The sequence below is a fragment of the Halorientalis regularis genome (assembly GCF_023698535.1).
Taxonomy (GTDB): domain Archaea; phylum Halobacteriota; class Halobacteria; order Halobacteriales; family Haloarculaceae; genus Halorientalis; species Halorientalis regularis.
In genome coordinates, this window is record NZ_JALJCL010000003.1 from 56,953 (window position 1) to 165,833 (window position 108,881).

118 protein-coding genes, 1 tRNA gene and 1 pseudogene (2 of these 120 only partly in view) are annotated in these 108,881 nt (G+C 68.2%); 60 read left to right on the forward strand and 60 right to left on the reverse strand.

Features of this window, described 5'->3' with window-relative positions; translation table 11 throughout:
• Both MU521_RS04295 and MU521_RS04300 read left to right on the forward strand, forming a co-directional pair.
• Positions 1–118, forward strand: partial view of a DUF433 domain-containing protein gene (locus tag MU521_RS04295; protein ID WP_092688283.1) — the 3' portion only. It extends 185 nt beyond the left edge of the window; only the last 118 of its 303 coding nucleotides appear in the window; its start codon lies off the left edge, out of view; its stop codon occupies positions 116–118.
• Positions 111–455: a DUF5615 family PIN-like protein gene (locus tag MU521_RS04300; RefSeq protein WP_092688280.1), complete on the forward strand. Its 345-nt coding sequence runs from the start codon at positions 111–113 to the stop codon at positions 453–455. The genes MU521_RS04295 and MU521_RS04300 overlap by 8 nt, the downstream gene beginning before the upstream one ends.
• Before the next feature lie 7 nt (positions 456–462).
• On the opposite strand, the gene rnz is transcribed toward MU521_RS04300, so the two are convergent.
• Entirely contained in the window at positions 463–1,404 is a 942-nt protein-coding gene (gene rnz / locus MU521_RS04305) for a ribonuclease Z (protein ID WP_092688277.1), read from the reverse strand.
• A gap of 374 nt (positions 1,405–1,778) precedes the next feature.
• Here rnz and MU521_RS04310 point away from each other — a divergent pair, with 374 nt between their 5' ends.
• Positions 1,779–2,783, forward strand: a complete 1,005-nt coding sequence (locus MU521_RS04310) for an AAA family ATPase (protein WP_092688274.1) — start codon at positions 1,779–1,781, stop codon at positions 2,781–2,783.
• 141 nt (positions 2,784–2,924) lie between these two features.
• Here the strand turns inward: MU521_RS04310 and MU521_RS04315 are convergent, their stop codons facing one another.
• Together MU521_RS04315 and MU521_RS04320 are read right to left on the reverse strand one after the other, a co-directional pair.
• Positions 2,925–3,065, reverse strand: a complete 141-nt coding sequence (locus MU521_RS04315; RefSeq protein ID WP_139171052.1) for a rubrerythrin-like domain-containing protein — start codon at positions 3,063–3,065, stop codon at positions 2,925–2,927.
• A gap of 49 nt (positions 3,066–3,114) precedes the next feature.
• On the reverse strand, positions 3,115–4,122 hold the full coding sequence (locus MU521_RS04320) for a methyltransferase domain-containing protein (protein WP_092688271.1): 1,008 nt from the start codon (positions 4,120–4,122) through the stop codon (positions 3,115–3,117).
• A gap of 163 nt (positions 4,123–4,285) precedes the next feature.
• Here MU521_RS04320 and MU521_RS04325 point away from each other — a divergent pair, with 163 nt between their 5' ends.
• Positions 4,286–4,849 (forward strand): TATA-box-binding protein, encoded by a 564-nt coding sequence (locus MU521_RS04325; protein WP_092658697.1) that lies wholly within the window; start codon positions 4,286–4,288, stop codon positions 4,847–4,849.
• Between the two features lie 36 nt (positions 4,850–4,885).
• Positions 4,886–5,275 carry a DUF7473 family protein gene (locus MU521_RS04330; protein WP_092688268.1) on the forward strand — a complete coding sequence of 130 codons (390 nt, stop codon included), beginning with the start codon at positions 4,886–4,888 and terminating at the stop codon, positions 5,273–5,275.
• Here MU521_RS04330 and MU521_RS04335 read toward each other — a convergent pair.
• The 3 genes from MU521_RS04335 to hisG form a co-directional block, all read right to left on the reverse strand.
• Positions 5,272–5,676, reverse strand: coding sequence for an ArsR/SmtB family transcription factor (locus MU521_RS04335; RefSeq protein WP_092688265.1), 405 nt, complete (start codon positions 5,674–5,676; stop codon positions 5,272–5,274). The genes MU521_RS04330 and MU521_RS04335 overlap by 4 nt on opposite strands.
• A 90-nt stretch (positions 5,677–5,766) precedes the next feature.
• Positions 5,767–6,708 carry a helix-turn-helix transcriptional regulator gene (locus tag MU521_RS04340; protein ID WP_092688262.1) on the reverse strand — a complete coding sequence of 314 codons (942 nt, stop codon included), beginning with the start codon at positions 6,706–6,708 and terminating at the stop codon, positions 5,767–5,769.
• A 54-nt stretch (positions 6,709–6,762) separates the two neighbouring features.
• Positions 6,763–7,611, reverse strand: coding sequence for an ATP phosphoribosyltransferase (gene hisG, locus MU521_RS04345; protein WP_092688259.1), 849 nt, complete (start codon positions 7,609–7,611; stop codon positions 6,763–6,765).
• Between the two features lie 131 nt (positions 7,612–7,742).
• On the opposite strand from hisG, the gene MU521_RS04350 reads away from it, so the two are divergent.
• The 3 genes from MU521_RS04350 (at position 7,743) to MU521_RS04360 (ending at position 11,537) form a co-directional block, all read left to right on the forward strand.
• The gene (locus MU521_RS04350; protein ID WP_092688256.1) at positions 7,743–9,326 is read left to right on the forward strand and encodes a methyl-accepting chemotaxis protein; all 1,584 of its coding nucleotides are present in this window, start codon (positions 7,743–7,745) and stop codon (positions 9,324–9,326) included.
• Positions 9,327–9,371: 45 nt separating this feature from the next.
• Entirely contained in the window at positions 9,372–10,676 is a 1,305-nt protein-coding gene (locus MU521_RS04355; protein ID WP_092688253.1) for an amidohydrolase, read from the forward strand.
• 132 nt (positions 10,677–10,808) lie between these two features.
• The gene (locus tag MU521_RS04360; RefSeq protein ID WP_092688250.1) at positions 10,809–11,537 is read left to right on the forward strand and encodes a hypothetical protein; all 729 of its coding nucleotides are present in this window, start codon (positions 10,809–10,811) and stop codon (positions 11,535–11,537) included.
• Between the two features lie 45 nt (positions 11,538–11,582).
• Here MU521_RS04360 and MU521_RS04365 read toward each other — a convergent pair whose 3' ends face one another.
• On the reverse strand, positions 11,583–12,515 hold the full coding sequence (locus tag MU521_RS04365; protein WP_092688247.1) for a type IV pilin domain-containing protein: 933 nt from the start codon (positions 12,513–12,515) through the stop codon (positions 11,583–11,585).
• 114 nt (positions 12,516–12,629) lie between these two features.
• On the opposite strand from MU521_RS04365, the gene MU521_RS04370 reads away from it, so the two are divergent.
• The gene (locus MU521_RS04370) at positions 12,630–13,907 is read left to right on the forward strand and encodes an adenosylhomocysteinase (RefSeq protein WP_092688244.1); all 1,278 of its coding nucleotides are present in this window, start codon (positions 12,630–12,632) and stop codon (positions 13,905–13,907) included.
• Between the two features lie 42 nt (positions 13,908–13,949).
• Positions 13,950–14,741, forward strand: a complete 792-nt coding sequence (locus tag MU521_RS04375; RefSeq protein ID WP_092688241.1) for a class I SAM-dependent methyltransferase — start codon at positions 13,950–13,952, stop codon at positions 14,739–14,741.
• On the opposite strand, the gene MU521_RS04380 is transcribed toward MU521_RS04375, so the two are convergent.
• Positions 14,733–15,095 carry a DUF5658 family protein gene (locus tag MU521_RS04380; protein ID WP_092688237.1) on the reverse strand — a complete coding sequence of 121 codons (363 nt, stop codon included), beginning with the start codon at positions 15,093–15,095 and terminating at the stop codon, positions 14,733–14,735. The genes MU521_RS04375 and MU521_RS04380 overlap by 9 nt on opposite strands.
• 128 nt (positions 15,096–15,223) lie before the next feature.
• Between MU521_RS04380 and MU521_RS04385 the strand changes: the two genes are divergently transcribed.
• Together MU521_RS04385 and MU521_RS04390 are read left to right on the forward strand one after the other, a co-directional pair.
• Complete coding sequence (locus MU521_RS04385) at positions 15,224–15,391, forward strand: hypothetical protein (protein ID WP_217630102.1); 168 nt, start codon at positions 15,224–15,226, stop codon at positions 15,389–15,391.
• Between the two features lie 27 nt (positions 15,392–15,418).
• Complete coding sequence (locus MU521_RS04390; protein ID WP_092688232.1) at positions 15,419–16,318, forward strand: DUF7351 domain-containing protein; 900 nt, start codon at positions 15,419–15,421, stop codon at positions 16,316–16,318.
• Here the strand turns inward: MU521_RS04390 and MU521_RS04395 are convergent.
• Complete coding sequence (locus MU521_RS04395) at positions 16,315–16,896, reverse strand: NADPH-dependent FMN reductase (protein ID WP_092688230.1); 582 nt, start codon at positions 16,894–16,896, stop codon at positions 16,315–16,317. The genes MU521_RS04390 and MU521_RS04395 overlap by 4 nt on opposite strands.
• 77 nt (positions 16,897–16,973) lie before the next feature.
• Positions 16,974–17,870 carry an EamA family transporter gene (locus MU521_RS04400; protein WP_092688228.1) on the reverse strand — a complete coding sequence of 299 codons (897 nt, stop codon included), beginning with the start codon at positions 17,868–17,870 and terminating at the stop codon, positions 16,974–16,976.
• Positions 17,871–17,983: 113 nt separating this feature from the next.
• Between MU521_RS04400 and hjc the strand changes: the two genes are divergently transcribed.
• Positions 17,984–18,514 carry a Holliday junction resolvase Hjc gene (gene hjc / locus MU521_RS04405; protein ID WP_092688225.1) on the forward strand — a complete coding sequence of 177 codons (531 nt, stop codon included), beginning with the start codon at positions 17,984–17,986 and terminating at the stop codon, positions 18,512–18,514.
• Here hjc and MU521_RS04410 read toward each other — a convergent pair.
• Positions 18,511–19,122, reverse strand: coding sequence for an SWIM zinc finger family protein (locus tag MU521_RS04410; protein WP_245681140.1), 612 nt, complete (start codon positions 19,120–19,122; stop codon positions 18,511–18,513). The two genes, hjc and MU521_RS04410, sit on opposite strands and share 4 nt — an antisense overlap.
• 201 nt (positions 19,123–19,323) lie before the next feature.
• Here MU521_RS04410 and MU521_RS04415 point away from each other — a divergent pair, with 201 nt between their 5' ends.
• On the forward strand, positions 19,324–19,530 hold the full coding sequence (locus MU521_RS04415) for a DUF7472 family protein (RefSeq protein WP_245681139.1): 207 nt from the start codon (positions 19,324–19,326) through the stop codon (positions 19,528–19,530).
• A gap of 6 nt (positions 19,531–19,536) precedes the next feature.
• Here the strand turns inward: MU521_RS04415 and priL are convergent, their stop codons facing one another.
• From priL to MU521_RS04430, 3 genes are all read right to left on the reverse strand, one after another.
• The gene (gene priL / locus MU521_RS04420; protein WP_092688222.1) at positions 19,537–20,619 is read right to left on the reverse strand and encodes a DNA primase regulatory subunit PriL; all 1,083 of its coding nucleotides are present in this window, start codon (positions 20,617–20,619) and stop codon (positions 19,537–19,539) included.
• Positions 20,620–20,683: 64 nt separating this feature from the next.
• Positions 20,684–21,292: a cell division protein CdpA domain-containing protein gene (locus tag MU521_RS04425; RefSeq protein ID WP_092688219.1), complete on the reverse strand. Its 609-nt coding sequence runs from the start codon at positions 21,290–21,292 to the stop codon at positions 20,684–20,686.
• Positions 21,293–21,386: 94 nt separating this feature from the next.
• On the reverse strand, positions 21,387–22,130 hold the full coding sequence (locus MU521_RS04430) for a DNA polymerase sliding clamp (protein ID WP_092688214.1): 744 nt from the start codon (positions 22,128–22,130) through the stop codon (positions 21,387–21,389).
• Positions 22,131–22,478: 348 nt separating this feature from the next.
• Between MU521_RS04430 and MU521_RS04435 the strand changes: the two genes are divergently transcribed.
• A complete protein-coding gene (locus MU521_RS04435; RefSeq protein ID WP_245681138.1) occupies positions 22,479–22,943 on the forward strand; it encodes a hypothetical protein in 465 nt (154 codons plus the stop codon).
• A 53-nt stretch (positions 22,944–22,996) separates the two neighbouring features.
• Positions 22,997–23,755 (forward strand): 23S rRNA (uridine(2552)-2'-O)-methyltransferase, encoded by a 759-nt coding sequence (locus MU521_RS04440; protein WP_092688211.1) that lies wholly within the window; start codon positions 22,997–22,999, stop codon positions 23,753–23,755.
• On the opposite strand, the gene MU521_RS04445 is transcribed toward MU521_RS04440, so the two are convergent.
• From MU521_RS04445 to MU521_RS04460, 4 genes are all read right to left on the reverse strand, one after another.
• Positions 23,756–24,478, reverse strand: coding sequence for a queuosine precursor transporter (locus MU521_RS04445; RefSeq protein WP_092688207.1), 723 nt, complete (start codon positions 24,476–24,478; stop codon positions 23,756–23,758).
• Positions 24,471–24,644, reverse strand: coding sequence for a ribbon-helix-helix domain-containing protein (locus MU521_RS04450; protein WP_092688204.1), 174 nt, complete (start codon positions 24,642–24,644; stop codon positions 24,471–24,473). The genes MU521_RS04445 and MU521_RS04450 overlap by 8 nt, the downstream gene beginning before the upstream one ends.
• A 57-nt stretch (positions 24,645–24,701) precedes the next feature.
• Positions 24,702–25,040, reverse strand: coding sequence for a HalOD1 output domain-containing protein (locus tag MU521_RS04455; RefSeq protein WP_092688201.1), 339 nt, complete (start codon positions 25,038–25,040; stop codon positions 24,702–24,704).
• Between the two features lie 86 nt (positions 25,041–25,126).
• Positions 25,127–27,346 (reverse strand): twin-arginine translocase subunit TatC, encoded by a 2,220-nt coding sequence (locus tag MU521_RS04460; protein WP_092688198.1) that lies wholly within the window; start codon positions 27,344–27,346, stop codon positions 25,127–25,129.
• 109 nt (positions 27,347–27,455) lie between these two features.
• Here MU521_RS04460 and tatC point away from each other — a divergent pair, with 109 nt between their 5' ends.
• The 3 genes from tatC (at position 27,456) to MU521_RS04475 (ending at position 29,813) form a co-directional block, all read left to right on the forward strand.
• Positions 27,456–28,787: a twin-arginine translocase subunit TatC gene (gene tatC / locus MU521_RS21415; protein ID WP_175452770.1), complete on the forward strand. Its 1,332-nt coding sequence runs from the start codon at positions 27,456–27,458 to the stop codon at positions 28,785–28,787.
• 43 nt (positions 28,788–28,830) lie between these two features.
• Positions 28,831–29,469, forward strand: coding sequence for a histidine phosphatase family protein (locus tag MU521_RS04470; RefSeq protein WP_092688195.1), 639 nt, complete (start codon positions 28,831–28,833; stop codon positions 29,467–29,469).
• A gap of 95 nt (positions 29,470–29,564) precedes the next feature.
• Entirely contained in the window at positions 29,565–29,813 is a 249-nt protein-coding gene (locus tag MU521_RS04475) for a hypothetical protein (RefSeq protein ID WP_092688192.1), read from the forward strand.
• 58 nt (positions 29,814–29,871) lie between these two features.
• Here the strand turns inward: MU521_RS04475 and larE are convergent, their stop codons facing one another.
• On the reverse strand, positions 29,872–30,765 hold the full coding sequence (larE, locus tag MU521_RS04480; RefSeq protein WP_092688189.1) for an ATP-dependent sacrificial sulfur transferase LarE: 894 nt from the start codon (positions 30,763–30,765) through the stop codon (positions 29,872–29,874).
• 123 nt (positions 30,766–30,888) lie between these two features.
• On the opposite strand from larE, the gene MU521_RS04485 reads away from it, so the two are divergent.
• Both MU521_RS04485 and MU521_RS04490 read left to right on the forward strand, forming a co-directional pair.
• Entirely contained in the window at positions 30,889–32,187 is a 1,299-nt protein-coding gene (locus MU521_RS04485) for a P-loop NTPase (RefSeq protein WP_092688186.1), read from the forward strand.
• 61 nt (positions 32,188–32,248) lie between these two features.
• The gene (locus MU521_RS04490) at positions 32,249–34,261 is read left to right on the forward strand and encodes a helix-hairpin-helix domain-containing protein (RefSeq protein WP_092688183.1); all 2,013 of its coding nucleotides are present in this window, start codon (positions 32,249–32,251) and stop codon (positions 34,259–34,261) included.
• Positions 34,262–34,528: 267 nt separating this feature from the next.
• On the opposite strand, the gene MU521_RS04495 is transcribed toward MU521_RS04490, so the two are convergent.
• The gene (locus MU521_RS04495; RefSeq protein WP_092688180.1) at positions 34,529–34,954 is read right to left on the reverse strand and encodes a hypothetical protein; all 426 of its coding nucleotides are present in this window, start codon (positions 34,952–34,954) and stop codon (positions 34,529–34,531) included.
• A gap of 235 nt (positions 34,955–35,189) precedes the next feature.
• On the opposite strand from MU521_RS04495, the gene MU521_RS04500 reads away from it, so the two are divergent.
• The 4 genes from MU521_RS04500 (at position 35,190) to MU521_RS04515 (ending at position 40,321) form a co-directional block, all read left to right on the forward strand.
• On the forward strand, positions 35,190–36,617 hold the full coding sequence (locus tag MU521_RS04500; protein ID WP_092688177.1) for a sensor histidine kinase: 1,428 nt from the start codon (positions 35,190–35,192) through the stop codon (positions 36,615–36,617).
• Positions 36,618–36,661: 44 nt separating this feature from the next.
• Positions 36,662–37,798, forward strand: coding sequence for an ORC1-type DNA replication protein (locus MU521_RS04505; protein WP_092688174.1), 1,137 nt, complete (start codon positions 36,662–36,664; stop codon positions 37,796–37,798).
• Between the two features lie 164 nt (positions 37,799–37,962).
• Positions 37,963–39,582, forward strand: coding sequence for a hydroxymethylglutaryl-CoA reductase (locus MU521_RS04510; protein WP_092688171.1), 1,620 nt, complete (start codon positions 37,963–37,965; stop codon positions 39,580–39,582).
• A 73-nt stretch (positions 39,583–39,655) separates the two neighbouring features.
• Entirely contained in the window at positions 39,656–40,321 is a 666-nt protein-coding gene (locus MU521_RS04515; protein ID WP_092688168.1) for a hypothetical protein, read from the forward strand.
• Here MU521_RS04515 and MU521_RS04520 read toward each other — a convergent pair.
• The gene (locus tag MU521_RS04520; RefSeq protein ID WP_092688165.1) at positions 40,318–41,016 is read right to left on the reverse strand and encodes an SDR family NAD(P)-dependent oxidoreductase; all 699 of its coding nucleotides are present in this window, start codon (positions 41,014–41,016) and stop codon (positions 40,318–40,320) included. The two genes, MU521_RS04515 and MU521_RS04520, sit on opposite strands and share 4 nt — an antisense overlap.
• Positions 41,017–41,272: 256 nt before the next feature.
• On the opposite strand from MU521_RS04520, the gene MU521_RS21795 reads away from it, so the two are divergent.
• On the forward strand, positions 41,273–41,431 hold the full coding sequence (locus tag MU521_RS21795; RefSeq protein WP_422653630.1) for a DUF7563 family protein: 159 nt from the start codon (positions 41,273–41,275) through the stop codon (positions 41,429–41,431).
• 44 nt (positions 41,432–41,475) lie between these two features.
• Here MU521_RS21795 and glmM read toward each other — a convergent pair whose 3' ends face one another.
• Entirely contained in the window at positions 41,476–42,783 is a 1,308-nt protein-coding gene (gene glmM / locus MU521_RS04525; protein ID WP_092688162.1) for a phosphoglucosamine mutase, read from the reverse strand.
• 91 nt (positions 42,784–42,874) lie between these two features.
• Between glmM and rpiA the strand changes: the two genes are divergently transcribed.
• Positions 42,875–43,555 (forward strand): ribose-5-phosphate isomerase RpiA, encoded by a 681-nt coding sequence (gene rpiA, locus MU521_RS04530; protein WP_092688159.1) that lies wholly within the window; start codon positions 42,875–42,877, stop codon positions 43,553–43,555.
• Between the two features lie 53 nt (positions 43,556–43,608).
• Here rpiA and MU521_RS04535 read toward each other — a convergent pair whose 3' ends face one another.
• Positions 43,609–43,776 carry a DUF1931 family protein gene (locus MU521_RS04535; RefSeq protein ID WP_092688156.1) on the reverse strand — a complete coding sequence of 56 codons (168 nt, stop codon included), beginning with the start codon at positions 43,774–43,776 and terminating at the stop codon, positions 43,609–43,611.
• A 284-nt stretch (positions 43,777–44,060) separates the two neighbouring features.
• Here MU521_RS04535 and larB point away from each other — a divergent pair, with 284 nt between their 5' ends.
• The 4 genes from larB (at position 44,061) to MU521_RS04550 (ending at position 46,926) form a co-directional block, all read left to right on the forward strand.
• Entirely contained in the window at positions 44,061–44,822 is a 762-nt protein-coding gene (larB, locus tag MU521_RS04540; protein ID WP_092688152.1) for a nickel pincer cofactor biosynthesis protein LarB, read from the forward strand.
• Positions 44,823–44,942: 120 nt separating this feature from the next.
• Positions 44,943–45,092, forward strand: a complete 150-nt coding sequence (locus MU521_RS21800; protein WP_170845344.1) for a DUF7563 family protein — start codon at positions 44,943–44,945, stop codon at positions 45,090–45,092.
• Positions 45,093–45,229: 137 nt separating this feature from the next.
• The gene (locus tag MU521_RS04545) at positions 45,230–45,475 is read left to right on the forward strand and encodes a GIY-YIG nuclease family protein (RefSeq protein ID WP_092688149.1); all 246 of its coding nucleotides are present in this window, start codon (positions 45,230–45,232) and stop codon (positions 45,473–45,475) included.
• A 74-nt stretch (positions 45,476–45,549) separates the two neighbouring features.
• Positions 45,550–46,926 carry a phosphoglucomutase/phosphomannomutase family protein gene (locus MU521_RS04550; RefSeq protein ID WP_092688146.1) on the forward strand — a complete coding sequence of 459 codons (1,377 nt, stop codon included), beginning with the start codon at positions 45,550–45,552 and terminating at the stop codon, positions 46,924–46,926.
• Between the two features lie 287 nt (positions 46,927–47,213).
• Here the strand turns inward: MU521_RS04550 and MU521_RS04555 are convergent, their stop codons facing one another.
• Positions 47,214–47,579, reverse strand: coding sequence for a GNAT family N-acetyltransferase (locus tag MU521_RS04555; protein ID WP_092688143.1), 366 nt, complete (start codon positions 47,577–47,579; stop codon positions 47,214–47,216).
• 30 nt (positions 47,580–47,609) lie between these two features.
• Positions 47,610–47,816 (reverse strand): ubiquitin-like small modifier protein SAMP2, encoded by a 207-nt coding sequence (gene samp2, locus MU521_RS04560; protein ID WP_092688140.1) that lies wholly within the window; start codon positions 47,814–47,816, stop codon positions 47,610–47,612.
• A 122-nt stretch (positions 47,817–47,938) separates the two neighbouring features.
• Between samp2 and MU521_RS04565 the strand changes: the two genes are divergently transcribed.
• A complete protein-coding gene (locus MU521_RS04565) occupies positions 47,939–48,916 on the forward strand; it encodes a replication factor C small subunit (RefSeq protein ID WP_092688137.1) in 978 nt (325 codons plus the stop codon).
• Between the two features lie 80 nt (positions 48,917–48,996).
• Here MU521_RS04565 and MU521_RS04570 read toward each other — a convergent pair whose 3' ends face one another.
• On the reverse strand, positions 48,997–49,647 hold the full coding sequence (locus MU521_RS04570; RefSeq protein ID WP_092688134.1) for a bacteriorhodopsin: 651 nt from the start codon (positions 49,645–49,647) through the stop codon (positions 48,997–48,999).
• On the reverse strand, positions 49,647–50,159 hold the full coding sequence (locus MU521_RS04575) for a TspO/MBR family protein (protein ID WP_092688131.1): 513 nt from the start codon (positions 50,157–50,159) through the stop codon (positions 49,647–49,649). The genes MU521_RS04570 and MU521_RS04575 overlap by 1 nt, the downstream gene beginning before the upstream one ends.
• 148 nt (positions 50,160–50,307) lie before the next feature.
• Between MU521_RS04575 and alaS the strand changes: the two genes are divergently transcribed.
• Positions 50,308–53,136, forward strand: coding sequence for an alanine--tRNA ligase (gene alaS, locus MU521_RS04580; RefSeq protein WP_092688128.1), 2,829 nt, complete (start codon positions 50,308–50,310; stop codon positions 53,134–53,136).
• A 12-nt stretch (positions 53,137–53,148) separates the two neighbouring features.
• Here alaS and MU521_RS04585 read toward each other — a convergent pair whose 3' ends face one another.
• From MU521_RS04585 to MU521_RS04595, 3 genes are all read right to left on the reverse strand, one after another.
• On the reverse strand, positions 53,149–53,649 hold the full coding sequence (locus MU521_RS04585; protein WP_175452769.1) for a hypothetical protein: 501 nt from the start codon (positions 53,647–53,649) through the stop codon (positions 53,149–53,151).
• Positions 53,646–54,602: a hypothetical protein gene (locus MU521_RS04590; protein ID WP_139171051.1), complete on the reverse strand. Its 957-nt coding sequence runs from the start codon at positions 54,600–54,602 to the stop codon at positions 53,646–53,648. The genes MU521_RS04585 and MU521_RS04590 overlap by 4 nt, the downstream gene beginning before the upstream one ends.
• 133 nt (positions 54,603–54,735) lie before the next feature.
• Entirely contained in the window at positions 54,736–55,836 is a 1,101-nt protein-coding gene (locus MU521_RS04595; protein WP_092688122.1) for a helix-turn-helix transcriptional regulator, read from the reverse strand.
• 288 nt (positions 55,837–56,124) lie between these two features.
• On the opposite strand from MU521_RS04595, the gene MU521_RS04600 reads away from it, so the two are divergent.
• The 8 genes from MU521_RS04600 to MU521_RS04635 all read left to right on the forward strand — a co-directional run bounded on the left by MU521_RS04600 (position 56,125) and on the right by MU521_RS04635 (position 64,003).
• Positions 56,125–56,286: a DUF7331 family protein gene (locus MU521_RS04600; RefSeq protein WP_175452768.1), complete on the forward strand. Its 162-nt coding sequence runs from the start codon at positions 56,125–56,127 to the stop codon at positions 56,284–56,286.
• 1 nt (position 56,287) lies between these two features.
• Positions 56,288–58,561: a hypothetical protein gene (locus tag MU521_RS04605; protein WP_092688119.1), complete on the forward strand. Its 2,274-nt coding sequence runs from the start codon at positions 56,288–56,290 to the stop codon at positions 58,559–58,561.
• A 90-nt stretch (positions 58,562–58,651) separates the two neighbouring features.
• Positions 58,652–60,175, forward strand: coding sequence for a glycosyltransferase family 39 protein (locus tag MU521_RS04610; protein WP_092688116.1), 1,524 nt, complete (start codon positions 58,652–58,654; stop codon positions 60,173–60,175).
• A 69-nt stretch (positions 60,176–60,244) separates the two neighbouring features.
• The gene (locus tag MU521_RS04615; RefSeq protein ID WP_092688113.1) at positions 60,245–60,442 is read left to right on the forward strand and encodes a zinc-ribbon domain-containing protein; all 198 of its coding nucleotides are present in this window, start codon (positions 60,245–60,247) and stop codon (positions 60,440–60,442) included.
• A gap of 14 nt (positions 60,443–60,456) precedes the next feature.
• Positions 60,457–61,011: a DUF4013 domain-containing protein gene (locus MU521_RS04620; RefSeq protein ID WP_092688110.1), complete on the forward strand. Its 555-nt coding sequence runs from the start codon at positions 60,457–60,459 to the stop codon at positions 61,009–61,011.
• 91 nt (positions 61,012–61,102) lie between these two features.
• Positions 61,103–61,891 carry an alpha/beta fold hydrolase gene (locus MU521_RS04625; protein ID WP_092688106.1) on the forward strand — a complete coding sequence of 263 codons (789 nt, stop codon included), beginning with the start codon at positions 61,103–61,105 and terminating at the stop codon, positions 61,889–61,891.
• Positions 61,892–61,957: 66 nt separating this feature from the next.
• Entirely contained in the window at positions 61,958–62,686 is a 729-nt protein-coding gene (locus MU521_RS04630; protein ID WP_092688103.1) for a type 1 glutamine amidotransferase, read from the forward strand.
• A 153-nt stretch (positions 62,687–62,839) separates the two neighbouring features.
• A complete protein-coding gene (locus MU521_RS04635) occupies positions 62,840–64,003 on the forward strand; it encodes an acyl-CoA dehydrogenase family protein (RefSeq protein ID WP_092688100.1) in 1,164 nt (387 codons plus the stop codon).
• A gap of 65 nt (positions 64,004–64,068) precedes the next feature.
• Here the strand turns inward: MU521_RS04635 and MU521_RS04640 are convergent, their stop codons facing one another.
• The 3 genes from MU521_RS04640 to MU521_RS04650 all read right to left on the reverse strand — a co-directional run bounded on the left by MU521_RS04640 (position 64,069) and on the right by MU521_RS04650 (position 65,608).
• The gene (locus tag MU521_RS04640) at positions 64,069–64,536 is read right to left on the reverse strand and encodes a cupin domain-containing protein (protein WP_092688097.1); all 468 of its coding nucleotides are present in this window, start codon (positions 64,534–64,536) and stop codon (positions 64,069–64,071) included.
• A 71-nt stretch (positions 64,537–64,607) separates the two neighbouring features.
• Positions 64,608–64,772, reverse strand: a complete 165-nt coding sequence (locus MU521_RS04645) for a DUF6757 family protein (protein ID WP_175452767.1) — start codon at positions 64,770–64,772, stop codon at positions 64,608–64,610.
• Between the two features lie 62 nt (positions 64,773–64,834).
• Complete coding sequence (locus MU521_RS04650; protein ID WP_092688094.1) at positions 64,835–65,608, reverse strand: PHP domain-containing protein; 774 nt, start codon at positions 65,606–65,608, stop codon at positions 64,835–64,837.
• A 107-nt stretch (positions 65,609–65,715) separates the two neighbouring features.
• On the opposite strand from MU521_RS04650, the gene MU521_RS04655 reads away from it, so the two are divergent.
• The 3 genes from MU521_RS04655 to MU521_RS04665 all read left to right on the forward strand — a co-directional run bounded on the left by MU521_RS04655 (position 65,716) and on the right by MU521_RS04665 (position 68,409).
• Positions 65,716–66,003: a DUF5789 family protein gene (locus MU521_RS04655; protein WP_092688091.1), complete on the forward strand. Its 288-nt coding sequence runs from the start codon at positions 65,716–65,718 to the stop codon at positions 66,001–66,003.
• Between the two features lie 127 nt (positions 66,004–66,130).
• On the forward strand, positions 66,131–68,137 hold the full coding sequence (locus MU521_RS04660; protein WP_092688088.1) for a beta-propeller domain-containing protein: 2,007 nt from the start codon (positions 66,131–66,133) through the stop codon (positions 68,135–68,137).
• A gap of 98 nt (positions 68,138–68,235) precedes the next feature.
• On the forward strand, positions 68,236–68,409 hold the full coding sequence (locus MU521_RS04665) for a DUF5786 family protein (protein ID WP_175452766.1): 174 nt from the start codon (positions 68,236–68,238) through the stop codon (positions 68,407–68,409).
• Here MU521_RS04665 and MU521_RS04670 read toward each other — a convergent pair.
• The 3 genes from MU521_RS04670 to MU521_RS04680 all read right to left on the reverse strand — a co-directional run bounded on the left by MU521_RS04670 (position 68,387) and on the right by MU521_RS04680 (position 70,665).
• A complete protein-coding gene (locus tag MU521_RS04670) occupies positions 68,387–69,106 on the reverse strand; it encodes a DUF7530 family protein (protein WP_092688084.1) in 720 nt (239 codons plus the stop codon). The two genes, MU521_RS04665 and MU521_RS04670, sit on opposite strands and share 23 nt — an antisense overlap.
• A complete protein-coding gene (locus MU521_RS04675; protein ID WP_092688081.1) occupies positions 69,106–70,035 on the reverse strand; it encodes an NAD(P)H-binding protein in 930 nt (309 codons plus the stop codon). The genes MU521_RS04670 and MU521_RS04675 overlap by 1 nt, the downstream gene beginning before the upstream one ends.
• A gap of 105 nt (positions 70,036–70,140) precedes the next feature.
• The gene (locus MU521_RS04680; RefSeq protein WP_092688078.1) at positions 70,141–70,665 is read right to left on the reverse strand and encodes a DUF7858 family protein; all 525 of its coding nucleotides are present in this window, start codon (positions 70,663–70,665) and stop codon (positions 70,141–70,143) included.
• A gap of 195 nt (positions 70,666–70,860) precedes the next feature.
• Between MU521_RS04680 and MU521_RS04685 the strand changes: the two genes are divergently transcribed.
• Entirely contained in the window at positions 70,861–71,721 is an 861-nt protein-coding gene (locus MU521_RS04685) for a transcription initiation factor IIB (RefSeq protein ID WP_092688075.1), read from the forward strand.
• A gap of 24 nt (positions 71,722–71,745) precedes the next feature.
• Here the strand turns inward: MU521_RS04685 and MU521_RS04690 are convergent, their stop codons facing one another.
• From MU521_RS04690 to MU521_RS04725, 8 genes are all read right to left on the reverse strand, one after another.
• A complete protein-coding gene (locus MU521_RS04690) occupies positions 71,746–72,486 on the reverse strand; it encodes a DUF8081 domain-containing protein (protein ID WP_092688073.1) in 741 nt (246 codons plus the stop codon).
• A 27-nt stretch (positions 72,487–72,513) separates the two neighbouring features.
• Positions 72,514–73,197: a MinD/ParA family ATP-binding protein gene (locus MU521_RS04695; RefSeq protein ID WP_092688071.1), complete on the reverse strand. Its 684-nt coding sequence runs from the start codon at positions 73,195–73,197 to the stop codon at positions 72,514–72,516.
• Entirely contained in the window at positions 73,194–73,994 is an 801-nt protein-coding gene (locus tag MU521_RS04700) for a DUF7857 domain-containing protein (RefSeq protein ID WP_092688067.1), read from the reverse strand. Before MU521_RS04700 ends, MU521_RS04695 begins: the two co-directional genes overlap by 4 nt.
• 31 nt (positions 73,995–74,025) lie before the next feature.
• Positions 74,026–74,841 (reverse strand): DUF7856 family protein, encoded by an 816-nt coding sequence (locus MU521_RS04705; RefSeq protein ID WP_092688064.1) that lies wholly within the window; start codon positions 74,839–74,841, stop codon positions 74,026–74,028.
• Positions 74,838–75,176 (reverse strand): DUF7855 family protein, encoded by a 339-nt coding sequence (locus tag MU521_RS04710; protein ID WP_092688061.1) that lies wholly within the window; start codon positions 75,174–75,176, stop codon positions 74,838–74,840. Before MU521_RS04710 ends, MU521_RS04705 begins: the two co-directional genes overlap by 4 nt.
• Before the next feature lie 52 nt (positions 75,177–75,228).
• Entirely contained in the window at positions 75,229–75,828 is a 600-nt protein-coding gene (locus MU521_RS04715) for a DUF7504 family protein (protein ID WP_139171050.1), read from the reverse strand.
• A 65-nt stretch (positions 75,829–75,893) separates the two neighbouring features.
• Positions 75,894–76,199, reverse strand: a complete 306-nt coding sequence (locus MU521_RS04720; protein WP_092688055.1) for a DUF7854 family protein — start codon at positions 76,197–76,199, stop codon at positions 75,894–75,896.
• 1 nt (position 76,200) lies between these two features.
• Positions 76,201–81,279 (reverse strand): LAGLIDADG family homing endonuclease, encoded by a 5,079-nt coding sequence (locus MU521_RS04725; protein WP_092688052.1) that lies wholly within the window; start codon positions 81,277–81,279, stop codon positions 76,201–76,203.
• A gap of 159 nt (positions 81,280–81,438) precedes the next feature.
• Here MU521_RS04725 and MU521_RS04730 point away from each other — a divergent pair, with 159 nt between their 5' ends.
• Entirely contained in the window at positions 81,439–82,569 is a 1,131-nt protein-coding gene (locus MU521_RS04730) for a hypothetical protein (protein ID WP_092688049.1), read from the forward strand.
• On the opposite strand, the gene MU521_RS04735 is transcribed toward MU521_RS04730, so the two are convergent.
• Positions 82,570–82,899: a thioredoxin family protein gene (locus tag MU521_RS04735; protein ID WP_092688046.1), complete on the reverse strand. Its 330-nt coding sequence runs from the start codon at positions 82,897–82,899 to the stop codon at positions 82,570–82,572.
• Between the two features lie 127 nt (positions 82,900–83,026).
• Between MU521_RS04735 and MU521_RS04740 the strand changes: the two genes are divergently transcribed.
• Positions 83,027–83,260: a hypothetical protein gene (locus tag MU521_RS04740; protein WP_245681137.1), complete on the forward strand. Its 234-nt coding sequence runs from the start codon at positions 83,027–83,029 to the stop codon at positions 83,258–83,260.
• Between the two features lie 142 nt (positions 83,261–83,402).
• Here MU521_RS04740 and MU521_RS04745 read toward each other — a convergent pair.
• Positions 83,403–83,475, reverse strand: a tRNA-Pro gene (locus MU521_RS04745).
• 88 nt (positions 83,476–83,563) lie between these two features.
• Between MU521_RS04745 and MU521_RS04750 the strand changes: the two genes are divergently transcribed.
• Positions 83,564–83,968: a DUF7522 family protein gene (locus MU521_RS04750; protein WP_092688043.1), complete on the forward strand. Its 405-nt coding sequence runs from the start codon at positions 83,564–83,566 to the stop codon at positions 83,966–83,968.
• Here MU521_RS04750 and MU521_RS04755 read toward each other — a convergent pair.
• The 7 genes and pseudogenes from MU521_RS04755 to MU521_RS04785 form a co-directional block, all read right to left on the reverse strand.
• Positions 83,965–84,566: pseudogene (locus MU521_RS04755) on the reverse strand (TrkA C-terminal domain-containing protein); the annotation flags it as partial. The gene MU521_RS04750 and the pseudogene MU521_RS04755 sit on opposite strands and share 4 nt — an antisense overlap.
• Before the next feature lie 340 nt (positions 84,567–84,906).
• Positions 84,907–87,063, reverse strand: a complete 2,157-nt coding sequence (locus tag MU521_RS04760; protein ID WP_092688037.1) for an ICP22 family protein — start codon at positions 87,061–87,063, stop codon at positions 84,907–84,909.
• Between the two features lie 66 nt (positions 87,064–87,129).
• Positions 87,130–89,169 (reverse strand): DEAD/DEAH box helicase, encoded by a 2,040-nt coding sequence (locus MU521_RS04765; RefSeq protein WP_092688034.1) that lies wholly within the window; start codon positions 89,167–89,169, stop codon positions 87,130–87,132.
• A 55-nt stretch (positions 89,170–89,224) separates the two neighbouring features.
• Positions 89,225–89,602 (reverse strand): cupin domain-containing protein, encoded by a 378-nt coding sequence (locus MU521_RS04770; RefSeq protein ID WP_092688031.1) that lies wholly within the window; start codon positions 89,600–89,602, stop codon positions 89,225–89,227.
• A 46-nt stretch (positions 89,603–89,648) separates the two neighbouring features.
• Entirely contained in the window at positions 89,649–90,206 is a 558-nt protein-coding gene (locus MU521_RS04775; RefSeq protein WP_092688028.1) for a metal-dependent hydrolase, read from the reverse strand.
• Between the two features lie 37 nt (positions 90,207–90,243).
• Entirely contained in the window at positions 90,244–91,008 is a 765-nt protein-coding gene (locus tag MU521_RS04780) for a CDP-alcohol phosphatidyltransferase family protein (protein ID WP_092688025.1), read from the reverse strand.
• Positions 91,005–93,005 (reverse strand): aldo/keto reductase, encoded by a 2,001-nt coding sequence (locus tag MU521_RS04785; protein WP_092688022.1) that lies wholly within the window; start codon positions 93,003–93,005, stop codon positions 91,005–91,007. Before MU521_RS04785 ends, MU521_RS04780 begins: the two co-directional genes overlap by 4 nt.
• Before the next feature lie 81 nt (positions 93,006–93,086).
• Here MU521_RS04785 and MU521_RS04790 point away from each other — a divergent pair, with 81 nt between their 5' ends.
• The 7 genes from MU521_RS04790 (at position 93,087) to MU521_RS04820 (ending at position 98,926) form a co-directional block, all read left to right on the forward strand.
• The gene (locus MU521_RS04790) at positions 93,087–93,455 is read left to right on the forward strand and encodes a DUF7475 family protein (protein WP_092688019.1); all 369 of its coding nucleotides are present in this window, start codon (positions 93,087–93,089) and stop codon (positions 93,453–93,455) included.
• Between the two features lie 7 nt (positions 93,456–93,462).
• Entirely contained in the window at positions 93,463–94,362 is a 900-nt protein-coding gene (locus MU521_RS04795) for an alkaline phosphatase family protein (RefSeq protein ID WP_092688016.1), read from the forward strand.
• Between the two features lie 167 nt (positions 94,363–94,529).
• Positions 94,530–95,534, forward strand: coding sequence for a zinc-dependent alcohol dehydrogenase (locus MU521_RS04800; RefSeq protein ID WP_092688013.1), 1,005 nt, complete (start codon positions 94,530–94,532; stop codon positions 95,532–95,534).
• A gap of 171 nt (positions 95,535–95,705) precedes the next feature.
• Positions 95,706–96,098: a 6-pyruvoyl trahydropterin synthase family protein gene (locus MU521_RS04805; RefSeq protein WP_092688010.1), complete on the forward strand. Its 393-nt coding sequence runs from the start codon at positions 95,706–95,708 to the stop codon at positions 96,096–96,098.
• Positions 96,083–97,153 carry a glycosyltransferase family 4 protein gene (locus tag MU521_RS04810; protein WP_092688007.1) on the forward strand — a complete coding sequence of 357 codons (1,071 nt, stop codon included), beginning with the start codon at positions 96,083–96,085 and terminating at the stop codon, positions 97,151–97,153. The genes MU521_RS04805 and MU521_RS04810 overlap by 16 nt, the downstream gene beginning before the upstream one ends.
• Positions 97,150–98,070 (forward strand): hypothetical protein, encoded by a 921-nt coding sequence (locus MU521_RS04815; protein ID WP_092688004.1) that lies wholly within the window; start codon positions 97,150–97,152, stop codon positions 98,068–98,070. Before MU521_RS04810 ends, MU521_RS04815 begins: the two co-directional genes overlap by 4 nt.
• A 67-nt stretch (positions 98,071–98,137) precedes the next feature.
• Positions 98,138–98,926 (forward strand): GTP cyclohydrolase III, encoded by a 789-nt coding sequence (locus MU521_RS04820; RefSeq protein ID WP_092688001.1) that lies wholly within the window; start codon positions 98,138–98,140, stop codon positions 98,924–98,926.
• Here MU521_RS04820 and MU521_RS04825 read toward each other — a convergent pair.
• The 3 genes from MU521_RS04825 to MU521_RS04835 form a co-directional block, all read right to left on the reverse strand.
• Positions 98,923–99,657, reverse strand: coding sequence for a competence/damage-inducible protein A (locus MU521_RS04825; protein ID WP_092687998.1), 735 nt, complete (start codon positions 99,655–99,657; stop codon positions 98,923–98,925). The genes MU521_RS04820 and MU521_RS04825 overlap by 4 nt on opposite strands.
• A gap of 50 nt (positions 99,658–99,707) precedes the next feature.
• Positions 99,708–100,148, reverse strand: a complete 441-nt coding sequence (locus MU521_RS04830; RefSeq protein ID WP_092687995.1) for a hypothetical protein — start codon at positions 100,146–100,148, stop codon at positions 99,708–99,710.
• Positions 100,149–100,211: 63 nt separating this feature from the next.
• On the reverse strand, positions 100,212–100,874 hold the full coding sequence (locus MU521_RS04835; protein WP_092687992.1) for a DUF7504 family protein: 663 nt from the start codon (positions 100,872–100,874) through the stop codon (positions 100,212–100,214).
• Positions 100,875–101,053: 179 nt separating this feature from the next.
• Between MU521_RS04835 and MU521_RS04840 the strand changes: the two genes are divergently transcribed.
• From MU521_RS04840 to MU521_RS04850, 3 genes are read left to right on the forward strand one after another with little or no spacing between them, the layout of a single operon-like run.
• A complete protein-coding gene (locus MU521_RS04840; protein WP_092687989.1) occupies positions 101,054–101,707 on the forward strand; it encodes a LolA family protein in 654 nt (217 codons plus the stop codon).
• Positions 101,704–102,609 (forward strand): S49 family peptidase, encoded by a 906-nt coding sequence (locus MU521_RS04845; protein ID WP_092687986.1) that lies wholly within the window; start codon positions 101,704–101,706, stop codon positions 102,607–102,609. The genes MU521_RS04840 and MU521_RS04845 overlap by 4 nt, the downstream gene beginning before the upstream one ends.
• Complete coding sequence (locus tag MU521_RS04850; RefSeq protein WP_175452765.1) at positions 102,596–103,702, forward strand: motility-associated ABC transporter substrate-binding family protein; 1,107 nt, start codon at positions 102,596–102,598, stop codon at positions 103,700–103,702. The genes MU521_RS04845 and MU521_RS04850 overlap by 14 nt, the downstream gene beginning before the upstream one ends.
• Positions 103,703–103,711: 9 nt before the next feature.
• Here MU521_RS04850 and MU521_RS04855 read toward each other — a convergent pair whose 3' ends face one another.
• The 4 genes from MU521_RS04855 to MU521_RS04870 form a co-directional block, all read right to left on the reverse strand.
• A complete protein-coding gene (locus MU521_RS04855) occupies positions 103,712–103,924 on the reverse strand; it encodes a hypothetical protein (RefSeq protein ID WP_092687983.1) in 213 nt (70 codons plus the stop codon).
• An 81-nt stretch (positions 103,925–104,005) separates the two neighbouring features.
• On the reverse strand, positions 104,006–104,911 hold the full coding sequence (locus MU521_RS04860) for an HNH endonuclease (protein ID WP_092687980.1): 906 nt from the start codon (positions 104,909–104,911) through the stop codon (positions 104,006–104,008).
• Between the two features lie 248 nt (positions 104,912–105,159).
• On the reverse strand, positions 105,160–105,822 hold the full coding sequence (locus MU521_RS04865; protein ID WP_092687977.1) for a 2-phosphosulfolactate phosphatase: 663 nt from the start codon (positions 105,820–105,822) through the stop codon (positions 105,160–105,162).
• Complete coding sequence (locus tag MU521_RS04870; protein ID WP_092687974.1) at positions 105,822–106,880, reverse strand: phosphotransferase family protein; 1,059 nt, start codon at positions 106,878–106,880, stop codon at positions 105,822–105,824. The genes MU521_RS04865 and MU521_RS04870 overlap by 1 nt, the downstream gene beginning before the upstream one ends.
• A 123-nt stretch (positions 106,881–107,003) precedes the next feature.
• Here MU521_RS04870 and MU521_RS04875 point away from each other — a divergent pair, with 123 nt between their 5' ends.
• Both MU521_RS04875 and MU521_RS04880 read left to right on the forward strand, forming a co-directional pair.
• The gene (locus tag MU521_RS04875; protein ID WP_092687971.1) at positions 107,004–108,263 is read left to right on the forward strand and encodes an acyl-CoA dehydrogenase family protein; all 1,260 of its coding nucleotides are present in this window, start codon (positions 107,004–107,006) and stop codon (positions 108,261–108,263) included.
• Positions 108,260–108,881: the 5' portion of an SDR family NAD(P)-dependent oxidoreductase gene (locus tag MU521_RS04880; protein ID WP_092687968.1), read on the forward strand. The gene runs 152 nt beyond the window's last position; 622 of the gene's 774 nt are visible here — the first part of the coding sequence; the start codon lies at positions 108,260–108,262; the stop codon falls past the right edge of the window. Before MU521_RS04875 ends, MU521_RS04880 begins: the two co-directional genes overlap by 4 nt.

Consider the following 108,881-nt stretch of genomic DNA (forward strand, 5'->3'; position numbering starts at 1 on the left):
CGACCATCCTGCCGAAATGCGAACCGTAGCACGGGAGCGGGACGACGCGATGGTGTCGCTCCGTGAGCGGATCGACCGACCCACCGGCGTCGACCCGGACGCGGATCGAGATGAGTGAGTGGCGGTTTCTCCTCGACGAGAACGTCGATCCGAAGACGGCGACGTATCTGGAGAAAGAAGGGATGTACGCGGAACACGTCCGCGACGCGCTCTGGCAGGGAGCGGACGACGAAACAGACGTACTCCCCTACGCGGTCGAACACGATCTGATCGTCCTGACCAGCGACGTGAAAGATTTCAGTGATCTGGTCCCGGCCGAACACGCTGGCGTGGTGATCCTCTACGACGACACGATGCCCGCGTACGATGTCGCGTCGGACGTGATCGCGATGGTCGACGCGTATCCGGGCCGCGACTCGTTTTCCGGCTACGAGGAACTCGATCCGTGGGTGTGAGCCGACGCTACGTCGCGTCCTCGCCCTCCCCGTCCGGGAAGGGCACGTCGAGTTCGTCCCCGTCGTCGGGGAGGAACGCCTCGCCGTCGAACACCTCGCGGGCTTCGTCTTCCAGTCGCCCGGACTGGCCGGCGTAGCGCGTCGAGACGTGGGTGAGCGCCAGCCGTTTCGCCCCGGCCCGGTTGGCGATCTCGGCGGCCTGTTTCGCCGTCGAGTGGCCGGTCTGGCCCGCCCGCTCGCGGCGGTCCTCGGCGAAGGTGGCGTCGTGGATCAACAGATCCGCGTCGTCGGCGGCTTCGACGACGCCTTCGGTGGGGCAGGTGTCGCCGGTGTAGACGACCCGCCGACCCGGCCGCGGCGGGCCGACGACCTGTTCGGGCTGGACGACGGTGCCGTCGTCGAGTTCCACGGGCTCGCCGTTGTGGAGTTTGCTGTACGCGGGGCCGGGTTCGATGCCGAGTTCCGCCTCGGCCTTCTCGCGGTCGAACCGGCCCTTGCGGTCGTCCTCGACGATGGCGTAGCCGACCGACGTGGCCCGGTGGTCGGTCTCGAACGCCCGGACCTCGAACTCCGCGCCGTCCAGCGCCACGTCGCCGGGTGAGACCTCGTTGACGCGGACGGGAAAGGACGGTTCGTTGCCAGTCACGGTGACCAGATCCCGGATCCGACGGCGGGTGCCCGCCGGCGTGTGGATCGCGACGGGTTCCTCGCGGTCATTGAAGTCCCAGGTCTGGATCAGGCCGGGGAGGCCGAGGACGTGGTCACCGTGGAGGTGGGAGACGAAGACGTGTGAGACAGCGAAGCCGGTGGAAAAACGCATCATCTGACGCTGGGTCCCCTCGGCGGCGTCGAAGAGGAACCGTTCACCTTCCCGGCGGACCATCACCGCGCTCGGGTTGCGCATCGTCGTCGGAACGGCCCCGCTGGTCCCGAGAAAGGTCACGTGCATATCATCGGGGTCGGCCAGAGCAGGTAAACCCGCTTCGAAACGTCTCCGCCCGCGAGCGGTCGTCCGACACAGGTCGGTCGCGAAACAGTGGAAACGCCGTCTTACTCGCGGCGCCACGGCGGCCCAGAACGCACAGCTCCCACAACAGGCTCCGCCGGACGATCCAGACGTCACCTTCGACGACCAGGAGACCGACAGCGGAACACCCGAACCCGGGGACGGCACCCCCGGAGACGTGGCAGACACGTCCGAGCCCGAAGACGGTGACACGCCCGAAGACGAGAACGGCGAGGGGACCTGCCCACTCGCCGCTCGCTCTGTTCGACAGGTGCCGACCGATCGATTCTTACCGGCCGTCCCCGTAGCCGATGCCAATGGACACCCCCCTGTGGACCGAGGAACACGCGCCGGAGATCGACGATCTCCCACAGTCCGGGGTCCGCGAGTCGCTGTGGCGAGCGGTCGACGAACCCCTCAATCTCGTCGTCCACGGCCCGCGCGGGAGCGGCAAGACCGCCGCCGTGCGCGCGCTGGCTCGCGAGACCCACGCCGACCCCGATAACGACTTCGTGGAGATCAACGTCGACGACTTCTTCGGGATGACCAAGAAGGAACTGAGCGAGGACCCGCGCTTCAGTTCGTTCATCACGTCCGAGCGCCGCCGCGAGTCCTCGAAGGCCGACCTCATCAACCACGTCCTCAAGGAGTCGGCCAGCTACTCACCGGTCTCGGGTGAGTACAAGACGATCCTGCTCGACAACGCCGAGTCGATCCGCGAGGACTTCCAGCAGGCCCTGCGCCGCGTGATGGAGAAGTACTACGAGACCACCCAGTTCGTCATCGCGACCCGCCAGCCGTCGGCGCTGATCCCGCCGATCCGCTCGCGGTGTTTCCCCGTCCCCGTGCGCGCACCGACCCACGACGAGACCGTCGATGTCCTCCGGTCGGTCGTCGAGGACGAGGGTGTCGAGCACGACGAAGACGGCCTGGAGTACGTCGCCGGCTACGCCGACGGCGACCTCCGGACGGCGCTACTCTCGGCCCAGACCACCGCCGAGACCGAGGGCGAAATCACCATGGAAACGGCCTACGAAGCGCTCGGCGAGGTCGGCACCGACGACCGCGTCGAGGAGATGCTCGACGACGCCGAGGCCGGCGAGTTCACCGACGCCCGGACGACGCTCGACGACCTGCTGGTCGACGAGGGCTACAGCGGCGAGGAGGTCATGAAAGACCTGCTACGCGTCGCTCGGTCGCGATACGAGGCCGACCGGCTGGCACGACTCCACCAGCTGGCCGGCGAAATCGACATGGACCTGAAAGAAGGGACCAACGAGCGACTCCACGTCTCCCATCTCCTCTCGAAACTGGCCGAGTGAACCGGACTGACCGGCCGCTATCCGGCGACGACTCCGGGAAACACGCCGCCGTCAACGGCTACTCTGCCGCGACTGTCACCGACGACTGCGGCTGGATTGCCGCGACTGTCACCGACGACTGCGGCTGGATTGCCGCAGTCGTCAGCGCGCCACCGTCAGATCCTCCAGATACCCACCGCAGTCAGGACAGAGCCGGTCGTCGACCTCCTCGGTAATACGCTGATCGCAGTCCAGACACTCGTAGTACGGGTCCGTGTCCGGCGTCGGTTCGGTCAGTGGCATCCCTTCGGTTCGAGCAACGACAGCCGCCCTTGTTAATCCCTTGCACAGTTCAACCGTCGGCGCGAGCCAGCACGAGGACGTGCCGGGTCAGCGAGCGATGGACGCGGCGCTCGAACCGATCTGTCACTCGCCAGCCGGCCTCGCGTGCGGCGTCGTCCCAGGCCCGGTCGCCGACGACGACGGCCCGTGGCGCGACCCGGCAGGCCTCGGCGAGCGCACCGGCCACGAGGTCTTCGAGTGGCTGATTGGCGATCTTCGACTGGCGGCCGTATGGCGCGTCGAAGACCACGCCGTCGACCGCGTCGTCGGGGAGCGGGAGCGCCGTCGCATCCCCGCGGAGTGTGTGCCAACTCCCCGGTTCGGGCAGGCCCTCGGGCGACCGTGCGGCCGTGAGGCAGTGCCCGAGGTTCTCTGCCGCGCCGCGGACCATCTTCGACTGGGCGTCCACGCCGAGCACGTCGGCCCCGACCAGCCCCGCCTCGATCAGCCCGCCGCCAGTGCCACACATCGGGTCCAGGATCGTCGTCTCCGGCCCCGCACCCGCGATGTTCGCCAGGGCACGGGCCAGGAGCGGATCCATGCTCCCGGGCTGGAAGAACGGGCGGTCGGTGGGCTGGCGGTCGCCGAAGTCCCTGACGCTCTCGAACGCGAGCCACCCCAGGGCGCACGCGTCGGTGGAAAATACCGCCCGGAGTTCGTGGTCCGGGTCGTCGAGGTCGACGGCGAACCCACGGTCCACGAGGACGGCTCCGAGTTCCCGCTCGGCCGCCTGCGTGTCGACGGCGGAGAGACCGCGCACGTCGCGAGCACGGACCGCGACCGTCCCCGAGCGCTCGATAACGGCGGCCTCCAGCAACGCCCGGGCACTCGCCACATCGGGATCGGTCCGGCCAACGTACTCGCTGGCGCGGTGAGTGTACGCGAGGCCGCGTGTGCGCGCGCCAATACCACGCGCTGTCGCCAGCCCCGGGGCTAGCCGCTGCACGTCCGTCGCGACGGCCGCGGCCTCCCGCCGGGCGAAGGCGTCGTCCTCGCCGGCCAGTTCCAGCAGGTACACGCCCGCAGGTGGCGTCCTGTGGCCTATACGCCTTCCGGTCGGACGCCCCGGCCCCAGTCCGCCGACCGGCCGCGGCGAAGCCACCGAGACTGGTAAGCACAGCGACCTATCATCGACAGGTACCAAACTTTATAAACCTTAAATACGTGTTTTAAGTCGAGACATGGTTGACCCCAAGGAAACAATCAATATTGAGAACGTCGTCGCCTCGACCGGCATCGGGCAGGAGCTGGACCTCCAGAGCGTGGCAATGGACCTGGAGGGGGCGGATTACGACCCCGAGCAGTTCCCTGGCCTCGTCTACCGGACCCAGGAGCCCAAGTCGGCGGCACTCATCTTCCGGTCGGGAAAGATCGTCTGTACGGGCGCGAAGAGCACGGACGACGTGCACGAGAGCCTGCGGATCGTCTTCGACAAGCTGCGTGACCTGAACATCCAGGTCGACGAGGACCCCGAAATCGTCGTCCAGAACATCGTCACCTCGGCGGATCTGGGCCGGAATCTCAACCTCAACGCCATCGCCATCGGCCTCGGACTTGAGAACATCGAGTACGAGCCCGAACAGTTCCCCGGGCTGGTCTACCGGCTGGACGACCCCGACGTAGTCGCGCTCCTCTTTGGCTCGGGCAAGCTCGTGATCACGGGCGGCAAACAGCCCGAGGACGCCGAGGAAGCCGTCGACCGGATCGTCTCCCGGCTCGAAGAACTCGGCCTCCTCGACGGATAGCACAGGCTACATACCCGCGCCACGCCAAGCGCGAGTATGCTTCCACTCCAGACCGGCGTGACGGGTGGTGGGCCGCTGGCGATCGTCGTCACCTTCCTGCTCGTCGCCGCCTTCTACGCCGTCACCCTTCACCTGGCGGCGACCTTCTTCATCGGTGACGTACCGAGCCAGCGCGCCGCCTACGTCGCCCCCGCACCCGCTTCCGCCTCCCTGTTGCTCCAGCAGTGGGGCCTGCGCGGGTTCGGTCCCCTCTCACCGAGTCTCGCCGCCGGCATCGCAATCCTCGGGATTCTGGTCGCCGACCTCATCGCTATCAGCTACGTCTACCGGCTGCAGTGGTCGTCGGCGCTCCCGCTCGCCCTGTTGCACTTCGGGTTCGCCGCAGTCCTCGGTGTGGCACTGAACAATATCTTCGGCCTGCTCTAGGCCTCCTCGAAGGCCACGTCGTCGAGCAAGCGACCGAACGTGTCGTTCTCGACGGTACAGACGGCACGCCTGTCCTCGGCGTCGTACGTGATCACGCCCGCAGCGTCGAGCTTCGGCAGGTGGGTGTGGTGGAGCTGGAGACGAACCGTCGCCAGCGGGGGTCGGTCGTCACCGGCCGCAGTTACGTCACGCCGGGCTAGGACCGCCCGTGCGAGGGCGTCGAGCGAGAGCCATCCCCCATTCCGGAGGACCGCGAACGCCGCACGACGATGGGGATGTGCCAGTACGTCGAACAGACGCGAGAGGTCGTCGGATTCGTTGGAGGGTCGTCCTGTCCGACGCCGCCCATCCTGCATGGTCCGGGTAGCCGTCCGCTCGGTCCCCTGAGTATCCTGGCCCATACGCCCCAGAGGGGCGGCCCGCCCCATCAGCATATCCCGTGCACAGTGTGCAGGGGGTGCACGCGCCGCGACAGCGTCACCGCGTCGCGGTTACCACTGCTCGAACGGCGTCGCCTCGGTGCGGTACTCCTCGACGGTGCGTTCGGCCCATCGGCGAGCGCGTTCGTCCTCGGTCGCCACCAGCGCGGCGGGTTGCCCGTCGTCGACCAGGCCGAGTTCGACGGTGTCGGCGTACCGGCCGAGATAGTAGGGGAACTGCCCCTCGTAGACCCACAGCGAGGCCGTCTCGGCCGCCTGCAGGTCCGCGACCTGTTCGCGGTAGTCCGCCTCGCTCCGGAGGTTCTCCGCGACGGCGGGGGTCACCACCAGTTCGAGGTCCGCCCCGGCCTCGGTGACCTGCTGGTGGAGTGCCTCCAGTGCCTGCGCGCAGGTCAGCGGGAACAGCATCCGGAGGTACTCCGCGCCCTCGATGTGTGTGACCTGCTCGTGGATCATCTTCAGCGGGTCGGCCGGGTCCGGCGTCGTCACCGAGACGTCCATGTGCCGGAGGTTCAGGTCGACCGCTCCGGTGTCGACGTGTTCGTAGACCGGCGCGAGTTCCGACGCGGTGTCGACGGTCCGCACCAGGTGGCCGAAGTCCTCGACGACCCACTCGCCGGCCTGCGTTGCGTCGTACTCACGATTTCGTTCCCGAACCCACCCCTGCTCGACCAGCGCGTCGAGGTTACGCTGGACCGTCGTCCGGGCCGCGTCGAACCGCCGCTGGAAGTCGTCACGAGTCAGCGGCCCCGATTCGACCAGCGCGTCCAGGATTCGGACCCGCGTCTCCGAACGCGCGAGGAACTCGACAGCCGCGATGGCCTCGCTCCGCTCGTCCGCCGTCGTCGGAGTCGGCCGCTCACTGCCGACCTGCGGTGTCGCACCGCCAGCGGTCCCGCCGTCCGTCCGTTCGGTCTCGGTCGCGCCGTCGCCCCCCGAAGTCCGCTCCTCGGCCCGCTCGTCTACTTCCGCACCCTCGGTCGCCTCGTCCATATCGCCTTTCGTTTCAGGCTATCTCCACATAAAACCAGCCACACGTCCCAGCTGTCACTCGACCAGCCGCTCGATCTCGGTCACCAGCACGTCCGTCGCCCCTTCTGCCTTGAGGTCGGTGATCGTCTCGAACACCGACCGCTCGTCGACGACCGCGTGGACCGCCACCATCTCCTCGCCCGCGATGTCCATCACCGTCGGGCCGCCCATGCCCGGAATCACGTCCTTCACCGCCTCGACCCGCTCCTCGGGGACGTTCATCATCAGGTAGCGTTTGTCCTCGGCGGTCTTGACCGACGAGAGGGCGGTCCGCACCTGCTCGACCTTCGGGTCGTCCACCACGTCCTCGCGGGCGAACAGGCGGACGGAACTCTCCAGCACGTCGTCGATCACTTCGAGCCGGTTCATCCGGAGGGTCGTGCCGGTACTCGTGATGTCGACGATGGCGTCGGCGATGTCGACGTGTGGCGTGAGTTCGGTCGCACCCGAGACCTCCGCGATGTCGGCGTCGACGCCCTGCTCGTCGAGGTACGCACGGGTGACGTTGGGGAACTCGGTGGCGACGGTCCCGCCGTCCAGATCGCCCACGGACTCGACCGGGCCGTCCTCGGGTGCCGCCAGTACGAGCCGGCAGGCCCCGAACTCCAGGTCGAGCAGGTCGACCAGATCGGCCGTCTCGGATTCTCTGACCTGGTCGAGGCCGGTGATTCCCACGTCGGCGGCCCCGTCGCTGACGTACTCGGGGATATCGGCGGCCCGGGCGTAGAGGATCGTGACCTCGGGGTCGACGGTGTCGGCGTAGAGTTTCCGGTCGGCCCCGTCGACGACGTGGAGGCCGGCCCGTTCGAGCAGATCGACCGACGGATCGTGTAAACGCCCCTTGTTGGGCACGGCGATGCGCATACCGACTCTTCCGGACCCGCGGGCAATTGCTTTTCGCACGCCGTCCCGACCGCTCGACCCACCCGAACAGCGTTATCAGCCTCGATACTGCCGGAGCAATCGACTTATACGGCCCCGAGTCACGGGAGAACATGGCAAACGCACTGGACAGACTCTTTCTCTCGCTCCCCGATCCGATTCGGGAGCGGCTCTGGGGAAAATTCGCGTTCGCTCTCGGGACGGTCGCGGTCCTCTCGGTTCTTCTTACGGGCGGTCTCATCGTGGTGTTCGACCTGCCGTGGCTGCCACTGCTGTTGCAGTGGGCGATCCTGATCGGGCTGGCGACCGGCACGAGCATCTACGTCGGCGCGGACTTCATCGGCCAGATGCAACGCGTCGAGCGCAAGGCCAAGGCCATCGGCCAGGGGGAGTTCGACACGCGGGTGACGACGCCACGGGAGGACGAAGTCGGGGAAGTTTTCGACGCGCTGGCGACGATGCGTGACAAACTCCAAGAACGCATCGAGGAGGCCGAACAGGCCGAGGCGACCGCCCAGCGCGAGCGGGAGAAAGCGGAGGCGTTGAGCGCAGAAGCCGAGGAGCTGAACGACCACCTCGAACGGAAAGCCGGGGAGTTCGGCGAGACGATGGCGGCCTGTGCAGACGGCGACCTGACCCGTCGGCTCGACGCCGACGGCGAGAGCGAGGCGCTGGCCCGGATCGCCACGGAGTTCAACGAGATGATGGACGAAATCGAGTCGACGATCCTCGATCTGCGGGCCTTCACCGACGACGTGGCGGCCGCGAGCGACGAGGCCACCGCAGGGACCGACGCGGCCCGCGAGGTCGGGTCGGAAGTCCGGGAACACATCACGGACATCGCCGACGGTGCGAGCGAGCAGGACCGGAAACTCCAGTCGGCCTCCGACGAGATGAGCCAGCTCTCGGCCACCGTCGAGGAGATCGCGGCCACCGCCGACGAGGTGGCCGACGTGTCCGACCGCGCCGCGGAGGCGGGCGACCAGGCCAGAGAAGCCGCCGAGGCGGCCGTCGACGAGATGGACCGCATCACCACCCAGACCACCGAGGCCGTCGACGACGTGGAGGAACTCGACGAGGAGATGGCCGAGATCGACGAGGTCGTCGGCATCATCGAGGACATCGCCGAGCAGACCTCCGTACTGGCGCTGAACGCCTCCATCGAGGCCGCCCGGGCCGGTGAGGCCGGGTCCGGGTTCGCCGTCGTCGCCAACGAGGTCAAAGACCTCGCGGAGGAGACCCAGGCGGCGACCACGGAGATCGCAGAGCGTGTCGAGCGGATTCAGGACCGGACGGACTCGGCCGTCCAGGGCATGCACGAGACCAGCGACCGCGTCGAGGACGGCATGGAGACCATCGCGGCGGGACTCGATTCGCTGGAGCGCGTGGCCGAACTCGTCGCCGACGCCAACCAGGGGATCCAGGAGATCGACGCGACCACCGACGAGCAGGCCGCCCGCACCCAGGAGATCGTCGCGACCGTCGAGGAGGTCGCAGACATCAGCCACCGGACCCGCGAGGAAACCGACGCCGCGACCGAGGCCGTCGACCGCCAGCAGGAGACCCTCGAAGCGGCGACCGACACGGTGGAGGGCGTCGCCGACCGGACCGACGAGTTGCGCGACCTGGCCGACTACTTCGAGGTCGACGCCGACGCCGAGCGCGCGACGCTCGCGGCGGACGGCCGCGGCGATTGAGTGGGAGTCCCCGTCTTTATGCCGTCCGGCCGCGGACGCCCGAGCATGACGACGCTGAAAGTTGCGGACGGTCGCGTCCTCCGCCCCGACCACACGGTCGAGCGGGCAGACGTCCTCGTCGACCAACCCAGCGGCGATATTCTGGCGGTCGAACCCGACGGCGAGGGCAGTGCCAGCGCCGACGACCGTCTCGACGCCGAGGGCGGGCTCGTAATCCCGGGACTGATCAACGCCCACACACACGTCGCGATGACGCTGTTTCGGGGCTACGCCGACGACAAACCGCTGGACGCCTGGCTCCAGGAGGACATCTGGCCGGTCGAAGCCGAACTCACCGCCGAGGACGTGCGAGCGGGCGCACGGCTGGGCAGCCTGGAGATGATCCGCTCGGGCACCACCGCCTTCGCGGACATGTACTTCTTCATGCCCGAGGTCGTCGCCGCCGTCGAGAAATCGGGCCTGCGCGCGCTGCTGGGCTACGGGTCGATCACCGTCGGCAACGACGACGCGGCCGCCCATCAGGAGATGCAGGACGGTCTCGACTTCGCAGAGGGGTACGACGGCGCGGCCGACGGCCGCGTCTCGACGGCGTTCATGCCCCACAGCCTCACGACGGTCGGCGAGGCGTACCTCCGGGAGTACGTCCCAGAGGCCCGCGACGCCGGGATTCCGATCCACTTCCACGCCAACGAGACCGACGGCGAAGTCGACCCGCTGGTCGCGGACCACGACGAGCGACCCCTCGAATACGCCGACGACATCGGGATGCTGGCCGACACGTCCTTCCTGGCCCACGGCGTCCATACCGACCGGACCGAACACGAGTTGCTGGCCGAGCGGGAGACGGCGGTGATCCACTGCCCGGCCTCGAACATGAAACTCGCCAGTGGAATGGCCCCGGTCCAGGCCATGCGGGACCGCGGCGTGACCGTCGGCCTCGGCACCGACGGCGCGGCCTCGAACAACGACCTCTCGCTGTTCGACGAGATGCGCGACGCCGCCATGCTCGGCAAACTGGCGGCAGACGACGCCAGCGCCGTCGACGCCGACGCGGTCGTCGAGATGGCCACGCAGGGCGGCGCGGACGCGCTCGGCATGGCCTCGGGCCGGATCGAGGCGGGCGCGAACGCGGATCTGGCGGTGCTGGACCTGGACCAGCCCCATCTCACGCCGGCCCACGACCTCGTGAGCCACCTCACCTACGCCGCGAGCGGGTCGGACGTGCGCCACACCGTCTGTGACGGCCAGGTCCTCATGCGGGACCGCGAGGTGCAGACGCTGGACGAGGACGAGGTGCTCGCGGACGCTCGCGAGCGTGCAGCGGCCCTGATCGACCGCGCGGAATCGTGACGCGACGTGTGAATTAAACGGCCAGGACAGTTTTTGAACGTTCTCCCGACAGCTGGCGTCGTTTTGGATCGCAGTGAATTCACTGAACGAGAATCCGGGTTTATGCGGGTCTCTCGCCTGGATACAGGTGAGATGCAATCGAGAAGCACACTGTTCGCACTCGTGTCCGTGGTCCTGCTCGCCGGTGTGGCGCTGGGGCCAGCCGTGGCCGCCGGCTCACCGACCGCCGTGTCGAGCGGGGCCGCGCTCGCACAGGACGACACCACCACTAACGAGACAGCCACGAACGACACGGAGACCAACGAGACCGACGACGGCAACGAGACCGAACTCAACGATACCGACGACGGTAACGAGACCGATCTCGACGAAACCGACGGCAACGAAACCGAGACCAACGAGACCGACGACGGCAACGAGACCCGCGTGCCGTTCGGACAGCTCGTGTCCGCGTTCGTCGAGAACACGCGCGCCCAGATGAACAGCACGAACAGCACGAACGGGTCCAGCACTCCGTTCGGACTGCTGGTCGCGGCGTTCGTCACGGAGAACAACCCCGGGAACGCGCCCGACCACGCGGGACCGCCCGCGCACGCCGGCCCCGGTGGCAACGAGACGAACGCGAGCGAGCGCGGCCCGCCCGAGAACCGCGGTCCGCCCGAGGATCGTGGCCCGAACGAGGACCGGCGACAGGGCCCGCCCGAGGACCGCGGCCCCGGCGGTGACGACGAGGCAGACACCGAGAACAGTGACGGCAACGGCGGCGGCCCGCCCGCGAACGCCGGCGGTAACGGCGGCGGTGGCGGCAACGGCGGCGGTGGCGGCGGTCCGCCCGCGAACGCCGGGGGCCCCGGTCGATAGGGCGACTCTTTTTTGACGCCCCGATTCGTCGCGGGTCCTGACGACTCAGTCGGACTCGGAGACCGCAACGTTCCGGTACTGCGAATCGTGTGACCCGCAACTGATCCCCTCGTTGCCGTCACAGTCGTTGACGACGAGCAGTGAGTCGGCGTCGCCGAGGTTGTTCGTGTCCCCGTACACCTCGCCGATGGGGACTTCGTAGCGGGTCCAGCCGTCGCCGGTCTCGTAGTAGGACCCGCCGTAGTCGCTGACGTTGACGCCCCAGTTCTGGACGCCGGAGAGCCGGACGACCCGACCGCTGTCCTGCCCGGTATCCGCGTTCTCGAACCCGATGCCGTGGATCTCCCCCTCCGTCGTACTCCTGAACTCGAAGGTCAACACCGTGTCCTCGGTGACCGTGTAGTTCTTCCCGACCAGTTGCCACTTGTTGCCGGTCACCTCGATCCGTCGCCCGTCGTCCGAGATCGTCGTCGTCGCCGACGGATCGTTGACGTTCCCCTGGAAGTCACTGAGCGAGTCGGCGTCGGCGGTGATCAGTTCGCCGGCGATGCCGTCCGCGATCCAGAACTGCCGGCTGTGCAGGACCGCGCCGCTCGCCTCGTGGACGACCGACACGGTCAGTTCGCCCCGGATCACGTCGTGGGGAAGGCGGTACCGATCACCCGCGGTGATCCTGTCGTCGCCGCCGCCGGCGACCGGAGCGAGCGACGACAACCTGACGCGCCGGGTATCGTCGCCGTGGCGCAGGACCGCGACCGTCTCGGCGGCCGACAGGCCGTCCCCGGCGGTGTGGACGAGCGTGACGTTCCCCGCGGAGGCCGACGACGAGAGCGACGCCGTCGTGGGGTCGCGGCTCGCCTCCTCGGCGAGCGAGAAGCCGAGGACGGCGACGATACCGATCAGAACGACGCCGACCGCGACGAGCAGGAGGCTGCCGATCACCTCCGACTGTGCCCGATCCCGGCCGACATCTCGCATATCCGAGTGTTAGGCTCGCGCTGAGTAATGGTTTTCGTCGGTGACAGTCCGTGAGCCGCGCCCTCGCCGCCCCGGTTCGGCAGCGTTTTGAGGGTGCTAGCTAACTATCAGGCAATGACTGCGCCGATCAGCGAGCGGCTCGACGACCCCGAGACCGCACGTGAGGAGGGGCGACGGAAGATGGACTGGGCGCGCGAACACATGCCGATTCTCGCCTCGCTCCGCGAGGAGTTCACCGAGAGTCAGCCCTTCGCGGGCGAAGTGATCGGGATGGCGATGCACGTCGAGGCCAAGACGGCCGTCCTCGCGGAACTGCTGGCCGAGGGCGGTGCCGAGGTCGCCATCACCGGCTGTAACCCCCTCTCCACCCACGACGACGTGTCCGCGGCGCTGGACGCCCACGAGACCGTCACCTCCTACGCCGAGCGCGGCGTCGACGACGACGCCTACTACGCCGCCATGGAGGCCGTCATCGAACACGAGCCGACGATCACCGTGGACGACGGGATGGACCTCATCGCTGCCATCCACGAGGACTACCCGGAACTCATCGACACCATCGTCGGCGGGTGTGAGGAGACCACGACCGGCGTCCACCGCCTGCGCGCGATGGACGACGACGGCGCGCTCGAATACCCGGTCTTCGCCGTCAACGACACGCCGATGAAGCGACTGTTCGACAACGTCCACGGCACCGGCGAGTCCGTGCTGGCCTCCATCGCCATGACGACGAACCTCTCCTACGCCGGCAAGACCGTCGTCGTCGGCGGCTACGGGGACTGCGGCCGCGGCGTCGCCAAGAAGGCCGCCGGGCAGAACGCCCGCGTCATCGTCACCGAAGTCGACGCCCGCCGCGCCCTCGAAGCCCACATGGAGGGCTACGAGGTCATGCCAATGCACGAGGCCGCCAAAGAGGGCGAGGTGTTCGTCACGACGACGGGCAACCGCGACGTGATCACCGCCGAGGACTTCGAGGTCATGCAGGACGGCGTCTTGCTCGCCAACGCCGGTCACTTCGACGTGGAGATCGACCTCGTCGCACTGGAGGAGATGGCCGCGGAAGTCACCGAACCCCGCGACGGCATCGAGGCCTACGTCATGCCGGACGGTCGCGAGTTGAACGTCCTGGCGGAGGGCCGCCTCGTCAACCTCGCCACGCCCGTGGCGCTGGGCCATCCCGTCGAGGTCATGGACCAGAGCTTCGGCGTGCAGGCCGTCTGTGTGCGCGAACTCGTCGAGTCCGGGGACGCGTACGAGGCCGGCGTCCACGAGGTGCCCGACGACCTGGACCGGGAAGTCGCGGAGATCAAACTCGACGCCGAGGGCGTGGCCTTCGACGACCTGAGCGAGGCCCAGGCGGAGTACATGGGCTCGTGGCAACACGGGACCTAGACGGCCGGTCGATTTTTCGGGTCGCCACGCGAAGCGATCCGTATGGCCGAGGACGACGGTTCCCGGAACCACTGGAACCCGGACGACTACGACGACGACCACACGTACGTCACCGAGTACGGGGCGGGCGTGGTCGACCTGCTCGACCCGACCCCGGGGGAGCGCGTCCTCGATCTCGGCTGCGGGACGGGCCACCTGACCGCGGAGATCGCGGACGCGGTGGGCGAGTCCGGCGAAATCGTCGGGATCGACCGGTCGGCCGAGATGGTCCGGACGGCCCGCGAGACTCACCCCGAGATTTCCTTCCAGCGGGCCGACGCCCGGTCGTTCAGCGCGCGGGAACCGTTCGACGCCGTCTTCTCCAACGCCGCGCTCCACTGGGTCTCCGACGTGGACCAGAACCGGGTGCTGGCGGGCGTGGCCGACGCGCTCCGCCCGGGCGGTCGCTTCGTCGTCGAGATGGGCGGCGCGGGCAACGTCGACCGGATCGTCACCGCGACGCTGGCCGAACTCGACGCCCGCGGCTACGACGCGGCCCACCCGTGGTACTTTCCGAGCATCGGCGAGTACGCCCCACGACTGGAGACCCACGGCTTCGAGGTGCGGCTGGCGCAGCTGTTCGACCGGCCGACGGAGTTAGACGACGGTGCCGGGGGCCTCGCCAACTGGCTCTCGATGTTCGGCGATAGCCTCTTTTCGGACGTGCCCGACGACGAGCGCGCGGCCGTCGTCGCGGCCGTCGAGGACCGGCTTCGCTCCGATCTGTTCGACGGCGAGACGTGGACGGCGGACTACCGGCGACTGCGCTTTCGCGCCGTCCGGGACTCAGAGTGAGAGCAGGGTCAGGGCGTTGAGCGCGACGGTGACCACGGAGACGACGGCGAATCCGGTCAGGACGAGTTCCGCCGGCCGGTCCGGAAGGGAGTGCCAGGTCACCACGAGGACGACCAGCGCGGCGAACTTCAGCAGGCCGATGCCGGCGTCGCCGTACGTCGCCAGGAAGGCACGCGCGACCCGGTTGCCCTCCTCGAACCCGACCGAGAGGCCCGCGAGCGTCGTCACCACGTCGAACACCGCCGCGACGATGATGACCGTCCACAGCACGGCGTGGGATTCCGGCAGTTCACGCTCGAAGCGTTCGAGCGCGTCGCGACTGTCGTCGGGCGGCGACCCCGATTCTGACCCCATCCTACCGGCGGAGAGACGGGCCGGCCACATAACGGTCCCCGCGGTGTCAGCGCGTGAGTCGTCCGGGCCGCCGCGTCGGCAGGCAATTCTTGATGGTGTAGTCCCTACCACGGGTGACGGCACCGACCATGCCGCTGATCCCACCGCAGACCGACGAGATTCGCGCCGAGATGTCGAAAGATCACCGTCGCCTGCTCCACTGTCTCGACTGTGGCGGACAGGTCGTGGCGATCCGCCACGGCGGCTCCTGCATCCTCTGTAGCTCCGAGGCCGTCGTGGTCGAGGAGTGGGACTAATAGCCGTGGCACGCAATCCCCGAGTCGATGCCCACGCGTGACGACGGCGACGACGGGGCCGACGCCGCCGACGCCCTCTCGCTGGTGGCCCACGAACTCCGTCTGGAGATTCTCCGGGCGCTCTGGGCGGCCGAGGGTCACTCACTGTCCTTCTCGGACCTCCGGAGCGCCGTCGGCGTGCGCGACGCCGGGCAGTTCAACTACCACCTCTCACAGCTGACCGGCCGGTTCGTCGCCCACGTCGAGGACCGCTACGAACTGCTCTACCCGGGCCACCGGGTCGTCGACGCGATCCAGAGCGGCGTCTTCCACCGCGATCTCGCCGGAAGCGAGATCGACGTGTCCGGCACCTGTCCCGACTGTGCGGGGTCGCTCGCGTTCACGTACGCGGAGTTCATCGCCCGGATCGAGTGTCCGGACTGCGGGGAGACGGTCCTGGGCTATCCCTTCGACCCCGGCGGGTTCGAGGCGCGCGACGACGCCGGCGTCGTCCGGGCGTTCGACCGCCGGACACGGCGTTACTGGCTCTCGGCGACCGACGGCGTCTGCCCGGTCTGTGCCGGCCCGACCGACGCTAGACTGGTGGCCGACGCCACGACCCTCCAGGCGCTCGACCGGTACGACAAACACTTCGCGAGCGATCAGCCCGCCCTCGTCGCGACCGACTGCCAGCACTGCAGTTTCTACAGCTACGTCCCCAGCGGCGTCGTCTTGCTCTCGCACCCGGCCGTCGTCGGCGCGCTGTACGACCGCGGCGTCGACGTGCGCGAGAAACGACTCTGGACCCTACCGTTCGTCGTGGAGGCCGACCGCGTCGCACTCGCCGGGTCGGACCCACTCGAAGTCACCGTCACCGCCGGGCCCGACGACGAGCCGATCACCGCCACGGTCGGCGCGGACGCCTCGATCAGGTCCCTCGATAGCTAGTCGCCGGCGGCCGGCGCGGGCGTCGACGGACAGTCCGGGTAGGTGGCGACGTTGGCGTAGGCGACGAGTTCCTGCCCCAGTGCGTCGACACGCTCGGCGACGCCGTCGTCGGCGAACGCCCCGTCGTCGGTCACCGCCGAGTGGGAGTCCGGGACTGCGACCTGCGTGGGGAGTGTCCACGCCTCAAGCGCCCGGCAGACTGTCCGGAGGTGTTCGAGTGCAGGCAAGGGGAACCCGCCGCCCGAGACGGCCAGCAACCCGACGGTCGTGTCGGCGAACTCGTCGAACCCGCAGTAATCCAGCGCCGTCTTCAGCGGCGACGAGTACGAGCCGTGGTACATCGGCGTCGCCAGCAGGACGGCGTCGGCCTCGCGGACCCGGCGGCGCACCGCCGACGCCTCGCCGGCGTCGGGCCGGTCGGGGTCGAAGGTCGGCAGGTCCCACTGTCGGAGGTCGAGCAGGTCCGTGGTCGCGCCCGCACTGCGCGCGGCGTCGAGGGTCCGTTCGGCGGCGACTCGCGTCACGCTGTCGTCGGCCTGACTCCCACAGATCGCGACGACGTGTGTGTTCTCGGTCATGTATCGAGTGTATCCAAACACACACCCTACACCGGGATAAGCGATTGGTGAAGGCGATTTCAGTAACGAATGTGAAACTACAGCGTGATGCAGACGGCCCCGACGACGACGAGTGCCGCACCGAGGACGAGGCCCCGGGTCACACGCTCTACGTCCCGCAGGAGGACGGCGGCGAAGACGGTGGTAAAGAGGGGTGCCGTCGCGGCGAGCGAGTCGACGATGGCGACCCGGCCGGCCTCCATCGAGAGCGCCGTGAAGAAGGATAGCAGGGCGACGGCCGTGATGAGCCCGCTCCCGGTGAAGTAGGTGTAGGACTCGCGGGGCGTGTCGAGGGGGTCGGTCCCCCGCGTGACGAGCGCGTAGGCCGCGAGCGCCACGAGCGCCGCGGTCTCGTTGATCGCGACGGCCTGCAGGGGGGTCGCCGCGGTGTCCCCGAAGCCGAACCGCCGGAGGACGTTGCCCGCCGCGAACACGGCCGCCGCGCCGACCGGGAAGAGCAGGTCCCGGGGTTGCCACCCCGACACGTCCCCGCCCTTTGAGTAGGTCAGGACCACGAGTCCCGTGACGAGAACGACGATGCCGACGCCCGTGAGCGGGCCCAACGGCTCGCCGAGGAAGCCGAGCGCCAGCAGGGTCGCGAAGAGCGGCCGCGTGCTGATGCCAGCGCTGTTGATGCTCGCGCCGACCCGGTGGACCCCGGCGAACACGAGGATTCGCCCCATCGCGGTGCCGAAGAGACCGGCGACCGCGAAGACGGCGACCAGGTCGACCGTCAGCCCGGTGAAGGGGTTGGGCCAGGAGGTGAGCAACAGCGCCAGCCAGTACAGCACCGAGTCGACGACGACGACGACGATGGCGGCCTGGGTCGCCGTCCCACCGGCGTCCATGCCGCGCTTGTCGAAGATCGGCCCGAGTCCCCAGAGGACGGCCGGCAACAGCGCCAGCGCGTACACGACAAGCGGCGTCCCCGTCACCGACGATCCGCTCCTGTCACGCTCCCCGTTCGGAGTGGCCGCCCCAAGTGGCTTCCGTTCACTTCCGGCCCGGTTGCGTGTCCCTTTTGCCCCCGCCCGGCCAAGCCGAGGGCATGTCTTCCAACCGGAAAGGGGACAGGCGGGAACGGGAACTCGTCAACGCGCTCGACGAGTCCGGCTTCGCGGTGATGCGCGCCCCTGCCAGCGGGAGCGCCACCGAGCGCGAACTCCCGGACGTGCTCGCCGGCGACGGCGAGGCCTTCTACGCCATCGAGGCCAAATCCTCCAGCGGCGACCCCATCTATCTCGACGGCGAGGAGATCCAAGCCCTGTTGTATTTCGCCCAGAACTTCGGCGCGAAACCGCGCGTCGGCGTCCGCTTCGACCACGAGGACTGGTACTTCTTCCACCCCGGCGACCTCTACACGACCGACGGCGGCAACTACCGCGTGAAGAAAGCGACCGCACTCGCCGACGGCACCGACTTCGCGGAGTTCGTCGGCGATACCCAGAAGGTCACGCTCGAAGAGGCCGCCGAAGCCGCCGAGGACGAAGCGGACGAAGACGACGAGGCCGTCCGCGACATACTCGAAGCGTTCGAGCGCGGTGATATCTCGGTCGACGACGCCGTGGAGATGCTCTAATCCACGAGTTCTGCGTCCTCGACCTGCCGGAGTCGCGAGTAGGGGAACGCGTACACGCGGGGGTCGTCGTTGCGTAACCGATCGCCCAGATAGACGGCCTCGACCACCGGATCGTCGGCCGGGTAGTCCTCGTTGGTGTCGTGGGCGGCCACGGTCTTGCCGGTGGCCTCGATGACGTACTCGTCGGCGCGGTCGGGATGGACCCGCCGGACGACGAGCGTGTCGGCGGTCTCACGGTCGACGGCCACGTCGTCGTCGTCGAGCCGGCAGTCGCTACACAGCGGAACCGTGGCGGTCTCGGGGACGAACGACTCGTGGCCACAGTAAGCGCAGTCGGCGCGGCGCTGGCCGGGTGCGGGGACGCGCTCTTGCGTGATTTCGATGGCGACCCGCCGGCGGTGTTTGCAGTGTGCGTGTCGGTAGTGGTAGTCGGGGCAGGTACAGCGGTGGCCGGGCACGTCGACGGTGTAGGTGTCGCCGTCGGTGTCGACGCGGTAACAGCCGCCGCCGAGCGGCGTGACGGCCATCGGCTCGGTCCATGCGCGAACGGTGCGCTCGTCGCAGTCCCGGAGGTCGGGCGCGAGCGCGGTCTTGGAAGCTCGTGACATCGGCGATCAGGACGCTGCTAGTTTTCGACGCGTCCGTCCGAACCTTGGTGCCCGAGCTACCTAAGTGACACGCCCGTTCCGGCCAGAATTCAGAAGGGAGACGGTCTGTAGCGGTAGTTCCGGCTCGTCTACAGCGGGACGAAATCGACCGCGTCCGGCGGCATCGAAGCCCTTTTGCACGGGCCGGTGAAAGCCGCGCATATGGATATCGAGCGGGAGACGGTCGTCGAAGCGGGCGTCTCGTTCGCGGCAGTACTCGTCTTCATCGCGGCCGTCATGGGCGTCGGCACGACGTTCGGGACCAACGGCAACCTCTCGGGAACCGGCGGCCTCGCCGTCCTCGGCGCGGTCGTGCTGTTCATCGCCGTCATGACCGTCGTCGGCTACTGGCTCTCCTTCCGGGAGTAAGCCGGACTACTCGTCGTCTCCCCCCTCTCTCCAGTCCACCAGTTCCTCCTCGTCGGCGTCCTCGAGCCGGTGTTCGTAGTAGTTCAGCGGGTGTGACTCGTTGATCACGTCCTCGCAGATGTCGTCTTTGTTCACGCAGTCGCCGTAGGACTGCATCGTCGCACACGCCGGCGCGGAGTACTCTGTCGGACTGGTCTCCCCGCGGATGTGATCGACCTGGTAACGGGTGGCCTCCTCGCCGAAGCCGGGGTTGACCTGGAACAGCTCGACGATCTCGTCGGTGGTCATCCCGATGCTCGTCAGGAAGGCGGCGATAGCGAAGCGGGAGTGGTGTTCGAGGTGGTCGCCCTTCTGGACCCTGTCCAGCAGGTGGCGCATACACGGCGGGAACAGGTCCGGAACGACCGTGTCGATGTCCCGGGTCAGGTCCAGATCGGCTAGAACCTCCCTGACGCGTTCCGCCTCGTCCTCGAGTTCCGCGGCGATGGCATCGGGCACCGAGAGCGGGAGGCCGTCCTCGACACGGCGGCGAACGGCCTGGCGGACGATCAGGAGGAGTTCGTCCTCGTCGATCGGAACCTGCCCGTCGGACAGCGGTCGGTTGACCAGTCGCCACTCGTCGCCCCACTGTCCCGCCGTGTGTTCGAGGTAGGTCCCCACGTCCACCCGATACGCCTCGTCTTCGCCCGCGACCGCGTGGACGTGGCCGGCCAGATCGAATTCGGTGAGCAGGGCCTGCAGGTCGAGCCGTTCGGTGCGGGTACTCTGGAACTCCGCCGTCGCGGTCAGTTCATCGGAGAAGCGGTCGTAGGCGGTCGCCGCCTCCGCGCGAGCGTAGCGGCGCAGGAGGATGTGTTCGTCGACCAGCGACACGAGGACTCTGGCGACGGGGTAGGAGAGCAACTCGACGCGGGTGCGGCGATGTGGCTCGCCGACGGTGCCCTCGGTGACGGCCCACTCGACGCGCTCCAGGCCGCGCTCGACCACCGCCGAGTCACTGGCCACGAGTTCGGCCAAGTCGACGCCGGCGGCCTCGACCGCCTCTCGGGCGGCCGACAGAAACGGGTAGCGGGCGTGGAGCGCCTTCATCGACGCCTTGGTTGCCGCCGGGTCCGAATAAACCCGACGGTCCGGGGAGTGAGTCGCCGCCGCGTCACCGCTCGTGGCGGTGTTCAATCTCTGTCACGATGTCTTCTTCACCACCATCTGCCAGTTTCGACCGGTACTCCTGGAGTTCCGCGGGCGTGACCTCCATCCGGCGCGTCTCGCCGCCCTTCTCGATCTCGAGAGTGACGGTGCCGTGGGGGTCGTTGCGCCGTCGGAAGTTCGCGACGGCGACGAAGACATACCAGAGCGCGACGAACGCGCCGACGAAGTAGACGACTGCCGTCTCGAAGACGAGGGGGTCGGCGGCGTAGACCCAGCGGTCGGGGTAGGCGAGCGAGAACAGATAGACGCCGGCGACCGAGACGAGCGACCCGGCGACGACCCCGAGTTGCTGGCGGCGCTTCGAGGGCAGGACGGCGACGACCCCGAGCAGGACCGCCGGGCCGCCCAGCCCCGCGAGGACGCCACCGAAGTGTTTCGCGGCGATGGCGTCGGTGGCCCCGAGGAGGGCCCCGAGCGGCGTCGTCACCACGAGCAGGGCGGCGACGAGCGCGAGCGCGCCCGACAGCGACACGGCCGCACCCAGCGCAATCCGGCGTGGATCACGCTTCCCGCGGTCCCGTCGGTCGGTGTAGGCCTCCGAGAGGCTCGGCATAGGTCCGTATGGTCGCTCCTCCTACAAAACGATGCGTCAGACACGCGTGTGACGGGGCGAGAGGAGAGAGAAATCGACGTGATGCCGGGCCGGCTCAGTCGCTCTGGATACGCGGCGCGAGCATATACGTGACCGTCCCGTCGCCCTCCGCGATGTCGAAGTGCATCTTGACGGGGAACTCCTCGCCGAGTTCCATCTCGATCTCGGCGTCTTTCGGGATGGCCTTGTTCATGTCCTTCAGATAGTCGAGCGAGAACAGCGAGTGGGCGTCACCAGCCACGAGGTCGATGAGGTCGTCCCGGCCGAGTTCGAAGTGAACGTCGTCGGTGTCGCCCTCGGCGTCGACGTAGAACGCTTCCTCGTCGGTCTCGACACCGAGCGCGATGTGATCGGAGACCATGTCGGCGGCCGTCACGGCGCGGTCGATATCCTTGCCTTCGAGGACGACCCTCGCGGGCAGGTCCAGGTCGGGCAGGTCGGGTTCCTGCCGGATCGAATCGGGGTCGATCAGCGCCAGCGTCCCCTCCAGCCCGTCGATCTGCACGTGAAGCTTCCGGGTCTCCTCGTCGAGTTCCAGCTGGATCAGCTGGCCCGCGTCGGCCATGCCGGCGAACTCCTCCAGCCGCGAGAGGTTGACGCCGATGATCCCGCCGTCGGTCTCGTAGGACTCGAAGGCCGTGGCGTCGAGCCGCAGGTCGACCATCCCGACGTTGGCCGGGTCGACCGCCCGGATCTCGATGCCCTCGTCCGTGAGGTGGATCTTGCACTCGTCCACCAGGACGCTCACGGAGTCGAGCGTCGCCCGGAGCGTGTCTGCACTCACGATGGCGTTGAACATCTTGACCCGGGCTACGCCCGCATCTGTTAAAAAGTCCCGTCTTTCCGTTCCCGGGCGGCGACGCGGCAGCGGACCCAGGTGCCACCGCGACCACGGCGGCCGACAGCCCGGGAACGGGCGTCCAGACCGCCCCGAGCGGTCTAGCCGGGGCCGGCGCGCTCGCTCGCTGGTCGGACGACGACCGAGACCGCGCGTCTGTCCTCGCGAGCCCACCCCGGAAGTTTCGTGTCCGGCCACCGAAGCGAGTGGTATGAGTGAACAGACACCACACGATCTGATGGAGTCGTACGCGGAGCTGGCGGCCGAGGAGGCGAAGTTCCGTCGCGAAAAGGGGACGTACTCGACACGGTGAGCGAGCGGCTGGCGGCGGGTGTGGCCGACGCGGTCGACGAGACCGGGGTCAACGTCGAAGTGACCCACACGTCGGCCGACGGGACCCACCATACCCTCCGGCCGCGGTTCGACCGGGCCGCGCTGGTTGCCGCGCTGAACGACCACCTCCCCGACGGGTTCGTCGTCGAACACGTCAACGAGGACGGGACGCTGACGGTGCAGTGGGACGAGCGCGAGACCGTCCGCGAGCGCCGCCACCACGGCGCGATCCTGAAGGCTATCGTCGCCGAGGAGACCGAGACCGACGGCGACGGCCTCATCGAGTCGGTGCCGGGTCGCGAGCGAGTCCTGGCGCGGGCGGCCGACCTCGGCGTACCCGAGGACGCGGCCGCGGACCGACTGGCTCGCCTCGCCGATCTGGACGTGGTCGACCTCGCGGACGGGAAGGTCTACCCCGACAGCAACTTCTCGAAGTTCTGAGCGAGCGGGAACGACACGGGTAAACGGCTCGGCGGGCTACACCGGACACTCAGATGACACGCAAAGACGAGTACTACAACCGGGCCAAACAGGAGGGGTATCGCTCCCGGTCGGCCTACAAGCTCAAACAGCTCGACGCGACGGCGAACCTGCTCCACGAGGGCGCGACCGTGGTGGACCTCGGGGCCGCCCCCGGCGGCTGGCTCCAGGTCGCCCAGCAGGAAGTCGGCGAGGCCGGCACCGTCGTCGGCGTCGACCGCCAGCGGATCGACGCCCTCGACGGCGTCGAGACGGTCCGTGGCGACATGACCGAGGACGCCACGAAAGACGAGGTGCGCGAAATCGTCGGGGAAGCAGACGTGGTCTGCTCGGACATGGCCCCGAACATGACCGGCGAGTACGAGCTCGATCACGCCCGCTCGGTCCACCTCGTCCGGCAGGCGCTGGAGGTCGCGCTCGACCTGCTCGCACCCGGTGGCGACTTCGTGGCGAAGGTCTTCGACGGGCAGGACCTCGACGACCTGAAAGCCGACATCGAGCCCGAGTTCGAGTACGTCCGCGAGGTCCGGCCCGACGCCTCCCGGGAGTCCTCCTCGGAACTGTTCCTCGTCGCGAAGGGGCGACTCACCGCGCCCGTCGCGGAGGGTGACACGGTGACCGTCGAGATCGTCGACACGGGCCACGAGGGCGACGGCATCGCCAAGGTGGAGGGCTACACCCTGTTCGTCTCCGGGGCCGAGGCGGGCGAGGAAGTCGAGGTGCGGATCGACGAGATCAAGCCGAAGTACGGGTTCGCACAGCGAGTCGAGTGATCAGCGGGGCTCGCCTCCGGTCGGAACGAGCGGCGTGTCCCGGGACCGGACGACCCCGACGACGGCGTAGACGAACGGCGTGTCGACAAGCGCGATCAGGAGTTTCAACAGGTACTGGCCGACGATCAGACTGGCGATCACGGGGAACGGCGGTGCGACGCCGACGCCGAGCAGTTCGGGGACGACCAGAAAGCCGAGCGTCACGAAGATCACGGTGTCGAGCAACTGGCTGGAGGCCGTCGAGGCGATGTTACGGAGCCACAGCCGCTCCCCGTCGGTGGCCTCCCGGAGCCGGTGGAAGACGATCACGTCCCAGTTCTGGCTCACGACGTAGGCCGCCAGACTCGCGATCACGATGTTGGTGCTCGCGCCCAGGACCTGCCGGAACTGGGTCGGGTCGATGCTGTTCGGGGCGGCCGGCGCGAGGATCGTACTCCAGACCAGCGCCAGCAGGACGAAGTTCATCGCGAAGGCGACGTTGACCATCACCTGCGCGGCCCGCTTGCCGTACAGCTCGGCGTAACAGTCCGAGGCGAAGAACGTCACGGCGTAAGCTAGCGCCGCCCCCGGCAGGGAGAGCGTCGCTCCCGTGACCGGTAGGGAGACGGGGAGCGAGAACGCCAGGATCTTCGCGGCGGTCACCTGCGCGGTCACCAGCGCGGTGACGAACAGCGCGAGCAGGGCGACCTGCGGGACCGCGAGCGGCGCTGTTCGCTCACTCATCGTCGAGTCGGCCCTGCCGCTGATCGATCTCGTCCAGCAGATCGAGCGTCTTCCGGATCGACGCCCGGATCGCCTCGCTCCGGTTGACGAACTTCCCGTCCTCGCCGACGTGATCGTCCAGATCCTGCAACAGTTCCGCGGGCACCTCCACGCTTATCTTGGGCATATCGGAATAATACCGCAAGCGCGGCTTAACGGTTTTCGTCGGTCGCTGGACTGGGGATCACTCCGGCGGCAAGCCGTCGGCGATCCTGATGAGCGAGACCTTGCCGTCCTGATCGATGGTGATGGGGTAGCCGGCGTACGAGAAGGAGAGTTGCGCCTGCGCTTCGGGTGAGGGCGGGTTCTCGGACATCCTGGTCACGAGGTGATCGATCCGGTCGTAGATCGGCGGGAGTTCCGTCACGTCGATCCCCTCGACCTCGGCGATCAACCGCAGGAGTCGGTAGTCGGCGTCGCCGGCTTTGGGTTCGATCCGCCGGTGAACGATCTCGTCCGCGCGGTCGTCTCCCTCGTCGCGGTCCACTCGGTCGTCACCGTCGGCCGGGCCGTCAGGTCCCATGCGAGGTGATTGTTCACGCCGGTAAAAGCGACAATTATCGTGATAGTTCCGGAGTGGATACCCGAAGCCCCGGATCTACGTGCGGGTCACTCCACGGTGGGCTCCTGGGGTTGCGGGCGGCCCCGGCGACCGCCGAGCGTGATCAGCCACAGCAGTCCCAGGCCGGCGAGATAGGCCAGTGCGGCGGGGACCGCCATCAGCAACATGGTGAACACGCCCCGTGGCGAAATAAATGCCGCCAGCGCGAAGATCGCGACGACGACCTCCCGCCAGTACTTGCGCTGGGTCTGGTAGGAGGCGATCCCGCCGACGTGGAACAGCGCCATCGAGACGGGGACCTCCAGCAGGAGGCCGATCCCGACGGTCGTGTAGACGACCAGCCAGCCGAAGTTGTTGATCCGGTAGGCGATCACCATGTTGGCCTGGATGGCGTCGGCGGCCAGCCAGGAGATGACGGCCGGCGCGACGAACAGGAAGCCGACGATGCTCCCGACGATCAGCCCGAGGATCAGCGACCCGCCCCAGACGAGCATCACGCGGGCGTCGCCGCGGACCCAGCCCCGCGCTTTCAGCGACGGCCAGGCGTAGTACAGCAAGAGCGGCAGCGTCGTCACGATGGCCAGCAGCGTCGAGAACTTGATCTGGAAGATGAGCGCCTCGACGGGGTGGAGCGTGACGATGTCGATGCTCCCGCCGACGCCCTCGGGCACCTTGCTGAAAAAGAGATTCTTGATCTCGCGAATCCCGCCCCGGTAGAGCCAGATGAACGAGCCGGCCAGCACGACCATGAACAGCCCGACCAGCCGGAACGCCTTCGAGGTCAGCGACTCCAGGATGAAGGCGATGTCGTAGTAGTAGCCGCCGATGTCTTCCTCGGTGGTCTCGTCTTCGGTGAAGGCGTCGACCATACCCGCGGCGGTCTGGGTCGCCGTGCCGCCTTCCTCGTCCTCGTCGGCCGCGTCGGTCTCGCCCTCGGCCGCCTGCTTGCGGGCTTCGAGCTGGTCTTGCACCTCGTCGTATCGGTCGAGGATCGCCTGTGCCTTCTCGTGGTCGTCCTCGTCCATGGCGGCCCGGGCCTTGGCGACGGCGTCGTCCTCCGAGAGGTCGGCGAAGGCCTCGGGCGGGGCCGCTCGCACGCCGCCCGCGTCGAGGGGGTCGAGGCTGATCTCGGATGGTGCGCCGGCGCTGGCGGGAGCCGGGCCGGATCTGGCCCGGTCGGCCGCACCCAGGGCCCGCGAGACGAAGACGAGCAGGGCGACCCCGACCGCGAACAGGGCGACGACGAGACCGAGGAGCGCCGCCGCGATATCGTCCGGCAGGCCGAGGAGTCGGGAGGCCGGGGCCACCCGGAACGACGTGTCGAACGGTAGGGACGCGATGGCACGATTGGCCGCGGCGACGCCACCGCGGGTGAAGAAGCCGTAGACGGCGACGCCGGCGAGGAAAGCCACGCCCGCCAGGACGTTCCAGTTGGCGCGGGCGACGCCGGGCACGTCGATCTCACTCCCGCTCCGTTTGGCGACGACGACGATCTTCGTCAACTGGAGTGAGAAGGCATAGAGGATCAACAGGGGGATCGCCCACATGATCTGGGTGAACGGTTCTGGCGGGGAGAACAGCGCGCCGAAGACGAAGATCGCGACGACGGCGTGTCGCCACTTGTCCCGAAAGGTCTCGTAGGGGACGATTCCCGAGTACGCCAGCGCGCTCATCGCCAGGGGCAACTGGGCTGCCAGCCCGAACGAGATGGTGAGCAGGAAGACGAACTCGGCCCACTTGACGATGGAGTACGTGGGCTGGAACCCGACGTTGTAGGCGTTGGCCGCCAGGAAGTCGAACATGATGGGGAAAAAGATGTAATACCCGTACGAAACCCCGACGGCGAGCAGGAGAACCGACATGAGGACGATCAGGGCGATCTTCCAGCGGGCGACGCGCTCGCCGGGCCAGAGGCCGCGCTGGCGGAGGCCGTCCCGCGAGTACCACAGGAAAACGGGCAGGCCGAGCAGGATACCGACGACGAGGCCGATCTTCACCTGCAGGAGAATCACGTCGAAGGGCGTGCGAGCGATGATCTTGGTGGACTCGAACGCCTCTGGATGTTTCGCGGCCAGTCGGGAGAACAGGTCCTCTTTGAGGATCGCCCACCCGAACTCCCGGAGGGCGTAGATCGTCCCCATGAGGCCGAGGACGGCGACGATGAACACCTTCTGGAGGTGCGATTGGGCGGCCGACAACATCGCGCCGATCGTCTGTCGACCGCTATTGACGGCTCGGCGGGTGTCGTCGTCGATCGCCCCGGACATTGTCGTGCGGTGATTGCCGATACCCCGTTATCAACCTTTTCGATGCGCGTGGCCGCGCCGGGGCCGGGAAAAGAAAGTTTACAACAGCCCACCAGCTACTGGCCCTCACATGAGCGACGGCGAACCGGGGCTCTACTCGGAGATGGACATCGAGGGCCCCGACCGCCCGGAGCCGGATCCGAACCCGCCCGGCGGCGACCCGCCAGGCACAGGGACGGGCGCCGGCACACCCGGTGCGCCCGACGACGAGGAGATGCCCCTGACGGAACACATCGAGGAGATGGTCCGCCGGCTGGGCGTCGTCGTCCTGGCCATGGCCGTCGTCGCGGGCGTCGCCTTCCCGTTCGCCGACCGCCTGATCACGTTCCTCTGGTTCTCGTTCCTGCCGGGCGTGGCTTCGCAGTGTCCGCCGCCGGCCGGCGCGACCGCCTCGTCCTGTCCCCGCGTCTATCACCCGCTCTCGCTGATGATCGCCCGGCTGAAGGTCTCGACGCTGGCCGGCTTCATCGTCGCGCTCCCGGTGTTCGTCTACCAGACGTACCTGTTCATGCGCCCCGGGCTCTACCCCCGCGAACGGAAATACTACCTCGCGGCGGTCCCGACGAGTCTGATCCTCGCGGGCGTCGGCGTCGCGTTCGCGTTCTTCCTCGTCTTGCCGGCCATCTTCACGTACTTCCTCTACTACTCCGAGAGCGCCGCTATCATCGCCTTTGGACTGTCCGAGACGTTCAACCTGATGGTGATGATGCTCGGCCTGTTCGCCTTCATCTTCCAGATTCCGCTGTTCGTGATGCTCGCGATCATGATGGGCATCACCACCCGCCGGTGGCTCGAAGCCCGCCGGCTCTACTTCTGGGGTGGGTTCCTCACCATCGCTTTTTTCTTCAGCCCCGATCCGACCGGGATGGCACCTATCCTGGTCGCGTCGACGATGGTCGTCCTGTTCGAGGGGACCCTGGGGCTGCTCCGGTGGACCGGGACGGACGCACGGACCGCCGCGGTCGACCAGGTGGCCGCCCTCCGCCCGCTCCTGTACACCATCGTCGCCGCCGTCGCCTACATCGTCAGTCCGGCCCCGATGCCGACGGGCTACTTCGGCCAGCTCCCGCCGGCCGTGACCGACGGCCTCGCCTATCTGGGACTGACCTCGGCCACACCGATCATCGTCGGGCTCGCCATCATCGGCGTCTTCGAGGGGATCAACCGCCTCGTCCGGCGCGTCACACGCGATTACCGGGTCCGGCGAGTGCTGGCCCGCACCCGGGTCCCGGTCTGGCTCGGCGCGGTCGTCGTCGGCTACCTCGCCAGCCCCGATCCCGGCCTGCTCCGGCGGGTCGACGTGACATACCTCTCGACGACCGAGACGGCCATCGCCGTCGGCGCGGTGGTCGTGCTCTACGAGGGGGGTCTGGTGCTGTGGCGCTGGCAGCGCGGTCGGTAGGAAACGGACACACTCTTTTCGACCCCCGCCGAATCCCTGGTCGATGACGACGGTCGTGGCAGTCCGACACGGCGAGACCGAGTGGAACCGCGAGGGGCGCATCCAGGGGTGGGCCGCCTCGCCGCTGAACGACCGTGGCCGCCGCCAGGCCCGCGCCGTGGGCCGCCACCTCGACGACACCTACGACCTCGACCGCATCGTCGCCTCCGACCTCCGGCGCACCCGCGAGACGAGCGCCCACCTCCGTTCTGCGGGCGAATTTCCCGAACCCGAGTTCACGAAGGGGTGGCGGGAACGCTCCTTCGGCGCGTTCCAGGGCCTGAGCTACGAACAGGTGTTCAGCGAGTTCCCCGAACACCGGGCCTCCTTCGGCATGGTGGGGCTCGAGAACACGCCCGAGCGCGGCGAGAGTTTGCTGGAGGCCCGCGAACGCGTCATCGCGGCGTGGGACGACCTCCTTGAGGGGGCCGGCCCGGACGAGGAAGTGCTGGTCGTGACCCACGGCGGGCCGATCTACGTCCTGCTGGCCCATCTCCGGGGGCTGGATCTGTCGGCGGCGCTGACGAACTTCTCGCAGGGTAACTGCGCGGTCAACGAACTCGAACACGATCAGGAGACCGGGGAAACCGAGATTCTGCGGGAGAACGAGACCGGATATCGGGACATCGGGGCGGTGGAGTGAGTGACGGCGTCCGTTCCGAGATACAGATCGGCTATCGAACGGCCAATTTCCGAGCGAAAGAAGTATTGACACGCTGATTGATTTGGGGACTACCGATGTCCAGTCACGACGAGGAGGCGAACACGTCCAGCGGTATCAGTTCGGAGTCGTTCGCGAGGCTGTTGCTCGCACTCCTGCTCGGGTCGTTCGTCATCGGGACCGCGGTCGTGGCACCGGTCGAGTTCACGATTGCAGCCATCGTCGTCTCGCTTCTCGTCGTGATCGTCTTCCAGTTGTGGAACCTGTCCCGTTCCGTAGCGGAACTGAATCGAACGATAGAGTCCATCGAAGAGCGATCCGAGTAGTTCGCGCGCCCGTGACTGCGCGACCAGCTCGTCGTTTGGGATCCGGTTTCGCGGACAGTCACTCCCCGGTCGGGTAATCGGTGTCGAACACGTCCTCGACGAGCGGTTCGTCGTCCTCGTCGTCGGGACTCACACTGCCGGTCTGGTAGCCGTGGAGGTCGAGCGTCACGTGGTCGAACCCGAGGTCGCCGATGTGGTCGCGGGCGGCCCGCACGAAGTCAGGATCCAGCGCCACGTCGAGTTCGTCCTCGGCGACCTCGATGCGGGCGAGGTCGTCGTGGTCGCGCACGCGGAATTGCTCGAAGCCCCAGGTCCGGAGGAGGCGTTCGGCCTTCTCGATGCGCGAGAGGCGGTCCTCGGTGACTTCCAGGCCCGTGGGAATACGCGAGGAGAGACAGGCCATCGAGGGCTTGTCGGCGACCGAGAGGTCGTACTGGCGGGCGATCTCCCGGACTTCGGGCTTGGTGATGCCGTGTTCCAGCAACGGGGAGTAGGCGTCGAGTTCCTCGACGGCCCGGAGGCCCGGACGATGCCCCTCGCCGGTGTCGGAGGCGTTCGTGCCGTCACAGACGACGCCGATGTCGAGTTCGCGGGCGCGGTCGTACATCGCCGAGAGGCGCATCGACCGGCAGTGATAACAGCGGTCCTCGCCGTTGGCGACGAACTCGTCGCTTTCGAGTTCCGAGAACTCGACGATCTCGTGGCGGATGCCGATCTCGTCGGTCACCCGGTGGGCGTCGTCCAGTTCCTCGGCGGGGAGGGTCTCGCTTTTGGCTGTGCAGGCGACGGCGTCCTCGCCCAGGGCGTCGTGGGCCAGGGCGGCGACGACGCTGGAATCGACGCCACCGGAGAAGGCGATCAACACGCCGTCCATCTCGGCCAGGTCGTCGCGGACGGCCGCGATCCTGTCCGAGACCGCGTCCGCGTCGACACTGGTGTCCTCGGCTGCCATGGCCCCGCTTCGCCGTCGTGGCGCAAAAGCCCGTTGTCTCGCGTCCGATACCGACGGGATGACTTAAATTGCCGGCAACTAACGGCACCGATTATATCAGTTGAGAGGGGCGTGAAACGAACGATGGGGGACGGTGTCTACGCGATCGCCGGCGGCAAGGGAGGCGTCGGCAAGACGACGACGGCGATCAACCTCGGCGTCGTACTGGGACAGGCCGGCTACGAGGTGGTCGTCGTCGACGCGGATCTGGCGATGCCCGACGTGGGCCGGCAGCTACACGTCGACCACGAGCGAGGGCTCCACAGCGTGCTGGCCGAAGACACGGCGGTTCGGGAGGCCGTCGTCGACGGACCGGGCGGTCTCGCGGTGGTTCCGGGCGACCGGGATCTGGCGTCGTTCGCCGACGCGGACCCGGCACGACTCCGGAAGGTGTTCAATCTGCTCGGCATCGCCTACGACGTGGTGCTGGTCGATACGGCTCCGGGCCTGCAGAACGAGGGAGTCATGACGTATCAGGCGGTCGACGGCGTCGTGCTGGTGACGACGCCCGAACCGAACGCCGTCGAGGACATGGAAAAGACGGGGCAACTCGCCGCCGACGTGGGTGCGGACCTGCTCGGTGCCGTCGTGACCCACGGCGAGGGGCGACGAGCGAGAGAGGCCGCAAGCGAACTGGACAGCGGCCTGCTGGGGGTCGTCCCGCACCACACGACCGGGGGCCCGATCACGGCCGTCGCACCCGACGACGCGGCCGCCGACGCCTACCGACGGATCGGCGCGGCTCTCCCCGCGGTCGACGCCGAGGCCGTCGTCCCCGACCACGTGTCGGACGTGGCGCGGAGCGAATCCGGTGCCAACGGGACTGCCAGCGCCGATTCCGACACTGGCGACGCCGACGGGGAGCCGACGGCGGCCGACGCGAGCGAGAACGGGGATACCGACGGTGCCGTCGCAGCCCCGGCCGACACGGCGGAGACCGGAGGTCCCGACGCCGAGAACGACGATACCGACGACTCCGCCGGGACCGCCGGGGCAGCGGACGACAGCGACGGGACCGAGCCGGTCGTGGACGGGGACCGAGCCGAGTCGGCCGACGCCGAACCGGACGAGCGGGTCGAAGGCACGGACGGAACCGACGCCGTTGCCTCGGCGCCCGGCGACGACACCGAGCGGGCGGGTTCGGACACGGCGGAATCCCGACTGACGGCGGAGATTCCGCGGGCGACGGCGGTGGCCGGTGACGGCCCGGACGAGGCGGACGGGAGTTCGACCGACGAGACCGAAGACGACGTCCTGGACCACGTCGACGACGCGGTCGAGTCGGCCACGGAAGCGGCCGGCGATGACGACGGGGGAGCGGCCGCGGACCTGGACGACGAATCCGACGGCTTCGATCTCGGCTCGAACGGGTCCGGGTCCTGAGCGCGCCGCTGTCGTGCTGACCCGGGAACGCTTTTGCCCTCGGGTTCGGTAGGACGGGTCGATGGACCTGGAAGCGATTCCCGGGGTCGGCGCGAAGACGGCCGAGCGACTGGCCGAACTCGACGATCCCGAGCGTGCGCTCCGAGAGGGGGACGTGGCCGCCATCGCCCGCGCACCCGGCATCAGCGAGGGCCGAGCGGCACGGATCGCTCGCGGCGCGATCAGGCGCGACCACGACGATCCCGGCGGCTTCCTCGGGACCGACCGCGCCAGCGAACTCTACCGCGAGGCGCTCTCTTTGCTCCAGGCGCGGACAGTCACCGACTACGCCGCCCGGCGACTGGAGACGATCTACCCCAGCGCCACCGAGTCCCGGATCGAGGAGGTCCGGGCGTTCGCGACGGCGGCGATGGACCGCGACCCCGACCCCGCGGTCCGGGACGCACTCGCGGGTGTGGAACCGCTGGACGCGCCCGGTGACGTGCGGATCCGCGACCGCTGTCTGGCGACTGGTGACGCCGAGACCTACGCCCGGGCACAGGAGGCGATCCCGGAGGTCAGCGTCGAACTCGTCGACGACGCCCGGAAGCTGTCGGAACTCGCGCGGGGCTACGCCACCGTGATCGCGCTCGACGAGGACTTCACGGGCGTCGAGGTCGACGGCGACGTACGCGTCGAGCCGTCGGCGCTGGAGAACCCGGCCGAGGTCGTCCCCGAGCGCGTCCTGACCTTCTTCGCGCGCAACCGCGACAGCCTGCGAGCGGCCGCCACGGTCGCTCAGCAGGCCGATATCGAGGTCGACTGCGATCTGGACGCGCTGGCGGACGCCCTCGACCAGCTCGACGACGACGGGCAGGTCCGGGGCGACGAGGAACTCGACCGGCTGACGACGGCCGTCGACGACCTCGACGCCGCGGTCTCGACCGCCGAGTCCGTCGCCAACGACCGGCTTCGGGAGGCCATCGAGGAGCGGGACGTGACCATCGAGGGCGCGGACCTGCTCACGCTGGTCGAACGCGGCGCGGGCGTGGACTCGCTCCTGGGCCGGGAACTGGCCGACGAATACGCCGACGCCGTGGCGGCCGCCCGCGACCACCTCGTGGACGCACTCCAGTTGCGCGACACCGAGCGCATCGCTCGCCAGACGTTCCCGGACGAACCCACGTTCCCGGTCGAGCGCGACGAGTCCGTGGTCTCCCGGCTCCGCGAGGAGTTGACTGCGGCCCGGGACCGGCGGGCGACCCGGCGCAAGCGGGAGCTGGCGGGCGAACTGTCCGACGCGCGCCCGGCCGCCGAGGAACTGGTCGACGCCGCGCTGGATCTGGACGTGGAGCTAGCTATCGCGCGGTTCGCCCGCGATTTCGACTGCACGATGCCGACGCTCTCGGCCGACCCCGGCTTCGAGATCGAGGGCGGGCGCTCGCCGTTGCTGGACGTGCCCTTCGAGGCCGTCGAGCCGGTGGATTACGGTGTGGACGGCGTGACGCTGTTGTCCGGCGTCAACAGCGGTGGGAAGACCTCGACGCTGGATCTCGTTGCACTGATGGTCCTCCTCGCGCACATGGGGTTGCCAGTGCCGGCGGCGGAGGCACGTGTCGAGCGACTCGCCGAACTGCACTACCACGCAAAGACCCAGGGCACCCTCGACGCAGGGGCCTTCGAGTCCACGCTGCGAGAGTTCGGCGGTCTGGTGACCGGCGTGGGCGACGAGGACGACGAGACGGCCGCATCGGCGCGGAAACTCGTGCTGGTGGACGAACTCGAGTCGATCACGGAGCCGGGTGCGAGCGCCAAGATCATGGCGGGTATCCTCGAAGCGCTGGACGAGCGGGGCGCGACGGCGGTGTTCGTCTCCCATCTGGCCCGGGAGATTCGGGCGGCCGCAGACTTCGACGTGCAGGTCGACGGGATTCAGGCCGTCGGGCTCGAAGACGGGGAGCTTCGGGTGAACCGGTCGCCGGTCAAGGGCGAGCTTGCTCGCTCGACGCCGGAGTTGATCGTGGAGAAATTAGCCGAGGACGGGGACGAGCAGTCGAAGGCGTTCTATCGGAGATTGTTGGCGAAGTTCGAATAGGGAGGCTCGAACGGAGTGAGAGCCTCCGAAAATACGAACGGCGACCGCAGGGAGCCGTGAGCAGGGAGGACGAGCGGAGCGAGACCCCGGAAACTGCGAGCGGGGAGGCACGACCTGCGAGCAGCGGGGTCGGGCAGGATTCCCGGGAGCGGAGCGAACGGGAGTCCACGAAAACCGGAGGGTTTCGGTATGCCACGAGAGCGTCGCGCTCGTGAGCACTCGGAAGACGAGAGGGGCGAGTCTTCCGGTGCGAGACCCCGGAACCGATCAGAGGAGATGGATACACGCGCCGAGTTCGAAGTCCAAGACGACGGTGAAGATGGCGCCGACGACGACGGGGAAGACGGCGCCGGCGGTGGCCTGGAGCGCACCGACCATGGCGCGGCGGCCCTGGCGCTGTCGATCGGCGCGAGGGGAGCCGAGTTTGTCGAACGCGACCGTCGCGGTGATCGCGCCTTTTACGACGTGGAACACGGCGAGGGCGGCGATGGCGAACGTGACGAGGTCGCCGATGCCGAGTTGGCACGCGACCGAGCCCACTTGATCGGCCGCGCTCGCGCTCGCCGGCCCGACGAACAGCGGGACGGCGACGCCCAGTGCAGTCGCTCGGCCGGTCGTGATCGCCCGGACGCGAGCGAGCGCACGCAGTGCAATGCCGATTCCGACGGTCGAAACGACGAGTACCCAGTGCATTGGTCCCCCACGTCCCCCCGGACGTGCTACGTACCGCGATCGTTCCAGTGTCGTGCTGTTAACTCTTTACCAATGGTGGTCCACTCAGTGCCGACTCGGCAGCACTGTTTTTTGACCGAGCAGTAGTCGCCGGGCAGGGACGGGCGGCGTGTCGGCGCACCGGCGCGGACAGGTTTCAGTACCGTGTCCGAGCAGGGCAAAAGCATGATGTGCGGGATCGACATAGGTGGCAAGAATGACTGGGGAGGTAGATTACCGGTCGCTCTTCGAGCACGCCGCCGACGCGCTCGTCGTCTTCGATCCCGATACGGGGGCGGTTCTCGACGCCAACGAACGGTACTGCGAACTGGTGGGCTACGACGAGACGGAACTGGACGAGGTGACGCTGTCTGACGTGACGGCCGACGGCTGGGAGTGGCCGACGGGTCCCGACGAACTCGTCGCTCGGGCACGCGAGGAAGGGCCGACGACGATCGAGTGGTACAGCCAGCACAGCGACGGCACGCCCTTTTGGACGGAAGTCGCCCTCTCGGTCATCGAGTCGAACGGGAACGAAACCATCTGTGCCAGGGTCAGAGATATCTCGGACCGCAAGGACTCGGAGCGAGAGGTCACGCTCTACGAGACCATCGTCGAGAACGTGAGCGACGGCGTGTACGTCTTCGACACTGATGGGATCATCGAGTACGTCAATCCGCGGATCGCCGAAGTGACCGGCATCGACCGGGAACGCTGGATCGGGAACACGGTGCGCGTCTTCGCCGAGGAAGGGATAGCTGGCGAGGAACCGGTCGCGGAGTTCGAGCGGGCCTTCGAGGCGTTCGTCGAGGGCGGCGACGAGCGAACACAGATCGACATCGAGTCGCCGACGGGCATCCTCGACGTGATCGACATCAGACTCTCTGCGGTCCGATTCGACGGCGAGTTGCGGAAGGTAGTCGCGACGGTGCGGGACGTCTCCGACCGGGTCGAACGGGAGCGCCAGCTGGCCGAGCGGACCGAACAGCTCGAAGTCCTCAACCGTGTCGTGCGCCACGACATCCGCAACGACATGACCGTGGTGCTGGCGTGGCTGGAAGCCCTGGAAGCCCACGTCGGCGAGGACGGCGCGGATGCACTCGACCGGATCGAACGGGCCAGCGAACACGTCGTGGAACTCACCGAGATCGCCCGCGATCACGTCGACGTCGTGGTCGGCGACGGAGAGATCGAACCGGAGCCGACCGACCTCACCGACGCGCTGGAGACGGAACTGGAAAAGCACCGCGAGTCCTACCCGAACGCGACCTTCGAGATCGAGGGCGAGGTACCCGACACCCGGGTCGCGGCCGACGGGATGCTCCCGTCGGTGTTCCGGAACCTGCTGAACAACGCGGTCCAGCACAACGACGGGCCGTCACCGACGGTGTCGGTCGCGGCCGAACGCGACGACGACGTGGTCCGCGTCCGGGTGACCGACGACGGACCGGGCGTCCCCGACGCACAGAAAGAGACGATTTTCGGCAAGGGCGAGAAGGGGCTGGACAGTCCGGGGTCGGGGATTGGCCTCTATCTAGTCTACAGCCTCGTCGAGGGCTACGGCGGCGACGTGTGGGTCGAGGACCGGGCCGACGGCGAGTCCGGAGCCGTGTTCGTCGTCGAGTTGCCGGTCGCCGAGGTCTGAGCGCTGGCGAACAATTAAGTCCTGTGGGGAGCGTGGTGAAAGTGATGACCGACGACCCCGAGGAGGGGATGCTCTCGTGGGACGAGTCGGTGTTCCGGAACGAACACGTCTTCGAGATCGACTACCTGCCCGAGACGTTCCACCACCGGACCTCCCAGATGGAGAGCCTGAAGTACGCGCTCCGGCCGGCAGTCCGGGGCTCGCGGCCGCTGAACGTCATCGCCCGCGGCCCGCCCGGCACGGGCAAGACGACGGCCATCCAGAAGCTGTTCACGGAGTTACGCGCCGAGACCGCCGACGTACGGGCGGTCCGGGTCAACTGCCAGGTCAACGGGACCCGCTATTCGGTCTTTTCCAGACTGTTCGAGGGTATCTTCGACTACGAGCCACCTTCCTCGGGCATCTCCTTCAAGCGGCTGTTCGAGCAGGTGACCGACCGGCTGGTCGACGACGAGGAGGTCCTCGTCGTCGCGCTGGACGACGTGAACTACCTCTTTTACGAGAACGAGGCCTCCGACACGCTCTATTCCCTGCTTCGCGCCCACGAGGAACACGCCGGCGCGAAGATCGGCGTCATCTGTATCTCCTCGGACCTCGATCTCGACGTGATCGAGGAACTCGACGGCCGCGTCCAGTCGGTGTTTCGCCCCGAGGAGGTGTACTTTCCCAAGTACGACGAGGGCGAGATCGTCGACATCCTGCAAGAGCGCGTCGACCGGGGCTTTCACGACGGCGTGATCTCGCCGACGGTGCTGGATCGGGTGGCCGAACTCACCGCCGAGTCCAACGGCGACCTGCGGGTCGGGATCGACCTGCTCCGGCGGGCCGGCCTCAACGCCGAGATGCGCGCCGCCAAGGAGGTCAGCGTCGACGACGTGGAGGAAGCCTACGACAAGTCGAAATTCGTCCACCTCTCGCGGGCGCTCCGTGGGCTCTCGGACAGCGAGGCGGCCCTCGTCGCGGTGATCGCCGAACACTCCGGCGAGCAGGCCGGCGAAGTCTACGAGACCTTCCACGAGCAGACCGACCTGGGCTACACCCGCTATTCCGAGATCATCAACAAACTCGACCGACTCGGAATCATCGACGCCACCTACACCGATGTCGACGGCCGCGGCCGCTCGCGTGAGTTGACGCTGAACTACGACGCCGACGCCGTGCTGGACCGACTAGAGACCTGACAGCCGTCCACGCGACCGCTCGATTCCCGCTGAACCGCGACCACACTGCACAGTGATGGGCAACCGGAACTGTTCGGGTATTTTAATCCTAGATGCTATATCTTCGGGTATTCTTGCTGTAGATGGAAAATTTTAATCCTATTTTTTGGGAAGAAATAGATGCAATGGTCGTCCCGAAGCCAGACAGCGGCATACTGAACAGGCTCTACGCGAACCTCGTCGGCGGGAACGGCGTCGTCTCGCTCGACGTGCCCGAGAAGGTGTTGAAGCGCCTGTACACGTACGGGAGTCTGACGAACACCGACGACGGGGTGCGCTTCGAGGTGAAAAACAGGCTGCAGGACGCGGAGTTCGGGGGCCTCGAACGGCTGGAGATCAACGGCGACGAGGTCATGCCCAGCGACGTGACCCTCGAAACCTCGGAGGGCGAGACCTACGCGCTCACCGAGGTCGACGAGGACGAGCCGCTGGGGTTCCCGGTCGGGCGGACGGTGTACGTCACCGTCGCCGGACTCGACCTCCCGACCGGCGACCACGACATCGAGATCGACTTCGTGGCTCACCCCTTCGGGTCGCTGTCGCTGTCGGTCACCGACACTATCCGGGACGAGGAGACGGTGCCAAGCGTCCCGCGGGACGAGGTCGACAACTACAGCACCGAGGCCATCGAAGAACGCCACGAGTACCTCGCCGAACGGACCGATACGGAACTGGACCACATCAGCAGTTACTCCGTCGATCCCCAGGAACTCGAGGGCAACATCGAGAACTTCGTCGGCGTCGCCCAGATGCCGATGGGGCTCGCGGGACCACTGAAAGTGAACGGCGAGCACGCCGACGGCGAGTACCCCATCCCGCTTGCCACGACCGAGGGGACGCTCGTGGCCTCTTACAGCCGCGGGATGAAGGCGCTCAACCTGGCCGGCGGCGTGAAGGCTACCGTCGTCGACGACCGGATGAACCGCGCACCGGTCTTCGTCTTCGAGGACGCCCGCACCGCCCGGGACTTCCGCGACTGGGTGTTCGACCACTACGACACGGTCAAGGCGAAAGCCGAGGGGACCTCGAGTGTCGCGGAACTCGTCGAGATCGAGGACTACCTCACGAACAACCTCGCCTTCCTCCGCTTCGACTTCAGGACCGGCGACGCCGCCGGCCAGAACATGGTCGGGAAGGCCACCTTCGCGGCCTGCAACTGGATCCTCAGTGAGTTCCCCGGCTACGTCGAGAACTTCTATCTGGAGGGGAACTTCGCCACCGACAAGAAACACTCCCAGGTCAACGACATGATGACCCGCGGCAAGCGGGTGACCGCCGAGGCCACCATCCCGGAGGAGGTGTTCACGCACCACCTTGGGGCCGACCCGGAGAGTCTCGTCCACCACGGCGAGGTCGCCAACCTCGGGTCGATGCTGGCGGGAGCGAACACGAACGGCGCACACCCGGCAAACGGGCTGGCGGCGCTGTTCGTCGCCACCGGGCAGGACGAGGCCAACGTCGCCGAATCCTCCGCCGCGCTGGTCAACGGCACCCTGCTCGAGGACAATTCGGTCCACGTCTCGGTGACGATTCCCTCGCTCATCGTCGCGACCTACGGGGGCGGGACGGGCCTGCCGACCCAGAACGAGGCCCTGCAGCTGCTGGACTGTGACGGCGCGGGCAACGTCAACAAGTTCGCCGAGATCGCCGCCGGCGTCGTCCTCGCGGGGGAGTTGTCGCTGGCCTCGGCCATCTCGGCTTCGGACTGGGTGACCAGCCACGAAGAACTCGGCCGCAACCGGTGAGCGGGACCGGCCGGGGCTCGACCCGCCGACACGACCCGAGAGGTTATTCCGGTCGTGGACGCCGGATCGTCTAATGGAACTGTCGCGACGACGGGCCCTCCGGACCGGCGCGCTGGCGCTGGCCGCGGGACTCGCGGGCTGTGGCGCACGCGACGACGGAACGGGCGGGACGGCCACGACCGGCGGCACCGCGACCGAGGGGGCTGGCGCCGGCGACACCGACGGGTGTCCCGCGGAACCGGTTCCGGCGGGCTGTGTCGTGGAAGCCAGCGCCGGGAGCGCCGACCCGATCCCGACGGCCGTGGACGGGTCGGCCGACGCGGAGACGATCCTCTCGGTGCGCTGGAACGCCCGCACACAGTCGTCGATGTCGCCGCAGGACTCGGAGTTCGTCTCGTACACTCCCACTCGCGGCAACGTCTACGTCGTCTTTCGGCTGGAACTGACGCCGGCCGTCGACCGAGAAGTCAGGGTCGCCCCGTTCGGGCTGTTCGGGCTGCGAGCGCACCTCTGTGACGCGCAGTGGTATCTGGAGCCACCGCTCCGAACGCTCGACGCGACCTTCGACACCGGGTTCACCCTCTCGCCGGCGGAGACCCGGTCGGGCGTCCTCAGTTTCGAGGTCCCCGCCGAACTCGACGCGGCGACGCTGGTCCGGTACAGCGACCGGGACGAGCGTCCCGACACCGCCTTCGAGGCGTCCTGCGACCGGGAGCTAGACGTCAGGGTCACGCTCTAGAACGCCTCGACGTGGGGGCGCAGGTCCAGTTCCAGCGTCCACGCCGACTCGTCCTGTTCGACCAGGTGCCAGTAGCTGTCGGCGATGGCGTCGGGGTCGAGGGAGTCCGCGTCGTTCTCGACCTCGGCGTCGGGGGGCCGGATCATCCCGTCGAGGACGACGTGGGCGACGTGGATCCCCTCGGGCCCGAGTTCGCGGGCCATGGACTCGGCCATGCCGCGACAGGCGAACTTCGCGGCGGAGAACCCGACTGCGCCCTCTCGGCCCCGGACAGAGGTGGTCGCCCCGGTGAAGATCACCGTCCCGCCGTCGCCGTCCAGCATGTCCGGGACGGCCTCCTGCGAGCAGTGGAGCGCGGCCTTCGGCCCGACGGCGAGCGCGCGGTCGAGCGATTCGGCCGAGATGTCGGTGAGCCCGTCCCACGAGGCGGCACTGGCGTGGTTGACGAGGACGTCGACGGGACCGAACGCTTCGCGGACGGCCGCGAAACCGTCGGCAATCGCCGCCGGGTCGGTGAGGTCCGTCGGGACCGCCAGTCCCGCGCCGGCGGTCTCGTCCAGTTCGGCGGCGAGGTCGTCGAGGTACGATTCCGAGCGGGCGAACAGGCCGACGCGACAGCCCTCGGCGGCGAACCGGCGGGCGATCGACTCGCCGAGCCCGGGGCCGACGCCGGCGATCACGGCAGTACGTGCCATAGCGTGGCGTACGACCGGGACCGGCAAAAGGCTGTGTCGGCGGTGACGTCCGGGCACGTTCCTGACGGGTATCCGGAGCGTCGCGCCCGACGGTCGGTGGCCGCGATCAGCAGTGTCGGGCGGGAACGTATCGGCAAACCGTTTCGGTACCGACCGGACTCGCCGTCTCTGGAGGTGTCCGAACGGTTCAGCAGCATGAGAGAGTGTCACAGGCACCACCCAAAGTTAAGACAACACCATCCTATGCACCGAATGTATGCCGGAATGTCAGAACTGCGGCGCTTTTGTCACTGCCGCGTATGCACGTGTCTTCACACCGAACGGCATCCAAGCACCACGGGTCTGTCCACAGTGTGAGGACAAGATTCGCGACGGCGCTGACGTCCGGAAAGCGCGGTCGACGCGGCGCGGATAACCACCCCCGGCGGGACGGTACGGCCCGCCGCCCGGAACCACCCCTCAGCTTCTCGCGGTTTCCAGCAGGTCCCGAGCGTCGGCGAAGATCGATTCGGCCCGCCCAGCCTCGCGTGCCTCGGCCGTGATCCGGACCAGCGGCTGGGTCCCGCTGGCCCGCAGGAGGAACCAGCCGTCGCCCAGGTCGACCCGCACCCCGTCCATCGTCTCGACGGCGTCGTACCGGTCGGCCACCAGTTCCCGCACCCGGTCCATGACGGCGGTCTTGTCCTCGACAGCGACGCTGTCGCGATGGATCGGGTAGGTGTCGATCTCGGCCGCCCGTTCGGCCAGCGGGCGCTCGGCGGCGAGTTCGACCAGCCGACACGCCGCCAGCGGCCCGTCGGGACACAGCGTCGCGTCGGGCCAGATCCACGCGCCGCTTGGCTCGCCGCCGAAGGCCACGCCGTCCGCCGCGACGCGCTCGGCCACGTACACGTCGCCGACCTTCGTCCGCTCGACGGCCACGTCGATCTCGGCGAGGTGGTCCGCGACCGCGAGGCTGGTGTCGACGGGCGCGGCGATCCGCTGGCCCGCCTCGGCGGCCGCCCGGGCGAACAGAGCGAGCGTCACGTCCCCCGAGAGGTAGGTGCCGTCCCCCGCGACGGCGCGCATCCGGTCGGCGTCCCCGTCGTGGGCGATCCCGAGGTCGGCGTCGGTCTCGGCGACCAGCGTCGCCAGGGACTGGCAATTCTCGGCGGTCGGTTCACTGGGCCGACCCGGGAACGACCCGTCGGGCTGGGCGTTCAGCGTCTCCACAGTACAGCCGAGTTCCTGGAGGGCGTCGACGGTGACGCCGCCGGCCCCGTTGCCCACGTCGACGATGACGGAGGGCGGGGCGTCGATGTCGACAGCCGCGACGAGTTCTCGGACGTGGCGCTCGCGGGCATCGGCGTCCTGGCGGTTCCCGAGGCTGTCCCAGTCTCGGAGGTCGGCGGCGTCCTCGCGGACGCGCTGGCTGATGGTCCCGCGGCGCTCGGCGTCGAAGGCCTGGCCGCTCGCCTGCCAGAGTTTGATGCCGTTGTCTTCGGGCGGGTTGTGCGAAGCGGTGATCGAGACGCCGGCGTCGGCGTCCGCCCACGCCACGGCGCGGGCGACGGTCGGCGTGGCCGCCAGTCCCAGGTCCAGCACGTCCGTCCCCGACTCGCGCAGGCCGGCGGCCAGGGCGTCGGTGAGCAACGCACCGCTCTCGCGGGGGTCCCGGCCGACGACGACCCGCTCGGTGTCGGCGCCGAGGGCGCGCCCGACCGAGAGCGCCAGGTCCGCGGTCACCGTCTCGCCCACCGGGCCCCTGATGCCGCTGGTTCCGAACATACGCGAGGCGACGGGTGTGACCCCTAAAAGTATCCGCCTCCTGGTCGGGCGATCCCACGGCTTTTTGTTCGCGGGTGCGGTCCCTCCGGGCATGAAACGCGGCGGGAGCGACGAGGCGAAGCGACGGGCCGGCGAGGCCGCCGCCGACGCCGTCGACGACGGACAGGTCGTGGGACTGGGGACCGGCAGCACCGCAGCCCACGCCATCCGGGCGCTCGGCCGGACGGTCGATTCCGGCCTCGACGTCGAGGGTATCGCGACCTCCTACCAGTCCCGGGAGCTCGCCCGCGAGGTCGGGATTCCACTGACGACGCTCGACGACGCGACCCCCGATGTCGCCATCGACGGGGCCGACCAGGTGGCCGACGGCGACCTGATCAAGGGCGGCGGGGCGGCCCACGCCCGGGAGAAACTGGTCGACGCCGCGGCCGACCGCTTTCTCGTGGTCGCCGACGAATCCAAGCTCGCCGACCGACTGTCGGCCCCGGTTCCAGTCGAAGTCCTCCCCGACGCCCGCGAACCGGTCGCCGCGAGCATCCGGGACCTGGGGGGAGACCCCGAACTGCGGGCCGCCGAACGGAAGGACGGCCCGGTCGTCACCGACAACGGGAACCTCGTACTGGACTGTGACTTCGAGGCAATCGACGACCCCGCGGGGCTTGCGACCGATCTCTCGGCACTGCCGGGCGTCCTCGAACACGGACTGTTCGTCGGCCTGGCCGACGCCATCTACGTCGGGAGCGACGAGGACGCGACGGTCCGGGAGCAGTAGAGCCTCGGCTACCGGCCGTGGTACCCGGTGAAAAAACGAATGAAATCCCCAGCCTACAGGTCGCGGGGCTGGACGGTCTTGCGGTCGTTCTCTTCGGCACGACGCGCGGCGTCCTCGAGCAGTTCTTCGACTTCCTCGTCGAGTGCGTCGTAGAAGTCAGATGCGACGTTCATGTCATCGAGCGCTTCCTTCACGGCGGCTTTGACGATCAGGTCTGCCATACACGCCGCCTTTCCAGAGGGTGGTTTAAATACTTTCCCGTTTGTGCGGTTTCTCGCCGGTATTCACGGGGGTCTGAGCCGGTTTCGCGGTTCTCTATTTATAAAGCCACTGGCCGGTATTTAACGGAACCCCTGTGTCGGCCCCATTCGAACCGGCGAACTGGTCGTGTACACCCGTTAGCCGGTCGCTCGCGCGCGCTTTGGTCTAAAAGAATATATGTCATTTTTCCTACCGTCTGTAGTCAAGTCGATGGGTAAGAGTGAGTCGAGTGTGGAGGGAATGTATGCGTGAGTTGCTCGAAGCGGTCGCGGCGGGCGACGTGAGTCCCGCCGAGGCAGAGGCGGAACTCGCCGGGTACGCCACCGGCGAGGCCGGACGGTTCGACGCCGCCCGGGAGACACGGGCGGGCGTGCCCGAGGCGATCCTGGCCGACGGGAAGACGCCCGCCGAAGTGGCCGACCTGGCGGCGACGGCCGTCGAGACGACTGGCCGGGCTATCGTGACGCGACTGGACGCCGAGGCGCTGGCCACGGTCAGAGAGCGCCTGGACGCCTTCGAGGCCGACGACACCTACCACGAGCGCGCCCGCGTGCTGGTAGCCCACACCGACGCGTTCGAGCGCCCACAGCTGGACGCGACCGTCGGCGTCGTCACCGCCGGTACGTCCGACGCCGAGCCCGCCGGGGAGGCGGCTGTCCTCGCCCGAGAGATGGGCGCACAGGTCGAGCGCGTCGACGATGTCGGCGTGGCCAGCATCGTCCGCCTGCTCGACCAGTTGCCCGCGCTCCGGGACCTCGACGTGTTGATCGTCGCCGCCGGCCGCGAGGGGGCGCTCCCGACGGTCGTCGCCGGCCTCGTCGACACGCCAGTCATCGGCCTCCCGGTGTCGGCGGGGTACGGCCACGCCGGCGAGGGCGAAGCCGCACTCGACGGGATGCTCCAGTCCTGTACCGCCCTGACCGCCGTCAACGTCGACGCCGGCTTCACCGCGGGCGCACAGGCCGCGCTGATCGCCCGCGCCGTCGACGCCGCTCGCGCGGAGTGAGAAGCCGAAACCGGGAGAGGGCACCGCCCCGCGAGGATACCTTACTGGTCCGGTATGGAGGATATGTACACGCGCCCCTTATGTACGGTGTCGGCAGTCGGTCGCTGCCGGCAGTGACGAATGCCAGACTGTAATCACTGCGGCGCGCACGTGTCCGACCAGTTCGCTCGGGTCTTCGCGGACGAGTACGGCGAGGTTCACGCCTGCCCGAGTTGCTCGGCGAACGCTGGCATCGCCGAGGTGGCACGCGAGCGCGCTCACAAAGCGTGACGGCCACTGTGGCCACCCGAATCGTGGTCTAGACACCACGCGAAGCCCATTTCGACGGCACTGCTCCGGCAGCGGGCCGGGCGACACTGCCCTTTCGTGTCGTAACACTCACCGCCGAGTGCGTCCTCCGTGCGGACGTGCCGGACCACTACGTCTACGTGTTGCGCTGTGCCGACGATACGCTCTATACGGGCTACACGACCGACGTACAGCGCCGGGTCGCCGAACACGACGCCGGCGAGGGAGCCAAGTACACCCGCGGACGCACGCCGGTCGAACTCGTCCACGTCGAGTCCTTCGACTCGAAATCGGCCGCCATGTCCCGCGAGTACGAGATCAAACAGTACGCCCGGGCCGAGAAGGAGCGACTGATCGAGGGGTGAGCGCCGGCGACGTGGAACCCCCACAGGATTGTCAGCAACCGTGACTTTTTCCAAGGCCACGAGCGAGAGAGCGTATGGACCAGATTTCGTTCGGCACCGACGGGTGGCGGGCCACCCTGGAAACGTTCACCGACCGGCGCGTCCGGATGGTGGGACAGGGCGTCGCCTCGGTATTGCGGGACGACGAGAGGACGAGTGACACCGTCGCGGTTGGCTACGACGCTCGTGAGCACTCGCGGGGCTTCGCGGAAGAACTCGCGCGCGTCCTCTGTGCCAACGGGTTCGACGTCTTGCTCCCCGAGCGGGACTGTCCGACCCCGGTCACAGCCTGGACCGTCCGGGACCGGGACCTGGCCGGCGCGCTCGTGGTAACGGCCTCGCACAACCCGCCCGAGTACAACGGCGTGAAGTTCATCCCTGCGGACGGCTCACCGGCCCCCGCGGACGTGACCGACCGCATCGAGGCCAACCTGGCCGAACCCGAACCGCTCCCGGAGGACGAACAGGGTACTGTCGAGGAAGTCGACTTCGTCGGCCCGTACGTCGACCACGCGCTCTCGGTCGTCGACGCCGATCTGGACGGACTGACCGTCGCCTACGACGCGATGCACGGGAGCGGCCGCGACGTGACCGACCGCCTGCTCGACGCCGCCGGTGCCGAGGTCGAGCGCCTGCGCTGTGGGACCGACCCCGAGTTCGGCGGCGAGTCACCCGAACCGAGCGCCGAGAAGCTCGGTGGCCTGATCGAGCGCGTCCAGTCCGGCCCGGCCGACCTGGGGATCGCCAACGACGGCGACGCCGACCGGATCGGCGTCGTCACGCCCGAGCGGGGCTTGCTGGATCCCTCACTGTTCTTCGCCGCGGTGTACGACTACCTGCTCGAATCCGCGTCGGGGGCGGCGGTCCGGACGGTCTCGACCAGCGCCATCGTCGACCGCGTCGCCGAGGCCCACGGCGAGACCGTCGCCGAGACGCCGGTCGGGTTCAAACACGTCGCCGAAGCGATGGCAGAGACCGACGCCCTGATGGGCGGTGAGGAGAGCGGCGGGTTCGGGGTCCGGGGGCACCTCCGGAACAAGGACGGCGTGACACTGGCCCTGCTGACGGCGGCCGCGGCCGTCGAGGGCCCACTGGACGAGCGCGTATCGGCCCTGGAGGACGAACACGGGGAAGTCCACCAGGATCGGATCAGCGTCGACTGCCCCGACGAGCGCAAGGCCGGGGTTATCGCGGACCTGGACGGGGCACTGCCCGACGAGATCGCCGGGGCCACCGTCGAGCGCGTCAACGACGTGGACGGGTTCAAGATCTTCCTCGCCGACGGGTCCTGGCTGCTGGTCCGGCCCAGTGGTACCGAGCCAAAGCTCCGGGTGTACGCGGAGGCGACGGGCGACGCGCGGGTCACGGAACTCCTGTCGGCCGGCCGAGACCTCGTCGAACCCCTCGTCTGAATCTGGTATCGAACCCGTAAATTCGGCGACTGAGACCGCCCTGCTCGCATTTTGCGCCCACGGAGCTACGCAAACGACTGATAATATTGCTCGCTATGGCGGCCAGCGCGAGCGCGGAACGACACCTCGGTCACCTCATCGACGAGCCTGTTGGATCCGGGAACTCCACTCGTCGATCCGGTTGGGAGCGGCACTGGACCGAGAGCGTCGATACGTCGAGCTGGACTCTCGGCCGGACGACACCGTCGAGCGGGGCCTCTGACGCGTCCATCCCCTGGCGGCCCGACTCATTCACGGACACCCCGGTAGCGGTCCGGCTCGTCGGCGGCGTCGATCTCGAACCCGAGCGACGCCCAGAACGGTCGCACCCGCGGATCGAACTCGGCGACGAGCCGCTCCCGACGGTCGGCCGCGGCCTCGACCAGCGCCGTGCCGATGCCCTGATCCCGGCGGGCGCGCCGGACCGCGACCGCCTCGATCACTTCACCGTCCAGCAGACAGGCCCCGAGAACGCGCCCCCCGGTCGCGGCTACGAGCAGGTCGCCCCGGTCGATGGCCTGCCGGACGGCGTCGACGTTGGTCGCCAGTATGGCCCCGTCGAAGACGGTCAGCACGGCCGGAAGGTCCTCGACCGTCGCCTCGCGGATCTCCATCGGTAGGGAGTAGTCGCTCCCACGCAAAAACTACCCGCCCTTGATCAGTCGCAGGACGCGAACGTGGTCGGCGTCGACCGCGCGGTCCTCGGGGACCGGTTGGTCGTCGACCAGCACGGACACCTCGTGGGGGCTGTAGTCGACGGCCCGCACCAGGTCCGCGTAGGTCGGATCGGCCCCGAGCGTCTCGGGTTCGATCTCGCGGGTCCCCTCGCCGACCACTTCGACCGTGACCATACCGGGGGAAGAGCCTGACTGGATTTGAGCGTGTCGCTCACCGCCGGGTCCGCCGGTTCCGGGCGGATCGAAGCTGGAGTGGTCCCGGGCAGTTTATGACGAGCCCACTCGTTGCCCGGAGTATGAGCGAGGCCGACACCGAGTCGCGGGCCGGGCGGGACGAGATCTGGATCGAGAAGTACCGCCCGCAGACGCTCGACGAGATCGTCGGACAGGAGACCATCGTCGAACGCCTCCAGAGCTACGTCGCCAGGGACGACCTGCCCCACCTCATGTTCTCGGGGGAGGCCGGAATCGGGAAGAGCACCGCGGCACTCGCCATCGCCCGCGAACTGTACGGCGAGGACTGGCAGGAACACTTCCTCGAACTCAACGCCTCCGACCAGCGCGGGATCGACGTGGTCCGTGAACGGATCAAGAACTTCGCCCGCTCCTCGTTCGGCGGCGCGAAATATCGGATTATATTCCTCGACGAGGCAGACGCTCTCACGAGCGACGCCCAGTCGGCACTCCGCCGGACGATGGAGGAGTTCTCGAACAACGTTCGCTTCATCCTCTCCTGTAACTACTCCAGTCAGATCATCGACCCGATCCAGTCCCGGTGTGCCGTCTTCCGGTTCAACCCGCTCTCGGACGAGGCCGTCGAGGAGCAGATCCGAATCATCGCCGAAGAGGAGGACATCGAGGTGGCCGACGACGGGGTCGACGCGCTGATCTACGCCGCCGACGGCGACATGCGCCGGGCGATCAACGGGCTCCAGGCCGCCGCGGTCACCGGCGACGTGGTCGACGAAGAAGCCGTCTACGCCATCACCTCGACCGCGCGTCCGGAGGAGATTCACGAGATGGTCACGCAGGCGCTCGACGGCGACTTCCTGGCGGCGCGGTCGACGCTCGACGACCTCCTCACCAATGAGGGCATCGCCGGTGGCGACGTGATCGACCAACTCCACCGCTCGGTCTGGGAGTTCGACTTGGACGACGAGGCCGCCGTCACCCTGCTGGACCGCATCGGTGAGGCCGACTACCGGATCACCGAGGGGGCCAACGAGCGCATCCAGCTGGAGGCGCTGCTCGCCTCGCTGGCGCTGGACGACTGAGTGTCGAGCGGTCGTCGATACGCTGGGCTTCGGCTCTTCGTCGCAGCGGTACGGATCGAGGCGTCGAAACGCCGGGTCCGTCAGTCGGCGTCCGCAGGTGGGAACCAGGCCAGCACGAGGAGCGGGACGCCGATCTTCAGCGCCGCGTCGAGGGCGACCCGTGCCGGCAACAGCGGCAGGGTCGGGGCGAGCGCGAAGCCCGGCGCTCCGAGCACCCAGACCACCGGGTAGAGCAGGAACAGGGCGACGACGACGTTTCGGACGCGCCCGAACGCGGGCGCGGCGGCGCTGTCCCGAGCGGCTCGCGAGAGGGGCCCGAACAGGATCCACAGGAGTGCACAGAACGCGCCGACGGCGACGGCGAGCCACGCGAGTTTCGTCGTCCCCGTGGTCAGTGTCGCGACCAGCGTCGCGGCCATGCTGTACCCGCCGAGCGCCATCCCCGTCGCCGTCGTCGTGCGGTCGGCGTCGCCGAGCAGGGCGAGGACGAACACGAGAAGCGGGATGGTGAGGACGCCGTCGGCGAAGCGGCCCCAGTGGACCACGCGGTCACCGGCGTCGAGGGCCCACCCGGTCGCCATAGCGAGGTACCAGGTCCCGATGGAGACCGGGAGGAACGGCAGGACGGCGGCGACCGTCCGGGCACGACCTTCGCGGCCGCGGGCGCGCCAGGCGACCAGTGCTGCCCCACCACCGAACCCTGCGGCGACAGTCGCGAGCGTCGGGTTCATCAGTTCAACCGCCAGAGTTCGTAGTTCAATAGTGCGGCGAAACTCACCCACAGCAGATAGGGCACCAGCAACAGCGCCGCCCGGCGGTCCACCCGGTCGAAGGCCAGCACGGTGGCGACGATGGTGAGCCAGAGGACGGCGATGACGACCAGCCCGAGCAGTGGCGAACGCAGGCCGAAGAACGCGCCGGACCACGCGACGTTGAACGCGAACTGGCCGGCGAACAGCGCCAGGGCGATCCTGACGGTCCGGTCGTCGAGGCCAGCACGCCAGACGAGCCACGCCGCGACGCCCATCAGGGCAAAGAGGGTGATCCAGACCGGGCCGAACACCCAGCCCGGCGGAGTGAACGCCGGTTTCGTCAGCGTGGGGTACCACGTCGTGACGCCGGACAGCGAGAGGAGGTTGCCGAGGCCGCCGAGCAGTTCGCTCGCGAGGACGACGAGGACGAGCGACGCGGCCGGGCGACGCTGCGGGAACCGTGCTGTCGTGTCGACTGTGATGTCGGCCATACCGAACCCAGACTGGGGAGGGAAAAAAGGACCGCGACGACTCCCGGCGATCGGGACCGGGCGCGAACCCGAAACGTCCAGACGGCGGCGAATCTCGCCGCCTGTTCGGAACTGTTTTACCGCCCGGTTGGCCACATTAGGGCAACGAATGAGTGAGCTCGAAGCGGAGTACAAACTCCAGTACTTCGAAGACGAGGGGTTTCACCGGCTGGAGTGTTCGGCCTGTGGGGACCACTTCTGGACGCTCGACGGGAGTCGGGATACCTGTGGCGAGCCCCCGTGTGCGGAGTACAGTTTCATCGACAATCCGGGGTTCGACGACGAGCTGTCGCTGTCGGAGATGCGCGAGACGTTTCTCTCCTTTTTCGAGGACCACGACCACGAGCGGGTCGATCCCTACCCCGTCGCCGCGAACCGCTGGCGTGACGACGTGCTCCTGACCCAGGCGTCGATCTACGACTTTCAGCCCCACGTCACCTCGGGGCAGTCGCCGCCGCCGGCCAACCCCCTCGTCGTCTCGCAACCGTGCATCCGGATGCAGGACATCGACAACGTGGGCAAGACCGGCCGCCACACCATGGCCTTCGAGATGGGCGGCCACCACGCGTTCAACGCCGCCGAGGACGCCGAGTACGCCTACGAGGGCGAGGTCTACTGGAAAGAGGAGTGTGTCGAGTACTGTGTCGAGTTCTTCGAGTCGCTGGGCGCGGACATGGGCGAGCTGACGTTCATCGAGGACCCGTGGGTCGGCGGAGGCAACGCCGGCCCGGCCTTCGAGGTCATCTACCGCGGGCTGGAACTCGCCACGCTCGTGTTCATGTGTTTCGAGCAGGACCCCGACGGCGAGTACGAACTCAAGGACGGGAACACGTACTCCCGGATGGATCGCCGGGTCATCGACACTGGCTACGGGATCGAGCGCTGGACGTGGATGAGCCAGGGCACGCCAACTGTGTACGAGGCGATCTACCCCGACATGATCGACTTCCTGAAGGACAACGCCGGGGTCGATCTGACGAGCGAGGAGGCGGCCATCGTCCACGACGCCGCGCGGCTCTCCGGGAGTCTCGACATCGACGACGTCGACGACGTCGAGGCCGCACGCGCCGACATCGCGGCCGAACTCGGGGTCGACGTCGACCGGTTGCGCGACCTCGTGGAGCCCCTCGAAGACATCTACGCCATCTCGGATCACGCCCGGACCCTGGCGTACATGCTGGGCGACGGCATCGTCCCGAGCAACGTCGGGACGGGCTATCTCGCGCGGATGGTCCTCCGGCGGACCAAGCGCCTCTGTGACAACGTCGGCGTGGACGCCCCGCTGGACGAACTCGTCGACATGCAGGCCGAGCGGCTGGGCTACCGCAACCGCGACACGATCCGGGACATCGTCCGCACCGAGGTCGAGAAGTACCGCGAGACGCTCGACCGGGGCGGCCGGAAGGTCCGCCAGCTGGCCGAGGAGTACGCCGCCTCGGGCGACCCCATCCCGACCGAGGAGCTGATCGAGTTGTACGACAGCCACGGCATCCAGCCCGACATGGTCGAGGAGATCGCCGCCGAGCGGGACGTAGCCGTCGCGGTCCCGGACGACTTCTACTCGCTGGTCGCCGACCGCCACGACGCCGAGGAGGCGGCCGCCGAGGCAGAGGAGTCGAGCCACGGCGAGCGACTGTCGGACCTGCCCGAGACCGACCGCCTCTACTACGAGGACCAGGAGCGCATGGAGTTCGAGGCGATGGTGCTGGACGTGTTCGAGCGCGAGGACGGCGACTACGACGTGGTGCTGGACCAGACGATGTTCTACCCCGAAGGCGGGGGCCAGCCCGCCGACCACGGGACGATCACGACCGACGACGTGACCGCCGAGGTCGAGGACGTGCAGATCGTCGACGGCGTCGTCCTCCATCGGGTCGACGAGGACCCGGGCAAAGGCGAGTTCGTCCGCGGGGGGATCGACGCCGACCGGCGACGTCGACTCATGCGCCACCACACCGCGACCCACATCGTCGGCCACGCCGCCCGGGAAGTGCTGGGCGACCACATCCGGCAGGCCGGTGCGCAGAAACACACCGACAGCGCCCGGCTGGACGTGCGCCACTACGAGCCGATCACGCGCGAACAGGTCAAACAGATCGAACGCCTCGCCAACGAGGTCGTGATGGACAACACGTCGGTCACCCAGGAGTGGCCAGACCGCCACGAGGCCGAAGCCGAGCACGGGTTCGACCTCTACCAGGGCGGGATTCCAGCCGGCGAGCAGATCCGGCTGATCCACGTCGACGAGGACGTCCAGGCCTGCGGTGGGACACACGTCGCCCGCACCGGCGACGTGGGCGCGATCAAGCTCCTGAACACAGAGCGTATCCAGGACGGTGTGGAGCGGCTCACGTTCGCCGCTGGCGACGCGGCCATCGAGGCGACCCAGGCGACCGAGGACGCCCTCTACGCGGCCGCGGACACCCTCGACGTGAGCCCGCAGGACGTGCCCGAGACCGCCGAACGGTTCTTTAGCGAGTGGAAAGAACGGGGCAAGACCATCGAACAGCTCAAAGAGGAACTCGCGGAGGTCCGGGCGGCCGGCGACGACGGCGAGGAAGTCGACGTGGGCGGAACGCCCGCGGTGATCCAGCGGCTCGACGCCGACATGGACGAACTCCGCGCGACGGCCAACGCCCTCGTCGAGGACGGAAAGATCGCCGTCATCGGGAGCGCGCCGGACGGCGTCCCCGCGAGCGACGCGAGCGAGGGCTCGGCGGACGAGGAAAGCGAGTCCGGCGGTGCGCAGTTCGTCGTCGCCGTCCCCGACGACGCCGGAATCGACGCCGGCGAGGTCGTCGGCGAACTCGCGAGCAAGGTCGGCGGTGGCGGCGGCGGCCCACCGGACTTCGCCCAGGGTGGCGGCCCCGACGGCGAGGCTCTCGACGACGCGCTGGACGACGCGCCGGACGTGCTCGAACAGGTCCTGAGGGCCTGATCGAGGGGCTGGTTAGTCTTTTCTCGTGTCGTGCTCGGTGTCGCCAGCGGCGGCCCCGTCCGCTTCCTCGGTGTTGTGTCTCGGCGGCTGAACCCGCTCGAATCGTCCGGGATCGAGCGCGAGCAGGTCGGTCGCGTCGAGGCGCGTCCCGGCCCACGCGCGGCCGGCGGCGAGGACGAGCGCGACCGAGACCGGCCAGACGGTGACGTGGGCCTCGTTGAACACCAGGGTGCCGAGGCCGACGAGGGTGGCCAGCGCGGCCGCGAGTCGCGGGGAGCGATCCAGTCGCCACAGGAGGACCGCGGGCAGTGCGGCCACCCCCGCGAGGACCGCGACGGCGAGGAGGACCGCGGCGACGAGCGCCCCGACCCGGTCGCCGCCGGCGTACCCCGCCGCGAACAGCCCGACCGCGAGGGCGGTCTGGAGGAAAATCCCGGTGATGGCGATGCGTTCGGCGGCCGGGAGTCTGTCGAGCAGGGCACCCAGCCGGCGGAGGTGTGTCGTGGGTGTCATAGGAGCCAGGTGAGGAGGCCGACGACCAACCGGGCGGCACCGAGCGCGAGGTCGACGATGGCCCACTTGATCGTGGCGAGCGGGCCGACGCCCCGAACCGTGATCTTCCCGGACGCGAACGCCTGCCTGAGCGCCGCGTCGGACTGTTCGGCCGTCAGGACGCGTCTGGCCGTCGCTTCGTCGACCGTCACGACCAGCGTGGTGTCCGGGTGTGCCCCGGCCCGAAGGTTCCGGATCCGACCGTCCTCGGTCGTCCGGAACGAGACGACGCCGGTGCCACCGCCGGTCCGGTCGATCCGGAGCGTAACGCGTTCGCCGTCGACGTGTGCCCCGAGGACGCCGAGGTCGTAACTGCCGGCGCTGGCGTTGTACGTCGCGACCGTTGTCGCGAGGCGACGATAGAAGCCCGCGCCGAGGCCGGCGGTCCCGCCGGGGTCGGCGGCGACCACGTCCGCGGCCCGGGACTGCACCGCGTCGATCCGGGCACCGGTGACGTTGGCCTCGCGGCGGACGGTAGTGTTCAGCTCCGCGGTCGCCGTCCGGACCCGCTGGACGCGTCTGTCTATCGCCCGGGCACGCGCCGCGACCGGTCCGATCCGGGCCGCGTAGGCGTCGGCGTCGAGCGCCCCTCGCTCGCGGGCGGCGCGCAACGAGTCCGTTCGGGCTTCGAGCGTCGTGAGCCGTGACTCGGCGTCGTCGAGCGCGGCGGCCGCGACGCGGGCCCTCGCCGCCGGCGTCTCGGCGGCGGCCAGTCGGTCCCGGAGGTCGGCGGCGGCGAGGTCGCCGTCGAGTTCGACACGCTGTGTGTCGATGGCACTGGCGACGGCCGTGCCCGGGCCGGTCGCGTTGCGCTCGGGCGGCGTCGCCGCCAGCGCACTCCCGGCGGTCGCGAGTGCCGCGAGGAGTACCGCGACGAGCACCAAGACCACGACGGCACGACGGAGTCGAGTCATTCGTCGATCCACCTCTCCGGTAGGCACCCGGGAGAGTTGAAAGGCACAGACGTTCCGGCCCAATCAGCGCCGTTTCGGAACCGTTCAATCGCCGGACGTGGACGGGACAGTGGGGGACGCGGAGCGCGCACGGTCATACCTCGATCTCCCCCGGGAGTGCGAGGACGTTCTCGCGGCCGAGTCGGTAGACCTCGATACGCTCGGCCTCGTGCATCTCGTTGACCACGTCGCTGGCTTTCGTCCGTGACCAGTCGACGGCCGCGATGAGGTCCTGTTGTTTCATGCGACCGCCCTCGGCTTCCAGCAGTCGCAGGACCCGTTCCTCGTCGGTGAGCAGTTCCTCGCGCGGGTCGTCGGGGCTTTTCTCGGCAGTTTCGCCAACGGTCTCCCCCGCGTCGTCCCGGTCGGCGTCGGGAGGAGTTGTCGCCGTCCCGTCTCCGGGTAGGCCGTCGTCGGTCGTCGACGACTCGCCCCACCACCGTCCGTGGCCGTACCAGCCGACGGCGAGGACGAGCGCCAGGGCCGCGCCGCCGAGAGCCGGCAGTATGGAGTCGATACCGCCGACGCCGGTCGCGTCCAGCGCGACCGTCGGGTCTTCGGTCCGGAACTGCAGCGGCCCCGTCCAGCGGACGGCGTGAGCCTGACTGGCGTCGGGGTCGGGCGTGACCGACGCTCGCTCGAAGTCGTCGGGCCACTCCATCCAGAGCGACTCGTTCGCACCGAGCCGGAGGCCGCCGATGGCGTCACCGAGGACGTACCGGTCCGACGCGGGCGTCGCGGCGAAGTTCGTCCAGGTGAAGCGGTAGGTCACGACGCCGAACCGGCCGGACGGCACCGACCGGTGGGCCCGGACCGAGCCGTTCTCGACCGCCATCGATCGACCCGTCTCCTGCTCGGCCCGGTCGACGGCGCGTCGCATCCGCCCCACGAAGACACCGGGTGGGTTCGAGACGTTCGTCCGTGCCTGCGCGAAAGCGCGACGCGCGGCCCCGTCGGTCAGTTCGTAGCGAAACTCGACCCGCCAGTGGGCATCCCCGTCCCGGTCGAAGTCGACTCGGGTCACGACGGCATCGTAACCCGACACCGGTGCCAGCGCGCCGACGAAAGACGGGTTCGACCCCGTGTCCCCGGCCGCGCCCGCGGATGCACCGAGCGCGACCGCGACCAGAACCGTGACAGCCGCTCCGAGGGCGACCAGGCGGACGACTCGATCCCCGATGGCGCTGTCTGTCATTCCTCACCCCGCACGACGCGTGTTCGATTCGGTCGTGTTCGTGAACCGACTTGATAGTGGGGGATCGTTCGAAATGACGCCACGGACCACCGGGAGGACCGGCGGGAACTCACCGGCGAATATTCTACTATTTAAAACCTTTTACCGTTTACGTCCTCACATCAAGGTCGAAATACCGAATCGCAATACACCAGTGGTGCTGATTGACGCGGAGCGTGGTTGAGAGTCGCTGATTGGCGCTGAGGGTGAGGGGTTTATACGGACATCCCGGCCCGAGAAGGGAGTGTGATGGCTCGAAACCACATCACGGACGGTTCGCATCGAGCGACGACCGGCCCGTCGACCGAGACGGTCGAACTCGCGACGGGTGGCGCGGTCGTCTACGACCGGGAGAACAAGGACGCCTGGATACAGGCCGAGACCACGACCGACCTCACGGAGGTGCGGTGAGATGTGCGTTCGCAGTCGACTCCGGCTGGGGCTCGTCGTCGTGGGTGCAGTGTTGCTCACGTTGAGCTTGGTGCCCACGGCCGCCGCCAGCGGGGCAGGTGGCGGCGCACACGCGTCGCCCACTGCGGACACGGACGAGTCCTCTGCGGTGACGGTCACGAAGTCGCTGTCGGCGGCCAACGGGAAGACGACGCTCTCCGGGACGGTCCAGTACCGCGGCGTCGACGGCAATCTCCGGCCGGCCCGACAGGTGACGGTCAAGATCCGACACGACGTGGTTGGCCCCGTGAATCCGGTGATCGCCCGGACGACGACCGACGATCAGGGTCGCTACTCGGTGCAGATCGACGTGGCGGAGTACGAGGCCGACGTGGATTTCGACAAGAAGCTCTTCCTGCACGTGCAGGCAGTCGCGAAGAACCCGGCGGTCAACGTCGTCAACTTCGGGCAGAACCTGGATACGGCCAACGGCAACACCTGGACGCTCAACCAGGAGGCGATGGTCAAGCGCGGACAGAACTCGGCGACGGTCGACCTGACCGCGACGAAGGAAAAGCCCCGCCGCGCCTTCCAAGTCGCCAACTGGACCCTGGAGGCGTACCGGTTCACCGAGCGCGAGGCCGGCTGGACGCGCAACCGCGTGAAAGCGCGGTACCCGGCGGCCAATCCCAACAACAGCCAGTTCAAGTCCCCCTTCGAGAAGTTCGTCATCGGGAGCAACGGCTGGGACGCGGACAAGCGCCACACGGTCCACCACGAGTACGGGCACGCGGTGATGAGCGGCCTGTTCAAGTACAAGGGCTGGCAGATTCCCAAGCCCGCTAACTGGGGCCCACACTGCGTGTGGAGCGACACCGGACGGATCACCGCCTGGTACGAGGGCTTCGCCGAGTTCTTCGAGGCCGCAGTCAACGACAGCCCCCGCACGGACGGGATGTGGCTCGAACAGCATCACTACTACAACGAGACCAACGAGCACGGCCCGCAGTGTCCCGAGTCGCACGCCAACGACGGCTACGACGGCGCGAAGGTCGAGGGTGCGGTCGCGAACATCCTCTGGGACGTGTACGACCCGGCGAACGAACCCCACGACGAAATCGACGGTGACCTCGGGACGATCTTCGACGCCGTCAACGAGACGGACAACCAGCAGCGGGTGGCACGACCGTTCAACAGCGACCGCACGACGGACATCCACGACTTCTTCATCCAGTACGTGGACAACACCGGTCGCCACGAGGAACTGCGGAAGATCTACTTCGAGTACGGCATCGTCAAGCCCGACCGCTTCGACTCCGCGACGTCCGCGTCGGGACCGCTCAGCGACTGCTCGATCCACTACTACCCCTGCTCGAAGCAACCGAAACACGACTGGACGACGCTCGATCCGGACACGAGCGTCGACGTGATGCTCCACGGGAGCGACATCGACAAGTACATTTTCCAGCTGTCGAAGGGGGACACGATCGACGTGACCACGACGGCGCACGGCGGTGGGACCACCGCGGCGTTCGAGGTCTTCGAGGGCGAACCGCCGTGGGGCAGCGGACAGCCGTCACCGGCGGTCGCCTCGTCGACCGAGAGTGGGAACGTCCACTCCACCACGTTCACGGCCGACCGGAGCGGCAAGTACACCGTGATCGTCCAGCCGCCGGAGGGCAGTTTCGAGCAGGTCACCAGCTACACGCTCTCCGTGACCCACGCATCCGACTCGACGGACAGCGGGGGAACGGGCGACGGCGGTCCCATCTTGGGCCCGGGCGACGACGGTCCGCGCCTGGACCCGGGCGGCAACCTGACCACCGATCCCTGTCCCACGAAACCGGGCGGCTGTGACTTCGACATCAACGTCTCCGGGTTCGGAGCGGACGGCGACGAATCCACTGGCGACGACTCCGACGGGACGGCTGGAACCGATAGCTCGACCGACTCCGGGTCCGGCGACACCGGTGCCAGTGACTCCGGATCGGGCGACAGCGCCACGGAGGGCACTGCTTCCGGCAGTCAGTCGGACTCGTCGACCCGAAGCGACGGGACGACGGCCGACGACGCCGCGGCCGTTCCGGCAACCGACGGCGACTCTGACGGTTCCGGTGCCGTCACGGACACGACCCAGTCGGCCGGTGACGGCAACGCTGCCGACGATCCCGGGGCGACCCGACAGGCGACCGATTCGGACGGCGCGGACGACGGGATCACGGGCAGTACTCTCGGCGTCGTACTCGCCCTGCTCCTGGCGTTGCTCGCGGTGCTGATCGCGGTCCTGCGGCGCTGATCGCCGTCGAACCGCCGACGGCTTTTTTCCAGTTCTCCGCCATCCGCAACAGCTAACTATTCGTTCCCCAACAGGACCAGCAGGGAACAGATGGGGGCATTCACGGACCGGGTCCGATCGGTACCGGCGGCGCTGTACGGCATCGTCGCGCTCGCGGCCGGACTCAGACTGTACGACCTCGGGAACGAGAGCTACTGGCTCGACGAGATCGCGTCGCTGAACCTCGTGGCCGGGCGCACGCTGCCCGAAGTGCTGATCCAGGTGCCGACCGTCGACCGCCACCCGCCGCTGTACTACGCGATCCTGAAGGGCTGGACGGACCTGTTCGGGACGGCCGAGACGATGACCCGGCTCCCGGCGGCGCTGTTCGGCGTCGCGGCCGTCGTCGTTATCTACGCACTCGGCGCGCGCCTCTACGACCGGCGGGTCGGGCTACTGAGCGCGGCCGTCCTCGCGGTGGCGCGGTTCCACATCGACTTTTCGCAATCCACGCGGATGTACAGCCTGTTCGCGCTGCTGACGCTGCTGTCCTTCTACATGCTCGTGCGTGTCGTCGAGACACCGACGCGCCGGACGGTGGCCGGGTACGCCCTGGCGACGGTCCTGCTGGTCTACACCCACGCGTTCGCGCTGTTCGTCGTGCTGGCACAGAACGTCTTCGTGGTCGGCTCCAGATGGCTCGGCGACGAGAGGCCGGCCGTCCCGTTTCGGCCGTGGCTCGCGTCACAGGTCGCCGTCGGACTGGCCGCGCTCCCGTGGATCGCGGTGTTGCTCGGGCAGGCCCTCTCGTCGGGCGGTGGCGGCCCGACGGGGTTGACCTGGATCCCCGACCCGACGGTGCCGAGAATTCTCCTGACGTTCGGTGTCTACGTCGACCCCTGGAATCCGGTGATCGGCTCGCTGGCGCTGTTGCTCGTCGCGGGATTCGTCGCCGTCGACTACGCCGACGAACGGACTGGCGAGACCAGTGAAACCGCCGAGGCAAGAGGGGACGGCGGCGCGGCCAACACAGGAGACGGCGTGGGCCTCACTGGCCGCGAGCGGCGAGCGTTGCTCGGCACCTGGATCGGGGTCCTCGTCGTCGTACCCGTGGCGATCTCGTACCTGGTCACGCCGATCTACGTGTACCGCTACACCGTCGGGGCGGCGATGGGGGTGTACGTCCTGCTGGGGGCGTCGATTCGGCTCGTCGACAGTGCCGAGTTGCGCTACATCGTCGGGGGTGTCCTCGTGCTGGCCTTCCTCCTCCCGCTGCCGGTGTACTACACCCAGGACCAGCACGCCCAGTGGGACGAGGTGTCAGAAACCGTGGGGACCGACGCGGCCGCGGGTGACGTGGTCCTCGTCAGCCAGCCCTCGTACGCCAACCCGTTCGAGCACTACTTCGCGCGGGACGACGTGGCCGTGAAACGACTCTCGGGGTCGGCGTCGGCCACGGAGATCCGGCGAGCGGTCCGCGACCACGGTACCGTCTGGTTCGTCTCCGTCCACGTCCCGCCGGACGGCCTGCGGCGCTACCGCGACACGCTCGAAGCGAACCGGAGCGACGCCGACGTGACGAAGTTCAGAGGGCTGACGCTGTGGCGGTTCGATGCGGGCAACCGGACGGTGTGAGCGACCGAGGGAGTCCGACCACTCCTGTTGGAAAATTTTAACATCGGCGACTGTGCAGGCTCCACAGGGATGGGCTATTACGACGCGTGTGGGACCGAACTCGACGACGAGATGAACTACTGCTCGAACTGCGGGCAGTCGGTGAAGGCGCCGGGGCCGGACACGAACCCGGAGGGGAAATCCCCGTTCGGGGACGGCGTGTTCTCGCTCTCCCTCGGCTACTCGTTTCGAAGCGACAAGCGGCCGCTGGTGATATCGGGGGGTTGATCACCCTCGCCGGGATGACCGTGCCGTTCGTCGGGTGGATCTCGACGGGCTACGGCTTCCAGTTGTGTCGGGCGGTCGCACGCGGGCAGACCCAGCGGCCGGATTTCGACGACTACGGCGGGACGTTCGTCGACGGGATGTGGCTGCCGCTGGTCGTCTTCATATACGGCGGCGCGTTCGTGGTACTCGTCCTCGCGCTGGTGCTCGGGGCGGCACAGGCCAGCGAGGGAATCGCATCGGCCGGCGCACTCGGCCTGCTCGTCCTGTTGCTGTACCTGCTGCCGGGTGCGCTCACGGTCGTCGCCACGACCGAGGAGATGGAGGCGGCGTTCTCGACGGAGTATCTCGTCCGGTTCGTGCTGTCGGGCACCGACCTCGAGGCGATGGTCCTCTGGACAGTCCTGTCGGTCGGGCTGTGGATCGCGCTGTTCCTGTCTACCTTCGCCATCGTCGGGTTCCCCTTCGTCTCGGCGCTGTTCAACTACGTCGCCGGGACGTTCTGGGGCTACTTCGACCGGGAAGCCGCCGAGCGGGGCGACGTGCTGCCCGCGCCGGATCTGGCGGTGTGAAGGCGTCGGCAGCGAACGCAGGCCGACCACACCCCACCGGACCCGGAGGCGATGGCGGGGTTCTTGACGCTGTAGGAACTACCGACGACGTATGCCGACCGCGACCAACGGCGACGTGGAGCTGTACTACGAGACCGCCGGTTCGGGGCCGACGGTCGCGTTCGTCGAACCAGCGGGCTACGGCGCGTGGTGCTGGTCGTGGCTCGTCGACGCGCTCGCCGGTCCCGTCGAGACGCTCGTCTGGGACCTCCGGGGGACCGGCCGCTCCGATGTCCCGTCAGGCCCCTACGACGTGGCGACGCTCGCCGCCGACCTGGAGGCCGTGCTCGCGGAACACGGGACCCGGACTGTGCACCTCGTCGGCGCGGGACTGGGCGGGATGGTCGCGCTTCAGCACGCTCGCGAGTACGGCCGGGCGGCGACGCTCGCCCTGCTCGGGACGACGGCCGACGGGAGCCGCGTCGACGCCGACGCCCTGCGCGGCCTGCAGGCACCGCGTGACGACCCCGACAGGCTCCGGGATTCGCTTCGCGGGGCGTTCTCGCCCGGCGTCGTCGAGGGCCACCCCGACGCGGTCGACCGGATCGTCGACTGGCGGGCCAAGGACGACGCCGACCCCGACGGCTGGGCGGCACAGATCGCCGCGACGACCGACTTCGCAATGGCGGACCTGTACGAGGTGACGACGCCGGCGCTCGTGATCCACGGCCGCGCGGACGCCGTGGTCCCGGTCGAGGCTGGGCGGGACCTCGCCGCGGACCTCCCACGAGGGACCTTCGAGGGGATCGACGCCGGCCACCTCGTCGCCACCGAGGAGCCCACGGTCGTCGCGGACACTCTGTCGGGTCAGCTGGACGAACACGCCGATCTCGACGGGTGAGCGCGGGGGCGGCAAGACGTGTCGAGACGAACGAGCCTTTCAGTCTGGAGTCGTTGCTAGTGAGTGATGACGCGGCCACGCATCGCCCTGTTGAACGCGGCCCACGACGGTGCAGACACCCGACGGAACTTCCGTCGCGAACTCGACGCGGACCTCGTCGAGTTCCACTGTCCGGAGGGTGAGGTGCCCGAGAGCTTCCGCTACGACGGGTTCGTCGTGACGGGCTCGCGGGCCTCCGTCTACTGGGAACGGGAGTGGATCGGCCAGCTGAAGGCCTGGGTCGGCGACGCCATCGAGGCCGGCCTCCCCGCACTGGGCGTGTGTTACGGCCACCAGTTGCTCGCGGACGTCATGGGCGGACGCGTCGAGGCCATGGACGAGTACGAGATCGGCTACCGCACCGTCGAACAGGACGGCCAGAACCGCCTGCTCGACGGCGTCGACGAGGACTTCACCGTCTTCACGACCCACTCCGACCGCGTGGTCGAGGCCCCGCCCGGCGCGACCGTCTTCGCCCGGAACGACTACGGCATCCACGGCTTCCGGAAAGACCAGGTGTTCGCCGTCCAGTTCCACCCCGAGTACGACATGGAGACGGCGGCGTCGGTCACCGAGGGGAAAGACGACCAGCTGAGCCAGGCACGCATCCAGCAGGTCCTCGACGGCATCCACGCGGACAACTACGACGCCGCCTGTGAGGCAAAGCGCCTGTTCGACAACTTCACCGCCTTCGTCCGGGACGTGCGGACCGACCGGACCGGCGGTGACCCGGGGACCAGCGCCGCGGACGACTAGATACCGTGGGCGAGGCCCAACGAGACCGGACGGTTCGGCTGTGAGAACCCCGTTCAGGTTCGGTCCACCCGAGAGACGGACTGGCGACCGCGGCGCTTAACAACAGCCGTTCAGTTGAGTAGTGTTTTTACCACTGGAAACCTAGGCAGATGTATGCTCGATTACTACGGCGTGGAGGCGGACCTTTCCGAAGAAGAGCGGATGATCCAGGAGTCGGCCCGGGAGTTCGTCGACGAGAAGGTGCGGCCGGACATCGGCGAGCACTGGATCGAGGGGACGTTCCCCAAGGATCTGATCCCGGAGATGGGCGAGATGGGCTTTTACGCGCCCAACCTCGAAGGGTACGGTTCGCCCAACGTCAGCGAGAAGGCCTACGGCATCCTGATGCAGGAACTGGAGGCGTGTGACTCGGGCCTGCGCTCGATGGCCTCCGTGCAGGGCGCACTCGTCATGTACCCGATCCACGCCTACGGCAGCGAGAAGCAGAAGGAACACTGGCTGCCCAAACTCGGCAGCGGTGAAGCCGTCGGCTGTTTCGGCCTGACCGAGCCCGAACACGGCTCCAACCCCACCGCCATGGAGACTCGCGCCGAGGAAGCCGACGAAGGCTACGTGCTGAACGGCTCGAAGACCTGGATCACGAACTCCCCCATCGCCGACGTGGCAATCGTCTGGGCGCGAGACCGGACGGATCCGGACACGCCGGTTCGCGGCTTCCTCGTCGAGACCGACCGCGATGGCGTCTCCACGAACAAGATCGACGAGAAACTCTCGCTCCGGGCCTCGATCACCGGCGAGATCGGCCTCAACGACGTGTACGTCCCCGAGGAGAACCTCCTGCCCGGCGTCGAGGGCATGGGCGGTCCCCTCGGGTGTCTCACGCAGGCCCGCTACGGGATCGCCTGGGGCGCTGTCGGCGCGGCCCGAGACGCCTTCGAGACCGCGCGCGACTACGCCACCGACCGCGAGCAGTTCGGCGGGCCAATCGCCCGGTTCCAGCTCCAGCAGGACAAACTCGCGGAGATGGCCACCCAGATCACGCTGGCCCAGTTGCTAGCCCACCGGCTCGCGGACCTCAAAGAGCGCGGCGACATGCGCCCCCAGCACGTCTCGATGGCCAAGCGCAACAACGTCCGCATGGCGCGCAACCAGTCCCGCATCGCCCGCGAGATCCTCGGGGGCAACGGGATTACGGCGGACTACTCGCCGATGCGCCACATGGCGAACCTCGAAACCGTCTATACCTACGAGGGCACCCACGACATCCATACCCTGATTCTCGGGGAGGATCTGACCGGGTTCGCAGCCTACGAGTGACGCTGTAAGCGGTACGAGTGCGGTGCGAACGCGGGCAGCGACCGGGTTCGCAGCCTGGTCTTTTTCTACTCGAAGCGGCCCGTCTCCGCGCCACACTCGACACAGATCGTCAAGATAGCGTCGCGGTCGTCGGTGAGTTCCAGATCCTGTTCGGTCTGGCCGTCACAGTCGGCGCAGTGCCGGAGCATCTCGGTCTCGCCCATGTCCTGTGGTGCGCCCATGGCGAGTGCGACCACGCGCTCGTCGCCATCGTTGGTGCCGAGTTGCCACTCGCCGGGGCCAAAGCGGACGCACTCGCCCGTGGTCGCGGTGATTTCGCCGTCTTCCGTGTCGAAGGTGACGGCACCCTCGGCGATGTAGAACACTTCTTCCTGGTCGCTGTGGCGGTGGTAGCCGAAACCGAAGCTGTCGCCGGGTGCGAGTTCGTAGTAGTTCAGCGCCATGTCGGTCGCGCCGAGGGCGTCGCCGACTTTGCGCTTGGTGTCGGCCGGCCCCATCCGGTCGTCGAGGTCGTCGACGGTGGCTCTGTCCATATGTGGGTTTGTGGTGCCGGGGGGAAAAATCCACGCGCTCGGCGGGTCAGTGGCCGGGGAGGGGCCGGGGGTCACTCGTGGCCGTCGATGTCGAGTTCTTCTTCGAGGTTCGCGAGGGCGTCGCTGTCGGCGAGCGACTCCATCTGTTCGCGGAAGTGCGTCTCACACACGCCCACCTTGACGCCGTCTTTCTCGACCGCGATGTCCGCGTCGCGGTCGCAGTAGTGACACCGCATGATCTAGCCTATGACGCCCGTGGCTTTGAACCCTGCGAAGCCGTCAGCCGACCGTCTGACGGTCAGAGTGAGGCGAGCAACCGCTCGGTCGCCGCCCGGTCCAGTCCGGCTCGGCCCAGCTGCTCGTCGTGGGCGTCGCTCCCGCCGGTCACGAGCAGGTCGTGGGCCTCGATAGCTCGCTCGACCGTCGTCGGGTCGGCGTCGTGGCCGTATGGATAGTACCGCTCGACGGCGTCGAGGTCCGCGGTCAGGTCGAGCGCGGCGTCGGGGTCGTCGTACCGGAGCGGGTGGGCCAGGCCGACTACGCCACAGGCTTCGGCCAGAACCTCGCGGCCGCGCTCGATGGTCGGGATGTCGCGGGCGACGTAGCAGGGGCAATCGTCGCCGATGAAGTGGTCGAACGCGTCCTGATAGTCGTAGTCGGCCGGACTCGCCTCGACGGCCCGGGCGATGTGGGGACGCCCCAGTCCCGGCCGCGACTCGACGCCGAGGTCCACGCCGAGTCTGTCCTCGACGCACTCGACGATGGCGCGGCCCCGTTCCGCGCGGTCGCGCTGGATCTCTTCGACCAGGTCCGTGAGCGCGGGCGTCTGTTCGACGCCGTATCCCAGCAAATCGACCCGCTGGTCCCCCGCGTCGACCCGGAGTTCGATCCCGTGGACGAGCGTGATCCCCTCGCGCTCGGTGACGGGCGCGTCGAGCGCGGGCTGAATCCGGTCGTGATCGGTCAGCGCCACGACCTCGACACCGGCCGAGCGGGCCGCCGCCGGCACCGCGTCGAGGGTCAGCGTCCCGTCCGAGCGCGTCGTGTGAACGTGTACGTCCGCGACGACCATGCCAGCGCTGGGCCCCCCGGCTCCATGCCGCTTGTGGTCGTGGCCCTTAATGTCACTAGAAGACTCGATAGCGAACGTTTATCAACGACCGTTAACGATCGGAGTATATGCGACTACTGAGCGGGCTGGACGACCGGATCGGTGCGCAGGCGTACCCCGCGACGACGGAGGAGGTCATCGAGGAGTACGGGGACATCGAACTCGAACTGCCCAACGGCGACGAACAGCTGGGGGACGTGCTGGGGCGACTCGAAACCGAGACGTTCGAGACGGCCGAGGACCTGCGGCTGGCGACGCTGTCGGCCGTCAGCAGCAACGCCATCGGTCGGGAGGGGTACAGCGACCGTGACCCGTCCTGTCTCGGCGAGGACGGCCACGACCAGGTCTCGTTCTGACAGCTCGAGCGTCGCTGACGGTCGCTTGCGGCGGTTCGTGGCTCACGGCGTCTCGTTTTGGCCGGAGAGTCAAACGGCCCTTTGAGTCAACGATACAACCTTTATCGCGGCTACGGGAGTCGCTCGTATGGATCGAACCCGACTTCTCGGAGCGAGTCTCGCAATCGTCGTCCTCGCTGTCGTGGTCGCCGGCGCGCTGGCGCTCGGCGGTGAGACCACGCGCCCGCCGGCGGACGTGGTGAACGACAGCGACGACCAACCCACCGACAACGCGACGATAGTGCAGTTCGAAGGCGAAGCGGCAGTCGCGGCGTACGTCCAGCGCGGCCAGCGGCTCGCGGCGGTCGACGCGCCCTTCCGGGTGCGGCGCGTCCGGTTCACGGCCCAGCCGACCGTCGTCCGCGGCGAACCGGCCGTCCAGCGGGAACCTCCCGCACGGACCGACGCGGTCGGGAGCAGTGCCGCGTCGGGCGGCGCTGGCGGCGAGAGCGCGCCCGAACGCGTCTCGAACACGAACGTCCAGGTGGCCGGCCTCCAGGAGCCGGACATCCTGAAAAACGATGGCCGGAACGTCTACTACGCGCCACAGCGCCAGCGGGTCGAGCCGTGGATGGAACCCCGACGCCCGGATCACGGTGACGACGAAACCTACGTCCTCGCGGCGACGCCGCCCGAGGCTCCCGAGGAGATCGGGTCGATAGACGCGAGCGGCCGGCTCCTGCAGGTCAACGACACGCTCGTCGTCCTCGAGGACGACGCGGTTCGGGGCTACGACGTGAGCGATCCGGCCGCACCGAGGCAGGTCTGGGCCCATCCGCTCGAAGACGAGGTCGTCACCGCGCGCGAAATCGACGGACGGCTCTACCTGGTTACGCGGTCGTCGGTGTCGGTCGACGACCCCTGTCCGGTGCAACCGCTGGGCGGCGACGCGGCCATCGCCTGTGACGACATCTATCGGCCGACGCGGCAGGTGCCGGTCGACGCCACCTACTCGGCGCTCGCGCTCGACGCCGAGAGCGGCGCGGTCGGTGACGCGATCAGCTTCGTCGGCACGCAGGACAACACGGCGGTCTACATGTCCAACCAGTCGCTGTACGTGACCTACACCGAGCGGAGCGAACGCGGGGCGCTCCGCGTCGACTTCCTGCTGGAACGGCAGAGCGAGCGTCTTCCGGCGTGGGCGGTCGACCGCCTCGAAGAGATCGAGAGCTACAACATCTCCGCGACCTCCAAGGAACGGGAGGCCAACCGCATCCTGCAGCAGTATCTCGCCACGCTCGACCGGTCGAAGCGCGACCGGGTGGCCAGCGAGATCAGCAACGACTACCGGTCGTTCCTCGCGGACCACCAGCGGGACCTGCTCACGACGGGCATCGTCCGGGTCGATGTCGACGGGACCGACCTCGCCGTCGAGACCGTCGGGACGGTCCCGGGCCGCCCGTTGAACCAGTTCTCACTCTCGGAACACGAGGGGACGCTCCGCATCACGACGACGGTGCCGGCCGCGGGCAGCGCCCAATCGGCCAACGACCTCTACACGCTGGACGCCGACAGTCTGGATCGGCTCGGCGCGGCGAAGGACATGGGCCTGAACGAGGAGGTGTTCGCCGTCCGCTACGTCGGTGACACCGCCTACGTCGTCACCTTCCGACGGGTCGATCCCTTCCACGTCGTCGACGTGTCCGATCCCCACGACCCCGAGGAGGTCGGCCAGCTCGAACTCCCGGGCTTTTCCTCCTATCTCCACCCCGTCGACGAGAACCACGTCCTCGGGATCGGCGAGGAGGACGGCCAGGTCAAGGCCGTCCTGTTCGACGTGTCCAATCCCTCGGACCCGACCATCGACGACGACCACCGGTTCGGTGCGGGCTGGTCGGCCGTCTCTGACACGCACCACGCGTTCCTGCTCGACCGCCGCCACGAGGTCTTCTTCCTGCCGACCGGCCAGGGCGGGACGGTCGTCGACTACAGCGACGGTGACCTCTCCGTGAAGACGACGGTCGACACCGACGGCGCGGCCCTGCGCGCGATGTACGTCGACGACTACATGTACGTCTTCGGCCAAGACGAACTGATCGTCGTCGACGAACGCACCTGGAACCGGACGCGGGCCGTCGCCCTCGACGGCTCGTAGCCGGCCCGACGCGCGCCATCTCGACCCATTCATCAATATTTTTATTAATTACCGTTACATTCATAGGCAGTTACTGCCTATCGTGGGTGTGAGTACCAATGTCGATGGGAGCCTACGACGAGGAAGAGCACGAGCGCCGTGAGCGGAAAAACAGCGAGGTAGACGCTGACTTCGACGACGAGCGGACGAACTACCACGGCGAGGTCGAGTACGACAGCGGTGAGTCCGCGGAGGACCTGCTCGACCAGTTCAAGGAGATGAACTCGGAGTAGCCCTTTTTGTCCGGACCCGTAGGAGCAGTATCGACGCGCCCGTCACGACAGTGACCGCCGCGACGTGTCCGAGGACGGCCGTTCGGAGGACTGGTGCCGAGGCAAGGAACGGGACCAGCACTAGCTGGAGAATACCGAAACCCATCGTCTCCAGGTCCGCCCGCTGGAGCGCCCGGGCCGTCGCGGGGTCGAACCGATAGCGGGCCGAACGCCACAGCGCGACGACGCTGGCCCACCAGCCAGTCCCGATCCGGTAGCACACGTCCCACAGCACCAGCAAGACCAGGTAGACCACCAGGATCGGCGGCTCGGGGCCGAACAGTGTGGTCAACAGCGGCGTCCCGGAGCGTGAGTCGTACACGAACAGGTGCGTGATCAGCGCCACGTACGCCAGCACCGAGAGGACGACCTCGACGCTGGACCCGAACAGCAGGCGGCGGTAGCTCTCGGGGACTGCCTCGCCGCGGACGAAGCGGCTGATCCGGAGCATCTCGACGCTGCCGGCCGTCGCGACGACGACTGCGACGGTGCCCGCGGCCGCCGCCACCCAGAGGTCGTAGATCGCCGCCAGCCCGAGGACTGCGACCTCGAAGACGAGAAACTGGACCAGGACGGCCGCTCGCGTCGACACGTCGATGCCAGGCAGTGCCCCGACGATGCTCTCGTAGGTCCAGGTCTCCCCGTACTCGACGTCCATCAGCGCTCCCCCGCGGCGACCGACTTCGGCTCGGGGGTGTCGGCACCGTCGCCGACCGCCCGCCGCACCGACATCTCGAACGGCGTCAACTCGATGGGCAGGTACTCCCGGATACTGTCGTCCTGCACGACGACCGCGCTTTTCAGCCTCAGAATCGGGGGATGGGCGACGGAGCGTGGCACGTCGGTCACGAGGTTCACCCAGTACGCCGAGAGCTTCGGCGTCAGCACGGGCACCGGGACGATCACCGGCCGCCGTCCGGTGACGATCTCGGCCGTCCGGGCCATCACCTCCTTGTAGCTCATGACCTCCGGGCCGCCGATCTCGACGGTTCGCCCGGCGAGTTCTGGCACGTCGAGGACCTCGGCCAGATACGTCACCACGTCGTCGATGGCGATGTGCTGGCAGGGCGTGTCGACCCACTGGGGTGTGACCATCACCGGCAGGCGGACCGCCGACTGCCGGACCATCTCGAAACTGGCGCTCCCGTCGCCCACGATGATCGCCGCCCGCAGACTCGTCGGCTCGAACGCCGCGTCCGCGCGGATGTGTTCGACCTCCCGCCGTGACGTGCGGTGTTCCGAGAGGCGGTCGCGCTTCTCGCCCAGTCCGCCGAGGTAGAGGACTCGCTCGACGCCGGCGTCGTCGGCTGCGGCGACGAAGTTCGTCGCCGTCCACCGGTCCCGCTCGGCGTAGTCCGGTCCCGCCCGCATCGAGTGGACCAGGTAGTACGCCGCTTCGATGCCGTCGAGGGCGTCGTCGAAACTCCCCGGGTCGAGCAGGTCGCCCTCGAAGACCGACACCGCGTCGGGCCCGTCGTAGCCCTCACGGTCCCGGACCAGCACCGACACGTCGTGGTCGCCCGCCAGAAGTGCCGGCACGAGGTGGCTTCCGACGAACCCCGTCGCACCGGTCACCAGTACGCGCATACCACATGCAAGACCCGCTGTCCCTTAACTGGTCCCCAGAATCACCGTCAGGACGACCGCTCGTCTCCGACGCACGGAGGTCAGTGACACTGCTCACTCGCAACGTCACTGCCGACCGCTCGTCTCCGACGCACGGAGGTCAGTGACGTTGCTCATCGCCTCGTCCAACGGTTCCTCCCCACCGAGCCCCCGCGAGAGCGTCGCCGTGACGGCCTCCCGTGCCGCCGGAATCGGCTCGTGGGTCTCGACGTACGCCGCCAGCGCGAACGCCCGCTCGCTGGCCCCGGTCAGTTCCATCGCCTCGGTCCGGGACAGTTTCGCGTCCAGCCAGTCCCGGACGATCCCGCGCCCGGTCGGCCCGAGCGGCGAGACCTGTTCGCCACACAGGTGCAGCGTCTTCGCGGCCGTCGTCGGCGCGACCTCGGCGACGCTGGCCGCCGTGTCGATAGCGCGGCCCTCGGCGTACACCTCGACGACGGTCGCCGCCACCGCCGGTGCACAGGGCAGCTCGTCGGCGTGGTCGGCCAGGCGCTCGGCGAGGTCCGCGTCCGTCTCGTCGACGGTCGCCACACCGCGGTCCCGCTGTTCCGTCGTCACCTCCACCCCCGCAGCGATGTCCGACAACCCCATACGCGGCGCTTCTGCCATCTCGTAAATAAATGTTCGTGGAACGGAACGAGTGGGCACCCATATCGACGCCGCTCCACACCGCACCGCGCCACGAAGGTACCGGTTACCGGTATGTTTGTCCGGCCGGTTTCGGGCGGTTCCGTGCGGTTCGGCCGTTCTTTAAATACTGATCCCGGGCCAACCTTCGACTGTAAGATGGCTACGTCAACGCAGTGCTGTCCGGAGTGTGAGGGTAGACTCCGCGAGAGCGAGAGCGAAACGGTGTGTGGGGAGTGTGGCCTCGTCGTCGCGGAGGACAACATCGACCGCGGGCCCGAGTGGCGGAGTTTCGCCGACGACGAGACCGAGAAGGAGCGGACCGGTGCGCCGCTGACCCGGTCGCGTCACGATCGTGGTCTCACCACGGAGATCGGCCGGTCGACCCGGCTCAAGGGGCGCAAGCGCCGTCGGTTCGCCCGGATGCGCCGCCAGCACAGCCGGTCCCGGATCAAATCCAAGGCCGAGCGCAACCGAGTGTACGCCTTCGGCGAGATCCGGCGACTCGTCAGCGCGCTCGATCTAACCGACCACGTTCGCGATCAGTCCTGTGTCCTCTTCGAGTCCGCCCAGAAGGAAGACCTCCTCCGGGGTCGCTCCATCGAGGGGTTCACCGCGGCCGTCGTCTACGCGACCTGCCGGACCGCCTCGGTCTCGCGGACGCTCGACGAGGTGGCCGACGCCGCCCGCGCCTCCGAATCGGAGCTCACCGCAGCCTACGACGCCCTCAATCAAGACCTCGGACTCCCGACGGGGCCCATCGACCCCGCGGAGTACCTGCCCCGCTTCGCCAGCCAGCTCGACCTCCCGCAGGCCGTCGAGCGTCGAGCCGACGCGCTCGTCGACACCGCCCGTGATCGCGGGCTCGTCTCGGGCCGGGACCCCTCGGGCGTCGCTGCCGGCTGTCTCTACCTCGCGGCACGGCAAGAAGAGTACGACCTCACGCAGGCCGAAGCAGCCGAGACCGCCGGCGTGACCCCAGTGACACTCCGGTCGACCTATCAGGACCTCCGGGAATGAGCGGACCGTTCGTGCGAGTCCGGGTCACTCGTCGCTCCGGTCGGACCAGTCCTCGAGCGACCGCTGGGCCGCGTCCGTCGGCGTGTCCCGCGACGTTTCGCCGAACTGCTCGAAGGAGACCTCGTACTCCCGTGGCAGGCCGGAGACATCGACGCGGGCGTAGATGACCGGCGTCTCGCGGGCCGCGTACTCGATCAGTTCCCGCTGGGACCGTTCGAGCGAGCCGCCGCCCGTCTTGATCTCACAGCGGTAGCGTGCCACCGTCCGTCCGGCGACCGCGACCGACAGCGCGCAGTCGGGCTGCCAGCGCCCGGGTGTCCCGGGTTTCGTGACCGCCTGCGGGGACTCGTCTACGTCTATCGACAGCGACGTTTCCGGGTCGAGTTCCAGGTCGTGGCGCACGTACAGCGCCAGCGGCCGTGCCGTCCCGTCACCCGCCGTGAGCAGGGCCTCGCCCAGCGCGCCGTACTGGCTCGCGTCGACGCCGAACTGCCAGCCGTCGTCGGGCGCGGCCGCCGGGATCGACGCTCTGGTCCGACTGCCGGCGACCAGATACGCGTCGGCATCGGTGTCGTCCTGTGGCGCGACCGCCTGGATCCGTACCGGACTCTCCCCGCGTCGCGTCAGTTCGGCTGCGTCCGCACGGGCGTCTCCCTCACCCCCGTAGGAGAGTCGCTCGCCCGCGCTCGCGACCAGTTCCGCGACGGCGGAGTTCCGGTCGATGGCCGACGCCTTCACTTCGACCCGGAACTCGTCACCAGCCATGCGTGTGGCCGACACGGCCGTCCCGAATCAACCTCCCGGATTCGTCGCCGACCGGACGGTCGTCCGCACCCCCTCGGCGAGGGCTTCGATCCGCGCCGCCGCGGTACTCTCCGGCGCGACCCCGGTGACCGGCTGCCCCCGAGCCTGTGCGTCGGCCAGGGCGGCCGACTCCGGGATCGCCGTCACCGGCGCGCCGAGTTCCCGGGCGAGCGCGTCGGCCGTTCCAGCCGCCCCGGCGAGGTTCAGGACGATCCGGGACAGTCCGGCGTCCAGTTCCCGCGCCAGCGCCCGGGCCCGGACCGCGTCGGCGACCGCTGGCTCGGCTGGCGTCGTCACCAGCACGCAGGCCTCGGCGGCACAGAGCGCCAGCCCCACGTCCCCACCCAGTCCCGCGGGACAGTCGACGACCACTCGCCCGTACTCGGCCGCGACCGACTCGACGGCCGAGACCAGCCGTGTCGGCTCGGTCGCCCGCGCACCCGCCAGCGAGCGCCCGCACGGGAGGATGGCGACGGGCGTGCCCTCTCGAACTGCTTCGACCGGGTCGGCCCGCCCCGCGAGAACGTCGTGGAGGTCGGGGCCGCGAGCGGCCGGCAGGTCGGCCATCCCGAGATCAGCGTCGACGACCACGGCGTCCAGTGCGGCCGCCAGGTTGTACGCCACCGTCGACTTCCCGACCCCGCCCTTCCCACCGGTGACCGCCAGGATCATCGCACCCGGTCCAGCCGTTCGACCGGTACCGTCGCCGCCTCCGCGCGCTCGGCCAGTTCCGCCGCCCGGGTCGCCAGCCGCGACAGTCGCTCCACGTCACGGGAGAGTTGTGCGTCCAGATCGCGAGCGCCAGCGATACCGCCGACCGCACGGAGCGCCTCGGTCGCGTCCGGGACTCGCGTCGCCGCCGAGAGTCGGTCGGCGGTCTCGACGCGTACTGCAACGGCATCCAGCGCCGCTCCGACCGGCGCGTCCTCGGATCTCGCATCGGCACTGTCGCGATCCGCCCTGGCCCCGTCGCCGTCGGCTGCCCCGACGACCGGCCTCCGCCCGGCGTCGCCGGGTTCGGACACCGCCGAGCCAGCCGCTCCGGATTCGGGCGAGGAGTCATCGTTGCCTGTCCCGGGCGTCGGCACCGCGTCCCGTGGCGGGCGGGGCGCACCGAGCGCCCGGACGACGCCGTCCGCCGTCGACTCGGCGGTCGGCACGGTGACCCGTGGTTCGACGCCGTCGTCGTCGGCGTCGACCGGTTCGGTCTCCGCGACGGACAGCGGCGGCTCTGTCGGCGGTGCCGGACTCGCGAACCCCAGGGGCCGAACCTCGTCGGCCGCCAGAACGCACTCGAACCCGTCCTCGTCCCACCCCTCGGCGGGCACGCCCTGACGACGCGGCGGCCAGAGCGGGGCGTCGAGGCGACTCGTCAGTCGGACGCGACGACAGTCGCCTGCGTTTTCGACGCGACCGGTCACGAGCGTCACGCCGTTCTCGCGCGACGCGGTACAGGAGAGCGTCACCATGGGACGGGCTGGTCCTGCCTTCGGATATAAACTACAGGCGAAGGACCTCGGCGTCCAGCCAGTCGGCCGCCATTGCGGGGCCGTCGAACCGGTCACAGGACAGCACGACTGGCGCACGCAGGTCGGCGACCCGGGCCGCCGCCAGCACCGCCGTCACGTCGTCGACCTCGAACGGATCGGCCGGCGTCGCCCACGGCGCGGCCGCGACGGCGTCCCGGTACTCGTCGGCGATGGTGTCGGCGAGAGCCTCGCGGGCCGCCCGACGGCGGTTCGCCAGCCGATCTTCCAGTACCATCCGGCGTTCGCGGGCGTCCCGTGCCGCCCGGGCGGTCTCGGTGGCCGCGTCGTGGTTCTCGCGAGCGGCGATCAGATCGGTCCTCGCCTCCGTGAGGGCACGCATCGCCGCCGCCAGTTCGGTCTCCACCGCGTCGGTCTCGGCGTCGCGTTCACGAAGTGCCTGCACCCGCCCGCGCAACTCCGCCACCCGTTCGTCGAGGCGCTCGACCGCGTCGGCCCGGTCGGCCACGTCCGCCCGGGCCGGTCGCGTCGACACGTCCGGCACCGTCAGCGCTGCCAGTTCCGACTCGATCTCCGCGATCCGGTCGTCCTGTGGCGCGGTGTGACCCCGAGAGCGCGCCGCCGCCGCGAGTGCCCCCCGGATCGAGACGGACAGCTCCGGATACACCTCGCCGACCCGCTCGTGAGCGGCCCCTGGCTCGGGACAGGCGACGGCGACGGCCGCCCCATCCCCCCGGATCGCCGCGACGGCGTCGGCCCGCGAGAGGGCGAGGGCGCGCGCGTCGACGACGCGTCCCTCCCGGACCGTCTCCCCGTCGTCGACCCTCATAGTTCGCGGTCTTTCATCGCCGCCGGATCAGGATGGTCGTCGCCAGCCGCGAACTTCGCGTACGGCGTGCTGGCGTGCTCCCGGTCGGCGTAGGCTTCCGCAGCTTCCCGGACACCCTCGGGCACCGCTTCGAACTCGTTGAGCGGGTCCGTCCGTTCGACCTGCACGTCGACGCCGTACTCCGCCCGGAGTCTGAGTGCGAGGAAGGCCCCGAACTCGGTCTCCTCGAACAGCGCCGCACGGCCGAGTCGGCGCACGACCGTCTCCTCGTGGGCTTCACACGCGTTTCGGAGCGTCTGCCGAGCCGCCCGGGAATAGGTCACCACCAACAGCACAGGCGAATCGCCTGCCCAACACGTCAAAAAAGTATCTAAATTCGTCGACCGGCTACCCGACGAGGTTACGTGTCCGGACGCTGGCGGTCCCGTCCTCGTCGAGGCGCACTTCGGCGTCGAACAGCGAGAGGAGCGTGTCGATGGTCTGCTGGTCGTGCGCGTTCGGGTCGATGTGGAAATGGGAGGTGGCACCGACCGAGTGCAGCTGGCCCGTCAGGGCGTGGAGGAACTCGTAGGCAGTTTCCAGATCCACGTACTGCAACAGAGCGGTCAGCGAGTCGAAACAGACCGCGATCCGCTCGTCCCGTCCCGAGATGAACTCGCCGACCTTGATACCGATGCCGGTGAGGTCGCTCGCGTTCGAGATGGTCTGGACGGCCTGTGAGTCGATGTCGGCGTTCCCGCCGCCACCGCCGACCGTCTCGCCGACGACGATCACGCCGAAATCCGCCGGATCCGTGTCGTGAGCCGACCGCCAGCGGTCGAGACAGGCCCCTGCCGGCTTGGTGAAGGACACCCACAGGACGCTCACCTGGCCGGGTGCGTCCTGCGTGAGCAGGTCGACGCAGGTCCCGTCGGCCCCACTGCTCATCGATGGCGCGCCGAACATAACTGTCGTCGCGTCCCCGATTCGCTCGTTGATGTCTGACATTTCGGCTGTCACCGGCGCTCTGTCACCCTATTTGGGAGAGCCTGCTAAAATCCTTCGGGTGTTGTCTAGTCGCCCGACTGTCCCGCCCCAGCATCGGTGACGCGGTCGACCTCGACCGGGCCGTCGGACACCCCATCGAATAACGAGCGAACCCGCTCGCGAGCGTCGGGTTCACCGGTCGCCATCACGACCGCACCAGCCACACGCTCGGGGCTGCTGACCCGATAGGCCGCCAACTCGCCCTCGAACTCCGTCGCGTACGTCCGCAAAATGCCACGCACGTCACGCTCTAGCCCCTCCAGGTCCGTCTCACCGTCCTCGAACGATTCGAGGGCGTCTTCGAGGTTCCGTAACGCCGAGATCCGGTCCATCCTATGTCGTCCTGAGGTGGTCGTTGCGCGGTTCGTACACTTCGCCTTTCTGTTTGAGCTTGTCGATCTCGTGTTCGGCCTTCGACCGCTCCATCCCGGCCTCTTCGGCGTGTTCGAGCACGCGCTCGACCGGCGCACCCTCGTCGTACTCGTCCTCGATGTCGGCGATTAGCGTCTTCAGGTTCTTGATCCGGTCGCGCTGGCTCTTCGACGTGCCGGTCTCGATCACGTCCGCGTCGAGTTCGCCCGTCTCCGGGTCCATCCCGATGTCCTCCAGGGTGCGCTGGACGATCTCGATCACCCGCTGGGCGTCGGCCTGTTCGACGGTATCGGATAATCGGAGTCGGGCGCTCGCCTCCGCCAGCCGCACCAGCGCCTCCAGTTTCCGGGCCGTCACCGGCACCGGCGCGTCCTCGTCGGTCCCCTGGGAGCGCAGGTCGACGTAGAACTCCCGGATCTCGGCTTTGGCCTCCTCGGTCATCGTCGGGAAGACGTTCCGCTTGGCGTAGGCCACGTACTTCCGGAGCAGTTCCGCGTCGATTTCGGGCGCGACCTCGTCGGTGACCCGTTCGACCTCCTCCTCCGTGTAGTCCGAGGCACTCGTCTCCTGCCGATGGGTGTTCAGCTCCCCCGCGTAGTTGGTCGTCAGGATGTGTTCCGCGAGGTTCCGGTCTTCCTCCTCGTCGGGCTTGTCCGTCACCGTGAAGATCAGATCGAACCGGGAGATCAGGGCGGGTTCGAGGTCGATCTGCTCCGCGATTGGCTCGTACTGGTCGAAGCGACCGTACTTCGGGTTGGCCGCGCCGAGAAGCGAGCAGCGCGATTTGAGGGTCGCGTTGATGCCAGCCTTCGAGACGCTGATGGAGTTGTGGAGGACGACGCCTTCACTGACGAAGGTGTTCGTGGGTTCGACGGTCACGTCGTACACCCAGTCGCAGGCGTACTCGCCCTCGTTGGGAACCGTCTCCACGTCGGTCACGCGGTAGTACCGGAGGTCACACCGCCGTTCCAGTTCGTCCGCCCGACGCTCGAACTCGGCGAGTGCATCTTCGACAGCGGTTCGGGCCGCGTCGGCCAGTTCGGAGCGTCCGTCGGCGTCGTAACCGCCGTCCTCCGGGTAGTCGATCGTGCTCGTCGTCTCGTCGATCCGCTCACCGAGTTCACGGCCCGACCAGCCGACGACCTCGCGAATATCACCCAGCGTCTCGGTTCCAGTCAGTTCCCCACGCAACTCGTCGGCCCGCTCCCGAAGCGCGTCGAGTTCGTTCTCTACAGTCTCGATCTGGACGCCGTAGCCCTCGTCGAGGTGCGGACGGAACTTGCCGGTGAGCCGGAGTCCGAGCAGACTCCGTAGCTCCCGGATCTCCCGAGCAGCGCTGGTCGGGAGCACGTCGTGGTGTCGCCGGGTCTCGTTGCTCCGGTCGACGAACGCTCGAGCGTCGTCGTAGCGGTCGTCCGCCGACCGGACGACCTGATCGACGAACCGCTCGGTCGAGTCACCCGTCACGTAGACGTTCCACGAGTCCTCGGCCGAGTCGTGGTGGATTCGGGAAGCGACGCCGATCTTCGAGAGCGCGTCGGCGTAGTCCCGCGCCAGTCCCTCCGAAGCCGTCGAGAACGACATCGCCTCGCTTTCGACTCCCCCATCGCCAGCGAAGGCACCGACGAGGAACCGACGAATCTCCTCCTCGGAAGCCCCGAGAACCGACGTCGGGATCCGCTTGTCCCGCGCGGTGTGCATCACTTCGGGGAAGCTCTCCTCGAACCACCGGTAGAGTTTTGTCGAGACCCACCGCTTCGTAACGGTCCCCGCGGCGTTCGTCGTGTCCGTACTCTCCATCCCGAACACGTCGCACATCAGGTCGGCCGCCCGGGCGAGCAAACGGTCGTCCTGATTCGAGAACCCGATCTCGTGGGCCGATCCGGCGTACGAGTGGCCGTCCACGGTAAGTAGCCCGAGGATCTCGGCCAGATCGGGCGACAGTTCCTCGGGTAGAGACACGTCTTTCTCTTTGCCCTGCTGGATCTCGGGATCGAGTTTGACGGGTTCCGCCGAGTTCGGGAGCTTCCGGGGTGCGGGAACGAACGCGCCCTCTTCGATACTGTTTGCTTCGACGGTCCCGACTTCGCCGCCGTCGTCGACGAACATCGGATGTTCCGGCGTCACCAGCACGTCCCGACCGTTCGAGAACGTCACACGGACGAACTCGTCGGGAGCCTCGTGTCTACTCACTCGGTCGACCGCCGTCTTCTCGACCTCGTTCGTGCCGAGGTCGACCGAGTGGACGCCCACGTCCGCGACCGGCAGGATCTCACAGTCCACACCGTCGACGACCTCGCCCGGTCGGTCGGCCATCCGCTCGTCAACGAACTCGCCGATGTTCACTCGCCGACCGTCGGCGAGCAATACCTCCGAATCCGGGTGGTAGGACTGCTGTTCGAGCGCTTCGTGCATTGCGCTCCGATCGTCGGCGGCCATCTTGTCCAGTTCGTCGACCGCTGCGATGCCCTGATCGGCCAGTACGAGCGCTCCAGCCTCCAGTGTCCACTGCTGGCCGTCGCCGAAGTCGTCGCGCACGGCCGCCGCGGTAAGGCCTGCCGAGCTGCTGCCTTTCCCTGACGTGTAGACGGAACGGGGCGCGATTTCTCGGATATATTGTAAGAGCTGAGAGTTGTGGGAGACAACGTTGTTCGAGATGTAGTTGTGCGTTCCCTCAACTTCGAGGTCGTAAACCCAGTCGTAGTCGGGTTCGATTTCCGCTATCGACTCGATTTCGTCCCACAGAACGTCGCCCGTTGCGAGTGATCGAAGCGCCGAAACGTCCCCTTCTATGCCAGTGCTACCACCGTCCGCGACGAGGGAAGACTGCGTCGCTCTCTCAGCCAGACGCGCCTCGAACGCATCGACGATAGTCTGAAGGCTCTCTCGGCTCGGATTTCGGTCCCCGCGTTCGTAGTGTTGATACGTAGTGCGTGGCAGACCGCACTCGGCCTGCGTCAGATCGAGCGCCTCGCGGATGCGTCTGAGATCGTCCCCGAGGTTCGGGACGATGTCACGGTTCGTATTTCCGGGCGTCTTGTCGTACGATCCGGCCACCGAGGACTTCCGGTCAGTGACGAACCCGATTCGCTGGACGTATCGCTCGAACTGTGAACCGCTAATTCGCAGTCGATAGCTACCGTTGTGGCGCTCGGTGAGTTGCGATGTAATTCCGAGCGACAGCAGAAGGCTCCGGATGTTTTCCAGGAGGTCACGACTCATCGACGCGACTGTGATCTCGCGCTGAGACGCCGACACGTGGCCTTCACCTTCGACGAACGCGCGAACGAACGCAGTTTTCGTCCGACTGCTCGCCCCCATGATCTCGTCGGGGACGCGCTGTTCCGAGGACGATCCGAGGATGTTCTCGTCCAGCCGTCGGAGGAAGCTTACAAACTCACCCGACGAACACAGTATCTCGCGTGCAGACTTGCCTTCGCGAGGGGTACGTTCCGCGTAGTTCAGGTTGAGGCGTTCGAGTGCGTCAGTCGCATCTTCGAGTACCTCGCGGTCGTCGTTCGTAATGGAGACGTATCCGGTCTCGTTCTCGCGTTGTTCGACGTATCCCTCTGCCACGATGTACCCGAGCAGCCGTGCTAACCACGGTGTCCACGTCTCTGGCAGGTCCAATCGAACGGCATTTTTCGCCCGCGAGCGGCGATACTCGGCCTCGATTTCGTCGTCGCCCTCCGAGGGAATAGCTCTCGGGGTTGCGATAAACTGCCTCTCAGCCAATGCCTCTGCTTTCGTCGCGTCGAACCGACCCCCGGACTGGACGAACAGCGGATGCGACGGCGTGACTTCGAGTTCGTATCCGCTGGCCGTCCGGATACGGTACATACGGTCCGGCGCTTCGCGTTTCCAGACCTTCGTCGCGCGCCGGAGTCCTATTTTCCCGTCAGTCCCGAGCGATGGAACGTCCAGGTCCACCTCGTCGTAGAACCCGTCGTCGACCGGTTTCGGATCGTCGAGATTCGCTTCGACCAGTTCCCGGATCGGTCGTTCACTACCGTCGGCCAGTGTGACCCGGGTATCTCCGCGAACGCACTTCCCGGTACCCGGGTCCCCGATGAGAAGCATATGCAGGTCGCCCCGAATCCGCGATTCGTCGGGGAGGTGTTTCGTGACGCCCGAAAAGAGCTGGAGGATCATCGCCAGTTTGGCCTGGCGGTAGCCGTAGATCGAGGGGGCGATGGAGTCGACCATCTGCTCGTAGATGTCGTCTTCCTCCGAGAGGGAGACGATCTCCTTTTTGTCCTCGTCGGTGATGTCCATGTCCTCGAACTGCTCGTCCTCGATGGTGACCGCGGAGCCGTCCATGTACACGTCGAACATGGGCGATTTCTCCTGTTGGCCCCCTTGCTGGTCGAGGTTGAGTTCGCCGCTGACCCGGACGTGGTCGCCGGCGGTCACCCGGCCCGTGATGTCGTCCTCGATATTCACGTCGATGCTCTGGGGCGTCTCCCCGCCCCGGAGTCCCTCGGGGCTCTCCTGGACGCGTATCTTCTGTGCGTCGACGAACTCCGACTGGTCGTAGTTGATGCGGAAGGGGCCCTGGCGTTCACAGCCCTGGCACTCGTGGGGTTCCTGAAAATCGCCGGCGGACTGGGGGATGCGGGTGAGCGTGCCACAGCGCTGGCACTCGAAGGCGGCGGTCGTCACCTTGGGACGGACGTCCGTGGCCTTGCGAACGATGCCAGTGACGGCGATCAGCTTGCCGCGGTGGTCGGCGCGAATGTCGCGAATCCCGGTCGTCTCGGGCAGGTTCTGGACACGGACGTGGGCCTGTCCGAGTTTCACGTCGACGGGGAGGTCGTAGAGGCGCAACGCCTCCTCGGCGTAGTCCTGGAACTGGCTGGGGTGGTTGCGGTAGTCGTCGGCCAGATCGGGGTCGAACCGGTAGAGGTCCTGCCAGTCGACGTAGAGGGATTTCTGCTCGTTGGGATACTTCTGTGCGAGTTCACCGATATCGTTGCGGTAGTAGTTGCGGTAGAACTCCTCGAAGAGATCGATGACTTCGGTGTCCTCCGCGCGCGCCATCTGTCGTCACCGGGTTGTGCCCACTCGCCTAAGAAGGTTCGCAACGCAGGGTGGAAGTGGACGGCGTCCGGGACCGCTGGATCACCGGTAACCGACGGGCTGGACGGCAAACCGGTCGGATGGATAGAGTTAACACGCCGACCACACATCCCTGACGTGATGCGACGCCGCACCCTCCTCGCGACCGTCGGTGCCGGACTCGCGGCCGGCTGTTCGGAGTCGATTCCGTTGCTCGATGGAACCGAGGCCCCCGCAAACACCGATTCCACGCCACAGGACGGCGAGTCGCCCTCCGAATCACCGCCGACCGAGACCGCCGAAGCGACCGCGACGGACGCGGAGCCCACCGAGGAACCCACCGAGACCGAGACACCGAACCGGGCCGAGCGCCGCGGTGCCGAAGTCATCGGAACCGCCCGCGGCCACCTCGGCGACGCCTACGACGCGTACGTCGCCTTCGCCGGCGCCAGCCGAGACAGCGGCGGGAGCCAACCCACGCTGCTCGACGTGACCGTCGCGACCGAGGTGACGTTCTCGCACGTGACCGGTCCCGTCGGCAAGGCCCGCAGTACGCTCGAGGAACTCCCGCGTCGCGCCAGTGGCGAGCAGATCGAAGCGTCACGACGACTCCGGGGCGTCGCGACGTTTCTCGATCAGGGGATTCGCTGTCAGGACGACCTCCGTGGGGCCTACGAGGAGTTCGACTACGTTCTCGGCCGGATCTACGCCGATAGCACCGGAAGAGTTCCCAACGCCCTCGGCAGAATACGCACCACCCGGTCGGCCGCCGCCGGACACCTGGACACCATCGAGCGCGAGACGGCAGTCGAGGACACCGACGCGTTCGACCGACTCACTGCGTCGGCCTACGAGGCCAAGGTCGACCAGCTCCAGCGCGCCGTCTCGGCCTTCGAGGTACTCCCCGACGCGCTCGCGAACGTCAAGCGCGGTCTCGACGCATTCAGGAGCGCCACCCAGGACTACCGAAACGAGCGATACCTCTCGGCGGAACAGACGTTCCCGACGGCCCAGAAGGAACTGCGTTCGGCAAGCGACACGCTAGGAACCCTCGATGCTCCCGAGCCCATGACCGACGACATCACGGACCTGGCCGTCGTCACCGACGCGCTCGCACTGGCCGCCGTCGACCTCGAGACCGCCGCCAGCGCAGGCTCGCGAGGCGAACGCCAGAACCGCGAGACCGCCCTCGCCGACGCGAGGGCACACCTGCGTGCGTCCGACGTGGCCGTCGCGCGCCTGGAGATCGTCCAGCGCCTCCTCGAGGAGTAGTCACGCCGCGACGAACGCCTCGAGTTCGTCCGCGCCGACGAATCCCTCCGCCTTCCGCGCGACCGGTTCACCGTCGTCGAACAGGACGAGCAACGGCACGCTCTGCACCCGAAACCGGTCGATCAGTGGCGGATCGTCGCGGGGATTCACCAACCCCACCGGGACACCGGTCGCCCGCGCCACGTTGCCAAGCACCGGTTCCATGCTCTGACAGAGCGTACAGCCCTCGGTGTAAAACTCCGTCAGCGCGCGGTCGTGGTCGGCCACGAACGCGTCCAGTTCCGCCTCGTCGGCCAGCTGCACGGGTCGATTCTTCGTCTGTTCGCTCATACGCTACCACGGGGGTCGAGCCGTTTAGCCTCCGCGGCCTGCACCTGCCGGCAGTCCGCTCTTTGCCCGCGCCGACCGACCGAGCACCTGGCACAGCACCCTACGATCAGTGGCGTGGCGCGCGGCGATGACCGCTTCCACGTCCGCTACCGCGACCCGACGCGTTCGACGCTATCCGGACCCCCGACTGGGCCGCGAAGGCCGCCAGTTCCGTGGTCGAGGGGAGCGAGGTCGGACCGGTGACGGCGAGGGCGACGACGACTGGCTCGTCCAGAGCGTGCTGATACCCGTCCACGTGGCCGAAAACGAGGACGAGGCGCGCGAGATCGCCGACCGAATCGTCGCGAAAATCGCGGCGTGACGGACTTCGAGGGCACGCATCCGCACGAACGAACTGAGCGCGGTTCACTTCACGCGAGCGTAGCGAGCGTGAAGCAGTTTTTCCCCACGTTTTTGCAAAGGGGGTTCGCCGAAGGCGAATCCCCCTGCAGTAAAAAGTGGGATGGGACCGCCCGGATTCGAACCGGGGGTATGGCGTCCCAAACGCCAAAGGTTACCAAGCTACCCCACGGTCCCGCGTGTAGAACTGGCTCGTGGCCAGACGTAAGCGTTTCGTTGCAGTGCGGGCCTGAACGTTTTTGCCACTCGATACCGACCACGGAGTATGAATATCGGCGAGGGCGAATCGCTGGTGGACTACGACACGGGGGCGGCACTGGAAGTGGCGACCGACCACGCCGGGGAGGACCTCCTGGTCTGTGCGGAGTACACGCCCGAAGACTTCCGGGTAGTGTACCTGTCCGACCGCCTGCAGGCCGAGTACGACGACCTGTCGGAGGTCGTCGACGCTGGTGAGGTGTTCCATCACTACGGCCAACTCGACTTCATGAGCGAAGACCAGTTCGCGGAGTTCTACCCGACGGTCTCGGAGACACAGGCGTTTGTCGCCTACACCGACTTCGCGATCATCGGTCGGGTCGTCGGTGCGAACGAGGGGTTTTATCTCTCGGTCGCACAGGGCACCGAGATTACGCCGCTGGTCGACGCGGTGACCGAGATCGTCCGTTAAACACCGACGAAGAAGGCGATGCCGAGAGTGGTGGCGACGGCAAAGATCACCTGTAGTGGGCCACCGACGCGGATGTAGTCGGTGAACCGATAGCCCCCAGGACCGTAGACGAAGAGGTTGGTCTGGTAGCCGGCGGGGGTCATGAACGCCGTCGAGGCGGCGAAGGTGACGGCGAGGACGAACGAGAACGCCGAGGCACCCAGTTCGATGGCGACGGTCACTGCGACGGGGATCATGAGGACGACGCTCGCGTTGTTGCTGATCACGGCCCCGGTCGAGTCGTTTCAGCGACTCAGGTGATCCCTGGACGAGCGGAGTGCCCCCGGCTCGCAGCGAGACGTGGTCCATGCGTTTGCGGAACACCTCGCCCGCGCCGGAGCGCGAGGACGGTCGCGTCGAACTGCTGGCGGAACGCTGCTGTCGCCAGCGTCTCGCCGACCAGCTGGGCACCGGGGGCGACGACGACCTCGACGAGGTTCTGGCGCTCGTTTGCAGCCTCCAGTTCGGCCTCGTCCACGTCGATTTCGGGGAGCAGATCGAACCCTTCGGCGTCGCTGACCTCCACGAGGGTGCCCCGGCGCTCAGGACGAACATCGCCCCCACGGTGATCGCGCCGCGTTCGACGGCCGAGATGCCGCGTTCGGGATCGCTGAGGCCGATCAACGAGTCGGCCGACAGACCGAGGTCGGCGGCGACCGCCGAGAGCGGTTCGACGAGAAAGAGCGCGATCGTCACGCCGATAGCGGTGATGGCGATGGGCACCGGCTCCGTCGCGAACATGACGAGTGCGCGAAGATCAGCGCGAAAACGAACACCATCCCGGGTGTGATCGGCGCGAGTACCACGACCCACCTCTCTTGGGCCGGACTGGAAAAACTACAGGATTCACCCGGGCGTCGGCCGCTCGCGACGGACCCGGCGCGAATCCCACCGGCAGGTCACGCACCCAGCCGATCCCGGATGGCCGCGTAGGTCGCCGCGAACGAATCGTCGTCCCGGAAACACCCCGCCGCGACCCCGAGTGGATCCAGTCGGGCGACGCCGTTTGCCCCCTCGACGACGAACTGGAGTCCGTCGTCGGTACGCTCCCACTCCCCGCCGACGGTCCCCTCGATCACCAGCGCGAAGTAGCCGCCGGCCTCGGTCACGCGGTCGAGCTGGAACTGCGAGCCTGGGTCCGCGAGGTCGAAGTCCGCGAACGTCTCCGGGTCGTACTCCTCGGTGACGAGGCGGTCGAGTCGCTCCAGCGAGTCCGGCGAAAAGTCCAGGTCGTAGCCGGGATAGGTCGCCGCGAACGCCTCGGCGTTGTCGTGGAGTTCCGCCGGCGTCGGCAGGGTCGGCCCCGATTCGGCCGGCCCGCTGTCGCTGATCTCCGCGGCGAGGGCCGCCCGTTCGGCGTCGGCGTCCGGGTCGGACTCGCTGGCCCCCGCACCGGGTGTCGCGGCCGTCGGTTCCTCGTCGTCGGGTCCTGCGCCGTCGGCCGGTTGCGCGTCGACGGTTTCGGTGGGCTCGGCGGCGTCGGTTCCGTCTCCAGGGTCGTTCGTACCTGCGGTCGCCGCTGTCTCGTCCCCCTCCCCGGCCCCGTCGCCGCGGTCGACCAGCCCTGCCGCGACCGTCTCCGCGATGGCGGTTTCGACGGGAGATTTTCCCTCGGGATCGACGGTGGGTTCGGTAGCAAACGCTTCGTCTGCGGTCTCGCTGTCGGTGGCGTCGGTCACCTCGTCCGTTTCCGCGTCGACCCTGCCGTCATCGTCCGCATCGGTTTCGGCGGATTCGGGTTCCGTTCCCCCGTCCGAGCTGTCTCCGGTCGCCGTGTCGTCCGCCCCGCCGACGACCGACGCGGCCAAGGAATCGGTTTCGTCCCCCTCCGCCGGGTCGCCGTCGGCCGACCCCGACTTCGCTCCGCCCCCCTCGCTTACCACGCCGCCGTCGACCGACTGCGCGTCGGCCCCGGCCACCTGTGCAGGGTCGGCCGGGTCGTCGGCGGTCTCAGTGGCAGCGGTCGTCGGAGTTTCCGGATCGGCATCGGCACCAGTCTCGTCCGCGTCGGCGGCATCGCTGTCGGCGACCTCGCCGTCTGCACTGTCGGGTTGCACCGCGGTCAGGTCCTCGTCCTCCCGGTTCGTGGCGGCGGGTGTCTCCGTCGCTGGCGTCACGCCGGCCGTCGTCGCCACCTCGGGGACTTCGAGGGTCGCCCGGTCGGTCAGATCGTTGAACCGCGTGGCGAACATCGACGGCCCGGTCAGCGAGTCCTCCGCGACCGAGAACACCGGGACGGGAACCGGCGGTGCGCTAGTGTTTCCTTCGACGGCAACGACGATGTCGTCGTCCCGGCGGGTCCACTCGGCGTCGAGGCTCCGGACCAGCGTCTCGCCGTAGTAACTGCCGAGTTGCTTGACCAGTTCCGTGAACATCCCCGAGTCCATGTCCGACGCGCCGAGTTCGGCGTCCGCGAAGCGGTCGTCGTCCCACTCGCTGTCGGCGAGTTCGTCCAGTCGGGCGAGCGAGCGCGGCGAGAAGTTCAGATCGTACTCGTCCCAGAAATCGGCGAGTTCCTCGGCGAGAGTCTCCATGTCGCTCGTGTCGACGGGGTCCGGGTCCGGGTTCTCGGCCCCTTCGTCGTCGTCCTCGGTGAACCGGTCGGCTACCTCGCCGAACACCGGTTCCTCGGCGAAGGAGTGCCCGGCCAGCTCGAACACGTCGACGGTGGCTGGTTCGCCCTCGTACTCCAGCGAGACCGCCCAGCGCTCGCCGTCTTCCACCCACTCGCCGCCGCGCTGGCGGACGAGCACCTCACCGAGGTAGCTCCCGGCCTGGATGGTGTAGCGGGTGTGCAGGTCGGCGACGTCGTCGTCGCCCTCGTCGTGCATCACGTCGAGTTTCGCGCCCTGCTTGTCGGCGAAGTCGTCGAGTCTGGAGAGCGAGTCGAGCGAGTAGTCCAATTCGTGGGCGTCCCAGTCGGCGACGGCGTCGGCGGCCTTGTTCCGGAAGGTCGTCGGCGTCGGGTCCCGTCGCTCGGGCGCGGCCGCGTCGGCGTCGTCCCCCGGCTCGTCGTCCCCCGAGACGAGTCCGCGGACGGAGTCGAAAAGCCCCATGCTCCGGTATCCGGTCGCGGCGTGAATATGTGTTACGGGCACCGGACAGGTCCACCCGACGACCCGTCACTCCTCGTCGCGCAACTCCAGATCCGCGACGATTCCGGCCGGATCCCGGCCCTTTCTGATCCCGTCGAGCATCAGGAAGGCCTGGTCGGGCGCGAGGAAGTGCCGTGTCACCGCCCGCCCCAGCGGCGTCGGCGAGAGGCCGTCGATAAACTCGTACTCCAGCAGTTTCCCGAGGGCGTGTTTCGTCGGCACTTCCCCGACCATTCGGTCGTTGAGTCGCTTGGCTCCCTTCCCCGCGACCGTGACGTTGGCCAGCGTTTCTTCGACGGCGGCACTCTCGTCGTAGCGGGTGATGACGGGTTCCATGTCGCCTTTCAGGAGCTTGAACGCCACCCCGTCCTCGGTCATCTCCATGCTGTTGTGGTAGACGCCGTCGGGTTCGACCAGCATGTACACCGTCCCCTCGTCGTGGTAGTCGGGCCGGCCCGCCCGGCCGAGCATCTGCTCGAACTCCTGGACGGTGAGCCACTCGATCCCCATCGCCAGCGAGTCGAAGATCACCTGCGAGGCCGGGAAGTCCACGCCCGCCGCCAGCGCCGCCGTCGTCACGACCGCCGCCAGGTCCTGGTCGGCGAACTGCGACTCGACCGTTTTGCGGCGCTTGTAGTCCAGTCCCGCGTGGTACGGCGCGGAGTCGTACTGCAACTTCCGGGAGATCTCGTGACACCGCCGCCGGGAGTTGGTGAAGACGATCGTCTGCCCGCGGTACCCCTTCGAGGACTCCTGGTCGAAGGCCCGCTTGACCAGTTTGTCCTCCACCTCGAGTTTCTCGCGTCCGTCCGCGAAGGTCAGGTGTCGCTCGATTGGAACCGGGCGTTCCTCGAACTCGATCAACTGGGCACGGAGCTTCTCGGCCAGCTGACCGGGGTTGCCCACCGTCGCCGAGAGGTAGATGTACTGGGTGTCGGCGGCGGAGTCGTGCGTCTCCGTGTAGTGCTTCAGCCGCGATATCAGCCCGTCGAGCCGGTGGCCCCGTTCGTCCTCCCCGAGTGTGTGGACCTCGTCGATGACGACGGTTCCGATGTTCCCGAGATCCTTTCCTGTGCGGAGCGCGTGGTCGATGCCCTCGTAGGTACCGACGATGATGTCGGCCTCGGGGGAGAAGCGGTTGCCGTCGTCGTTGATGCGGCTGGCACCCACCCGGATCGTCACGTCCGCGATGTCGCCGTAGCGTTCCTGGAAGGACTCGTGTTTCTGGTTTGCCAGCGCGACGAGGGGGACGAGAAACAGCATCTTCCCCTCGCCGTTGAGGACGCGGTCCAGCCCGGCCATCTCGCCGATCAGCGTTTTGCCTGTGGCCGTGGCGCTGACCACGAGTTGATCGCGCCCGTTCAACACGTCGTTCTCGACGGCGAGACTCTGGACGGGGAGCAGGTCGTCGAACCGGCCTTCGAGTTTCGACTGGATGCCCGGGTGCAGGCCCAGCGAGTCGACGGACACTGGCTCTACGTCGTCCAGCGTCGCGCTGATCTCGTCGAACTTGGTGAGGTCGGGGTCGAGTCGGCCCTCCAGCAGGTTGGTGATGCGGTCCAGGTCCTGGACCTCCAGCAGGAGTTCTTCGAGGCGCTCGCGGGCGCTGGCGCTCATCGACCCCTGCATCGTCACCTGCCGGTCGAGTTCCTCCTTCGCGCAGTCGGGACAGATCGACTCGTCGTCGGCCTCGATGGCTGTCTCGCTCGTGATCGGGGAGTAGCGGCCGTCGCGGGCGCAGAACCGACAGGTCCGGACGACCTTCGCGTCCAGTTGGTAGCCGTCGAGCATCGCCAGCAATCGCTGACGACCGGATTGGGAAGTCTGCTGTGAGATGCGGATGCGCGACGCTCGCCGCGCGATATCGACGAACTCGTCGGGACTGCGCGGTTCCTCGCTGGTCCCCTCCTTGATCCGGAACCGGCCCGGGCGCGGGCCGGCGTCGGTCTCCTTGAGTTCGAGGACGGCCTGGAACAGTCGCTGGCCGTCCCGCTCGACGACCACCCGGTAGTCGTCGCCGGACTCGTGGAGGAACAGCGTATCGACCTGCGCGACCTGCCGTGACACGTGTCCCGATACTCGGGTGAGGTATTTCAGTCGCTCGGAAACCGAACAGGCCCGGTCACTCCACGAGTTCGATCTCGTCGTCGCCGTTGGGCACCGCACAGACGAACGCGCCCGCCTCGTCGCCGTCGTTGCGGTACCAGTGGACGACACCGGCGGGAATGAACAGCGAGTCACCCGCGGCGACCTGGTACACCTCGCCGTCGATGCCGACGGTGTACTCACCTGCGAGGACGTACTGCTCGTGTTCGATCGCGTTGGTGTGTTCGGGGATCTCGCCGCCCGGCGCGATGGTGAACCGCCGGATCGCGAAGTTCGGCGCGCCGTGGGCCTCGTTTATCAGGACGCCCTTCTCGACGCCCTCGGCGGCGTCGACCGTCTCGTAGTCGATGTCCTCGGCCCGTCGGATCAGGGGATCGGGGTCGCTGTCGCTCACAGTACTCGGTACGGTCGGCAGTCCCAAATCGCCACTGGTGGCGGCCTCACTCCACGATGGGTTCGAAGTACTTCGGGAGCCGCTTGCGCAGGGCGGTGTAGACGCCAGCGCCGGCGACGAGCGCCAGGGTCAGCCAGCGGATCGACCCGGGAAAGACGAGGACGACCGGCACCGCGAATGCGGCCGTGACGAGGAAGTCACGCGGCGCGCCGTCGTAGGGGACGACGTACCGGGCGCGGAGCCACCGGCCGGCGGCGTGGCAGTAGACGGCGTCGCGGTTGGTCCGCTCCCAGGGGCGCAGTTCCTCGCCGGCCCCCAGGGCGTCGCTGGCGGAGTGGACCGCCGCCGCGAGAAAGCCCACCGCGACCGCGACCGAGAGCGGCGTCGGTGCGACGAGCGCGAACCCGGCGGCCAGCGCCGCGGGGGCGAACAGCAGTGCGGGCGCGTGCAGCGTCCGGCGGTGCTGGCCGACGAACAGGTCCACGTCGGGCGCGGCGCCGCCGACGGCACCGCCGACCGCCGCGGCGGTCCCCAGCGACGGCTCCACGGTCGCGACGGCGGCCCCCAGCGCCAGTCCGACCACGACGTGTGTCGGTGCCATCATGGCTGTCCGATCCGGCCCGGCAGTTGACACGGCGCGGTTATGACTGTTCCGCCGCCCGCGGCAGGTAGCCGGCCACGAGCAGGTAGTCCCGGGCGAACAGCGCCAGCGACGGGGCCAGCACCACGGCGGCGAGAACCGCGAGTGGGCCAGCCGGAACGAGCGGGAGCAAGGCGACGGTGACGAACACCATCTGCAGACCCGACAGTTGCCGGCGGCGCTCGCTCGGGGGTACCTCGTGGACGGGGCGGTCGCGCCAGCGCCGGAGGCCGCGTCCGGTCTTGAACAGGTACCGTGCCAGCGACAGGGAGAGGTACCAGACCGGCAGCTGTCCCCAGACGACGGCGACGACCGGCGCGACCAGGAACCCGAGCGTGTCGAACGCCATGTCGAGCCGTTCGCCGAGGCGTGTTCCCCCGCCGGTTCGGCGGGCGATCCGGCCGTCGAACCAGTCGAGCGCGACGCCGGTCCCGTAACAGAGGCCCGGGAGCCAGGCGACCACTGTCGTCGGCGGGAGGACGACGAACCCGGCGACGGCGGCGTAGAGCCAGCCCCGGACCATCGTCACGGCGTCGGCGACCCGGAGCGCCGTCCCTGCGGTCGGGACCTGGGCACGGCGGGAGTGATAGAACCAGGCCTCGAAGCCGACGATCGGACCCACGACCAGCACCCAGGCGACCGCCGCAGTGACGTCCAGCAGGCGATGCAGGGCGGCCGCGCCGGCCGCGAGGACGAGGACGCTCCCGCCACCGAGGAACAGCCATCTGTGCCGCCGGCCGAACCACACGCGTTCGGTCCCGCTCATCGTGAAAACTCCGGATCTTCGAGGGTCGCGATCCGCTCGCGCGCTTCGGCGTCCAGTCGCTCACCGGCCGCCGCAAGGTTCGCGACGACGTGGGCCTGGTCGTTGCTCGACGGGATCGGTACGACCCCCTCGGTCACGTTCCACGCGAGCACGACCGCGGCCGGCGGGAGTCCGTGCTCGGCAGCGACCGATTCGAGGACCGGTTCGTCGAGGAGGCCCGGGGCCGACAGCGGCGAGTGGGCGATCACGCGGATGCCCCGCTCGTGGCAGAACTCGACGAGGTCCGTCCGGGGCTGGTATGGATGACGCTCCACCTGCACGACCGCAGGTTTCACCGACCCCGCCTCCAGTACCGTCTCGACCTGCTCGCGGGTGACGTTACAGAGCCCGAGCGTCCGCGCCCAGCCCCGGTCGTGGATCGCCTCCAAGTTGGCCCACGACTCGGCGAGCGAGCGGTCGACGGTGGGGGTCTCACCGCTCTCGTCCTCGGGGAATGCGATGGCTTCCTGCTCGGCGACGGGTTTCTCCGCCAGCCGTTCGAGCGGGCCCTGATACGCCCACGAGTCGGGCCAGTGCAGGGCGTAGCAGTCGAACGCCTCGATCCCGAGTTCCGCGCGGCTCCCGGCACACGCCTCTTCGACGTGGCCGTGGTTCGTGTTCCAGACCTTCCCGAACAGGAACAGGGAGTCCCGATCCGGCGTCCCGGGCGCGGCCAGCAGGTCGCCGATCCGGTGTTCGTTGCCGTACAGTTCCGCGGTGTCCAGCAGGCGGTACCCGGCGTCCAGCGCCGTCGCGATGGACTCGGCCCGGTCCACGTACTCGTCACCGCCGCGGTAGCGCGAACAACCGAAGCCGATCGGCGGGAGGCGGAGCGACCGGCCGGTCGGGTCGGCGGCCCCACCGGTCGCGGCGTCGGTCCCGCCGGACGCCGCTCGCCGCGGCCGGACGACCGGGCTCGGGGGTCGCGTCGCCGTCACGCCCGGATCGGCGACCGAGACCGGCCCACCGTCGGTGGCCGACCGCTCGACGGCCTCGCAGATCGCGACGACGTGTGCCCCGCGGCGGGCGGTGTCCCGAGGCCGTCGCCCGTCGGCGACGGCGGCCGCGAGCCGCTCGACGCCGTCGCGGTAGGTCCCGGCGCGGGTCGGGCGCTGTGGGGCCATCGGGGTGTACTCGCAGCCCTGGCGGCCGAAGGTGACGACACCGGGCTCGGCGTCGAGCGCGCCGGCGTCCCGGAGCCGCAGGGAGCCGTCGTCGCCGTGGAGTTCGACGCCGTAGAACTCCCGGCTCCGGTGGGGCGCGTAGAAACTCGCGGTCAGGCGGACGACCGGCCCCGACGCGAACGCGAGCGTCGCCTCGACGTGTGTCGGCGCGTCGGGGGTCGCGGACTCGCGGTCGGGCCACACGTCCAGCGCGTCGGCGGTGCGGACCCGTTCGACGGGGCCAAAGAGCGCGACGAGGACGGTGAGCGGGTAGACCGCGCCGTCGTACAGCGGTCCGACCGACAGGAAGCCATCCGGACTCCGGTGCCACTCGGTCACCCGGCCGACGTGGGCGTAGGCGTAGCCCAGGCCGACCCGGCCGAGCCGGCCGTCGGCGACGGCGCGGCCGGCCAGTCGCTGGGCCGGGCATCGCGGTGCGACCGGCGCACAGCCCAGCGCCCGGTCGCGCTCGGCGGCCAGCCCGAGCAGTTCGCGAGCGGTCTCGGCGTCGAGTGCGAGCGGTTTCTCGCTGTAGACGTGGCGGTCGGCGGCCAGCGCGCGCCGCGTCACGGTCGCGTGTGCGCCGTGACTCGTGAGGTTCACGACCACCGGGGCCCCGCAGGCGGCGAGTGCGTCCTCGAGGGCGGCGAAGGCGGCGGCGTCGTGGCGGGCAGCCAACCGCTCGGCGCGGTCGGCGTCGGTGTCACAGACGCCCGCCAGGGTGAGCGGGCCGTCCGCGAGCCCGGCCGCGTACTGGTCGGCGACGGCCCCCGCACCCACGAACAGGCAGTTCACATGTACAAACAGGGATTATGCATAATAAGTTCGTCCCCGGACGCGGCCAAGGTTGAAGCCACTCGCGCCCGCACTACGGCTATGGCAGAGACAGCCACGGGCGGCCGCACGATCGACACGGCATCGCTGTCGCCGCTACACTGGGTGGCGTTCGGCCTCGCGGCGATCACTGGGGTCCTCCACGTCTGGCTCGGGGTGCAGTTCATCTCGTCGCCGATGGGGATCAGCTTCCTGCTGGCCGGCGTGGGATTCTTCGGGGGCGCGGCGCTGGTGGCAGTCGACTACCGTCGGCGTCTGGTCTACGCCATCGGTATCCCGTTCACCGCCGTGCAGATCGTCGCCTGGTATCTGGTGAACGTGCCGGAGTTCTCGCCGGTCGGCTATCTGGACAAGGCCGTCCAGGCCGTCTTCATCCTCGTGCTGGTGGTGCTGTACCGGCGCGAGGGGTAACTGGCCGATGTTCGCCGACGACGCGGGTCGGGGCCCACTCCAGCGGGCGTTCCTCCGGGCGATCCAGGCGGTCGGCCGCCGGCTGGACTACGGTACCCACGTCTACGATCACGAGTGGGACCTGTTGGTCGTTCTCGATAGCTGTCGACCCGACGCTCTGGCGACCGTCGGCGCGCCCTTCCCGTTCGTGGACGAGATCGACCGGCGCCGGTCGGTCGGGAGCTGTTCCTCGGAGTGGCTGACACGGACCTTCGGCGCGGAGCGGGCCGACGCCGTCGCCGAGACGGCCATGGTGACGGGCAACACGTGGACCGACCGGTACCTCGACGCCGACGCCTTCGCCGCTCTCGACGAGGTGTGGAAGTACGCCTGGGACGACGACATCGGAACGGTCCGAGCCGCTGCCATCACCGACCGGGCCGTCGCGCTGGCCCGGAACCGGAACCCCGAACGACTGGTCGTCCACTACATGCAACCCCACCATCCGTTCGTCCCGGACCCGGTCACGGGCGACGCGGGCATGGCCCGGACCGGGAACCGAAGTAGCGACACGAACCCGTGGGTTGCGCTCCGGCGCGGCGAGGTGTCCGTCGAGCGAGTGTGGCGGGCATACGAGGCCAACCTCCGGTACGCCCTCGAATCGGTCGGCGTCCTCCTCGACAACGTCACAGCCGACCGTGCCGTAATCACCGCCGATCACGCCAACCTTCTCGGCGAGTGGGGGCTGTACGGCCACCCGATGCACGCGCCGGTGCCGGCGCTGGTGACCGTCCCGTGGGTCGAAACCGAAGGACGGGATCGAGGAACGTTCGACCCGACGCTGTCCCCACCGGAGCCGTTGCCGGTGGGGCGGGTCTACGGAACCGGCGACGCGACCGACCGGTTGGCGGCGCTGGGCTACCGCTAGACATTCGTACGCGCGACGAGGGGCCTGTCCTGGATTTCCGCCACACACAGTTTTTATCAGCTACAGTCCTTGGCAATGCCATGGCGATTCAGCCTCCGTCGGCGTTCCGGACCGAGTTCGTGAATGGGATCGACGACCGTCGTTGCCCAGTTCGGGCGTGATCGACCGTGGCTGCACGCTCGCTGTACTTCACCGGACCGCGTGAGGTCACAGTTCGTGAACGGCCGGTCCCGGACCCCGGCCCCGATCAGGTCCGCGTCCGGACCGAACGCTCGGCCATCAGCCCCGGCACGGAACTGTTGCTCTACCGGGACGAAGTGCCAGCCGACATCGAGATCGACGAGACCATCGACGTACTCGACGGAACCCTCTCGTACCCGCTCCAGTACGGCTACGCGGCCGTCGGTCGCGTGAGCGTGACCGGCGCGAACGTCGACTCCGACTGGGAGGGGCGTCGCGTGTTCGCGTTCCACCCCCACGAGAGTCACTTCCTCGCGACCCCGTCGGAACTGATCCCGGTCGACCAGCCCGCCGAGCGAGCGACGCTTCTGGCCAACGCCGAGGCCGCCGTCAACTTCGTGATGGACGGGCGGCCACGCGTCGGGGATCGAGTCGCCATCTTCGGCCAGGGAATCGTCGGCCTGCTGACGACCGCCGTCCTGTCGGAGTTCCCCCTTGGCGAGTTGGTGACCGTCGATCCCTACGAGCGGCGGCGGGACATCTCGGAACGACTCGGTGCTGATACGGCCGTGGCCGACGCCACGGCACTGGCGGACGCGGTGGCGACCGACCACGTCGAGGGGGCAGACCTGACCTTCGAGCTCTCGGGCAACCCCGACGCCCTCGACGATGCCATCGACGCGACGGGCTACGCCGGGCAGGTGATCGTCGGGTCGTGGTACGGCAACAAACCGGCGACCCTGCACCTCGGGGGGGAGTTCCACCGCAGTCACGTCCGGATCCGGAGCAGTCAGGTCAGCCGCATCGACCCGGACCACACCGGCCGCTGGGACAAGGAGCGACGGCTCTCGCTGGTCCGTGACCTGCTGGCCGAGGTCGACACGTCGGCGCTGTACAGTCACGAGTTCCCCGTCGAACGGGCCGGCGACGCCTACGAACTGCTCGATGGCTCCCCCGAGCGCGCGCTGGGTGTTCTGTTGACATACCAGTGACAGGAGATGCGAGTGGCGCGAGCATCTCCGGACGCGCGAGTGGCGACGACGGAGCCGCGAGCTGGCCGCCTCGACCGACGGGAGAGTCGGCGGGCGAGCGGGCCGAAGGCCCACGAGGCCGCACAGCAGCGGCGGGAGACTTAGGTGGCGACGGGCCGTGGTACGTTCTATATGTACACGGTCACGGTGCTGGAGTCGTTCGTCGCACAGCACTTTCTCACTGTACCGGACGCGGGCCCGGAGGGGGAGCCACACTCCCACCGCTACGAGATCGAACTCGCCTTCAGGGGGCCGGAACTGAACGAGTTCGACTATCTCGTCGACATCGACGACGTGGAGGCGGCACTGGACGGACTCCACAGTCGGTACGCCGATACGATGCTCAACGACTTACCGGAGTTCGAGGGCTACAATCCGAGCGTCGAACGGTTCGCCCGGGTGGTCTGGGAACGGGTGACCGACGAGGTGACCGACGACACCGTGACGGAGTTGACGGTGACCATCTGGGAAGACGACCAGGCGCACGCGGCCTACGAGGCGTCCGTTCCATGCGCGTCGGCCTGACGCTGTACGGGAGTCTCGACGACCAGTCGGGCGGGTTCCGGTACGACCGGCGACTCGTCGAGGGGCTCCGCGACGCCGGCGACACCGTGGAGGTGGTCGAACTCCCGCGCCGGCAGTACGCTCGCGGCCTGCTCGACAATCTCTCGTCGTCGCTGCGCGACCGACTCACCGTCGACGTGGACGTGATGCTCCAGGACGAACTTGCCCACCCGTCGCTCGTCCGGGCGAACCGTGACCTGCCGTATCCGGTCGTCAGCGTCGTTCACCACCTGCGGGCCAGCGAGGGCCGCCATCTCGCCGGTCTCTACCGGGCCGTCGAACGCCGCTACCTCGGGAGCGTCGACGCCGCCGTCTGTAACAGCACCGCGACCCGGACCGCAGTGACCGAGACCGGCGGGCCCCCGGACGATCGGACGGTGGTCGCGCCGCCTGCCGGCGACCGCTTCGATCCCGATATCGACGCCGCGACCATCGAATCGCGGGCCCACGAGGGGCCGCTCAGAGTTGCCTTCGTCGGAAACATCGAGCCGCGGAAGGGGCTGGACACGCTCGTCGACGGGCTGGCCGAGGTCGAGGAGCCCTGGGAGTTGACCGTCGTCGGGCGGGCGGAGGACCCGACGTACGTCCAGACGGTCGAGAACGGGATCGCCCGGAGCGGTGCCGGCGACCGCATCGACCTGCGCGGCCGACTCGCAGACGACGACCTCGCGGCCGTCCTCCGGCGGAGCCACGTCCTGGCGATCCCCGCGCGCCACGAGGGGTTCGGCATCGCCTACCTGGAAGGGATGAGCTTCGGTCTGCCGGCGGTCGCGTCGGCCGCGGGCGGGGCGGGGGACTTCGTGACGCCCGGCGAGACCGGGGCGCTGGTCGAGCCGGATAGTCCCGAGAGCGTGCGGCGAGTGCTGGGCGCGCTCGCCCGTGACCGCGACCGCCTCGCCCGGATGGGCAAGGCGGCAAGGGAGCGGTACGAAGCCCACCCCGACTGGTCCGAGACGACCGCCAGGGTCCGGGAGTTCCTGCACACGGTCGCCGACGACGGGAGGGCCGCCGCATGACGGCCGACGACTTCCAGCGGTACCTCGCCGCCAAGCGGCCCGTCGACGACCGGAGTCTGGACCGGCGGCTCTGGCGACAGCTCCGGATGAACCTGTCGACGGCGGCCGACGACGAGGGCCCGTTCCGCGTGCTGGAGGTCGGTGCCGGCGTCGGGACGATGATCGAACGCGCCGTCGAGTGGGACCTCTTCCCCGGGGACCGGGACGTGGTCTACACGGCCGTCGACCGGGACGAGGCGGTCGTCGAGCGGATTCCCGACCGACTCGTCGAGTGGGCCGCCGACCGGCCCGTCGAGGTCGGCGAACGCGACGACGGGGTCGACCTCGTCTGGCCGGAACGCACCGTCGCCGTCCGGCCCGTCACCACCGAGGCCGAGGCGTTCGTCGCCGACGCCGACCGGTCCTGGGACCTGCTGGTCGGCCTGGCCGTCCTCGACGTGATCGGCCTGGAGACGCTGCCCACGCTCCTGTCGGGGCTCGCGTCCGGTGGCTACTGGTACTTCCCGATCACGTTCGACGGCGGAACACGGTTCACGCCCGATCACACGGCCGACGACGCCGTCGAGCGCGCGTACCACGGCCACATGGACGCGAAACCGGGGGGCGACAGCCGCGCGGGCCACCACGCGCTGGCGCGACTCCGGGACCTGGACGGGGCGAGCGTCTCCGGCGTCGCGGGATCGGACTGGATCGTTCGCCCGGACGGGGACGGCTATCCGGACGACGAGGCGTACTTCCTGCGGTACGTGTTGAGCACTATCGAGGGCGCGCTCGGCGAGATCGACACCGGGGAGGTCCTCGACGACGGCGCCCTCGACGACTGGCTCCGGACGCGCCGCGAGCAGGTCGCCGACGGGACCCTCGTCTACGTGACCCATCAGCTGGACCTGCTCGGCGAGTGGGCGGGCGGCGGGTGATGGGGCGGGCGGCCGAACTGACCGTCTTCCAAAGAACAATACCGCTCCCGTCCGAACGACGAGTGTCGTGACAAATACGCAGGTTACGCTGATCCAGATCGACAACTACGGACCCTGGACAGTCACGCCGACGCCACGCCGGGAGGTCGACCTCCAGACGATGCAGTCGCGGCTGTACGCCGACGTGTCACAGCTGGTCGGCAACCGCCAGGGATACGCCTTCTTCGGCCGGTTCGACAACATGGTCGCCGTGACCAACGGACTCGATATCGATGACCTCGCGCTAGTGCAGGAATCCATCGGCAACCGCTACCCGGTCACCGCGAGCATCAGCGTCGCGGTCGATTCCTCACCCGTCGCCGCGCTGGGGCGCGCCTCGGACCGCCTCCAGGACGCCGGCAGCGCACAGGACGAGAGTCGTCGCGAGATCCTTCGGGGCGAGACGCTGGCCGAGACCGAGCGCACGGACGACGACGTACAGATCGCTCACTTCGACGTGAACGACGCGACGGGCAAGTACACGGACGAACTCAACGAGTTCGACACGTTCATTCGGATCGAACAGGGCTACGCCGAGTTGATGCGGTACATGCGCCAGGCCCACGAGTCGCTGTCATTCTTCGTCGGCGGCGACAACGTCATCGCGGTTTGTGCCGACCTCGACACGGACGACTATCGGGACGCCATCGACCACGTCAACGAGGCCGTCGACGTGGACCTCAAGGTCGGCGTCGGGCAGTCGGGCGTCGCCCAGGCCGCCGGGATGGGTGCGAAGCACGCGCTGGAAGCGTGTCGCGAAGACGGGACGGCAGTCGAGTTCGCCGACCGGCCGGCGGTCGCCGCCGACGACGATTAGTCGTCCCCGTCGCGGGGTTCCTCGTCCGCGTCCACTTCCGCGGCCAGCCACGCGGTCGCGGCGTCGACCTGTTCGGGGTCGTCCCCAGTCACCTTCAGGCGGTTGTGTCCCGCGTCCCGATCCGGGTAACAGCCGACGGTCACGTCGAACTGCGCGCCCGCGTCGGTCAGCGCCTCCACGAGGTTTGCCTCCGGTTTCTCCGTGTAGAGGAACTGCGAGACCGACTCCCCCTCGAACTCCTCCTCGATGTCCTCGAACATCGTCTGCATCTCGTCGGGGATGCCCGGGAGGACGTAGACGTTCTCGATCACACACCCGGGCGCGAGTCCACCGCGGTTGATGAGGGGACGGCTCCCCGCCGGAATCGTCGCCTCGGCTCTCGCGTCGACTTCGAGGTCGGGATAGTCGCCGGCGATAGCTTCGAGCGTCTCCTCCACGTCTGCCAGCGCCAGGTCGTCCACCGCGAGATCGCGGTCGAACGCGTCGGCGACGGCGGCCATCGTCACGTCGTCGGGCGTCCCCCCGAGCCCGCCGGTGACGAGGACGGCGTCGTATGCCTCGCTGTAGGCCCGGACGCGCTCGGCGATCTCGGCGCGTTCGTCGGGGACGACCAGCACGCGCCGGACCGACACGCCCCGCTCGGCGAGCCTGGCGGCCAGCCACGAGGCATTCGTGTTCACCGTGTCCCCCGCGAGCAACTCGTCTCCCACCGTGACCAGTGCGACCTGCATTCACTCGGGAGACGAACCCACGAGCAAAAGAGGTAACGGGGACTGACCGCTCAGATCAGAATCCGCCCGACCAGCGGGACGAGCCCGTCGTTCACCAGCGATCCCTGTTTCTCGATGGCCGCCGCCGAGAGCCCGCCGGCCAGGCGAACCGACTGGGTAGCCGCAAACAGCGGGAGCGAGGCCAGCGCCGCCGCGGGGACGTCGTTGCGAGCGTGTCCGAACGGCTGGTAGTGGGGGTTGACACGGTCGAGCGAGAGCGTCCACCGATCACGAAACTCCTTGAGCTGGAGGTGTTCCCCCGGACTGTCCTCCCGGTAGACCCGGACCGCGCCGCCGTGAATCGACCACGGGAAGTTCGACGGCCGGAGGTCGACCGACTCGGGCAAGCTCGGCTCGGCCGCCTTGGGAACGACGACACGGTTCCCGTACCCCACCTGTCGCGCACGAGCCAGCGCCTCGTCCCACCCCGCCGCCTCGTAGGTCTCCACCATGTGAGGGGGTTGTCACGAGAGAAGTAAAGCGCTCCGACACTGCGCCGGATGGAGCCAGCGACCTCACGGGAGGGAGAGTTCGGGCTCCTCGCCCGACCAGTCACGCAACAACTGAAACTCCTGCTCGAAGATGTGGGTCGTCGACCCGATGTGGGTCTCCGGTTCCATATGGTAGTGGGCCAGCGCACCAGCGTTGTGCATCGTCACGTTGAGCACGTGAACGAGCTTGAAGACGGAGCGGTTCCCAAACTCGTGGATGACGTTCGAGAGATTGTCGAAACAGACGGTGGTGCATCGACACTCCTCGGCGAGTGTCGACGTATTGTCGGCGATCTGGCGCCCCAGTTTCTCCAGTGACGTACTCGACAGTTCCGTCACTTCGGCCGGCCCGTCGGTGATCGCGGACCGATCGAACAGGTCCTCGGTGACCGTCGCGGACGGCGGAACGAGCAGCTGCAACCGCTGTGGCCACCCGTCGGCGTGTCGCCGCCACAGGTCGAGGCGCTCGGCAGGTGACTTCGTGATCCAGAGCACCCCTGTGTTCGGGACGTCCCGAACGGTGAGGAGGTCGGTACAGGCCGGCCCTTCGTCGGTCCGGGTCGGCGAGTTGTAGACCAGAATGCCACCTCCACTTCGCACGAGATGGGACTTCACCTGATCGATCAGCGCTCGCTTGTCACCGGCACTGACGCTGTATTCACAGTGGCGACAACTCCAGTCGTACACGCTACCGCGAGAGAAGGTGGCCGGAAGATATATAACCTCGTGTCTGTGGACGCGGTTGAAACACGTCTCATCTCCGCGAACCCGGACCGCGGTATTTATATAAACCTTGTGGCCAGTGTGCTGGCCCAGAAACTCCGCGAGAGGGACATGTGGGTCGTCCGTGTAGGCGAGGACGAAACATGTCACCACCACTGCGGAGCCGACACCGGCGCGCGTTACTCGGCGTCGTCGGTCTCGTGTTCGTGACGGCCGGCTGTCTCGGGGCACCCGGGACGAGAGTCGACGATCCATCGGCCGTCGCCGAACAGGTCGAATCGCGGTACGAACGACTGGACGGGTTCCAGGCGACGATGATCCAGCGGGTCACGGTCGGCGACGAGACCGAGACCACACGGGCGACCGTCACCTTCGACAAAGGTGATTCGCTCCGGATCGCCTACGAAACCGGCCCGAAAGCCGGCGAGGTCGCCGTCATCGAGAACCCGTCGGCGAAGCTGTTCGCCGGTGGGGCCGACGCCGACGCCGAGGCCAGCGCGCGCTTCGGGACGGTCGCCGCCGACCTCGTGCGCGACAACGAGGTCGTCTTCGAGGGGACCGAGCGACTCGACGGTCGCTCGACCGCGGTCTTCTCGGTCACCCCGCCGGACGACGCCGCCGCGACCCGGCCCGAGCGCCGCGTCTGGGTCGACACGAAGCAGGTCGTCCCCCGGCGGATCGAGTCGACCTGGATCGAGGACGGACAACGGGTGAACGAGACGATCCGCTTCGAGAACGTCTCGTTAGGCGTTCCCGCGACCGACACGGGCGCGACTCCGGGAGGTGCGACGGCATGAACCGGGATCCTGGCCTCCTCGACCGCCTCGGCGGTCCGGTCGTCGTGTTCGCCGTCGTGGGCCTGCTCGTCGGTGCTGCACTCGTCCCCTACGCCTGGGGCGCGTCGACGGGGCCCGACGGCACCGTCGCCGTCGTCGAGATGCACGGGACGATCACCGGCGACACCGCCGCCGCCGCGATGGCGGACCTGCGCGAAGCGCGCCAGAACGACTCCATCGAGGCAGTCGTCCTCGACGTCAACAGCCCTGGCGGCCTCGCTTCCGCGAGCGAACAACTCTATCTCGCGGTGAAACAGACCAGCGAGCAGCTGCCCGTCGTCGTCGCCGTCACCGGGACAGCGGCGTCGGGGTCGTACTACATGAGTGCGCCCGCCGACAAAATCTTCGTGACGCCGGCCAGTACCGTCGGGAGCATCGGCGTGCGAGCGGTCGTTCCGCCACAGGGCGCGCCCGACAACCAGATCACCACCGGTCCCGACAAGACGACGACCGCGACACAATCCGAAGCGCGCCGCCGCGTCGAAACGCTCCGGCGTGCGTTCGTCGGGAGCGTCGTCGCCGAGCGTGACCTCAACATCTCCGCGTCGGAACTCTCCTACGCGAAAGTGTACTCGGGCACCCGCGGCATTCAGGTCGGACTGGCCGACGAGATCGGCGGCCTCGGGGCCGCCGTCGACGAGGCCGCCGAACGGGCATCCCTCTCGGACTACGAGACCGTCCGGATGGAGTCACCGACGCCGAGCCCGCTGAGTCGGATCGGGCTGAACGCCACCGGCGCGACGACCGAAGCGACCTTCGAGTACACCGGGGTCGACACCACCCAGTACCTCATGTTGCACGGCCAGTTGAACACCCCCGACACTGCGGCCCAGATCGAGGTGAGAACCAATGGCACGAACTGATCTCCTGAAAGGCGTCGGCGTGTTCGCAGTCGTCGTCGTGGTAATCGTGGCCGCCACGGTCGCCACCGGCACGCTCCTGTCCGACTCGTCGACCGACGCCAGCGTCGACGCACCAGCCTACGACGACCAGTTGCTCCCGACAGCCGTCGACGACGGCGGCAGCGTCGGGACACCCGAAGGCGACGCGACCAAGACCGTCGTCATCGACAAGAGCCACGGTAACGCGCTCAGCGAGAGCGAGATGCAACCGCTCGTGGACGCGCTGGTCCGGGACGGCCACAACGTGCGGTTCTACACCGGCGGCTCCGGCGGGACCGGCGGCTTCTCCGGCGGTATCTCCAGCGGTTCGTCCGGGCTCAACGCGACGCTGCGCTCGGCCGACGCGTTCGTCGTCGCCAACCCCGCCAGCACGTACACGGCCGGCGAGATCAACGGGATCGACGCCTTCGCCGAGGCCGGCGGCCGCGTCCTCATGCTGGCGGACCCGGTCAATCCCTCATCCGGTGGCCAGTCCATCTCGATTCCAAACCCCCTCGGTGGGACGACCGGCAGCACCGTCACGCCCGGCCAGCCGACGAACCTCGCCGCGAACTTCGGCGTCTCCTTCGGCGCTGGCTACCTGTTCGACATGACGGACAACGCCAACAACTTCCAGCGGATCTACGCCCAGCCCAGCGGCGATAGCTCGCTCACCGAGGGCGTCGACCGCCTCGTCTTCGACGACGCGACGCCGCTGGCGACCAGCAGCGACAGCACGGCAGTCGTCGAGAGCCAAGACGCCCAACTCTCCTCGACCCGTCGCGGCAGTACTTACACGGTCGCCGCCAAGACCGGCAACGTCGTCACCGTCGGCGACACGAACTTCCTCGAACCGGCGAGCGCGACCGTCGCCGACAACGACGTGTTCCTCACCAACCTCGCCGACTTCCTCGTCAGCGGCGACAAGGAACCTGGAGCCCCGGAGGCCGCAGGCCCGTCGACCGGCACCGGTTCCGGCTCCGGCGGCTTCGGCGGCCCGCCCCAGCCCGGCACCACGCCCACGGTCCCGGGCAACGACACGTCCTTCCCGACCGGGAACGGCACCAGTCCGTAACCGGCCCGGTCACTCGCCCGCCGTCTCGACTCTGACTTCGGCCCGGTCGAGCAACGCCTCACTCAGACCGCTCTTTCTGTGCTCGACGAGGAGATGTCGGTACACGTCGGCTTCCGTCCTCGCCCTGCCGTCACAGACCGGACACCGGAATCGAAGATCGCTGTCCGCGTCGGTCGCCACGTCGGCCGGTTCGAGCCCCAGATCGAGCAACTGTGTGCTCATGTGCCTTCGGCTACCGGACGCAGCCTCAAGGTCGCTTCTAGGAGGGGTCCTTTCTGCTCAGTGAGATATATAGCACGAACGTCACTGCACCGTACTCTCGGGCCGCTGTGCCCGCCGACTCCCGCTCTCGACGCGCCCCGCACCCTCCGGGAGGGCCACGTGTGGACCGTACTTCGTCCCCGCCGGCACGTACGACAACAGCCGCGCCTTCGGGATCACGCCGAAGTCGGCCTTCCGGTGGCAGTCGATACACAGCGACACGACGTTCTCTTCGTAGTGCGCGTCCGCTTTCGTGAAGCCACGTGCCGCCGCGAACACCCGCACGGGGACGATGTGATGCACGTCCGGGTTCCGCCCGATCTCTTCCTTCGACTTTCCGCAGTGAGTACACTCGTAGCCGTCCCGTTCCAGTGCGAGTTTCCTGATTCGGTTCCAGCCTTTCCCGTAGTTGCCAGTGTCGCCCCCTTCCCAGTTGGGGTGACCCTCGCCGGTGAACGACTCGGAGAGCCATTTTCGGTGACAGTCTTCGTCGCAGGCGACGATTTCGCCGGTCACTCTGCCGGGATATCGTTCGACTGTGTCGCCGCACACGTCACATTCGAACTCCTGCTTGCCTCCGTTCCACCGAGGGTTGTCCTCGCCGCTGAAATCCTGTTCCGGCCGCCAGTCTTCTGTTTCGACGCAGGTGGGGCAGTAGAGTCCCTTCTTCTCCGACGGATAGTAGTCGAAGGACTCTCCGCAGATCTCACACTCCGTTTCGGTCTTCCCGCCGCTGTAGTTCGGGTTGTTCTCTCCCTCGTAGGAGACCGCTGCATCCCTGCAGTCCTCGGAACAGTATTTTTTCTCGTGTTTGCAGTGAAACGTCGTCCCACACTCGGCACATTCACGATTCGGCAGTGTCTCGCCATGTGTGTGACTGTGATGAACACCAAGTCCACGGTGACTGTCGAATCCCCGACCACAGGTCGGACAAACGTGTTCTGACATTCGGACAACTATTTCGTGGTTCGGTAGTTAAATCCGACCCGTCCGGGGTGAAAGTGTAGCGGCTCCTCGCCACCTCGGTTCATGTAAGAAATTTGTCAGTCCGGGCACGGGAATCGAACCCGTTTCCCAGCCACCACAAGGCTGGAGGATACCAGTACCCCAGCCCGGACACGCACTCAATGGTAGGCCGCCTGCTCCTGAAATACGTTACGACTCCCGGAACGCCCTGCAACGGTGTGACAGGGTACTCAGTCCACGAACCGGCCGTCCCGGAGCGTCGGCACGACCGAGCTCGTGTCGAACGTACAGAGGTCCTCGACTTCGTTCTCGAAGCCGAGGCCCTGCAACCACTCGGCGGTGCCGCTCTCGCGGACCTGCGTGGCGAGGTCGTCGGGCGTGAAGTTCGTCGCCTGGTCGGTGTGGTGGTGGCGAATCAACTCGACGCCAGCCGAGTCCTCGGGCGTGCGGTCGCCCTGGCGGCCGGCGGCGACGAGCCACACGTCGTCGTGGCGCTCGCGCAGGTGGTCGGCCACGGCCGCGGCGTTGACGGTACTGCCGATCAGCACGTCGGCGTCGTCGCCGATCCGGTGGACTGCGCGGGTGCCGTTTGAGGTGAGGATGCCCACCGGCCGGTCCGTGAAGTCCCGCTCGGCGATCAGCGAGGGCAGCGGCGAGCAGTCGAAGCCGTCGACGGGCTGGCCGCCCTGCTCACCGACGAGGACGGCTCCCTCCGTTTCGGCCTCGAACGCGCGGGCGGCGTCGGCGTCGGCGAACGGTCGGACGTAGCGGGCGCCTTCTTCCAGCAGGCGGACGATGCTGGTCGAGGAGATGATCACGTCGACGACGACGAAGGTCGCGTCGGGCGCGGGGTCGGGCACGTCCTCCAGTCGGTCGACGGTGTGGACGGCCATCAGAGGGGGCGTTCGCCCTCGATGATCTCGCCGGCGTGGTCGGCCATCGTCGGGACGCCGTCTTCCATCATCTGGTAGAGCGTGTTGTCGGAGTTGCCCATCAGGTAGCGGGCGAAGAACATCTCGCCCAGCGCGGCCATCTTGTACACCGCGAGGACGCGGTAGAACCGCTGGTTCTCGACGGTGACGCCGGTCCGGTCCTCGTAGCGTTCCACCAGTTCCCCGCGAGTGAGGTAGGCTTCGTCCTGGGTGAACGTGGGGGCCATCGTCTGCATCAGCGGCGTCAGGTCGTCTTCTGGGTCGGGCCAGAAGAAGAGCAACCACCCCAGGTCACAGAGCGGGTCGCCCAGCGTCGACATCTCCCAGTCGAGGACGCCGCCGATCTCGGGCGGCGAGCCCGGCGCGAAGATGACGTTGTCGAGTTTGTAGTCGCCGTGGACCAGCGCGTGCGCCGACTCGTCGGGGACGTTTTCGTCGAGCCAGTCGCCGATGCGGTGGATCTCGGGGACCTCTCGCTCGGCGGTCGTCTCCTCGAAGGCCCACTCGAACTGCTCGGTCCAGCGGTCGACCTGGCGCTGGGCGAACCCTTCGGGAGTGCCGAAATCATCGAGGCCCACTGCGTCCACGTCGACAGTGTGGATGGCCGCGAGGGTGTCGACCATCTCCTCGCCGACCCGTCGGCGCGCGTCGGCGTCGGAAAAGCGATCCAGTTCGACGAAGCGCATCACGTCGCCCTCCAACCTGTCCATGACGTAGAACGGACAGCCCATCACGTCGCTGTCCTCGTGCTTGGCGACGGTCGTCGGGACGGGCACGTCGGTGTCCTGCAGGGCGTGAACGACCTCGTACTCCCGGAGCACGTCGTGAGCGGTGTCGGCGGTCTCGCCCGGTGGTGGCCGGCGGATGACCAGTTCACGGTCCCCCCAGGTGACGAACAGCGTCTCGTTGGAGAATCCCTGATCGTGTCGTTCCACGCCGAACTGGTCGGTCTCGCCCAGTCGCTCCGCGAGGAAGGGCCGCAGGCGGTCGCGGTCGACGAGATCGGCTTCGTCTGGCATTGCCACGGAGTAGCGTGGTCTGCAGTAAATGCGTTGTCATCCCCCTGGCACTATCGGAGGGGGTTAAATAAGCCTCGGTAGGGCGGCAGTGCAACTAACTCCCCGGTTTCACACTGTTAGGGTATGGATCTCACGTACCAGGATTCCGAGCGAGCGCGCGAGGTGGCCGAGCGGACACGCGCGTTCCTCGACGAGGAAGTGCTGCCCAGAGAGCGGGAACTGCTGGGCCAGCGCGACGCGACGAGCGACGCCGACCGCCAGGAAGAGGGGCGCGAACTGATGGAGGACCTGCGGGAAATCGCCCGCGAGCGGGAGGTGTTCGGCCCGCAGATTCCCGAGGAGTACGGCGGCCTCGGTATGGACTTCGCCGACCTGCTCCCAGTCTTCGAGCAGGCCGGGCGGTCGATCTTCGCGATGGGGGCGATGCACGTCGCCGCGCCCGACGAGGGCAACATGGAGATCCTCGAACAGGCGGGCACCGAGGCACAGAAAGAGGAGTACCTCCGGCCGCTGGTGAACGGCGAGGTCTCCTCGGGCTTCTCGATGACCGAACCGATGGACGGGGCCGGCTCCGACGCGAAGAACCTGAAGACGACCGCACAGAAGGACGGCGACGAGTGGGTCATCGACGGCCACAAGTGGTGGACGAGTTTCGGGCACAGCCAGCCCGACTTCCTGATCGTCGTCGCCCGGACCAACGAGGACGCTCACCCCTACGTCGGCACCTCGGCGTTCATCGTGGACGCCGACGCCGACGGCGTCGAGTACGTCCGTGACATTCCCCACATGGGCGAGTCCGGTATGGGTCACGCCGAAGTCGTCTACGACGGCGTTCGGGTCCCCGAGGAGAACATGCTCGGCCCGAAAGACGGTGGCCTCGCCATCGCCCAGCAACGACTGGGCAAGGCACGGCTGACCCACTGCATGCGCTTCATGGGGATGGCCGACCGGTCGCTGGACATCGCCAAGGCCTACATGGACGAGCGCTCGGCCTACGGCGACACACTGAGCCAGAAGCAGGCGCTGCGGTTCGACATCGCCGACGCCGAGATGCGCCTCCACGCCGCCCGGACGATGGTGCGCCACGCCGCCCGGACCATCCAGGAAGAGGGCCAGGCCGACACCGAGGTCTCGATGTCGAAGGTGTTCGCCGCCGAAACGGTCCAGGACATCGTCGACACCTGCGTGCAGGTGTGTGGCGGGAACGGCATCGGCAAGGACCTCCCGCTGGCGGACTTCTACGAGAACGTCCGCTGTTTCCGCATCGTCGACGGCGCCGACGAGGCACACCTGCGCTCCATCGCCAAGGGAGCCTTCGACGACGACGAGATCGAACCGGCGGAGCTGGAGTACGTCACACGCTTCGGTGAGCCCCAGCGATGAGCGCACTCGACAAGTTCCGGCTGGACGACGAGGTCGTCCTCGTGACGGGGGCGGCGAGCGGCATCGGAAAGGCCATCTCGGAGGCCTGTGCCGACGCGGGCGCACGGCTGGCGCTGGCCGACAAGGACGTGGAGGGCGTCGAGGCGGTCGCGGACGACCTCGACGCGGAGACGCTGGCGATCCCGGCGGACGTGTCCGACCACGACGAGGTCGTCGCGATGGTCGAGGAGACCACCGCGGAGTTCGGCGGGCTGGACGTGGCCTTCGCCAACGCCGGCATCGGACGGCTGGGCGCGACCGTCGACGACTACGACATCGACCAGTGGCACCAGGTGATGGACGTGAATCTCGACGGCGTGTTCTACACGATCCGGGAGGCCGCCGCGGTCATGGACGAGGGGGGCCGCATCGTCACCACGGCATCGGTCCTCAGCCAGATCGCCTCTGACTTCCCCGGCGTCGCGGCCTACGTCGCCTCGAAGGGTGGGGTCGCCCAGCTGACGAAACAGGCCGCCGCCGACCTCGGCCCGAAGGGGATCCGGGTCAACGCCATCGCGCCGGGCTGGGTCCACACCGGGATCGGCGGCGGGGCCTTCCGGAAGGACTCGGGCATGGACC

What these genes read in the sequence shown, in the direction of transcription:
- MU521_RS04460 (WP_092688198.1), bottom strand. Translation starts at nt 27,346, where the DNA reads ATGTCCGGGGCGATCGACGACGACACCCGCCGAGCCGTCAATAGCGGT.
- MU521_RS04790 (WP_092688019.1), top strand. Translation starts at nt 93,087, where the DNA reads ATGGCAGAGACAGCCACGGGCGGCCGCACGATCGACACGGCATCGCTG.
- tatC (WP_175452770.1), top strand. Translation starts at nt 27,456, where the DNA reads ATGAGCGACGGCGAACCGGGGCTCTACTCGGAGATGGACATCGAGGGC.
- MU521_RS04380 (WP_092688237.1), bottom strand. Translation starts at nt 15,095, where the DNA reads ATGGGGTCAGAATCGGGGTCGCCGCCCGACGACAGTCGCGACGCGCTC.
- MU521_RS04470 (WP_092688195.1), top strand. Translation starts at nt 28,831, where the DNA reads ATGACGACGGTCGTGGCAGTCCGACACGGCGAGACCGAGTGGAACCGC.
- MU521_RS04840 (WP_092687989.1), top strand. Translation starts at nt 101,054, where the DNA reads ATGTCACCACCACTGCGGAGCCGACACCGGCGCGCGTTACTCGGCGTC.
- hjc (WP_092688225.1), top strand. Translation starts at nt 17,984, where the DNA reads ATGTCTTCCAACCGGAAAGGGGACAGGCGGGAACGGGAACTCGTCAAC.
- MU521_RS04535 (WP_092688156.1), bottom strand. Translation starts at nt 43,776, where the DNA reads ATGGCAGACCTGATCGTCAAAGCCGCCGTGAAGGAAGCGCTCGATGAC.
- MU521_RS04365 (WP_092688247.1), bottom strand. Translation starts at nt 12,515, where the DNA reads ATGCGAGATGTCGGCCGGGATCGGGCACAGTCGGAGGTGATCGGCAGC.
- MU521_RS04855 (WP_092687983.1), bottom strand. Translation starts at nt 103,924, where the DNA reads ATGAGCACACAGTTGCTCGATCTGGGGCTCGAACCGGCCGACGTGGCG.
- larE (WP_092688189.1), bottom strand. Translation starts at nt 30,765, where the DNA reads ATGGCAGCCGAGGACACCAGTGTCGACGCGGACGCGGTCTCGGACAGG.
- MU521_RS04650 (WP_092688094.1), bottom strand. Translation starts at nt 65,608, where the DNA reads ATGGTCGTCGCGGACGTACACGTTCACACGACGCGCTCGGACGGGACG.
- MU521_RS21800 (WP_170845344.1), top strand. Translation starts at nt 44,943, where the DNA reads ATGCCAGACTGTAATCACTGCGGCGCGCACGTGTCCGACCAGTTCGCT.
- MU521_RS04355 (WP_092688253.1), top strand. Translation starts at nt 9,372, where the DNA reads ATGACGACGCTGAAAGTTGCGGACGGTCGCGTCCTCCGCCCCGACCAC.
- MU521_RS04425 (WP_092688219.1), bottom strand. Translation starts at nt 21,292, where the DNA reads ATGCCGAGCCTCTCGGAGGCCTACACCGACCGACGGGACCGCGGGAAG.
- priL (WP_092688222.1), bottom strand. Translation starts at nt 20,619, where the DNA reads ATGAAGGCGCTCCACGCCCGCTACCCGTTTCTGTCGGCCGCCCGAGAG.
- MU521_RS04410 (WP_245681140.1), bottom strand. Translation starts at nt 19,122, where the DNA reads ATGTCACGAGCTTCCAAGACCGCGCTCGCGCCCGACCTCCGGGACTGC.
- MU521_RS04870 (WP_092687974.1), bottom strand. Translation starts at nt 106,880, where the DNA reads ATGCCAGACGAAGCCGATCTCGTCGACCGCGACCGCCTGCGGCCCTTC.
- MU521_RS04875 (WP_092687971.1), top strand. Translation starts at nt 107,004, where the DNA reads ATGGATCTCACGTACCAGGATTCCGAGCGAGCGCGCGAGGTGGCCGAG.
- MU521_RS04495 (WP_092688180.1), bottom strand. Translation starts at nt 34,954, where the DNA reads ATGCACTGGGTACTCGTCGTTTCGACCGTCGGAATCGGCATTGCACTG.
- MU521_RS04585 (WP_175452769.1), bottom strand. Translation starts at nt 53,649, where the DNA reads ATGACACCCACGACACACCTCCGCCGGCTGGGTGCCCTGCTCGACAGA.
- MU521_RS04490 (WP_092688183.1), top strand. Translation starts at nt 32,249, where the DNA reads ATGGACCTGGAAGCGATTCCCGGGGTCGGCGCGAAGACGGCCGAGCGA.
- MU521_RS04615 (WP_092688113.1), top strand. Translation starts at nt 60,245, where the DNA reads ATGGGCTATTACGACGCGTGTGGGACCGAACTCGACGACGAGATGAAC.
- MU521_RS04450 (WP_092688204.1), bottom strand. Translation starts at nt 24,644, where the DNA reads ATGCCCAAGATAAGCGTGGAGGTGCCCGCGGAACTGTTGCAGGATCTG.
- MU521_RS04520 (WP_092688165.1), bottom strand. Translation starts at nt 41,016, where the DNA reads ATGGCACGTACTGCCGTGATCGCCGGCGTCGGCCCCGGGCTCGGCGAG.
- MU521_RS04655 (WP_092688091.1), top strand. Translation starts at nt 65,716, where the DNA reads ATGCGACTACTGAGCGGGCTGGACGACCGGATCGGTGCGCAGGCGTAC.
- MU521_RS04635 (WP_092688100.1), top strand. Translation starts at nt 62,840, where the DNA reads ATGCTCGATTACTACGGCGTGGAGGCGGACCTTTCCGAAGAAGAGCGG.
- MU521_RS04510 (WP_092688171.1), top strand. Translation starts at nt 37,963, where the DNA reads ATGGTCGTCCCGAAGCCAGACAGCGGCATACTGAACAGGCTCTACGCG.
- MU521_RS04735 (WP_092688046.1), bottom strand. Translation starts at nt 82,899, where the DNA reads ATGAGCGAACAGACGAAGAATCGACCCGTGCAGCTGGCCGACGAGGCG.
- MU521_RS04725 (WP_092688052.1), bottom strand. Translation starts at nt 81,279, where the DNA reads ATGGCGCGCGCGGAGGACACCGAAGTCATCGATCTCTTCGAGGAGTTC.
- MU521_RS04705 (WP_092688064.1), bottom strand. Translation starts at nt 74,841, where the DNA reads ATGAGGGTCGACGACGGGGAGACGGTCCGGGAGGGACGCGTCGTCGAC.
- MU521_RS04515 (WP_092688168.1), top strand. Translation starts at nt 39,656, where the DNA reads ATGGAACTGTCGCGACGACGGGCCCTCCGGACCGGCGCGCTGGCGCTG.
- MU521_RS04690 (WP_092688073.1), bottom strand. Translation starts at nt 72,486, where the DNA reads ATGGCTGGTGACGAGTTCCGGGTCGAAGTGAAGGCGTCGGCCATCGAC.
- MU521_RS04605 (WP_092688119.1), top strand. Translation starts at nt 56,288, where the DNA reads ATGTGCGTTCGCAGTCGACTCCGGCTGGGGCTCGTCGTCGTGGGTGCA.
- MU521_RS04555 (WP_092688143.1), bottom strand. Translation starts at nt 47,579, where the DNA reads ATGGAGATCCGCGAGGCGACGGTCGAGGACCTTCCGGCCGTGCTGACC.
- MU521_RS04845 (WP_092687986.1), top strand. Translation starts at nt 101,704, where the DNA reads ATGAACCGGGATCCTGGCCTCCTCGACCGCCTCGGCGGTCCGGTCGTC.
- MU521_RS04600 (WP_175452768.1), top strand. Translation starts at nt 56,125, where the DNA reads ATGGCTCGAAACCACATCACGGACGGTTCGCATCGAGCGACGACCGGC.
- MU521_RS04375 (WP_092688241.1), top strand. Translation starts at nt 13,950, where the DNA reads ATGGCCGAGGACGACGGTTCCCGGAACCACTGGAACCCGGACGACTAC.
- MU521_RS04415 (WP_245681139.1), top strand. Translation starts at nt 19,324, where the DNA reads ATGGATATCGAGCGGGAGACGGTCGTCGAAGCGGGCGTCTCGTTCGCG.
- MU521_RS04760 (WP_092688037.1), bottom strand. Translation starts at nt 87,063, where the DNA reads ATGGGGCTTTTCGACTCCGTCCGCGGACTCGTCTCGGGGGACGACGAG.
- MU521_RS04720 (WP_092688055.1), bottom strand. Translation starts at nt 76,199, where the DNA reads ATGGACCGGATCTCGGCGTTACGGAACCTCGAAGACGCCCTCGAATCG.
- MU521_RS04675 (WP_092688081.1), bottom strand. Translation starts at nt 70,035, where the DNA reads ATGCGCGTACTGGTGACCGGTGCGACGGGGTTCGTCGGAAGCCACCTC.
- MU521_RS04590 (WP_139171051.1), bottom strand. Translation starts at nt 54,602, where the DNA reads ATGACTCGACTCCGTCGTGCCGTCGTGGTCTTGGTGCTCGTCGCGGTA.
- MU521_RS04445 (WP_092688207.1), bottom strand. Translation starts at nt 24,478, where the DNA reads ATGAGTGAGCGAACAGCGCCGCTCGCGGTCCCGCAGGTCGCCCTGCTC.
- hisG (WP_092688259.1), bottom strand. Translation starts at nt 7,611, where the DNA reads ATGCGCATCGCCGTGCCCAACAAGGGGCGTTTACACGATCCGTCGGTC.
- MU521_RS04370 (WP_092688244.1), top strand. Translation starts at nt 12,630, where the DNA reads ATGACTGCGCCGATCAGCGAGCGGCTCGACGACCCCGAGACCGCACGT.
- MU521_RS04505 (WP_092688174.1), top strand. Translation starts at nt 36,662, where the DNA reads ATGACCGACGACCCCGAGGAGGGGATGCTCTCGTGGGACGAGTCGGTG.
- MU521_RS04695 (WP_092688071.1), bottom strand. Translation starts at nt 73,197, where the DNA reads ATGATCCTGGCGGTCACCGGTGGGAAGGGCGGGGTCGGGAAGTCGACG.
- samp2 (WP_092688140.1), bottom strand. Translation starts at nt 47,816, where the DNA reads ATGGTCACGGTCGAAGTGGTCGGCGAGGGGACCCGCGAGATCGAACCC.
- MU521_RS04825 (WP_092687998.1), bottom strand. Translation starts at nt 99,657, where the DNA reads ATGCAGGTCGCACTGGTCACGGTGGGAGACGAGTTGCTCGCGGGGGAC.
- MU521_RS04750 (WP_092688043.1), top strand. Translation starts at nt 83,564, where the DNA reads ATGAATATCGGCGAGGGCGAATCGCTGGTGGACTACGACACGGGGGCG.
- MU521_RS04665 (WP_175452766.1), top strand. Translation starts at nt 68,236, where the DNA reads ATGTCGATGGGAGCCTACGACGAGGAAGAGCACGAGCGCCGTGAGCGG.
- MU521_RS04625 (WP_092688106.1), top strand. Translation starts at nt 61,103, where the DNA reads ATGCCGACCGCGACCAACGGCGACGTGGAGCTGTACTACGAGACCGCC.
- MU521_RS04860 (WP_092687980.1), bottom strand. Translation starts at nt 104,911, where the DNA reads ATGTCAGAACACGTTTGTCCGACCTGTGGTCGGGGATTCGACAGTCAC.
- rpiA (WP_092688159.1), top strand. Translation starts at nt 42,875, where the DNA reads ATGAAACGCGGCGGGAGCGACGAGGCGAAGCGACGGGCCGGCGAGGCC.
- MU521_RS04865 (WP_092687977.1), bottom strand. Translation starts at nt 105,822, where the DNA reads ATGGCCGTCCACACCGTCGACCGACTGGAGGACGTGCCCGACCCCGCG.
- MU521_RS04310 (WP_092688274.1), top strand. Translation starts at nt 1,779, where the DNA reads ATGGACACCCCCCTGTGGACCGAGGAACACGCGCCGGAGATCGACGAT.
- MU521_RS04565 (WP_092688137.1), top strand. Translation starts at nt 47,939, where the DNA reads ATGAGCGAGGCCGACACCGAGTCGCGGGCCGGGCGGGACGAGATCTGG.
- MU521_RS04775 (WP_092688028.1), bottom strand. Translation starts at nt 90,206, where the DNA reads ATGATGGCACCGACACACGTCGTGGTCGGACTGGCGCTGGGGGCCGCC.
- MU521_RS04325 (WP_092658697.1), top strand. Translation starts at nt 4,286, where the DNA reads ATGGTTGACCCCAAGGAAACAATCAATATTGAGAACGTCGTCGCCTCG.
- MU521_RS04570 (WP_092688134.1), bottom strand. Translation starts at nt 49,647, where the DNA reads ATGAACCCGACGCTCGCGACTGTCGCCGCAGGGTTCGGTGGTGGGGCA.
- glmM (WP_092688162.1), bottom strand. Translation starts at nt 42,783, where the DNA reads ATGTTCGGAACCAGCGGCATCAGGGGCCCGGTGGGCGAGACGGTGACC.
- MU521_RS04740 (WP_245681137.1), top strand. Translation starts at nt 83,027, where the DNA reads ATGACCGCTTCCACGTCCGCTACCGCGACCCGACGCGTTCGACGCTAT.
- MU521_RS04475 (WP_092688192.1), top strand. Translation starts at nt 29,565, where the DNA reads ATGTCCAGTCACGACGAGGAGGCGAACACGTCCAGCGGTATCAGTTCG.
- MU521_RS04550 (WP_092688146.1), top strand. Translation starts at nt 45,550, where the DNA reads ATGGACCAGATTTCGTTCGGCACCGACGGGTGGCGGGCCACCCTGGAA.
- MU521_RS04630 (WP_092688103.1), top strand. Translation starts at nt 61,958, where the DNA reads ATGACGCGGCCACGCATCGCCCTGTTGAACGCGGCCCACGACGGTGCA.
- MU521_RS04360 (WP_092688250.1), top strand. Translation starts at nt 10,809, where the DNA reads ATGCAATCGAGAAGCACACTGTTCGCACTCGTGTCCGTGGTCCTGCTC.
- MU521_RS04300 (WP_092688280.1), top strand. Translation starts at nt 111, where the DNA reads ATGAGTGAGTGGCGGTTTCTCCTCGACGAGAACGTCGATCCGAAGACG.
- MU521_RS04700 (WP_092688067.1), bottom strand. Translation starts at nt 73,994, where the DNA reads ATGGTGACGCTCTCCTGTACCGCGTCGCGCGAGAACGGCGTGACGCTC.
- MU521_RS04685 (WP_092688075.1), top strand. Translation starts at nt 70,861, where the DNA reads ATGGCTACGTCAACGCAGTGCTGTCCGGAGTGTGAGGGTAGACTCCGC.
- larB (WP_092688152.1), top strand. Translation starts at nt 44,061, where the DNA reads ATGCGTGAGTTGCTCGAAGCGGTCGCGGCGGGCGACGTGAGTCCCGCC.
- MU521_RS04805 (WP_092688010.1), top strand. Translation starts at nt 95,706, where the DNA reads ATGTACACGGTCACGGTGCTGGAGTCGTTCGTCGCACAGCACTTTCTC.
- MU521_RS04815 (WP_092688004.1), top strand. Translation starts at nt 97,150, where the DNA reads ATGACGGCCGACGACTTCCAGCGGTACCTCGCCGCCAAGCGGCCCGTC.
- MU521_RS04455 (WP_092688201.1), bottom strand. Translation starts at nt 25,040, where the DNA reads ATGGGACCTGACGGCCCGGCCGACGGTGACGACCGAGTGGACCGCGAC.
- MU521_RS04390 (WP_092688232.1), top strand. Translation starts at nt 15,419, where the DNA reads ATGCCCACGCGTGACGACGGCGACGACGGGGCCGACGCCGCCGACGCC.
- MU521_RS04385 (WP_217630102.1), top strand. Translation starts at nt 15,224, where the DNA reads ATGCCGCTGATCCCACCGCAGACCGACGAGATTCGCGCCGAGATGTCG.
- MU521_RS04575 (WP_092688131.1), bottom strand. Translation starts at nt 50,159, where the DNA reads ATGGCCGACATCACAGTCGACACGACAGCACGGTTCCCGCAGCGTCGC.
- MU521_RS04500 (WP_092688177.1), top strand. Translation starts at nt 35,190, where the DNA reads ATGACTGGGGAGGTAGATTACCGGTCGCTCTTCGAGCACGCCGCCGAC.
- MU521_RS04780 (WP_092688025.1), bottom strand. Translation starts at nt 91,008, where the DNA reads ATGAGCGGGACCGAACGCGTGTGGTTCGGCCGGCGGCACAGATGGCTG.
- MU521_RS04330 (WP_092688268.1), top strand. Translation starts at nt 4,886, where the DNA reads ATGCTTCCACTCCAGACCGGCGTGACGGGTGGTGGGCCGCTGGCGATC.
- MU521_RS04335 (WP_092688265.1), bottom strand. Translation starts at nt 5,676, where the DNA reads ATGGGCCAGGATACTCAGGGGACCGAGCGGACGGCTACCCGGACCATG.
- MU521_RS04485 (WP_092688186.1), top strand. Translation starts at nt 30,889, where the DNA reads ATGGGGGACGGTGTCTACGCGATCGCCGGCGGCAAGGGAGGCGTCGGC.
- MU521_RS04680 (WP_092688078.1), bottom strand. Translation starts at nt 70,665, where the DNA reads ATGGGGTTGTCGGACATCGCTGCGGGGGTGGAGGTGACGACGGAACAG.
- MU521_RS04645 (WP_175452767.1), bottom strand. Translation starts at nt 64,772, where the DNA reads ATGCGGTGTCACTACTGCGACCGCGACGCGGACATCGCGGTCGAGAAA.
- MU521_RS04440 (WP_092688211.1), top strand. Translation starts at nt 22,997, where the DNA reads ATGACACGCAAAGACGAGTACTACAACCGGGCCAAACAGGAGGGGTAT.
- rnz (WP_092688277.1), bottom strand. Translation starts at nt 1,404, where the DNA reads ATGCACGTGACCTTTCTCGGGACCAGCGGGGCCGTTCCGACGACGATG.
- MU521_RS04395 (WP_092688230.1), bottom strand. Translation starts at nt 16,896, where the DNA reads ATGACCGAGAACACACACGTCGTCGCGATCTGTGGGAGTCAGGCCGAC.
- MU521_RS04660 (WP_092688088.1), top strand. Translation starts at nt 66,131, where the DNA reads ATGGATCGAACCCGACTTCTCGGAGCGAGTCTCGCAATCGTCGTCCTC.
- MU521_RS04670 (WP_092688084.1), bottom strand. Translation starts at nt 69,106, where the DNA reads ATGGACGTCGAGTACGGGGAGACCTGGACCTACGAGAGCATCGTCGGG.
- MU521_RS04810 (WP_092688007.1), top strand. Translation starts at nt 96,083, where the DNA reads ATGCGCGTCGGCCTGACGCTGTACGGGAGTCTCGACGACCAGTCGGGC.
- MU521_RS04830 (WP_092687995.1), bottom strand. Translation starts at nt 100,148, where the DNA reads ATGGTGGAGACCTACGAGGCGGCGGGGTGGGACGAGGCGCTGGCTCGT.
- MU521_RS04315 (WP_139171052.1), bottom strand. Translation starts at nt 3,065, where the DNA reads ATGCCACTGACCGAACCGACGCCGGACACGGACCCGTACTACGAGTGT.
- MU521_RS04620 (WP_092688110.1), top strand. Translation starts at nt 60,457, where the DNA reads ATGACCGTGCCGTTCGTCGGGTGGATCTCGACGGGCTACGGCTTCCAG.
- MU521_RS04795 (WP_092688016.1), top strand. Translation starts at nt 93,463, where the DNA reads ATGTTCGCCGACGACGCGGGTCGGGGCCCACTCCAGCGGGCGTTCCTC.
- MU521_RS04610 (WP_092688116.1), top strand. Translation starts at nt 58,652, where the DNA reads ATGGGGGCATTCACGGACCGGGTCCGATCGGTACCGGCGGCGCTGTAC.
- MU521_RS04640 (WP_092688097.1), bottom strand. Translation starts at nt 64,536, where the DNA reads ATGGACAGAGCCACCGTCGACGACCTCGACGACCGGATGGGGCCGGCC.
- MU521_RS04715 (WP_139171050.1), bottom strand. Translation starts at nt 75,828, where the DNA reads ATGTCAGACATCAACGAGCGAATCGGGGACGCGACGACAGTTATGTTC.
- MU521_RS04595 (WP_092688122.1), bottom strand. Translation starts at nt 55,836, where the DNA reads ATGACAGACAGCGCCATCGGGGATCGAGTCGTCCGCCTGGTCGCCCTC.
- MU521_RS04350 (WP_092688256.1), top strand. Translation starts at nt 7,743, where the DNA reads ATGGCAAACGCACTGGACAGACTCTTTCTCTCGCTCCCCGATCCGATT.
- MU521_RS04430 (WP_092688214.1), bottom strand. Translation starts at nt 22,130, where the DNA reads ATGTTCAACGCCATCGTGAGTGCAGACACGCTCCGGGCGACGCTCGAC.
- alaS (WP_092688128.1), top strand. Translation starts at nt 50,308, where the DNA reads ATGAGTGAGCTCGAAGCGGAGTACAAACTCCAGTACTTCGAAGACGAG.
- MU521_RS04340 (WP_092688262.1), bottom strand. Translation starts at nt 6,708, where the DNA reads ATGGACGAGGCGACCGAGGGTGCGGAAGTAGACGAGCGGGCCGAGGAG.
- MU521_RS04850 (WP_175452765.1), top strand. Translation starts at nt 102,596, where the DNA reads ATGGCACGAACTGATCTCCTGAAAGGCGTCGGCGTGTTCGCAGTCGTC.
- MU521_RS04730 (WP_092688049.1), top strand. Translation starts at nt 81,439, where the DNA reads ATGCGACGCCGCACCCTCCTCGCGACCGTCGGTGCCGGACTCGCGGCC.
- MU521_RS21795 (WP_422653630.1), top strand. Translation starts at nt 41,273, where the DNA reads ATGCCGGAATGTCAGAACTGCGGCGCTTTTGTCACTGCCGCGTATGCA.